This window comes from Cupriavidus sp. 291-E7, from assembly GCF_057798835.1.
Window position 1 is genome coordinate 50,630 of the sequence record NZ_JBYOJV010000011.1, and the last position, 114,020, is coordinate 164,649.

Annotated in this window: 101 protein-coding genes and 2 tRNA genes (1 of these 103 cut by a window edge); 55 read left to right on the top strand and 48 right to left on the bottom strand. The window is 64.4% G+C overall.

The window, feature by feature from the left end; genetic code table 11:
• The 3 genes in view from AC3FLX_RS19950 to AC3FLX_RS19960 are tightly spaced (at most 19 nt apart) and all read left to right on the top strand, a layout consistent with a single transcriptional unit that may run on beyond the window.
• Positions 1-506, top strand: the 3' end of a protein-coding gene (locus tag AC3FLX_RS19950) for a hypothetical protein (RefSeq protein WP_488699038.1). It extends 1,369 nt beyond the left edge of the window; the window shows 506 of its 1,875 coding nt (coding positions 1,370-1,875); its start codon lies beyond the left edge, outside the window; it ends in the stop codon at positions 504-506.
• Entirely contained in the window at positions 493-1,014 is a 522-nt protein-coding gene (locus AC3FLX_RS19955; RefSeq protein ID WP_488699039.1) for a hypothetical protein, read from the top strand. The genes AC3FLX_RS19950 and AC3FLX_RS19955 overlap by 14 nt, the downstream gene beginning before the upstream one ends.
• A 19-nt stretch (positions 1,015-1,033) precedes the next feature.
• Entirely contained in the window at positions 1,034-1,336 is a 303-nt protein-coding gene (locus AC3FLX_RS19960) for a hypothetical protein (protein WP_488699040.1), read from the top strand.
• Here the strand turns inward: AC3FLX_RS19960 and AC3FLX_RS19965 are convergent.
• The 7 genes from AC3FLX_RS19965 to AC3FLX_RS19995 form a co-directional block, all read right to left on the bottom strand.
• Positions 1,333-2,355, bottom strand: a complete 1,023-nt coding sequence (locus AC3FLX_RS19965; protein WP_488699041.1) for a tyrosine-type recombinase/integrase — start codon at positions 2,353-2,355, stop codon at positions 1,333-1,335. The genes AC3FLX_RS19960 and AC3FLX_RS19965 overlap by 4 nt on opposite strands.
• A 152-nt stretch (positions 2,356-2,507) precedes the next feature.
• Positions 2,508-2,594: transfer RNA gene (locus AC3FLX_RS19970), tRNA-Leu, on the bottom strand.
• A 209-nt stretch (positions 2,595-2,803) separates the two neighbouring features.
• Positions 2,804-4,129 carry an MFS transporter gene (locus AC3FLX_RS19975; protein ID WP_488699042.1) on the bottom strand — a complete coding sequence of 442 codons (1,326 nt, stop codon included), beginning with the start codon at positions 4,127-4,129 and terminating at the stop codon, positions 2,804-2,806.
• Between the two features lie 115 nt (positions 4,130-4,244).
• Entirely contained in the window at positions 4,245-5,567 is a 1,323-nt protein-coding gene (locus tag AC3FLX_RS19980) for an amidase (protein ID WP_488699043.1), read from the bottom strand.
• An 8-nt stretch (positions 5,568-5,575) separates the two neighbouring features.
• Entirely contained in the window at positions 5,576-6,253 is a 678-nt protein-coding gene (locus AC3FLX_RS19985) for a DUF2848 domain-containing protein (protein WP_488699044.1), read from the bottom strand.
• Between the two features lie 35 nt (positions 6,254-6,288).
• Positions 6,289-6,984, bottom strand: a complete 696-nt coding sequence (locus AC3FLX_RS19990; protein ID WP_488699045.1) for a GntR family transcriptional regulator — start codon at positions 6,982-6,984, stop codon at positions 6,289-6,291.
• A gap of 264 nt (positions 6,985-7,248) precedes the next feature.
• On the bottom strand, positions 7,249-8,496 hold the full coding sequence (locus AC3FLX_RS19995) for a Zn-dependent hydrolase (protein WP_488699046.1): 1,248 nt from the start codon (positions 8,494-8,496) through the stop codon (positions 7,249-7,251).
• 260 nt (positions 8,497-8,756) lie between these two features.
• Here AC3FLX_RS19995 and AC3FLX_RS20000 point away from each other — a divergent pair, with 260 nt between their 5' ends.
• The 7 genes from AC3FLX_RS20000 (at position 8,757) to AC3FLX_RS20030 (ending at position 16,108) form a co-directional block, all read left to right on the top strand.
• A complete protein-coding gene (locus tag AC3FLX_RS20000) occupies positions 8,757-10,334 on the top strand; it encodes an ABC transporter substrate-binding protein (RefSeq protein WP_488699179.1) in 1,578 nt (525 codons plus the stop codon).
• A gap of 97 nt (positions 10,335-10,431) precedes the next feature.
• Positions 10,432-11,382 carry an ABC transporter permease gene (locus AC3FLX_RS20005; protein ID WP_488699047.1) on the top strand — a complete coding sequence of 317 codons (951 nt, stop codon included), beginning with the start codon at positions 10,432-10,434 and terminating at the stop codon, positions 11,380-11,382.
• 23 nt (positions 11,383-11,405) lie between these two features.
• Positions 11,406-12,293 carry an ABC transporter permease gene (locus tag AC3FLX_RS20010; protein WP_488699048.1) on the top strand — a complete coding sequence of 296 codons (888 nt, stop codon included), beginning with the start codon at positions 11,406-11,408 and terminating at the stop codon, positions 12,291-12,293.
• A gap of 2 nt (positions 12,294-12,295) precedes the next feature.
• Positions 12,296-13,369, top strand: a complete 1,074-nt coding sequence (locus AC3FLX_RS20015; protein ID WP_488699049.1) for an ABC transporter ATP-binding protein — start codon at positions 12,296-12,298, stop codon at positions 13,367-13,369.
• 17 nt (positions 13,370-13,386) lie between these two features.
• The gene (locus AC3FLX_RS20020) at positions 13,387-14,415 is read left to right on the top strand and encodes an ABC transporter ATP-binding protein (RefSeq protein WP_488699050.1); all 1,029 of its coding nucleotides are present in this window, start codon (positions 13,387-13,389) and stop codon (positions 14,413-14,415) included.
• A gap of 35 nt (positions 14,416-14,450) precedes the next feature.
• The gene (locus AC3FLX_RS20025) at positions 14,451-15,641 is read left to right on the top strand and encodes an amidase (RefSeq protein ID WP_488699051.1); all 1,191 of its coding nucleotides are present in this window, start codon (positions 14,451-14,453) and stop codon (positions 15,639-15,641) included.
• Positions 15,642-15,694: 53 nt separating this feature from the next.
• Positions 15,695-16,108, top strand: a complete 414-nt coding sequence (locus AC3FLX_RS20030; RefSeq protein WP_488699052.1) for a DUF3830 family protein — start codon at positions 15,695-15,697, stop codon at positions 16,106-16,108.
• Between the two features lie 17 nt (positions 16,109-16,125).
• On the opposite strand, the gene AC3FLX_RS20035 is transcribed toward AC3FLX_RS20030, so the two are convergent.
• Positions 16,126-16,983: an NmrA family NAD(P)-binding protein gene (locus tag AC3FLX_RS20035; RefSeq protein ID WP_488699053.1), complete on the bottom strand. Its 858-nt coding sequence runs from the start codon at positions 16,981-16,983 to the stop codon at positions 16,126-16,128.
• A 117-nt stretch (positions 16,984-17,100) separates the two neighbouring features.
• On the opposite strand from AC3FLX_RS20035, the gene AC3FLX_RS20040 reads away from it, so the two are divergent.
• Positions 17,101-18,018, top strand: coding sequence for a LysR family transcriptional regulator (locus AC3FLX_RS20040; protein ID WP_488699054.1), 918 nt, complete (start codon positions 17,101-17,103; stop codon positions 18,016-18,018).
• Positions 18,019-18,061: 43 nt separating this feature from the next.
• A complete protein-coding gene (locus AC3FLX_RS20045) occupies positions 18,062-18,298 on the top strand; it encodes a hypothetical protein (RefSeq protein ID WP_488699055.1) in 237 nt (78 codons plus the stop codon).
• Positions 18,299-18,364: 66 nt separating this feature from the next.
• On the opposite strand, the gene AC3FLX_RS20050 is transcribed toward AC3FLX_RS20045, so the two are convergent.
• Both AC3FLX_RS20050 and AC3FLX_RS20055 read right to left on the bottom strand, forming a co-directional pair.
• Positions 18,365-21,478 (bottom strand): efflux RND transporter permease subunit, encoded by a 3,114-nt coding sequence (locus AC3FLX_RS20050; RefSeq protein ID WP_488699056.1) that lies wholly within the window; start codon positions 21,476-21,478, stop codon positions 18,365-18,367.
• Between the two features lie 9 nt (positions 21,479-21,487).
• Complete coding sequence (locus AC3FLX_RS20055; RefSeq protein WP_488699057.1) at positions 21,488-22,678, bottom strand: efflux RND transporter periplasmic adaptor subunit; 1,191 nt, start codon at positions 22,676-22,678, stop codon at positions 21,488-21,490.
• Between the two features lie 422 nt (positions 22,679-23,100).
• Here AC3FLX_RS20055 and hpnD point away from each other — a divergent pair, with 422 nt between their 5' ends.
• Together hpnD and AC3FLX_RS20065 are read left to right on the top strand one after the other, a co-directional pair.
• Positions 23,101-23,931 (top strand): presqualene diphosphate synthase HpnD, encoded by an 831-nt coding sequence (gene hpnD / locus AC3FLX_RS20060; protein WP_488699058.1) that lies wholly within the window; start codon positions 23,101-23,103, stop codon positions 23,929-23,931.
• 40 nt (positions 23,932-23,971) lie between these two features.
• Positions 23,972-25,234, top strand: a complete 1,263-nt coding sequence (locus tag AC3FLX_RS20065; protein WP_488699059.1) for a Zn-dependent hydrolase — start codon at positions 23,972-23,974, stop codon at positions 25,232-25,234.
• On the opposite strand, the gene AC3FLX_RS20070 is transcribed toward AC3FLX_RS20065, so the two are convergent.
• On the bottom strand, positions 25,235-25,534 hold the full coding sequence (locus AC3FLX_RS20070) for a hypothetical protein (RefSeq protein ID WP_488699060.1): 300 nt from the start codon (positions 25,532-25,534) through the stop codon (positions 25,235-25,237).
• Positions 25,535-25,885: 351 nt separating this feature from the next.
• Here AC3FLX_RS20070 and ompR point away from each other — a divergent pair, with 351 nt between their 5' ends.
• The 6 genes from ompR (at position 25,886) to AC3FLX_RS20100 (ending at position 31,817) form a co-directional block, all read left to right on the top strand.
• Positions 25,886-26,608 carry an osmolarity response regulator transcription factor OmpR gene (gene ompR / locus AC3FLX_RS20075; protein ID WP_010810107.1) on the top strand — a complete coding sequence of 241 codons (723 nt, stop codon included), beginning with the start codon at positions 25,886-25,888 and terminating at the stop codon, positions 26,606-26,608.
• 24 nt (positions 26,609-26,632) lie between these two features.
• Entirely contained in the window at positions 26,633-27,982 is a 1,350-nt protein-coding gene (locus tag AC3FLX_RS20080; protein ID WP_488699061.1) for an ATP-binding protein, read from the top strand.
• 247 nt (positions 27,983-28,229) lie between these two features.
• Entirely contained in the window at positions 28,230-29,519 is a 1,290-nt protein-coding gene (locus tag AC3FLX_RS20085; protein WP_488699062.1) for an MFS transporter, read from the top strand.
• Positions 29,520-29,842: 323 nt separating this feature from the next.
• Positions 29,843-30,391 carry a peroxiredoxin gene (locus AC3FLX_RS20090; RefSeq protein WP_488699063.1) on the top strand — a complete coding sequence of 183 codons (549 nt, stop codon included), beginning with the start codon at positions 29,843-29,845 and terminating at the stop codon, positions 30,389-30,391.
• A 120-nt stretch (positions 30,392-30,511) separates the two neighbouring features.
• Positions 30,512-31,033 (top strand): carboxymuconolactone decarboxylase family protein, encoded by a 522-nt coding sequence (locus tag AC3FLX_RS20095; protein WP_488699064.1) that lies wholly within the window; start codon positions 30,512-30,514, stop codon positions 31,031-31,033.
• Positions 31,034-31,238: 205 nt separating this feature from the next.
• A complete protein-coding gene (locus AC3FLX_RS20100) occupies positions 31,239-31,817 on the top strand; it encodes a GNAT family N-acetyltransferase (protein ID WP_488699065.1) in 579 nt (192 codons plus the stop codon).
• A gap of 13 nt (positions 31,818-31,830) precedes the next feature.
• Here the strand turns inward: AC3FLX_RS20100 and ispF are convergent, their stop codons facing one another.
• Positions 31,831-32,337 (bottom strand): 2-C-methyl-D-erythritol 2,4-cyclodiphosphate synthase, encoded by a 507-nt coding sequence (ispF, locus tag AC3FLX_RS20105; RefSeq protein WP_488699066.1) that lies wholly within the window; start codon positions 32,335-32,337, stop codon positions 31,831-31,833.
• A 22-nt stretch (positions 32,338-32,359) separates the two neighbouring features.
• Positions 32,360-33,094, bottom strand: a complete 735-nt coding sequence (gene ispD, locus AC3FLX_RS20110) for a 2-C-methyl-D-erythritol 4-phosphate cytidylyltransferase (protein ID WP_488699067.1) — start codon at positions 33,092-33,094, stop codon at positions 32,360-32,362.
• Between the two features lie 167 nt (positions 33,095-33,261).
• Between ispD and mfd the strand changes: the two genes are divergently transcribed.
• From mfd to AC3FLX_RS20140, 6 genes are all read left to right on the top strand, one after another.
• Entirely contained in the window at positions 33,262-36,714 is a 3,453-nt protein-coding gene (mfd, locus tag AC3FLX_RS20115; RefSeq protein ID WP_488699068.1) for a transcription-repair coupling factor, read from the top strand.
• 55 nt (positions 36,715-36,769) lie between these two features.
• Positions 36,770-37,981: an acetylornithine deacetylase gene (argE, locus tag AC3FLX_RS20120; protein WP_488699180.1), complete on the top strand. Its 1,212-nt coding sequence runs from the start codon at positions 36,770-36,772 to the stop codon at positions 37,979-37,981.
• 78 nt (positions 37,982-38,059) lie between these two features.
• A complete protein-coding gene (gene serB / locus AC3FLX_RS20125) occupies positions 38,060-38,914 on the top strand; it encodes a phosphoserine phosphatase SerB (protein ID WP_488699069.1) in 855 nt (284 codons plus the stop codon).
• Between the two features lie 241 nt (positions 38,915-39,155).
• Positions 39,156-39,467, top strand: a complete 312-nt coding sequence (locus AC3FLX_RS20130) for a hypothetical protein (protein ID WP_488699070.1) — start codon at positions 39,156-39,158, stop codon at positions 39,465-39,467.
• On the top strand, positions 39,464-39,754 hold the full coding sequence (locus AC3FLX_RS20135) for a hypothetical protein (protein ID WP_488699071.1): 291 nt from the start codon (positions 39,464-39,466) through the stop codon (positions 39,752-39,754). Before AC3FLX_RS20130 ends, AC3FLX_RS20135 begins: the two co-directional genes overlap by 4 nt.
• A gap of 10 nt (positions 39,755-39,764) precedes the next feature.
• Positions 39,765-41,396, top strand: a complete 1,632-nt coding sequence (locus AC3FLX_RS20140; protein WP_488699072.1) for a PepSY-associated TM helix domain-containing protein — start codon at positions 39,765-39,767, stop codon at positions 41,394-41,396.
• Between the two features lie 70 nt (positions 41,397-41,466).
• On the opposite strand, the gene AC3FLX_RS20145 is transcribed toward AC3FLX_RS20140, so the two are convergent.
• From AC3FLX_RS20145 to phaC, 9 genes are all read right to left on the bottom strand, one after another.
• On the bottom strand, positions 41,467-42,681 hold the full coding sequence (locus AC3FLX_RS20145; RefSeq protein WP_488699073.1) for a cystathionine beta-lyase: 1,215 nt from the start codon (positions 42,679-42,681) through the stop codon (positions 41,467-41,469).
• Positions 42,682-42,764: 83 nt separating this feature from the next.
• Positions 42,765-43,361, bottom strand: a complete 597-nt coding sequence (locus tag AC3FLX_RS20150; protein ID WP_488699181.1) for a hypothetical protein — start codon at positions 43,359-43,361, stop codon at positions 42,765-42,767.
• Positions 43,362-43,420: 59 nt separating this feature from the next.
• Positions 43,421-44,605 (bottom strand): beta-ketothiolase BktB, encoded by a 1,185-nt coding sequence (gene bktB / locus AC3FLX_RS20155; RefSeq protein ID WP_488699074.1) that lies wholly within the window; start codon positions 44,603-44,605, stop codon positions 43,421-43,423.
• Between the two features lie 118 nt (positions 44,606-44,723).
• On the bottom strand, positions 44,724-46,097 hold the full coding sequence (rimO, locus tag AC3FLX_RS20160; RefSeq protein WP_488699075.1) for a 30S ribosomal protein S12 methylthiotransferase RimO: 1,374 nt from the start codon (positions 46,095-46,097) through the stop codon (positions 44,724-44,726).
• A gap of 180 nt (positions 46,098-46,277) precedes the next feature.
• Complete coding sequence (locus tag AC3FLX_RS20165) at positions 46,278-46,946, bottom strand: hypothetical protein (RefSeq protein ID WP_488699076.1); 669 nt, start codon at positions 46,944-46,946, stop codon at positions 46,278-46,280.
• 245 nt (positions 46,947-47,191) lie between these two features.
• Positions 47,192-47,743: a polyhydroxyalkanoate synthesis repressor PhaR gene (gene phaR, locus AC3FLX_RS20170; RefSeq protein ID WP_488699077.1), complete on the bottom strand. Its 552-nt coding sequence runs from the start codon at positions 47,741-47,743 to the stop codon at positions 47,192-47,194.
• Between the two features lie 419 nt (positions 47,744-48,162).
• Positions 48,163-48,903 carry a 3-ketoacyl-ACP reductase gene (locus AC3FLX_RS20175; protein ID WP_488699078.1) on the bottom strand — a complete coding sequence of 247 codons (741 nt, stop codon included), beginning with the start codon at positions 48,901-48,903 and terminating at the stop codon, positions 48,163-48,165.
• A 118-nt stretch (positions 48,904-49,021) separates the two neighbouring features.
• The gene (locus tag AC3FLX_RS20180; protein WP_488699079.1) at positions 49,022-50,200 is read right to left on the bottom strand and encodes an acetyl-CoA C-acetyltransferase; all 1,179 of its coding nucleotides are present in this window, start codon (positions 50,198-50,200) and stop codon (positions 49,022-49,024) included.
• A gap of 75 nt (positions 50,201-50,275) precedes the next feature.
• The gene (gene phaC, locus AC3FLX_RS20185) at positions 50,276-52,159 is read right to left on the bottom strand and encodes a class I poly(R)-hydroxyalkanoic acid synthase (RefSeq protein WP_488699080.1); all 1,884 of its coding nucleotides are present in this window, start codon (positions 52,157-52,159) and stop codon (positions 50,276-50,278) included.
• Positions 52,160-52,479: 320 nt separating this feature from the next.
• On the opposite strand from phaC, the gene AC3FLX_RS20190 reads away from it, so the two are divergent.
• The gene (locus AC3FLX_RS20190) at positions 52,480-52,713 is read left to right on the top strand and encodes a hypothetical protein (RefSeq protein WP_488699081.1); all 234 of its coding nucleotides are present in this window, start codon (positions 52,480-52,482) and stop codon (positions 52,711-52,713) included.
• Here AC3FLX_RS20190 and pgeF read toward each other — a convergent pair.
• Both pgeF and AC3FLX_RS20200 read right to left on the bottom strand, forming a co-directional pair.
• Positions 52,710-53,522, bottom strand: coding sequence for a peptidoglycan editing factor PgeF (gene pgeF, locus AC3FLX_RS20195; RefSeq protein WP_488699182.1), 813 nt, complete (start codon positions 53,520-53,522; stop codon positions 52,710-52,712). The two genes, AC3FLX_RS20190 and pgeF, sit on opposite strands and share 4 nt — an antisense overlap.
• The gene (locus AC3FLX_RS20200; protein WP_488699082.1) at positions 53,512-54,750 is read right to left on the bottom strand and encodes an RluA family pseudouridine synthase; all 1,239 of its coding nucleotides are present in this window, start codon (positions 54,748-54,750) and stop codon (positions 53,512-53,514) included. Before AC3FLX_RS20200 ends, pgeF begins: the two co-directional genes overlap by 11 nt.
• On the opposite strand from AC3FLX_RS20200, the gene AC3FLX_RS20205 reads away from it, so the two are divergent.
• Both AC3FLX_RS20205 and AC3FLX_RS20210 read left to right on the top strand, forming a co-directional pair.
• A complete protein-coding gene (locus AC3FLX_RS20205; protein ID WP_488699083.1) occupies positions 54,734-55,564 on the top strand; it encodes an outer membrane protein assembly factor BamD in 831 nt (276 codons plus the stop codon). The two genes, AC3FLX_RS20200 and AC3FLX_RS20205, sit on opposite strands and share 17 nt — an antisense overlap.
• 260 nt (positions 55,565-55,824) lie before the next feature.
• Positions 55,825-56,010 (top strand): response regulator transcription factor, encoded by a 186-nt coding sequence (locus tag AC3FLX_RS20210; protein ID WP_488699183.1) that lies wholly within the window; start codon positions 55,825-55,827, stop codon positions 56,008-56,010.
• Positions 56,011-56,043: 33 nt separating this feature from the next.
• On the opposite strand, the gene yoaA is transcribed toward AC3FLX_RS20210, so the two are convergent.
• The 3 genes from yoaA to AC3FLX_RS20225 all read right to left on the bottom strand — a co-directional run bounded on the left by yoaA (position 56,044) and on the right by AC3FLX_RS20225 (position 59,365).
• Complete coding sequence (gene yoaA, locus AC3FLX_RS20215; RefSeq protein WP_488699184.1) at positions 56,044-58,101, bottom strand: DNA repair helicase YoaA; 2,058 nt, start codon at positions 58,099-58,101, stop codon at positions 56,044-56,046.
• Positions 58,102-58,320: 219 nt separating this feature from the next.
• On the bottom strand, positions 58,321-58,524 hold the full coding sequence (locus tag AC3FLX_RS20220; protein ID WP_488699084.1) for a YdcH family protein: 204 nt from the start codon (positions 58,522-58,524) through the stop codon (positions 58,321-58,323).
• 61 nt (positions 58,525-58,585) lie between these two features.
• Positions 58,586-59,365 carry a hypothetical protein gene (locus tag AC3FLX_RS20225; RefSeq protein ID WP_488699085.1) on the bottom strand — a complete coding sequence of 260 codons (780 nt, stop codon included), beginning with the start codon at positions 59,363-59,365 and terminating at the stop codon, positions 58,586-58,588.
• A 165-nt stretch (positions 59,366-59,530) separates the two neighbouring features.
• Between AC3FLX_RS20225 and AC3FLX_RS20230 the strand changes: the two genes are divergently transcribed.
• Complete coding sequence (locus tag AC3FLX_RS20230; RefSeq protein WP_488699086.1) at positions 59,531-61,891, top strand: Tex family protein; 2,361 nt, start codon at positions 59,531-59,533, stop codon at positions 61,889-61,891.
• Between the two features lie 208 nt (positions 61,892-62,099).
• On the opposite strand, the gene AC3FLX_RS20235 is transcribed toward AC3FLX_RS20230, so the two are convergent.
• From AC3FLX_RS20235 to AC3FLX_RS20270, 8 genes are all read right to left on the bottom strand, one after another.
• Positions 62,100-64,001, bottom strand: a complete 1,902-nt coding sequence (locus AC3FLX_RS20235; protein WP_488699087.1) for a potassium transporter Kup — start codon at positions 63,999-64,001, stop codon at positions 62,100-62,102.
• A gap of 369 nt (positions 64,002-64,370) precedes the next feature.
• Entirely contained in the window at positions 64,371-65,087 is a 717-nt protein-coding gene (locus AC3FLX_RS20240) for an ABC transporter ATP-binding protein (RefSeq protein WP_488699088.1), read from the bottom strand.
• The gene (locus AC3FLX_RS20245) at positions 65,084-65,857 is read right to left on the bottom strand and encodes an ABC transporter ATP-binding protein (RefSeq protein WP_488699089.1); all 774 of its coding nucleotides are present in this window, start codon (positions 65,855-65,857) and stop codon (positions 65,084-65,086) included. Before AC3FLX_RS20245 ends, AC3FLX_RS20240 begins: the two co-directional genes overlap by 4 nt.
• Entirely contained in the window at positions 65,854-66,918 is a 1,065-nt protein-coding gene (locus AC3FLX_RS20250; protein WP_488699090.1) for a branched-chain amino acid ABC transporter permease, read from the bottom strand. The genes AC3FLX_RS20245 and AC3FLX_RS20250 overlap by 4 nt, the downstream gene beginning before the upstream one ends.
• A 16-nt stretch (positions 66,919-66,934) precedes the next feature.
• Positions 66,935-67,801, bottom strand: coding sequence for a branched-chain amino acid ABC transporter permease (locus tag AC3FLX_RS20255; protein WP_488699091.1), 867 nt, complete (start codon positions 67,799-67,801; stop codon positions 66,935-66,937).
• Positions 67,802-67,847: 46 nt separating this feature from the next.
• Positions 67,848-69,068, bottom strand: coding sequence for an ABC transporter substrate-binding protein (locus tag AC3FLX_RS20260; protein WP_488699092.1), 1,221 nt, complete (start codon positions 69,066-69,068; stop codon positions 67,848-67,850).
• A gap of 74 nt (positions 69,069-69,142) precedes the next feature.
• On the bottom strand, positions 69,143-69,958 hold the full coding sequence (locus tag AC3FLX_RS20265; RefSeq protein WP_488699093.1) for an alpha/beta fold hydrolase: 816 nt from the start codon (positions 69,956-69,958) through the stop codon (positions 69,143-69,145).
• A gap of 27 nt (positions 69,959-69,985) precedes the next feature.
• Complete coding sequence (locus tag AC3FLX_RS20270; RefSeq protein WP_488699094.1) at positions 69,986-71,659, bottom strand: benzoate-CoA ligase family protein; 1,674 nt, start codon at positions 71,657-71,659, stop codon at positions 69,986-69,988.
• A 251-nt stretch (positions 71,660-71,910) separates the two neighbouring features.
• On the opposite strand from AC3FLX_RS20270, the gene AC3FLX_RS20275 reads away from it, so the two are divergent.
• The 9 genes from AC3FLX_RS20275 to aat all read left to right on the top strand — a co-directional run bounded on the left by AC3FLX_RS20275 (position 71,911) and on the right by aat (position 80,393).
• Complete coding sequence (locus tag AC3FLX_RS20275) at positions 71,911-72,867, top strand: helix-turn-helix transcriptional regulator (protein WP_488699095.1); 957 nt, start codon at positions 71,911-71,913, stop codon at positions 72,865-72,867.
• A 128-nt stretch (positions 72,868-72,995) separates the two neighbouring features.
• Positions 72,996-74,675, top strand: coding sequence for a 2,3-epoxybenzoyl-CoA dihydrolase (gene boxC, locus AC3FLX_RS20280; RefSeq protein WP_488699096.1), 1,680 nt, complete (start codon positions 72,996-72,998; stop codon positions 74,673-74,675).
• A gap of 43 nt (positions 74,676-74,718) precedes the next feature.
• Positions 74,719-76,143 (top strand): benzoyl-CoA 2,3-epoxidase subunit BoxB, encoded by a 1,425-nt coding sequence (gene boxB / locus AC3FLX_RS20285; RefSeq protein WP_488699097.1) that lies wholly within the window; start codon positions 74,719-74,721, stop codon positions 76,141-76,143.
• A 22-nt stretch (positions 76,144-76,165) separates the two neighbouring features.
• Complete coding sequence (gene boxA, locus AC3FLX_RS20290; RefSeq protein WP_488699098.1) at positions 76,166-77,425, top strand: benzoyl-CoA 2,3-epoxidase subunit BoxA; 1,260 nt, start codon at positions 76,166-76,168, stop codon at positions 77,423-77,425.
• A gap of 85 nt (positions 77,426-77,510) precedes the next feature.
• A complete protein-coding gene (locus tag AC3FLX_RS20295) occupies positions 77,511-77,900 on the top strand; it encodes an antitoxin Xre/MbcA/ParS toxin-binding domain-containing protein (protein WP_488699099.1) in 390 nt (129 codons plus the stop codon).
• Positions 77,860-78,624 carry an RES family NAD+ phosphorylase gene (locus AC3FLX_RS20300; RefSeq protein WP_488699100.1) on the top strand — a complete coding sequence of 255 codons (765 nt, stop codon included), beginning with the start codon at positions 77,860-77,862 and terminating at the stop codon, positions 78,622-78,624. The genes AC3FLX_RS20295 and AC3FLX_RS20300 overlap by 41 nt, the downstream gene beginning before the upstream one ends.
• A gap of 110 nt (positions 78,625-78,734) precedes the next feature.
• Positions 78,735-78,811 (top strand) — tRNA-Met (locus tag AC3FLX_RS20305).
• A gap of 207 nt (positions 78,812-79,018) precedes the next feature.
• Positions 79,019-79,603, top strand: a complete 585-nt coding sequence (locus AC3FLX_RS20310; RefSeq protein WP_488699101.1) for an NUDIX hydrolase — start codon at positions 79,019-79,021, stop codon at positions 79,601-79,603.
• Positions 79,604-79,637: 34 nt separating this feature from the next.
• Positions 79,638-80,393: a leucyl/phenylalanyl-tRNA--protein transferase gene (gene aat, locus AC3FLX_RS20315; protein ID WP_488699102.1), complete on the top strand. Its 756-nt coding sequence runs from the start codon at positions 79,638-79,640 to the stop codon at positions 80,391-80,393.
• Here the strand turns inward: aat and AC3FLX_RS20320 are convergent, their stop codons facing one another.
• Positions 80,394-80,831 carry a hypothetical protein gene (locus AC3FLX_RS20320; protein ID WP_488699103.1) on the bottom strand — a complete coding sequence of 146 codons (438 nt, stop codon included), beginning with the start codon at positions 80,829-80,831 and terminating at the stop codon, positions 80,394-80,396.
• Positions 80,832-81,019: 188 nt separating this feature from the next.
• Between AC3FLX_RS20320 and AC3FLX_RS20325 the strand changes: the two genes are divergently transcribed.
• The 6 genes from AC3FLX_RS20325 (at position 81,020) to AC3FLX_RS20350 (ending at position 87,140) form a co-directional block, all read left to right on the top strand.
• Positions 81,020-81,817, top strand: coding sequence for an arginyltransferase (locus AC3FLX_RS20325; RefSeq protein ID WP_488699104.1), 798 nt, complete (start codon positions 81,020-81,022; stop codon positions 81,815-81,817).
• A gap of 113 nt (positions 81,818-81,930) precedes the next feature.
• Positions 81,931-82,965: a quinone-dependent dihydroorotate dehydrogenase gene (locus AC3FLX_RS20330; RefSeq protein ID WP_488699105.1), complete on the top strand. Its 1,035-nt coding sequence runs from the start codon at positions 81,931-81,933 to the stop codon at positions 82,963-82,965.
• Positions 82,966-83,017: 52 nt separating this feature from the next.
• Positions 83,018-84,076, top strand: coding sequence for an aldo/keto reductase (locus AC3FLX_RS20335; RefSeq protein WP_488699106.1), 1,059 nt, complete (start codon positions 83,018-83,020; stop codon positions 84,074-84,076).
• Between the two features lie 290 nt (positions 84,077-84,366).
• On the top strand, positions 84,367-85,347 hold the full coding sequence (locus AC3FLX_RS20340) for an ABC transporter substrate-binding protein (RefSeq protein ID WP_488699107.1): 981 nt from the start codon (positions 84,367-84,369) through the stop codon (positions 85,345-85,347).
• 100 nt (positions 85,348-85,447) lie between these two features.
• Positions 85,448-86,344: an ABC transporter permease gene (locus AC3FLX_RS20345; protein WP_488699108.1), complete on the top strand. Its 897-nt coding sequence runs from the start codon at positions 85,448-85,450 to the stop codon at positions 86,342-86,344.
• Position 86,345: 1 nt separating this feature from the next.
• On the top strand, positions 86,346-87,140 hold the full coding sequence (locus AC3FLX_RS20350; protein WP_488699109.1) for an ABC transporter ATP-binding protein: 795 nt from the start codon (positions 86,346-86,348) through the stop codon (positions 87,138-87,140).
• A gap of 70 nt (positions 87,141-87,210) precedes the next feature.
• On the opposite strand, the gene AC3FLX_RS20355 is transcribed toward AC3FLX_RS20350, so the two are convergent.
• The 3 genes from AC3FLX_RS20355 to AC3FLX_RS20365 are packed head-to-tail and all read right to left on the bottom strand — an operon-like array spanning position 87,211 to position 89,664.
• Positions 87,211-87,477, bottom strand: coding sequence for a hypothetical protein (locus AC3FLX_RS20355; protein WP_488699110.1), 267 nt, complete (start codon positions 87,475-87,477; stop codon positions 87,211-87,213).
• Positions 87,474-88,886: a LutB/LldF family L-lactate oxidation iron-sulfur protein gene (locus AC3FLX_RS20360; protein ID WP_488699111.1), complete on the bottom strand. Its 1,413-nt coding sequence runs from the start codon at positions 88,884-88,886 to the stop codon at positions 87,474-87,476. Before AC3FLX_RS20360 ends, AC3FLX_RS20355 begins: the two co-directional genes overlap by 4 nt.
• A gap of 52 nt (positions 88,887-88,938) precedes the next feature.
• Positions 88,939-89,664, bottom strand: coding sequence for a (Fe-S)-binding protein (locus AC3FLX_RS20365; protein WP_488699112.1), 726 nt, complete (start codon positions 89,662-89,664; stop codon positions 88,939-88,941).
• 245 nt (positions 89,665-89,909) lie between these two features.
• Here AC3FLX_RS20365 and AC3FLX_RS20370 point away from each other — a divergent pair, with 245 nt between their 5' ends.
• Complete coding sequence (locus tag AC3FLX_RS20370) at positions 89,910-90,695, top strand: IclR family transcriptional regulator (RefSeq protein WP_488699113.1); 786 nt, start codon at positions 89,910-89,912, stop codon at positions 90,693-90,695.
• An 87-nt stretch (positions 90,696-90,782) separates the two neighbouring features.
• On the opposite strand, the gene pbpG is transcribed toward AC3FLX_RS20370, so the two are convergent.
• Complete coding sequence (gene pbpG, locus AC3FLX_RS20375; protein ID WP_488699114.1) at positions 90,783-91,748, bottom strand: D-alanyl-D-alanine endopeptidase; 966 nt, start codon at positions 91,746-91,748, stop codon at positions 90,783-90,785.
• On the opposite strand from pbpG, the gene AC3FLX_RS20380 reads away from it, so the two are divergent.
• The gene (locus AC3FLX_RS20380) at positions 91,735-92,013 is read left to right on the top strand and encodes a hypothetical protein (RefSeq protein WP_488699115.1); all 279 of its coding nucleotides are present in this window, start codon (positions 91,735-91,737) and stop codon (positions 92,011-92,013) included. The genes pbpG and AC3FLX_RS20380 overlap by 14 nt on opposite strands.
• A gap of 251 nt (positions 92,014-92,264) precedes the next feature.
• Here AC3FLX_RS20380 and AC3FLX_RS20385 read toward each other — a convergent pair whose 3' ends face one another.
• The 3 genes from AC3FLX_RS20385 to AC3FLX_RS20395 form a co-directional block, all read right to left on the bottom strand.
• Entirely contained in the window at positions 92,265-92,960 is a 696-nt protein-coding gene (locus AC3FLX_RS20385) for a nitroreductase (RefSeq protein ID WP_488699116.1), read from the bottom strand.
• A gap of 47 nt (positions 92,961-93,007) precedes the next feature.
• Positions 93,008-93,451, bottom strand: coding sequence for an acyl-CoA thioesterase (locus AC3FLX_RS20390; protein WP_488699117.1), 444 nt, complete (start codon positions 93,449-93,451; stop codon positions 93,008-93,010).
• 124 nt (positions 93,452-93,575) lie between these two features.
• On the bottom strand, positions 93,576-94,523 hold the full coding sequence (locus AC3FLX_RS20395; RefSeq protein WP_488699118.1) for a histone deacetylase family protein: 948 nt from the start codon (positions 94,521-94,523) through the stop codon (positions 93,576-93,578).
• 459 nt (positions 94,524-94,982) lie between these two features.
• Here AC3FLX_RS20395 and phaP1 point away from each other — a divergent pair, with 459 nt between their 5' ends.
• Complete coding sequence (gene phaP1, locus AC3FLX_RS20400; protein WP_488699185.1) at positions 94,983-95,561, top strand: TIGR01841 family phasin PhaP1; 579 nt, start codon at positions 94,983-94,985, stop codon at positions 95,559-95,561.
• A gap of 286 nt (positions 95,562-95,847) precedes the next feature.
• On the opposite strand, the gene lpdA is transcribed toward phaP1, so the two are convergent.
• The 4 genes from lpdA to aceE form a co-directional block, all read right to left on the bottom strand.
• A complete protein-coding gene (gene lpdA / locus AC3FLX_RS20405) occupies positions 95,848-97,626 on the bottom strand; it encodes a dihydrolipoyl dehydrogenase (protein ID WP_488699119.1) in 1,779 nt (592 codons plus the stop codon).
• Positions 97,627-97,665: 39 nt separating this feature from the next.
• On the bottom strand, positions 97,666-98,298 hold the full coding sequence (locus tag AC3FLX_RS20410; RefSeq protein WP_488699120.1) for an MFS transporter: 633 nt from the start codon (positions 98,296-98,298) through the stop codon (positions 97,666-97,668).
• Positions 98,299-98,361: 63 nt separating this feature from the next.
• Complete coding sequence (gene aceF / locus AC3FLX_RS20415) at positions 98,362-99,993, bottom strand: dihydrolipoyllysine-residue acetyltransferase (RefSeq protein ID WP_488699121.1); 1,632 nt, start codon at positions 99,991-99,993, stop codon at positions 98,362-98,364.
• A 203-nt stretch (positions 99,994-100,196) separates the two neighbouring features.
• Positions 100,197-102,884, bottom strand: a complete 2,688-nt coding sequence (aceE, locus tag AC3FLX_RS20420) for a pyruvate dehydrogenase (acetyl-transferring), homodimeric type (RefSeq protein ID WP_488699122.1) — start codon at positions 102,882-102,884, stop codon at positions 100,197-100,199.
• Between the two features lie 432 nt (positions 102,885-103,316).
• On the opposite strand from aceE, the gene AC3FLX_RS20425 reads away from it, so the two are divergent.
• A complete protein-coding gene (locus AC3FLX_RS20425; RefSeq protein WP_488699123.1) occupies positions 103,317-105,911 on the top strand; it encodes a PAS domain S-box protein in 2,595 nt (864 codons plus the stop codon).
• Positions 105,912-106,049: 138 nt separating this feature from the next.
• On the top strand, positions 106,050-106,682 hold the full coding sequence (locus AC3FLX_RS20430) for a response regulator transcription factor (RefSeq protein ID WP_488699124.1): 633 nt from the start codon (positions 106,050-106,052) through the stop codon (positions 106,680-106,682).
• Positions 106,683-106,791: 109 nt separating this feature from the next.
• Here AC3FLX_RS20430 and AC3FLX_RS20435 read toward each other — a convergent pair whose 3' ends face one another.
• Entirely contained in the window at positions 106,792-107,490 is a 699-nt protein-coding gene (locus tag AC3FLX_RS20435; protein ID WP_488699125.1) for a hypothetical protein, read from the bottom strand.
• Between the two features lie 156 nt (positions 107,491-107,646).
• On the opposite strand from AC3FLX_RS20435, the gene folD reads away from it, so the two are divergent.
• From folD to AC3FLX_RS20460, 5 genes are all read left to right on the top strand, one after another.
• Entirely contained in the window at positions 107,647-108,504 is an 858-nt protein-coding gene (gene folD / locus AC3FLX_RS20440; RefSeq protein WP_488699126.1) for a bifunctional methylenetetrahydrofolate dehydrogenase/methenyltetrahydrofolate cyclohydrolase FolD, read from the top strand.
• A 145-nt stretch (positions 108,505-108,649) separates the two neighbouring features.
• Positions 108,650-110,755, top strand: coding sequence for a M3 family metallopeptidase (locus AC3FLX_RS20445; protein WP_488699127.1), 2,106 nt, complete (start codon positions 108,650-108,652; stop codon positions 110,753-110,755).
• A 30-nt stretch (positions 110,756-110,785) separates the two neighbouring features.
• Complete coding sequence (locus AC3FLX_RS20450; protein WP_488699128.1) at positions 110,786-111,196, top strand: hypothetical protein; 411 nt, start codon at positions 110,786-110,788, stop codon at positions 111,194-111,196.
• A 20-nt stretch (positions 111,197-111,216) separates the two neighbouring features.
• Complete coding sequence (xth, locus tag AC3FLX_RS20455; protein ID WP_488699129.1) at positions 111,217-112,014, top strand: exodeoxyribonuclease III; 798 nt, start codon at positions 111,217-111,219, stop codon at positions 112,012-112,014.
• A 4-nt stretch (positions 112,015-112,018) separates the two neighbouring features.
• Positions 112,019-113,875 carry a SulP family inorganic anion transporter gene (locus tag AC3FLX_RS20460; protein WP_488699130.1) on the top strand — a complete coding sequence of 619 codons (1,857 nt, stop codon included), beginning with the start codon at positions 112,019-112,021 and terminating at the stop codon, positions 113,873-113,875.
• Positions 113,876-114,020 lie beyond the last annotated feature (145 nt).

Genomic DNA, 114,020 nt, shown 5'->3' on the forward strand with positions numbered 1-114,020 from the left:
TGATTACCTGCGGCGTGGCGGCTCGGCACCCGGACGCTAACCTCTCGCGGACCGGCATGTACGGCAGCAAGTGGAATAGCCCGCAGGCAGAAGAAGTGCGCAAGCTCCGGGACGAACGCGACGCGCTACGCCGCGAACTGGAGAGCGCCAGCCAGCCTGGGGGCGGGGAGGCACGATTCATCAGCGAAGACGATTTCGCCATGCTGTTCAATTTCAAGAATCAGTGCGATGACTTCGATGCGGACGGCTATACCAACTCGAAAGCGGAGATGAAGCGGCTTGCAGAGCTGGGCGTCGTGCAATCGCTGGGCTTTGGACGATATGGCATGACGTCGTTCGGCGAATGGATCGTGGAGACGGTATTCCACCAGAACCCTAGCCTACCGCTGCGCACGACCGCCGAATGGAACGCCATCAACGCCAAGCGCGCCGCCCCGTCTGCGGGGAATGGCGGGGCGGAGGGGGATGCGGCACCGACGACAGGCCATAGCCATGAACATCCCTGACGACCTCAACCTCTACTCGTCCGCCCACGGTCACGGTGCCAACGGCCTGGCCTTCTACCGCTATGCCGATCAGGATGGCTTTGGCGTTCACCTGGATGCGCGCCGCGAGTCGTTTGGCAAACCCTTCGTCAACTCGTTCTGGCTGGAGGCGCTCCCCGAGCAGCGCTTTTCGACCATGCCCGCCCTGCAGCTGGCCGCCGAGGCGCTGACGGACGACCAGGTGGCCATCGAGCGCGCGAAGTATCCGCAGATCCGCAACGCGCGCCCGGTGGGCGAACGCAAATACCAGAACAAGTGCCACGTCTGCCGGCGCTCCGAGGCCAAGCCTGGGGCCGTGATCGTCCACCTGGCCAAGAACTGGAATCCCGCAGTCGACCGCTATGTCGAGCTTTGCGACACCCACGGGAGCCTTGCCGACAATCCCGCCGCGCTGGACGCGGCACTCGAAGCCGAATTGGCAGAACGGAAGGCTCGCGCTGCCGCGCAGGGCCTCCCGTGGATGATGTAACGCAGGAATGGAGTGAGAAATGAGCGAACAAGAACTACTCGACCGCATCATTGAAGAACTGGACAAGCGAATCCGTCCGATGGCCCACATCCCGCTTGAGGCGCAGCTGTGGTCGACGAAAGAGATCGGCGAATACCTGCAGCGGCCCGCCAAGGTCGTGCGCGAGCGCGTGGTGAACGTGCCCGGCTTCCCGGTACCGATCCGCCTTCCAAACCCGGGCAGCCTCGGCAAGGCTCAGCCGCGCTGGAAGGCGATCGAGGTCATCAAGTGGGTGGAGTCGTACCAGGGCGGCAAGATGGGCCGCCCTCGCAAGCCGGACTAGCCCAGCCGCAGCGCCAGCTCGGCGGCGGACTCGTTGTAGTAGGTCCGCAGCTCGCTGAGGTTCGTGTGCCCGGTCATCCGGGCCAGCGCGAGCACGTCGAGCTTCGTCGAGAGCCTGGTGATGGCTTCATGGCGGGTATCGTGAAATGTCAGGTCGGCAATGCCGGCCTTTTTCTTTGCCTTCCGGAACAGGGCATCCCGGCTGGCGGCCGGCAACGCAAACAGCGGCTTGCCGTCGTCCACTTCCGGCAGCATCTTGAGCAGCTCGATGGCGCGCGTGGAGAGAGGCACGTCCCGGGCACCGCCGTTCTTGGTCATCGGAAGATGGGCGACGCGCCGCTCCAGGTCGACCGTGTGGGAGGTCAGGCCCAGCAGCTCGCCAGAGCGCATGGCCGTTTCGATGGCCAACAGAAACGCCACCGCCACCCGCTGAGACGACAAGGCGACAGGGTGACCCTCGTAGTAGCCCAGGGCCAGGGTCATGTCCTCGATCTCCTTGTCGGAGATGCGCCGGTCGCGCGGCGGCGAGTCAGGCGGCCGCCGGACGTTTTTCATGGGGTTGTGTGTCAGCCAGCCCCATTCCTCATGCGCCACTTTGAAGGCGTGAGAAATCAGGGACATTTCGCGCGAAACCGAAGCGCCGGCGATACCCGGCTGCTCGTCCGTCCCCCGCTGCCTGACGTCGCGCCAGGCGGCAATGTGGGCTGGCTGGAGGTCCGCCAGCTTGATGTCTCCGAACTTCCGCCCCAGGACGACAATGTCGCCAATGAGGTCCAGCCGGATGACCTCCCACCGCTCGCCCTTCTTGGCCGGGCTCACCTTCTCGGCGTAGGTCTTCAGCACGTCGCGCACGGTGTGGGTCTTGCTCCCCGTCCCGCCGCTGATCGAACGCAGTTCAGTCTCGCGCTGGGAGGCCCAAGCTTGGGCCTCCGCCTTGGTATCGAGGTTCTTCGAGTCGCGCGTGCCCTGCACATAGACCTCGGCGCGCCAGCCATTCTTGACCTTCCGGAAGGAAGCCATGCGTAACCTCAGCGTAAATTCGGCGTAATGATGCGTAGTTTAGTGAGGTTTTGTGCGGAATTTCAAGGGGTCTGGAGAGCCACACGGCGGGCCGCGAACCCTTGTATTACCGTGGGTTGCGGCGTTTTTGGGTGCCGTGTGGCTTTGGTATTTGGTGCGAGGGAGGGGACTCGAACCCCTACACCATTGCTGGCGTCAGGACCTAAACCTGGTGCGTCTACCAATTTCGCCACCCTCGCAGTCCTGGAACCGGGTCCGCAAAGCAAAAAAGGCGGCTCGAACTGCCCGCCTTTCCTTCTTCGTGGCTTGCTTGGCGCATGGTGCGCCGGAATCCGGTTCGTGCCGCTGGCGTAACTTCCGTCGGCGGCTCAATAAGGAAGCGGATTGTAGCGCAAGGCGAACAGGGAATCCAGCCCCCTGCCCGCCCGCCTGACAATCCCCGCCGCAATCACTGCCGGGCGCGAATGAAGGCGATCACCAGCACGGTTGCGCAGGCCTCCAGGGCCGCCACGAAATACAGACCCGACGACAGCCGGCCGGTCGTGGTCTTGAACCAGCCGATCATGTATGGCGCCACAAAACCGGCCAGGTTGCCGATCGAATTGATCAGCGCGATGCCCCCGGCGGCGGCCGTGCCGGCCAGGAAGGCCGACGGCAGCGACCAGAACACCGGGAATGCAGCCAGGATGCCAATCGACGCTACGGTCAGCGCCACCAGGGCCAGTACGGCGCTGTGCAGCCAGAGTCCGGTCAGCGTCAGGCCCACCGCCGCCAGCAGCGTGGCCAGCGCGCAGTGCATGCGGCGCTCGCCGGTGCGGTCCGAATGGATGCCGTTCAGCACCATCGCAATCGTGCCTGCCACAAACGGGATGGCCGAGACCAGGCCGATCTGCAGATTGCCTTGCACGCCCAGTTCCTTGATGATCGACGGCGACCAGAACGCGATCGTTGCATTGCCGCTCACCACGCAAAAATAGATTGCCGCGCAGATCCACACACGAGCATTGGCAAATGCGTCCCGGAGCGCCGAGTGCTTGGCCGGATCGCGCGATTCGCTCTCGATGTCGCGCGTGACGATGTCCTGCTCCCGCTGCGTCAGCCACTTGGCGTTGACCGGCTTTTCCGGCAGGTACATCAGCACGGCAATACCGGCCAGCACCGACGGAATACCCTCGATCACGAACAGCCATTGCCAGTTGGCCAGGCCATCCACTCCGTCCATCGTGCTCATGATGAACCCGGCAAGCGGGCCGCCAATCACGCCTGCGATCGCGAACGAAGTCATGAACAGGCCATTGATCCGCGCGCGGCGGGCGGCCGGGAACCAGTAGGTCAGGTACAGCACCACGCCGGGGAAGAAGCCCGCCTCGAAGATGCCCAGCAGAAAGCGCAGCGCGTAGAACTGCGTCGGCGTCTTCACGAAGATCATCGCCATCGAGGCCAGGCCCCACAGGATGGTGATCCGCGCCAGCGTCTTGCGCGCACCGATCTTTTCAAGCAGCAGGTTGCTCGGTACTTCGAACAGGAAGTATCCGATGAAGAAAATCCCCGCGCCCAGCCCGTACACGGCTTCGCTGAACTGTAGGTCCTGCAGCATCTGCAGCTTGGCAAAGCCCACGTTGACGCGGTCGATCCAGGCCAGGATGAACAGGAATACGAGGAACGGAATCAGGCGCACGGTGATCTTGCGGTACGCCTCGTTGCGCTGCTGCGCCAGTTCCGCGGGCGGCAGGTTCTCCAGGGCGCTCGGGGCGCCGGTCATCACGGAAGACATCGGTGACTACTCCTTGGGTGTGGTTGGCGGGGCTTCGCTACGTTGGCGAAGCCCTCTCGCTGGGCGCTGTGCTGGCGCATGCGGTGGCCGTGGAATTCCGGCCGGTATTACGTGGCTACTGCAGGGCCTGCTCGATGGCCGCGGACACTTGCAGCACCCGTGCGTCGGCGCCATGCAAGCCGCAGACACCCAGGCCCATGCCCTCGCCCATCGGCAACGACGCCGCACAGCCGTCGAGGAAATTGATGACGCTCGGATTGCGCAGGACCAGGCCGTTGATCGCGAAGAAGTCTTCATCGCGTTCGAGGGCGTCCAGACGCGGCGGACGTATCGCCACGCTCGGCATCAGCCATGCATCGGCGTCACGCAGCAGGTTGGCGGCACGTTGCTGCATCGCGCGGCGCTCGCCGAGCAATACGATGTAATCGGTGGCGCTCAGCTTCTCGCCACGGCGGATGCGTTGCGCCACGCGCTGGTCGTACTGGTCGCCCTTCCCTTGCAGCAGCGCGCGATGCCAGGTCCATGCCTCGGCAGCCGTCAGGCCGCCAGCAGCGTTGATCTCCGGCAATCGGCGCAACTCGGGAAATGCGAACTCGACGATCTGCGCGCCCCGTGCCGACAGCTTCGCCAGCGTGGCTTCAAACGCCTGCGCCACTTCGGCTTCCACGCCGTCGAATACGAAGTCTCGCGTCACGTAGAAGCGCAAGCCGCGCAGGTCGGCAGCGCGAGTGTCGAGCGTCTCGCCGCTCAGCACGGCGTCCACGGCCGCGCAGCACGCCACCGAGCGCGCCAGCGGGCCGGCCGAGTCGAGCGATGTCGACAGCGGCACGGCGCCGTCCAGCGGCACGCGGCGCGCCGTCGGCTTGAAGCCGGTCAATCCGCAGAACGCGGACGGAATGCGGATCGAGCCACCCGTGTCGGTGCCCAGCGCGGCCACGGCCATCTGCTCCGCCACGCTCACTGCGCCGCCCGATGTCGATCCGCCGCTGATGCGGTCCGGGTCGAACGGGGTGCGCGGCGTGCCGTAATGGGGATTCAGCCCCAAGCCGGAAAACGCGAACTCGCTCATATTGGTGCGGCCAATCAGCACGGCACCCGCTGCGCGCAGTCGCGCCACGGCTGGTGCGTCGGCCTGCGCCGGAGCGCTACCGTCCAGCGCCTTGGAGCCGGCGCGCGTCACCTGACCTCGCACATCGAACAGATCCTTGATCGATACCGGCAAGCCGGCCAACGGCGACGCCACATAGCCAGCCGCACGCGCCTGGTCGGCGGCATGGGCCTGTGCGAGTGCGCCCTTGGCGTCGACGCTCATGAACGCGGTGCCGCCCGCCTTGATATGGCGGTCGATATTGGCCAGCGCGTCTTCCGTCAGCGCGACACTGGTGGTGCGTCCCGCTGCCAGCGCGGCAGCCAGTTCGGCAATGGTCGGGGCTGTCATGGCCGCACTCATTCGGCAACGGCCAGCGTTTCCACGCGATAAGCGTGGCGCAGGCTGCGATTCAGCACGGGATCATGCAGTTCCACCTCGAACGACTCGCCGTGACCCATCTCGCCGATCACGGCCTGCGTGCCGCAGAACATCGCGGTGCCCGGCGGCAGTTGCGATTCGCCGGTCAGGCGTTCGATCAGGTCGCGCGGGTCCAGCAGTCGCGTGACCTTGCCTTCCTGGTACAGCGCGCGCTGGCCGTCACGGACGCGCCAGCAGCGCATTTCCAGAACGTCCCAGTGATCGGCCACCTCGTCGAAGCGCCATACGTCACGGCCCATCGGCTTGGCGCACATCTGCTTCGATACGGTCACGTCATACGCTTCGACCTTGCGGTCGGTGTGGTCCGAGCCGATGCCCACGTACAGCGCATCGGCGTCCTGCAGCAGCACAAATTCGGTCTCGCCCGATGAATCGTCGCGCGGTACTTCGAGCACGTCATCGGTGGTCAGCAGTTGGGCGGCCAGCGGATAGAACGTCGGCACGCTGGCGGGCGGCTTCACGCCAATGGCCTTCAGTTCGTCGATATGGTGCTGGACGGCTTCCATGTCGCGGCCGGTCCAGCCGGCGATGATCAGTCGTTCGATGTCGAGGGCGAGCGCGCCCCCGCCGGCTACCTTGAGATGCAGTGTCGGCATTGCGTACTACCTTTGTTACGAGGGAAAAGTTCGGGTCAGAGTGTCCGGATGATGTTCTTCCGGAATTCGTCGATGTGTTCGCGGATGGCCTCGCGCACTGCCGGTACGTCGCGCCGCTCCAGGGCGTCGACGATCTCCAGATGCTCCTGGTAGACGTTCTCCAGGTGCTGCGGATCGGACAGCGAGAGGAACCAGAAGCGCGCCTGTTTCTCGTGCAGGCCGCGCAGCAGTTCGGCCAGCACGCGGTTGCGCGACGCGGCGGACATGGCGGTATGGAACTTCAGGTCCAGCGATGCCAGCGCGGGAATATCGCGGCGGGCAATCAGCTCGGGCGAACGGTCGACGATGTCACGCATCGCCTTGAAATCGCTGTCGTGGCCGCGCTCGCAAGCCAGCGTGGCGCACAGCACCTCGTTGGTGGCGCGCACTTCGATCATGTCGAGCACTTCGTTCAGGGACAGCGGCGTGACCAGCACGCCCTTGCGCGGCAGGATCGACACCAGCCCTTCCACTTCCAGCCGATGCAGGGCCTGGTGTACCGGCGTGCGGCCCAGACCGATCAGGGCGGCCACCTGGGCTTCATTCAGCGGCTCGCCCGGGCGGAATTCGCACGAAATGATGCGGCGCTTGATTTCGGTATAAGCCTGCTCGCGCATGGCCGCGCCACTTTGGGCGGGCGTGGGCACGGCGGGTGCGTCGGCGCTGCCGACGAGACGGATTGGATTGGCCACGAGATGGAACTGACAGCGTCAGCGTCTGCGTTGAAGTTGTTGTGATACTAGTGTGATATTTCACTGTACACAACCGCCAATCTCATAGGGGTAAACACCAAGCAGCGGGAGGTGACGCCACTTCACGCCGTGCCACGTGATGGTTCATGCCTTGGTGCAAGGTCCGGCCATCGTGGTGCATGGGCCGGCTTGCACGGCAAAAAGACCGGGCGACTCGTCGCCAGCGGCGCTGCGTCACCCGGCATTACCCAGCGTTTCCCAGCGTTAGCGGGCGTGCTCCAGCATCGCCTGCAGCAATACGTTGGCGCCAGCCTCGATATGCTCGGGCAGTGCGTCCTCCAGTTCGTTATGGCTGATGCCGTCCTTGCACGGCACGAAAATCATGCCCGCCGGCGCGCGCTGCGCGACGTACACGGCGTCGTGCCCCGCTCCACTGACCACATCCATATGCGGCAAGCCCAGCGACGCCGCCGCGCGCCGGACGCTGTCCACGCATGCCTGCGCAAACTGGCAGGGTTCGAACTTGACGACCTGACGCACCACGACGGTGACCGCGGCCGCGTCGGCTATGCCCGCAAACGCGGCACGCATGGCGGCATCCATGCGATCGAGTCCGTCCTGCGACAGGTTGCGAAAATCCACGGAGAAATCGACGCGGCCGGGAATCACGTTGCGCGAATTGGGCGTGACCTCGACAAAACCCACGGTGCCGCGCCCATGCGGCGCCTCGTCCCGCGCGATGCGGTTGACCGCCTCGATCATGCGCGCCGAGGCCAGCATCGCATCGTGTCGCAACGCCAGCGGCGTGGGGCCAGCATGGGCGTCCTGGCCGGTGACGGTCACGTCGTACCACTGCTGGCCGAGCGCGCCCGTGACCACGCCAACGGGCAGACCTGCCGCCTCCAGCACCGGCCCCTGCTCGATATGCGCTTCGAAGTAGGCCGCATACATGCCGCCCGGCACCACGCCAGCGGGGTGCGCGCCGCGATAGCCGATCGCCTGCAGCGCATCGCCCACGCTGACACCTTCACGGTCCTGCTGCGCATGAGCGAAACCGGCGTCGAAAACGCCCGCAAACACGCCCGAACCCATCATCACCGGCGTGAAGCGCGTGCCTTCCTCGTTGGTCCAGAACGCCACCTCCAGGGGCGCGCGCGTGGCGACGCCCAGGTCATTGAGCGTGCGCATGACCTCCAGCCCCGCGAGCACGCCGAAATTGCCGTCGAATTTTCCGCCCGATGGCTGCGTATCGATATGGCTGCCGGTTGCCACGGCCGGCGCATCGGGATCGGTGCCGGCGCGGCGCGCAAAGACGTTGCCTATCTCATCCACGCGCACGTCGAGTCCGGCATCGCGGCACCACTGCACGACCAGGTCGCGCCCCCGGCGGTCTTCCTCGGTCAGCGCAATGCGGCACACGCCGCCCTTGGGCGTGGCGCCGATCGCGCCCAGGTCCATCAGCGATTGCCACAGGCGAGCGCCATTGATGCGGGGAGTGAATTTCGGATCCATGTTTGTGTTGTCTGCGGTCAGTGAACATCGAGCCTGGATCGAGCAAGAAGCAGACCACGGCCGTGGATGGTGCATGGCTACTGGCACATCACTTGCTAGACCGAACGTTGACTGCACATCGTTCATCGCTTCCCCTTCCACCATCAGGAGCCCTGCCTGTGAATCCCTTCAAGTCCTCCCGCGTGAATGGTTTTTCTGCCGCCGTCCGTTCGCTCCCGGCAGCCGTCGCGCTGTCGCTGCTGATCCTGCCCGGCGTGGCGATGGCAGACAAGACGCTGCGCATCGGCATGACCGCGGCCGACATTCCGCGCACACTCGGCCAGCCCGACCAGGGCTTCGAGGGCAACCGCTTCACCGGCATCCCGATGTACGACGCGCTGACCGCATGGGACCTGTCCAAGAGCAACGGACCGAGTCTGCTGACGCCGGGCCTCGCCACCGAATGGAAGGTCGACGACAAGGACAAGACGAAGTGGACATTCAAGCTGCGGCCGGGCGTGAAATTCCACGACGGCTCACCGTTCAACGCCGACGCCGTGGTCTGGAACGTCAACAAGGTGCTCGACAAGACGGCAAAGCAGTTCGACCCGAGCCAGGTGGGTGTCACCGCCTCGCGCATGCCCACACTGCGCGGCGCGAAGAAGATCGACGACATGACCGTGGAGCTGGTCACGTCCGAGCCGGATTCGTTCCTGCCTTACAACCTGTCGAACCTGTTCATGGCGTCGCCTACGCAATGGGAGAAGAAGCTGGCCGCCGTGCCCGCATCGGTGACGGACCCGGCCGAGCGCACCAAGCAGGCATGGGTGGCGTTCGCCGCCGATGCGTCGGGCACCGGACCGTTCAAGATGACGAAGTTCGTACCGCGCGAGCGCCTGGAGCTGGCAAAGAACGCCACATACTGGGACAGCAAACGCACGCCGAAGATCGACAAGGTCGTGATGGTGCCGATGCCCGAGGCCAACGCCCGCACGGCGGCGCTGCTATCGGGCCAGGTCGACTGGATCGAGGCGCCCGCGCCTGACGCGATCGCGCAGATCAAGAGCCGTGGCTTCGAGGTCTACGCCAACGCCCAGCCACATATGTGGCCGTGGCAGCTTTCGTTCGCGCCCAACTCACCGTGGCTGGACAAGCGCGTGCGCCAGGCCGCCAACCTGTGCGTGAACCGCGCGGGCCTGAAGACGCTGCTGGGCGGCTACATGGCCGAGGCGAAGGGCATTGTCGAAGCCGGCAACCCGTGGTGGGGCAATCCGAAGTTCGACATCAAGTACGACCCCAACGCGGCGCGCAAGCTGATGAGCGAAGCCGGCTACTCGGCCGCCAAGCCGGTCAAGGTCAAGGTGCAGATATCGGCGTCGGGGTCCGGCCAGATGCAGCCGCTGCCGATGAACGAATACGTGCAGCAGAACCTCAAGGAGTGCTTCTTCGACGTGGACTTCGACGTCGTGGAATGGAACACGCTGTTCACGAACTGGCGGATCGGCGCGAAGGACGCCAGCGCGCATGGCACCAACGCGATCAACGTCAGCTTTGCCGCGATGGACCCGTTCTTCGCAATGGTGCGCTTTGTCAGCACCAAGACGCAGCCGCCGGTATCGAACAACTGGGGCTACTTCGGCAATGCCGAGTTCGACAAGCTGATTGAAAACGCCCGTACCTCGTTCGGCGAGAAGGACCGCGACGCCGCGCTCGCCAAGCTGCACGCGCGCATCGTCGAGGAATCGCCCTTCGTGCTGATCGCCCACGACGTAGGCCCGCGCGCGATCTCGAAGAAGGTCAAGGGCGTGGTGCAACCGCAGAGCTGGTTCATCGATATCGCGACGATGTCGATGGATTGAGTCCGCGGTTGAATCGCTCCGCTCCCCTCTCCCGCGCCACGGGAAAGGGGAGCCGTATCGAATTGTCGTCGCAATCCCCACAAGCCGGCTCCAGACCATGACTTACCTGCTCCGCCGCATCGTGTATGCGCTGCCGATCCTGCTTGGGGTCGCCCTGCTCTGCTTCTCGCTGGTCCATATCGCGCCCGGCGATCCGCTTGTATCTGTGCTGCCGCCCGACGCATCCGAGGAATTGCGGCGTCAGCTAACCGCGCTGTATGGCTTCGACAAGCCCTTCTTCGAGCAATTTCTTCACTGGCTGGTGCGCGCGTTGCATGGCGACCTTGGCACCTCGATCGCAACGAACCGCCCGGTCATGTCGGAAGTTTCGACGGCAGTGGTCAACTCGATCCGGCTGGCAGCACTTGCCACGCTGATCGGCTTCACGTTCGGCTGCCTGTTTGGCTTTGTGGCTGGCTACTTGCGCGATTCGGTACCCGACCGCATCGCGTCATTCCTGTCCGTGCTGGGCGTCAGCATCCCTCACTACTGGCTCGGCATGGTGCTGGTGATTGCATTCTCGGTCTTGCTCGGCTGGTTGCCTGCCACCGGCGCGGGCCCCGGCGGATCGAACGACTGGGCATGGGATTGGGAACACATCCAGTACATGGTGCTGCCGGCGGTGACGATGTCGGTGATTCCGATGGGCATCGTGGCGCGCACCATCCGCGCGCTGGTGGCGGAAATCCTCTCCAATGAATTTATCGTCGGCCTGCGCGCACGCGGGCTATCCGATCTGGCCGTGTTCCGCCACGTGGTCAAGAACGTGGCCCCCACCGCGCTATCGGTAATGGGGCTGCAGCTCGGTTATCTGCTCGGTGGTTCGATCCTGATCGAGACCGTGTTCTCGTGGCCGGGCACCGGCTTCTTGCTCAACTCCGCGATCTTCCAGCGCGACTTCCCGCTGCTGCAGGGCACGATCCTGGTGCTGGCCGTCTTCTTCGTGATGCTGAACCTGCTGGTCGATGCGTTGCAGACGCTGTTCGATCCCCGAATTCAACGCAACTGAGCAACGGAACCAAGGATGCCGGCATGGAAATGACATTGAACAAGGCCGTTGCGCCACTGCCCGTGGAGCGGTCGCCCGGCTACTGGGCCACCGTGGGCCGTCGCCTGCTGCGTAACAAGCTCGCGATGATCGCGGCGCTGGTCCTGCTTGCGCTGATCGTGATGGCGATCTTCGCGCCCGCGCTCATGCCAGCCGACCCATATGCATCCTCGATCCTCAAGCGGCTGAAGCCGATCGGGTTCGAGGGCTATCCGCTCGGCACCGACGAGCTGGGCCGCGACATGCTGTCGCGTCTCATGCTCGGTGCGCGCCTGTCACTGTTCATGGGCATCACGCCCGTGCTGCTGGCCTTTGTGATCGGCAGCGCCATCGGCATCGTGGCAGGCTACGCAGGTGGCTGGACCAATACCATCATCATGCGTCTGACCGACATCCTCTATGCGTTTCCGTCGGTGCTGCTGGCTATTGCGTTGTCCGGCACGCTGGGCGCCGGTGTGGGTAACGCGCTGCTGTCGCTGACCATCGTATTCGTGCCCCAGATCGTGCGCGTGGCCGAGAGCGTGACCACGCAGGTACGCAACCGCGAATTCGTCGACGCGGCGCGGGCATCGGGCGCATCGCCGCTGACCATCGTGCGCGCGCACGTTCTCAACAACGTGCTCGGTCCGATCTTCGTCTACGCCACCAGCCTGATCTCGGTGTCGATGATCCTGGCCTCGGGGCTGTCGTTCCTGGGTCTCGGCGTCAAGCCGCCAGAGCCCGAATGGGGCCTGATGCTGAACACGCTGCGCACGGCCATCTACACGCAGCCGTGGGTGGCCGCGCTGCCCGGCGCCATGATTTTCATGACATCGATCTCGTTCAACCTGCTGGCCGATGGCATCCGCTCGGCAATGGAAATCAAGGAGTGAGCATGACCGAGACGCCAATGTCCCCAGCGCCGGACGATGTCGGCGGCCCTGCCCAGCCGCTGGTCATCGCCCGCGATCTGGTCAAGCACTTTCCGCTGAAGTCGGCAATCCCGTTCCGTCCGGGCGACGTCGTTCGTGCGGTCGATGGCGTCAGCTTCGACGTGCTGAAGGGCGAAACGCTCGGCGTGGTGGGCGAGTCGGGCTGCGGCAAATCCACCACGGCGCGCCTGCTGATGCAACTGACCCCGCACGACAGCGGCGAGCTGATCTTCGACGCGCAGGGCGTGGGGTCGCCGCAATTGCCGATGAAGGCGTTCCGCAGCCAGGTGCAGATGGTGTTCCAGGACAGCTATTCGTCGCTGAATCCGCGGCTGACGATCGAGGAATCGATTGCATTTACACCGCGCGTGCATGGCGTGCCGCCGAAGGAAGCCACCGAACGCGCGCGCTATCTGCTCGACCGTGTGGGACTGGAACCCAGACGATTTGCCGGGCGCTATCCGCATGAGCTGTCGGGCGGGCAACGCCAGCGTGTAAATATCGCCCGCGCCTTGGCGCCTCGGCCACGGCTCGTGATTCTGGACGAAGCGGTTTCCGCGCTCGACAAATCGGTGGAGGCACAGGTGCTGAACCTGTTGCTCGATCTCAAGGCCGAATTCGACCTGACCTACGTGTTCATCAGCCACGACCTCAACGTGGTCCGCTACCTCTGCGACCGCGTGATGGTGATGTATCTCGGCAAGGTGGTCGAAGTCGGCCATACCGAATCGGTCTATGCCAACCCCGCGCACCCGTACACCCGCGCCCTGCTGGCGTCGATGCCGTCGATGGACCCCGATCACCGTACGCTGGCCGCGCCATTGGCCGGAGATCCGCCGAACCCCATCAACCCGCCGTCTGGCTGCAGCTTCCATCCGCGCTGCGCGCGCGCCGAGCCGGTTTGCGAACGCCGCAAGCCCGTGCTGTCCGATCAGCTCGCCGGTCATCCCGTATCCTGCCTGATGGCGATGCCCGATGGCGGTCATTCGCTGCCCTTGCGCCGCATGGCGCCGGGCCTGCACACCGCCACGCCCTGAATTCGCGGGAGATCAAGATGTCCACTACCTCCACTACCGCTACCGTCGCCTCGGCCACGACTCCCGCCGTGTCGGTGCGCGATCTGCGGGTCACGTTCTCGGGCGGCGGCAAGACGATCCAGGCCGTGAATGGCGTATCGCTCGACGTCGCACCCGGTGAAGCCGTGGCGCTGATCGGTGAATCGGGCTCCGGCAAGAGCGTGACACTGCGCGCCCTGATGCGTCTGCATCCACCGCGCCGCACTACGATGTCCGGAGACATCCGCGTCGATGGCGCCGAAGTGCTCAAGCTCGACAAACGCGCGCTGGCACGCCTGAGGGGCGGCACCATCGCGATGGTGTTCCAGGAGCCATTGCTGGCACTCGATCCGGTCTATACCGTCGGGCAGCAGATCGTCGAATGTATCCGCACGCACCGCAAGGTATCTAAGCCGGAGGCGAAGGCGCTGGCCCTGAAGGCGCTGGAAGCGGTACGGATTCCCAGCCCGGAGCGCCGCCTGGCCGCCTATCCGCACGAGATGTCGGGCGGCATGCGGCAGCGCGCGATGATTGCGCTGGCGCTGTCCGCGCAACCGAAGATCCTGCTGGCCGACGAACCGACCACAGCGCTCGATGCCACGGTGCAGATCCAGGTGCTGATCCTGCTGCGCGAACTGCAGCGCGAGCTGGGCCTGTCGATTGTCTTCGTCACGCATGACATCGGCGCGGCCGTGGAGATCGCCGACCGCGTGGCGGTGATGTACGGCGGCCGCATCGTGGAGGAAGGCCCGATCCGCACGCTGATGCGCGAGGCGCGCCATCCCTACACCATCGCGCTGCTGCAAAGCCGCCAGCACGGTATGGATCGCGGCCAAAGGCTGCAAACGATCGGCGGCGCGCCGCCCGACCTGTCGGCATTGCCACCGGGCTGCACATTTGCGCCGCGCTGTTCGCACGCGCGTGCCGAATGTATGGCTGAAGTGCCGCGTGCCGTGTCGCTCGGCAACCACCACCACGTCAGCTGCATACTGGTGTCCGAACCGGCCTCCAGCGAATGCGCGGCATGACCTTAGAACACCCTCCTACAAGGAAACTGAGCACCATGAGCCTGGCCACCCATCCCGCCCGCGCGTTCCTGCCATATCCCGACGCGGCGGTACCGAATGCAACCAGCGGTCCGCTGCGGGGCCTGACTTTCGCGGTCAAGGATCTGTTTGACGTGGCGGGGTATCCGACCGGTGGCGGCAATCCTCACGTCCTGGCGCGCTCGGGCATCAAGACCGTCACGGCGCCCACCGTGCAGAAGCTGCTGGACGCCGGCGCCACGTTCGTCGGCAAGGTGCACACCGACGAACTGGCCTTTTCCATGAACGGCCAGAACCATCATTACGGCGGCCCGTACAACGGCGCGGCGCCGGATCGCATCACGGGCGGATCGTCGTCCGGGTCCGCATCGGCAGTCTCCAACAGCCTCAGCGACTTCGCACTGGGCACCGACACGGGCGGGTCCGTGCGCGCGCCGGCCAGCCACTGCGGGCTGTTCGGCATTCGTCCGACGCACGGGCGTATCTCGCTGCAACATTGCATGCCGCTCTGCGAGTCGCTCGACACCTGCGGCTTCTTCGCGCGCGACATTGCCACGTTCGCACGCGTGGCCGATGTGTTGTTCGGCACCGATGGCGACCCACTGCCGGCCGCGCCGAAACTGCTGCTGGCCGCCGATCTGTTCGAACTGCCCACACCGGAAGCCCGCGCGGCGCTGGCGCCGACGGTGGCGCGCCTCGAAGCCATCCTCGGCAAGGCCAGCCCCGTGGACGTGGCCGACCGGCCGCTGTCGGACCTGTACTGGGCGTTCCGCTACGTGCAGGGGTGGGAAGCGTGGCAGGCCCAGGGCGCGTTGATCGAAAACTATGGATTGCAGCTCGGACCCGACGTGGCGGGCCGCTTCGCGTTCAGCAAGGGCGTGACCCCGGCGCAGTTCGAGCAATCGACTGCCGTGCGCCGCGAATTCACCGCGCATCTGGGCCGTCTGCTTGGCCACGACAGCATTCTGGTGCTGCCGACCATGCCCGACATCGCCCCGCTGCGCACGACGCCGATGGAAGCGCTGGAAAGCTATCGCACCACCGCGGCGCACACGCTGTGTCTGACGCCGCTGTCCGGGTTTCCGCAGCTCAACCTGCCATTGTCCGGCCGCGACGGCGCGCCGCTGGGCATTTCGCTGATCGGGCCGAAAGGTAGCGACCGGAGTCTGATTGCCGTGGCACAGACGTTGATGACAGCGCTGGCTTGAGCCGGTTTTGGCATAAGATGGACTGGCCCTCAACCGAACGCATTCAGAACGATATGACCCGACTCCGCATCACCGCCGCCGGCTATACCTTCATCGCCGAAACCCACCCAGACGCGCCCGAGACCGTCGCAGCCTTCTCCAAGCTCCTGCCCTACCGCCAGAAGCTGATCCATGTGCGCTGGAGCGGCGAAGGCTGCTGGATTCCGCTTGGCGAGTTCAAGCTCGGGGTCGGCTTCGAGAATCACACGAGCCATCCGTCCGTCGGCGACATCCTGTTCTACCCAGGCGGATACAGTGAAACGGAGATCATCCTGGCCTATGGCAGCTGCTGCTTCGCCAGCAAGATGGGCCAGCTCGCCGGCAACCACTTCCTGACCATCGTCGAAGGCAAGGAAAACCTGCGCGCACTAGGCACCAAGGTGCTCTGGGAAGGCGCGCAGGATGTGGTGTTTGAACTGGCCGAATAGCCCACGCTCGCCCGCGCTCAATCCCTGCGGGCGGCCAACCCTTCCAGCACGGCTTGCAGCGGCAGGCTGCCCTTCCGGGTTTCGCCCTCGAACCGGATCCAGCCCGCGTTGAAGCCGTCGAGCATCTGCGCACGTGGCAGCGGATTGCGCATGCCTTGTGCGCGAAACAGGTCTTCCCAGCTGTGGCGCGGCACTTCGCGCGCCCGCACCGGCTTGCCCAGTAACGCCGAAAGCGCGGCGGCGATATCGAGCGGGCTAACGCGCGCCGGGCCTTCAAGCTCCACTACGCGCACGCCCTGCCAGTCCTCCTGCAGCAGCGCGGCGGCTGTCCGCCCGACGTCGGCCGTAGCCACCATCGGCACGGGCTTGTCCAGCGGCTGTAAATAGCTGTCAATCACACCGGTGACCTGGGCTGGCTCGATGTCCCAGAGCGTGTTTTCCATGAACCAGCCCGCGCGCAGGAACGCTACCGGCATCGGCAAGGTGCCTAGCGCCGCCTCAAGCAGCGAAAGCTGATTCAGCAGATTGGGCTGCCGGGCCTGCGCGCCAATCGTCGACAGGCACACGACGCGCTTTGGCCGGGCCGCCAGCAACGCCGCCCGGATCGCCCCGATCATCGCGCGTGACTCGGGAAAGCCTTCCGTTGGATCGAAGTTCGGTGGCAGCAGAATGAACGCGGCTGCCGCCCCGTCAAAGGCGCGAATCAATGCCTGCTCGTCATGCATCGCCGCCAGTGCGACTTGGCAGCCCTGATCGGCCCAGGTCTTGCCCTTTGCCTCGTTGCGCACGATTGCGCGCACATCCCGACCGGCCGCCAGCAGCGCCAACGCCACAACACTGCCTACCTGTCCCGTGATTCCGGTTACCGCGTACATGGTTCTCTCCTGTCTGATGCGGCACGAAGCGCGCCGCGGTGACCGAATTCTGGTCGACGGCACCGCTTTACGCGATAACATGGCGGTCACTTGATTGATGACTGCGTAGCATCGACGATGAATTTCGACGCGCGGATTCTGGATGGCATTGGCGTGGTCATGGCGATCGTGGACAACGGCAGTTTCGTGCGCGCGTCCGAAACGCTCGACATGACGCAATCGGGGGTCAGCCGCGCCGTAGCCAGACTGGAGGCACGGCTTGGCATCCGGATCTTCGACCGCACCACACGTTCCGTGACGCTGACCGACGAAGGGCGACGCTTCCACGAAGAGGTCACGCCGCTGCTGGCGCAACTGGAGGAAGTCACAAGCGCCGCTTCACGCGGTGTGAGCGCGGTACGTGGCAGGCTGCGCGTCAATATCGACCCGTACTTCTCCAGGCTTGTGCTCGGGCCGCGCCTGGGCCAGTTCGTGGAGGATCACCCGAACCTGACCCTCGATCTGGTCACCCGCGACACGTTGGGAGATATGGTGGCCGACGGCTTCGACGTGGCCTTCCGCTTCGGCCATCCGCGCAACGCGACGCTGGTGGCGCGCAAACTGATGGATGCGCGTGTCGTCACGCTCGCCGCGCCGTCATACCTGAAACGTCACGGCAGGCCGCGTGTGCCGGCCGATCTCGAAACATCCGCGCATACGTGCATCCACTTCCGCGACCCTGAAACCGGCCGCCCTTTTTCGTGGGAATTCTGGCAAGGCAAAATGCAGCAGGTGGTGCAGGCCAATGGCCGGCTAGTGGTCAACGAGGGCGGGACCATGCACAGTGTCTGCGTGGCCGGGCACGGGATATGCCAGACACTGGAATACGGTGCGCAGGCACTGATCGACGAAGGCAAACTTGTGAAGATCCTGACCGACTGGGGCGACGAGACTTTTCCGCTCTACGCGCTATACCCGTCGCGCCAGCATCTGCCTGCCAAGGTGCGCGCCTTCGTCGACTTTGTGGTTGGCATCTGCGGCGGCCAGGCCGCGTGAGATCGAGGATGACAAAAAAGATGACACAAAAGAGGGGCACGACATGTACATGATCTACTGGACCGAGGCCACCACCGAAGGGATGGCGCCTCACGCACAGTCGTTTCCCGGCGACGCGCTCAAGGACGCGCTGCAGCTTGCGGAAGCGCTGCGCCGCCGGCAGTTTGCGGGCGAGCCGGTCAGCTTTGTCACGCTTTGCTCGGAGAACCCGAATTCGGTTGGCAAACCCGGTGCGGCCGATCCGCCGGCGGACTATGAATGGAAAAAGCGCCGACCCTGAGCGGGGTCGGCGCCAATGTTCGGTGGGGCCTTAGGTGGAGCCTTCGGTGAGACCGTTACTCCGCCACTAACCCGCCATTACCCCGCGCTCATCCTCCTCCGGCGGCTTCACACGGAACCAGGTTGCGTAAAGCGCCGGCAGGAACAGCAGCGTCAGCACGGTGGCAACCACCAGGCCACCCATGATCGCCACCGCCATCGGCCCCCAAAACGTGGAGCGCGATAGCGGAATCATCGCCAGAACCGCCGCGGCTGCGGTCAGGATGATCGGCCGGAATCGACGTACCGCCGACTCGACGATGGCATGCCACGGTGGCAGCCCGGACTTGATGTCCTGCTCGATCTGGTCCACCAGAATCACCGAGTTGCGGATGATCATGCCCAGCAGCGCCGTGATGCCAAGTTGCGCGACAAATCCCATCGGGGAGTGCAACAGCAGCAGCGTGGCGGCGGCGCCGATCAGTCCAAGCGGCCCGGTCAGGAACACCATGACGGCGCGCGAGAAGCTGTGCAACTGCAGCATCAGCAGCGTGAAGATGATGAAGATGCAAAGTGGCAGCTGGGCAGCAATCGATGCACCGGCCTTGCCGCTTTCCTCCTCGGCACCCGCAACGGTGATACGGTAGCCCGCCGGCAAGGTGGCACGGATCGGATCGAGCTTCGGGTTGACCTGCGCGGTGACCGTCGGCCCCTGAATGCCATCAACGATATCGGATTGCACTGTGATACCGAAATCGCGGTTCTCGCGCCAGATCACACCCGGCTCGGACTTCAGCGTCACGCGCGCAACCTGCGTCAGCGGCACCGCACGCCCGCTACTGGTGGGCACCAGCACGTTATTCAGGTCGGACATCGTGTCACGCTCGCTGCGCGGCGTGCGCATGACGATGTCGATCAGTTTGTCGGCGTCGCGGTATTGCCCCACCGGCACACCGGTCAACACGGCCTGGGTGGCCCGCGCAATGGCATTGGTCGTCACGCCCAGCGCGCGCGCCTTGTCCTGATCCAGCTCCAGGCGCAGCATCTTGACGTTCTCGTTCCAGTTGTCGTTGACGCCAACGGTGTTGGGGTTGTCGGCCATGATGGCGCGCACCTGGTCCGCCACCTTGCGCACACCGGCGGCGTCAGGCCCGATCACGCGAAACTGGACTGGATACTGCACGGGCGGCCCGTTGGGCAGCAGCTTCACGCGCCCGCGCAGTTGCGGAAACTCGGTCGCCAGCACGCGCTCAATGCGCTTGCGCAAGGCATCGCGCGCCTCCACGGTCACCGGCATCACAATGGCCTGCGCCACGTTCGATTGCGGGAAGATCTGGTCCAGCGGCAGATAGAAACGCGGCGACCCGTTTCCGACGAACGACGTCACGCTTTCCACCGCCTTGTCGCGGCGCATGGCGACCTCGAACCGCTTGGTAATCGCTTCGGTCTCGGCAAACGCGGTGCCTTCCGGCATCCACAGCTCCACCATCAGCTCGGGGCGGCTGGAATCCGGGAAGAATTGTTTTTCGACGTACTTGAACGCCAGCAGACCCAACGCAAACGCCACCAGCGTCACGACAATAACGGTCTTGCGCCAGGTGACGCACCAGTTCACGAGCTTACGAAAGCGCGCATAGAACGGCGTGTCGAATACCTCGTGATGGCCGCCATCGTTCGGGCGCGTTTTCAGGATCAGGTAGCCCAGGTACGGCGTGAAATAGACCGCCGCGAGCCACGACAGCACCAGCGCCAGCGACGTGACCGCAAAGATCGCGAACGTGTACTCGCCCACGGTGGAACGGGCCAGACCCACGGGCAGGAACCCCGCAGCCGTGATCAGCGTACCCGTCAGCATCGGCATGGCCGTGGAGGTATAGGCGAAGGTGGCCGCCTCCATCTTCGAGAAACCCTCCTCGAGCTTGCGCACCATCATCTCCACCGCGATGATGGCATCGTCCACCAGCAGCCCGAGCGCAATGATCAGCGCGCCCAGCGATATCTTGTGCAAGCCGATCCCGAAGATATTCATGAACAGGAACGTCACGGCGAGCACCAGCGGAATGGTCAGTGCCACCACCAGGCCAGGCCGCACGTCCAGCCGCAGCGGCTTGGTATGCAGGCCGAGCGCCACAAAGCTCACACCCAGCACGATCACCACGGCTTCGATCAGCACGTGCACGAATTCGCCGACGCTGCGTTTGACGGCCTGGGGCTGGTCCTGCACCTGATCCATCTCGATGCCCACCGGCAACTGGCCTCGCAGCCCATCCGTCACGCGGCGCAACTCCTTGCCGAGCGCGATGATGTCGCCGCCCTTCTCCATCGAAATACCCAGCCCGATCACTTCCTTGCCGTTGAAGCGCATCTTGCTGACGGGCGGATCGACATAGGCGCGATAGACATGCGCGATGTCGCCAAGGCGGATGTTGGCAATACCGTTGGGGCCGCGCAGCACCAGGTTCTTCAGGTCATCCACATCGCCAAGCTGGCCCGTGACGCGCACCTGCAGGTTGTCGGTCGGGGTCACCAGCACGCCGCTGCCCGTGGGGTTGTTCTGCTCTGAAATCTGGTTGGCGATGGCGTTGATATCGAGTCCCAGCTGGGCAAAGCGCGTCTGATTGAACTCGATGAAGATCTTTTCGTCCTGCAGCCCCAGCAGCGTGACCTTGGCTACGGCCGGGATGCGCAGCAGTTCCTGCCGCACCAGGTCGGCGTATTCGCGCAGTTCCTTGTAGTTGAAGCCGTCGGCGGACAACGCGTAGATGGATCCGTAGACATCGCCGAACTCGTCGTTGTAAAACGGTCCGCGCACGCCCTGCGGCAGCGTCTGCTGGATATCGCCGATCTTCTTGCGCACCGTGTACCAGATCTGCGCGATGTCCTTGGACGGCGCGTTATCGGCCAGCTGAAAGATCACCGTGGTTTCGCCAGGCTTGGAGAAGCTGCGGATCTTGTCGGCGTATGGCACCTCCTGCAGCTGCCGCTCGATCTTGTCGGTCACCTGCACGGCAATCTGCTCCGCCGTGGCGCCGGGCCAGAACGCCTGCACCACCATCACGCGGAACGTGAATGGCGGGTCTTCGTCCTGACCAAGCTGGAAGAACGCCAGCAGGCCACCCAGCAGCAGCACCACCAGCAGGTAACGCGTCAGCGGCTGGTGCTCGAGAGCCCAGCGCGACAGGTTGAAACGCGAATGTTCCATGCGCCGCCCTCAGCCCAGGCGGCGATCGAGGGCGCCCATCTGCGCGCCCGGATTTGAAGCCGGCTGGGCCGGCGCCACGTTCTGCATCGGCTTGACCTTTTGCCCGGCCTTGAGCAGGTGCACGCCAGCCGTGACGATGGTCTGACCGGGCGCCAGGCCCTGGCGCACTTCGATCAGGTTGCCCTGCGCGTCGCCCAGGGTCACCGGCACGGGCTTGACTGTGCCGGTGCCGCCCTGGCCGGCCTGATAGATCCATACGTGGCTGGTGCCCTTGTCCTGCAGCAGCGCGGTCAGCGGAATCCGGATCGTGCTGGCATCGCCCGCGCGCGTGAACGACACCACGGCGGTCATGCCGATACGCAGGTCCGCTGGCGGGTTCGGAATGCTGACGCGCGTTGGATACGTGCGCGTCACGGGGTCGGCCGCGCCTGAAATTTCGCGCACCCGGCCCGGCAGCAAGCGGTCCGGATCTGACCAGGTGTGAACGGCGACGTCGGTAATGCCACGCAGCATGTCGACCTGGTCCTCGGGCAGGCCGATGGCCACTTCCTTTTCGGCGGTCTGGGCCACGCGGATCACGGGCTGGCCGGGCGTGACGACCTGACCGACCTCGGTATCGACGGCGGTGACCACGCCATCCGCATCGGCCGTCAGCACGGCGTAGCCGGTCTGGTTCGACTGGTTGCGCAGGTTCGCCTGCGCCTGGTCTAGTCTCGAAGCGGCCGAGTCGAAGGTGGCCTGACGCCGGTTCAGTTCGGCGGCGCTGATGAAGTTCTTGGCAGCCAGTTCCTTGTAGCGCTTGAGATCGGCGGCCGCGAGATCGCGATCGGTTTTCGCCGCCTCATACTGGGCCCGCGCACCCGATTCGGCCAGCGCCAGGTCGGTGGGGTCCAGGCGCGCCAGCGGTTGTCCCTTTCGCACGGTGGCGCCCACGTCCACCAGACGGGCCGAAATCTTGCCGCCGACGCGGAAACCGAGGCGCGATTCGATGCGCGGCCGCACCTCTCCCGAGAATTCAAACGCCGTCTTGCCGGCCGACGGACTGAGCTGCATGACACGCACCGGCCGTACGTCCTCCACCGGTTCGGCTTTCTTGCCACAGCCGCTCAGCGCCAGCAGCCCGGCCGCGGCCAGCAACCCAAGCGCCACCCTGGCCGTCCGCGCGCGGTTGCGCGGCGCGGGCACGGCATGGCGTGACATGGTGAGGACCTGAACTTCAGCGGCCGCAACTTCCGGCCCGGCGTATTGCACTGGCATGGACAAGCGTGTTGAGTCGGTGGAAAGGATGAAGCTGAATAATCTGCACTACAGAGATACTGCGCGGCCGCTTGGCCGTGAGGGGCTGCTCCGGGCACCTCTTGACTGGGTGCCTCCATGCTGACTGCGGCCGATCGTCGGATATCGGCCGGGAAATAAATAACTTTGCGGTCAGTAATATAGCGATCCGTCCAGAGTGCGTCAAACGGCGGATGACGAACGGGCATATTTGGCGACAAAACGCCGACTCCCCGGCGTGGCCTGCACCCCGCCGGCGCCAATGGCGCACGGCCGCGCCAAGGCAGGCCGATGTTACAATTCGCCACTTTGGCGCCACCCCGCCGCCCCACCAGAAAGAGATTGGCGTGACGCCCGATCAGTTTTGCCAGGACAAAGCCGCAAAAAGCGGCTCCAGCTTCTACTACAGCTGCCTACTCCTTTCCCCCGAACGCCGCCGCGCCCTGACCGCACTGCAAGCCTGGCGCCTCGAACTCGATGCCATCGTCCATGAGAACCACGATGCCGGCGTAGCCCTGCAACGATTGGACTGGTGGCGCGCCGAACTGCGCCGCCTGTACGAAGGCAGCCCAAACCATCCGGTCAGCCTTGCCCTGTTGCCATTCGTGGCCAGCCTGCCGCAGGCCGAGATGGCCCAGGTGCTCGATGGCACGGAAATGGACCTGGCGCAGTCGCGCTATTTCGATGAAAGCGCACTCGGCCGTTACTGCCGGCTCGTCGGCGGCACCTCGGGCAAACTGGCCGCGCGCCTGCTTGGGTTTACCGATGAACGCACGCTGGAATCGGCGGAAAAGCTTGGGTTGTCGCTGATCCGCGTGCGCATCGTGCGTGAAGTCGGCCACGACGCCCGCCAGGGCCGCATCTATATTCCCGTGGATACTTTGCAGCGTTTCGAGGTACCTGCCGCCGACATCCTGCAATCGCGCCATTCGGATCAGTTCGTCGCGCTGATGCGCGACCAGGCCAGCCAGGCGCGGACGCTGCACCAGGAAGCACTGGCACTGCTGCCGCGCGTCGACCGCCGGTCGCAGCGGGCGTTGCTCGCGCTGGCCGCGATCCAGCAGGCGTTGCTCGACGAAATCGAAGCGAGCCAGTTTCAGGTACTGACCCAGCGTATTTCACTGACGCCGATGCGCAAGCTTTGGCTGGCCTGGAAGACCTGGCTCAGGAACGGCTGAACGCCGTCATTTCCAATTGTTGTTCCGATGTGTTGATGTCATGACCACTGCCACGCCCTCTCTCGGCCAGTCGATCCTGGACCGTGCCGACGCCCTCGCCCAGTACTCCGACATGGAAGACGGCCTGACATGCGCCTTTCTGACGCCGGCGCATGCGCAGGCCCAGGCCCTGCTGGCGCGCTGGATGGAAGACGCCGGCATGACCGTGCGCATCGACGCCATCGGCAACGTGATCGGGCGCTATGCCGCCGATCCGGCCGAGGCCAATCCCAAGGTGCTGATGACCGGCTCGCACTTCGACACGGTGCGCAACGGCGGCCGCTACGACGGGCGGCTGGGCATTCTTCTGCCCATCGCCGTGGTCGGTGCCTTGCGCGACGCGGGCATCCGTCTGCCCTACCACTTCGAAGTCGTGGCTTTCGCGGAAGAAGAAGGCTTGCGGTTCAAGACGAGCTTCCTGGCCAGCAGCGTCATGGCGGGTCGCTTCGACCCGGCGTTGCTGGACCGCGTTGACACCGACGGCGTGTCGATGCGCGAAGCGCTGGCCCAGGCCGGTTTCCCCGGCGCGGGCGATCTCGACGCGCTGCGCGCCGCGGCAGTCGATGCGGCCACGCTGGCCGGCTTTGTCGAAGTCCATATCGAACAGGGGCCGGTGCTGCTCAACCGCGGCCTGCCGCTGGGCATCGTGACGCAGATCGCCGGCAGCAGCCGCTTCCAGGTGCGCGTGGAGGGCTTGGCCAGCCACGCCGGCACGACACCAATGGATATGCGCCGGGACGCCGCCACCGGCGCCGCCGAAATGATCCTGCTGGTCGAACAGCGCTGCGCCCAGGTACCGACGCTGGTCGGCACGGTGGGCCAATTGCAGGTGCCGAATGGATCGAGCAACGTGATTCCGGCCGCCTGTGTGTTTTCGATGGATATTCGCGCGGGAGAGGACGGCATTCGGGAGGCGGCCATCGCCGACATCGTCGCCGGCATCGAGAGAATTGCCGCCCGGCGGTCGCTTCAGGTCAGCGTGGAGCGTGTCACGCCCGTTAACAACGCGCCGTGCGCGCGCTGGCTGATGGACCAGTTTGCGGCAGTATTGAGAAAGCGTGGCGCGGAAGTGTTCGAGCTGCCGTCGGGCGCCGGTCACGACGCCATGATGATGCAGCAGATCACCGATGTCGCCATGCTGTTCGTGCGATGCGGCAACGGCGGCATCAGCCACAATCCGCTGGAAACGATTACCGTGGAAGACGCCCAGCAGGCAGCCGAGGTCTTTGTGGACTTTCTGCGGCACTTCCGGACGGCGGGCTGATCAGCCGCCCCGGTACATTTCCTTGCCGATGTCGTAGAGATTCTTGCGCAGTGTCTTGCGCTCGTCGGGCGACAGGCCCTGGCTGCCTCCGCGCTGCCCCTGGCGGGCGGCACGATCGGCCATGTCGCGCTCGGTTTCGGCGCGGTCGCCGCGGCGCGGCGGCGGGCGGTTGCGGTCGGGCTGCGGCTGGCTGCCGCCACCCTGCCCGCCCGGCGGCTGCCCCTTCGGGTGAAGCAGATGCGCCATGCCCGCCGACTGGGCTTGCGCCGTGACAGGAGCCACGGCCATCAGCAGGGTCATGCCGGCAAGCCAGGCCACTCGCGCGCACACTGTGCGACGCAGGGTTTGCCCGTGCCGGTTTTGCTTCACTTTCATTGGATAATGGCGGTTTCGACTGTGGCCTCCCGACGATCTTCCGGGGGCGCTACACCGGCACCGCCCCGCGGACAGCCAGGCGAATGCCAGAAGTCGCGGCAGGGATTGCACGATGCCCGTGGTAAACCGTGAAAAACCCATCGGCCAGGATGGCCTCGGGAAACGGTTTGCGGAGTGTAAATGCACAAAAGGTGCACGCCGCCATACCACGGGGTAAAGTATGTAACGTTTTGTTAAGCCATTTTGAGCGAAAGCGATAGTCGCTAAGATACCGCCATGGAAAATACCAGCCACAAGATTCTCGTCGTGGATGACGACCCGCGCCTGCGCGACCTGCTGCGCCGCTACCTTGGCGAGCAGGGCTTCACGGTACTCGTGGCGGAAAACGCCACCGCCATGAACAAGCTCTGGCTGCGCGAGCGTTTCGATCTGCTGGTGCTGGACCTGATGATGCCCGGCGAAGACGGGCTTTCGATCTGCCGCCGCCTGCGCGGCGCCAATGACCAGACCCCGATCATCATGCTCACCGCCAAGGGCGAGGACGTGGACCGTATCGTCGGCCTGGAAATGGGTGCCGACGATTATCTGCCCAAGCCCTTCAATCCCCGAGAACTGATCGCACGCATTCACGCGGTGCTGCGCCGCAAGGGTCCGGCCGAAGTGCCGGGCGCCCCGTCGGAAACGCCGGAAACGTTTGCGTTCGGCGATTTCGTACTGAATCTGGCCACGCGCACGCTGACCAAGAACGACGAGGAAATCACGCTCACCACGGGCGAGTTCTCGGTGCTCAAGGTTTTCGCCCGCCATCCGCGCCAGCCGCTGTCGCGTGAAAAGCTCATGGAAATGGCACGCGGCCGCGAATACGAGGTGTTCGACCGCAGCCTGGACGTGCAGATCTCGCGTCTGCGCAAGCTGATCGAACCCGATCCGAGCAACCCCCGCTTTATCCAGACGGTCTGGGGCCTCGGCTACGTCTTCATCCCCGATGGCGTGAAGTAATCCCGGTCGCGCACAGGCAGCATCGTGGCGACCGCCCTCGGCCGTACCGCAACGCGGTTCTTCGGTTCGCTGTTCTGGCGAACCTTCATGCTGATCGCCCTTTTGCTGGCGATCTCGCTGGGTATCTGGTTCCAGAGCTATCGGCTCTTCGAACGCGCACCGCGCGCCCAGCAGATCGCCATGCAGGTGGTCAGCGTGGTCAAGCTCACCCGTGCGGCCCTGCTCTACTCGGATCCGGCCAGGCGCCGGTTCCTGCTGCTCGACCTCGTGCAGAACGAGGGCATCAAGGTCTACCCGCGCGAAAAGGACGACGACTTCGCCGCCCCCAAGGCCAACCCGTTCCTGACGCAGCTTGTGCAACAGGAAATCCGCGGCCGCCTTGGCGAAGACACGGTGCTGGCCACCACGGTCAACGATATTCCCGGCGTGTGGGTGAGTTTCGAGATCGAGGGCGACGATTACTGGGTAGCCATCAGCCCCGAGCGCTTTGAGCGCGTGCCCGGCATACAGTGGCTGTGGTGGAGTATTGCGGCGCTGCTGCTGTCGATCATCGGCGCGGCATTCATCACGGCGCGCGTGAACTACCCGCTCAAGCGGCTGGCCAACGCCGCCAAGCTGATCGGTACCGGAGGCGAAGCGCCGCCGCTGCGCGAACAGGGCGCCAGCGAAGTGGCCCAGGCCAACCGAAGCTTCAACCAGATGGTGCGCGACCTGCGCCAGCTCGACGACGACCGCGTCGTCATGCTGGCCGGTATCTCGCACGACCTGCGTACCCCACTCACACGGCTGCGCCTGGAAACCGAGATGTCACCGGTGGACAGCACCACGCGCGACGCGATGATTGCCGACATCGAACAGATGGATGCCATCATCGGCCAGTTCCTGAACTACGCCCGTCCCGGCCAGGAAGTGGTGGAACCGGTCGACCTGTCCACCCTGGTGCAGGAATCGGTCGGCGTCTACGCCGCGCATGACGATGTGCGCGTGCATGTACGTTCGAACGGCCCCGTCATGGCCGTGGCCAACCGCATGGAGATCCAGCGCATTCTCGACAACCTCGTGGAGAATGCGCGCCGCTATGCCAAGGACGAGGAATCGGGCATGGCCGAAGTCGAGATTTCCACGAGCGTGGAAGACAAGGAAGCCGTGCTGGTGGTAGCCGACACCGGCCCCGGCGTGCCGAACGAGCAGTTGTCCCTGCTGACCCGGCCGTTCTACCGGCTCGACAGCGCACGCAGCGAAGCCAAGGGTGCGGGCCTTGGCATGTCGATCGTCAACCGCATCCTGCAACGCAACGGTGGCCGCCTGATTCTGGCCAACCGCCCCGCGCCGAAATCGGGCCTGGTTGTCAGCGCGCGATTCAAGCGCGCGTGATGCTTTTTGCATCTGCGCACGCTTTACCTGCCCATTGACAGGTTTTCTTCAGCATTTGATAGGGATTTGAAAGGTCGCTGACAGGCGAATGACAGCGACATTGCGCACACTTCACGCCATCGACAGGCCGATGCATACAACGGCATCCGCTGTCATGGTGTGCCTGCCGCATATTCCCAATCCGCCATGACTGACAACGATCGACAACATGCCGCCCGGCCCACCGGCGGCGGACCGAGAGACAGCCATGTCCAGCACCTCCACATCACAACACGGGTTCCGTACCGTGTTCCGCGTCGTCAGCGGCAACTTCCTCGAAATGTACGACTTCATGGTCTACGGCTTCTATGCCGCTGCCATTGCGCGTACGTTCTTCCCTTCCGGCGATGAGTTCGCATCGTTGATGCTGTCGCTGGCCACATTTGGCGCGGGCTTTCTGATGCGGCCGCTGGGTGCCATCGTGCTGGGCGCCTATATCGACCATCACGGCCGCCGCAAGGGCCTGATCGCCACGCTGGTGCTGATGGCGCTGGGTACGCTGCTGATCGCGCTGGTGCCGGGCTACGCCTCGATTGGTGTGGCCGCGCCGCTGCTGGTGCTGTTCGGGCGCCTGCTGCAGGGCTTTTCGGCCGGCGTGGAACTGGGCGGCGTATCGGTGTACCTGTCCGAGATCGCCAAGCCGGGTCAGAAAGGCTTTTACGTGGCGTGGCAATCTGCCAGCCAGCAGGTGGCCGTGATCTTCGCGGGTCTGCTCGGCGTGATCCTGCATGCCACGCTCGCGCCGGCGCAGATGGATGATTGGGGCTGGCGCGTGCCGTTCCTGATCGGCTGCCTGATCGTGCCCTTCCTGTTCCTGATCCGCCGCTCGCTCGAAGAGACCGAAGAATTCCGCACGCGCAAGCACCGTCCGTCGATCAATGAGATCTATCGTTCGATGCTCGACAACTGGCGCATCATCATCGCCGGCTGCATGCTGGTGGTGATGACCACGGTGTCGTTCTACATGATCACCGCGTACACGCCCACGTTCGGCAAGACCGTGCTCAAGCTGGACGACGTGGACAACCTGATCGTCACGATGTGCGTGGGCCTGTCGAATTTCATCTGGCTGCCGCTGATGGGCGCGGTGTCCGACCGGATCGGGCGTAAGCCGCTGCTGGTGTTCTTCACCATCGCCACGCTGCTGACCGCCTACCCGGCCGTGTCGTGGCTGGTTGCGGCGCCGTCGTTCGAGCGGCTGCTGATGGTGGAACTGTGGCTGTCCTTCCTGTACGGCAGCTATAACGGCGCAATGGTGGTCACGCTGACCGAGGTGATGCCGCCCGCCGTGCGTACCGCCGGCTTCTCCCTGGCATACAGCCTGGCCACGGCGCTGTTTGGCGGCTTCACGCCCGCGATCTCGACCTACCTGATTCACAGCACGGGCAACAAGGCCGCACCGGGCCTGTGGCTGATGTTCGCCGCGGCGTGCGGCCTGGTAGCCACGCTGATTATCTTCCGCGCACGCCGCGAACAGTCGGCGCTGCACCCCGCCTGACCTGAGCGTCATCCAGACACCGGCCCGCCGGCAGCGCGCCGCCTTCATGTGCCTGACACGTTCGCGTGGCAGTAATGTGATGGCGGCGCGCATCTTTTTGTGCGGTGCGACGTGAGTGTCAGCGCATGGCATACTTGCGGCTATCCGACTCTGCGGGGTCCGGACGTTACCTATCGGCCCGGTTAAGAAAACCAATTGGCCGTGATGCGCCGAAAAACGCATACTCACAGCTTTCGTGCAATTCCGATTGACATCCCCATTGCTGCGGGACGCCAATTGCGGATTGCAAGCCTCAATCTGTTCAACCGTATCAGGAGAAGTCAATGAAGACCGTTGGTGACAAGCTCGAAGCCTTCAGCATCGTTGGTGTCAAGCCGGGTTTCAACAACCACGAAGAGAATGGCCAGTCGGCTTTCGAAGACATCACCGAAAAGTCGTTCGCAGGCAAGTGGAAGATCATTTACTTCTACCCGAAGGACTTCACCTTCGTGTGCCCGACCGAAATCGTGGCATTCGCCAAGCTGAACAACGACTTTGCCGACCGCGACGCGATCGTGCTGGGCGGTTCGACCGACAACGAGTTCGTGAAGCTGGCATGGCGTCGTGAACACAAGGACCTGAACAAGCTGAACCAGTGGCAATTCGCCGACGTGACCGGCTCGCTGGTGGACCAGCTGGGCGTGCGTGACCAGGCAGCTGGCGTTGCCCTGCGCGCCACGTTCATCGTCGATCCGGACAATGTGATCCAGCACGTTTCGGTGAACAACCTGAACGTCGGCCGCAACCCGGAAGAAGTCCTGCGTATTCTGGACGGTCTGCAAACGGACGAACTGTGCCCGTGCAACCGCGCTGTCGGCGGCGCCACGCTGTAATTGGCCCTGCCTGCCAGTCACCTCGCGTGACCCGGCACATCACATGGAAGGGCCTGGCGCCCTTTCATGTCGAAACCCGCTGATGCGGGTTTTTTGAGCCCTCGTCGATAGGAGAAATAAATGGAATTCATCAGCACGATTAAGAACCTGATCCCCGACTACGCCAAGGACATCCGCCTGAATGTGGATGGCACGATTGCGCGTTCGTCGCTGGAAGGCAACGATGCGGTCGCGGTGGCGCTGGCCGCGGCCTTTGCCGCCAAGAGCAAGGTAATCGTCGACGTGATCCGCAACGCGAATGTGCTGTCGCCCGAGGAAGTCACCGCCACGCAGACGGCCGCCGCGCTGATGGGCATGAACAACATCTGGTATCCGTACGTCGAGATGGCCGAGGACCCGGATCTGGCCAGCCAGCCGGCAGGCCTGCGCATGAACGCCTACGCTACGCATGGTGGTGTGGACAAGCGCCGCTTCGAGATGTACGCCCTGGCTGCCTCGATCATCGGCAAGTGCCATTTCTGCGTGAAGTCGCACTACCAGCTGCTGAAGAACGAGCAGGGCATGAGCGCCCAGCAGCTGCGTGACGTAGGCCGGATCGCTGCCGTGATTGGCGCGGCCGCCAACGTCATCGTCGCGGAATAAGCGCGCATTACGGGCGAAACGGCTCGCAACGCAACCTGCGCGCCACCCGTCACCAAAGGCCGGCAGACATTGCAAAGTGTCTGCCGGCTCTGTTTTTGCCCGCGTCAATTGGTATTGTCCGACACGCAATACAGCCGAACGACCCGATGCATTTGTGGATGGCGCGGCCTACAATCGACGCAAGGTCACGAACTTTGCTGTTGCCATGAGCACCTTGCCTTCTCCCAATTCGCCGCGCTTCCGGTTCCGGCTGGCCGCGGTACACGACTGGGGCGACATCGCCGCGGTCACGCAGCAGGCCTACGGGCAATATGAGCTCGAAATCATGGAGGACTGCCGGGCGTCGTTCCAGCGCGGCATGCAGTCCGTGCTGGCCGCCAAGGACAATCCCGATATGGAGTGGTGGGTTGCGGAAACCGATCATGGCGTCAGCGGCGCCGTGCTGTTCTGCCATCCGGGGGCCACGCTGCCCGCACTGGACGACTCCACCATCACGCTGACACAACCTGAAGCACGGCTGCTGTCGGTGAGTCCGCAGGCCCGTGGACTGGGCCTGGGCAAACGGCTGATGCAAATCTGCATCCAGCGCGCACGCGACATCGGCGCCCATGTGCTGATCTGCCGCGCGATGCCCGAAATGGATTCCGCCATCCAGCTCTGCGAACAGATGGGATTCCAGAAGCGGAAGGAAGCCGGGTCCCACCACGGTGCAATGGCCCGATTGATCGACTACGGCTATCCGATCACGGCCGAGGAGCCGGCGGCAGCGCCGCCAGCGCCCTGATCGGCTTCCGCAATCAGTCCTGAACGTCGGCGGTGCGGCGGTAGATCAGTACCGCCGCCTGCGCGACGATCCCCTCTTCCTTTCCTTCGAACCCGAGCTTCTCGTTGGTCTTGGCCTTCACGTTGCAATGCGTGACGGGCAGGCTCAGGTCTTCGGCCAGGTTGGCTACCATGCCGGCGATGTGTGGCGCGAGCTTGGGCTTCTGCGCGATGACCGTCGCATCGACATTACCGATCTCGAACCCCGCCGCGCGAACGCGGCGCGCGGCCTCGCGCAACAGCACCCGGCTGTCGGCACCCTTGAAATCGGGATCGGTATCGGGAAAGTGGCGGCCGATATCGCCCAGCGCGGCGGCGCCAAACAGTGCGTCGGTCACGGCGTGAAGCAATGCATCGGCATCCGAATGGCCCAGCAGGCCGCGGTCATGCGGGATATCGACGCCGCCCAGAATCAGCTTGCGGCCCGGCACGAGCGCGTGCACGTCATAACCCTGCCCTACTCGAAAATCGAACGGATTCAAAACAGCTCCTTGCAAAAATGGTTCAGGCGGAAGGTTGCCCGGTGCGCAGCAGCACGTCGGCGAGCGCGAAGTCTTCCGGATAGGTCACCTTGAAGTTACGCAGCGACCCATTGACCAGTCGCGGATGCAGGCCAAGCCGCTCGATGGCGCTGGCCTCGTCCGTGACCACCGCACCGGCCGCCAAAGCGTCTTCCAGTGCATGGCGCAGGACGCCGATGCGGAACATCTGAGGCGTCTGCGCCTGCCACAGCCCCTCGCGCGGCACGGTGCCACCAATCCGCGCCGTCGCGTCGGCACGCTTGAGCGTATCGGGCACCGGCACCGCCAGAATGCCACCGATCGGCTCGCTGGCCGTGTCGTCGGACTCCACGGCTCGCACCAGGGTGTCGATCATCGCGGCCGTCAGCCCGGGGCGCGCGGCATCGTGCACCAGTACCCAGTCGGTGTCCCGCGCGCCGAGCGTGGCCAGGTGGTGCAAGCCGGCCAATACCGATGCGTGACGCGAATCCCCACCTACGAAGGCGGTATCGAAACGCAATCCGGCAAAGGCTTCCGCGCCGAACCGCGTCGTCAGCGGCATATCGTCGGGCGCCAGCACCAGCGCCGTGGCGCTGATCGCTTCACACGCGGAAAACGCGGCCAGTGCGTACCAGAGCATCGGCCGTCCGGCCACGGTCTGGTATTGCTTCTGCACGGTGCCACCGGCACGGCTGCCGGTACCGGCACAGGGGATCAGGGCGAATCGACGATCGGACACAGTTCTGGGGACCTGGAAAATGGAAACCGGCCAGCAGGCCAGCCGGAGCGCATTCTATAATACGGCCCTCGCCCGCCGCCACGGCTGGGCATGACCGACTTCCCTGCCCGCTCAGTGCCGCCGCACGTGCCGGCGGGGTGCTGTCGTTTTTGCGTTCACTGCTGCCAATGCCTGACAACGTTACCGCATTTCCGTTCGCCACCCTGCCGCTGGTCAAGCCTGGCATGCGCCATACCCTGACCGGCCTCACCGGATCCGTCGATGCACTGGCGGTTGCCGCGTATGCACGCCAGCATCGCGGCAACGTGCCGATGGTGGCCGTGGTCTGCGCCAACGCAATGGACGCCCAGCGGCTGGCCGAGGAAATCCCCTGGTTTGCGCCCGAACTGCGCGTGCGGCTGCTGCCCGACTGGGAAACGCTGCCCTATGACAGCTTCTCGCCACACCAGGACCTGATATCGGAGCGCCTGGCCACGCTGCACGACATTCAGGGCGGGCAATGCGACGTGATGATCGTGCCGGCGTCGACCGCGCTCTATCGACTGGCGCCGCCGTCGTTCCTGGCCGCGTACACGTTCTTCTTCAAGCAGGGCGAGCGGCTCGACGAGGCCGCGCTCAAGGCGCAGTTCACGCTGGCCGGCTACGAACATGTGAGCGCCGTGATGCGTCCCGGCGAGTACAGCGTGCGTGGCGGCCTGATCGACCTCTACCCGATGGGGTCCGCTCTGCCGTACCGGATCGACCTGTTCGGCGACGAGATCGAGACCATTCGCGCGTTCGATCCGGACACGCAGCGCAGCCTCTATCCGGTCAAGGAAGTACGCCTGCTGCCGGGCCGCGAGTTTCCGCTCGACGAGCCGGCGCGCACCGCATTTCGCGGCCGCTGGCGCGAGGTGTTCGAAGGCGATCCGACCAAGTCTCCGATCTACAAGGACATCGGCAACGGCGTGCCGTCGGCGGGCATCGAGTACTACCTGCCGCTGTTCTTCGAACAAAGCGCCACGTTGTTCGACTATCTGCCCGAAGGCACGCAACTGGCATTCTCAGGCCAGATCGACGAAGCGATCCGCCGTTTCTGGGCCGATACCACGCAGCGCTACACCTTCATGCGGCATGACCGCGAACGGCCGCTGCTGCAGCCGTCGGCGCTGTTCCTGTCCGAGGAGCAGTTCTTTATCGGCGCCAAGCCGCTGGCACGGCTGGTGCTGCAGCGCGAGGCGGCGTCGGCCGACGTGCCCGCATTCGCCGCCAGTCTGCCCGATGTCTCGGTCAACCGCCGCGCCGAGGACCCGCTCGTCAACCTGGAAGCGCTGCTGCTCAACAAGACGACGCGCGTGCTGATGTGCGCCGATTCCGCCGGCCGCCGCGAAACGCTGATGCAGCTGTTTGCGGAGAGCGGCCTGCGCCCGATGGTCGTGGAGGACTTTGCCGCTTTCCTGGCTGGCGATTCGCATTTTTCGATCGTCGTGGCCCCGCTGCAAAGCGGGTTCGCGCTGCCGGCCGCGCAGTTCGCGTTCGTCACCGAAAACGAACTCTACGCGGGTACGGCCCGGCGGACTGGCCGCCGCAAGCAGGAACAGGCCAGCACCGTCGATGCAATGGTGAGGGACCTCGCCGAGCTCAAGATCGGCGACCCCGTGGTGCATAGCGAGCATGGCATCGGCCGCTACCAGGGCCTGGTCACGCTGGACATGGGTCAGGGCGACGAAGAATTCCTGCATCTGGACTACGACAAGGGCAGCAAGCTCTATGTGCCCGTACACCAGCTGCACGTGATCTCGCGCTACTCCGGCGCCGATCCGGATACCGCACCGCTGCATTCGCTGGGCACGGGCCAATGGGACAAGGCCAAGCGCCGCGCCGCGCAGCAGATCCGCGATACGGCGGCCGAGCTGCTGAACCTGTACGCGCGCCGCGCACTGCGCCAGGGCTTTGCCTTCCCGTTGCAGCCCAAGGATTACGAGACGTTTGCGGAAAGCTTTGGCTTTGAGGAAACCCCGGACCAGGCCGCCGCCATTGCCGCCGTGATCGCCGACATGACGTCGGGCAAGCCGATGGACCGCCTGGTTTGTGGCGACGTGGGCTTCGGCAAGACCGAGGTTGCATTGCGCGCGGCGTTCGTGGCCGTGCTCGGCGGCAAGCAGGTGGCGATGCTGGCGCCGACCACGCTGCTGGCCGAGCAGCATTTTCAGACGCTGTCCGACCGCTTTGCCGAATGGCCGGTGCGTATCGTCGAGCTGTCGCGCTTCAAGACGAAGAAGGAAGTGGACGTCGCCATCAAGCAGATCAACGAAGGCACCGTCGACATCGTCATCGGCACGCACAAGCTGCTGTCCGATGAAGTGAAGTTCCAGCGCCTGGGCCTGGTCATCATCGACGAGGAACATCGCTTTGGCGTGCGCCAGAAGGAAGCGCTGAAGACGCTGCGCGCCGAGGTGGACGTGCTGACGCTGACCGCGACCCCGATCCCGCGTACGCTGGGCATGGCGCTGGAAGGCCTGCGCGATTTCTCGGTCATCGCCACGGCACCGCAGAAGCGGCTGGCGATCAAGACCTTCGTGCGACGCGAGGAAGACGGCGTGATCCGCGAGGCCATCCTGCGCGAGCTCAAGCGCGGCGGGCAGGTCTACTTCCTGCACAACGAGGTGGAAACGATCGAGAACAAGCGCGCCAAGCTGGCCGAGCTGGTGCCCGAGGCGCGCATTGCCGTGGCGCACGGCCAGATGCACGAGCGCGAGCTGGAGCGCGTGATGCGGGACTTCGTCGCGCGCCGCGACAACATCCTGCTCTGCACGACGATCATCGAGACCGGCATCGACGTACCGACGGCGAACACGATCCTGATTCATCGCTCCGACCGCTTCGGCCTGGCGCAGCTGCACCAGCTGCGCGGACGCGTGGGCCGCAGCCACCATCAGGCCTATGCCTACCTGCTGGTGCACGACGTGGATGGCCTGACCAAGCAGGCGCAGCGCCGGCTCGAAGCGATCCAGCAGATGGAAGAACTAGGCTCCGGCTTCTACCTGGCCATGCACGACCTGGAAATTCGCGGCGCAGGCGAGGTCCTGGGCGACAAGCAGTCGGGCGAGATCCACGAGATCGGCTTCCAGCTCTATACGGACATGCTCAACGCGGCCGTCAAGTCGCTCAAGGCGGGCAAGGAGCCGGACCTGATGGCGCCGCTGGCGGCCACCACCGAGATCAACCTCGGCACGCCTGCCCTGCTGCCGAACGACTATTGCGCCGACGTGCACGAGCGCCTGTCCCTCTACAAGCGCCTGGCCAACTGCGAAACGGGCGAGCGCGTGGACGATATCCAGGAAGAGTTGATCGACCGCTTCGGCCGACTGCCGGCGCAGGCGCAGGCGCTGATCGAAACGCACCGGCTGCGCATCGCGGCCGCGCCGCTGGGCGTGCGCAAGATCGACGCTGGCGAAGCCACGGTCAGCATGCAGTTCGTACCGAACCCGCCGATCGATGCGATCCGGATCATCGACCTCGTGCAGAAGAACAAGCACATCAAGCTGGCCGGGCAGGACAAACTGCGCATCGAAGCCAAGATGCCCGACGTGGGAGCACGCGCGCAGACCATCAAGCACACGCTGCGCCAACTGGCCTGACAGCGCGGACCGGTGTAGGATCACATCCTTGATGAATCAACTGCTTCACGACCCCATGCAAGCTGCCGCCGATACTCGAACCGCCGATCACGAAGCCCCGAAGCGCGGCAGTGCGCTGGACTGGACCCAGCGCCTGGTGTCGTATGACACCACGTCGCGCCATTCGAACCTGGGCCTGATCGAATCGGTTCGCGACCACTTCCTGGCCAAGGGTCTGCGCCCGCATCTGACGTACAACCCGCAGGGCGACAAGGCAAACCTGTTCGTGACGATTCCCGCGGCGAACGGTGCCACCGACGGCGGCATCGTGCTGTCCGGCCACACCGACGTCGTACCGGTGGATGGCCAGAACTGGACCACCGATCCGTTCAAGCCCGTCATCCGCGACGGCAAACTCTACGGCCGCGGCACCTGCGACATGAAGGGATTCATCGGCACGAGCCTGGCGCTGCTGCCCACCATCCTCGAAGCAAAGCTGCGCGAGCCAGTGCACTACGCGCTGTCGTTCGACGAGGAGATTGGCTGCATGGGCGCGCCGTATCTGCTGGCCGAACTGCGCGACCGCGGCGTGAAGCCGGCGGGCTGCATCGTGGGCGAGCCGACCAGCATGCGCGTGATCGTGGCGCACAAGGGCATCAACGCCTACCGCTGCTGCGTGACGGGTCAGGCCGCGCATTCGTCGCTGACACCCAAGGGCGTGAACGCCATCGAATATGCCGCACGCCTGATCTGCTACATCCGCGACATCGCTGACGAATTCAAGGCCAACGGGCCGTACGATCGGGCGTTCGACGTGCCGTTCACAACCGCATCCACCGGCACGATCCGCGGCGGCATTGCGCTGAACACCGTTCCGGCCGAGTGCGAGTTCGTCTTCGAATTCCGCAACCTGCCCGGCGTGGACCCCGAAGCGATCCTGGCGCGCATCCAGCAGTACGTGAACGACGTGCTGGTGCCGAAGATGCGTGCCGAACACGTGGACGCGGGCATGGCGATCAGCAAAATTGCCGCGGCCCCGTCGCTCGACGCCGCCGAATCCGACGCCATCACGCAGCTCGTGCGTGCCCTGACTGCCGACCGCGAGACCAACAAGGTCGCCTATGGCACTGAGGCCGGCCTGTTCCAGCGCGCCGGCATTCCGGCCGTGGTCTGCGGCCCCGGCGATATCCAGCAGGCGCACAAGCCCGACGAATTCGTGGCGCTGGACCAACTGGCCGCGTGCGAAGGGTTCCTGCACAAGGTGGTGGATAGCCTGCGCGTGGCCTGATTCTCGCCGCCGGGGCGCCGCGGGCGCGGGGCGAAGTACAATACCGCCCTTCCCTGCATCGCCCCGTTACCTGCCGTCATGCCACTGATTCTCCAGAGCCTGTCCCCGCTGTCCGCCGCTGACCTCGAAGCCGTGCGCACGGTAGCCAATGCCTCCGCCTTCGCGCTGCGCGGCGAAAGCGTGGCCGCCTCCGATGAATGCAATCCGCTGACCCCGGCGCTGCGCAGCGCACTGGACGACGTGTGCGGCGAACGCGGCATCGACTGGGCAGTGGTACCGGCCGGGCGCAAGCTGTCGGACTTCCGGCTGGTGGCAATGGACATGGACTCGACGCTGATCACGATCGAGTGCATCGACGAAATCGCCGATTTCTGCGGACTCAAGGCAGAGGTTTCGGCCATCACCGAAGCCGCCATGCGCGGCGAGATCACCGATTTCAATGAAAGCCTGCGCCGGCGCGTGGCCTTGCTGAAGGGCCTGGACGCCAGCGTGCTTGACCGCGTTTATGAAGAACGCCTGCGTTTGTCCCCCGGAGCCGAGCGCATGCTGCAGACCATTCAGGCATTGGGCCTGAAGACGCTGCTGGTGTCGGGCGGCTTCGTGCATTTCACCGACCAGCTCAAGCCGCGCCTGAAGCTCGATTTCACGCGCGCCAATACGCTTGAAATCGTCGATGGCAAGCTGACCGGGAACGTGCTGGGCGAGATCGTCAACGCCGACGTGAAAGCGCGCACCGTGCGCGAAGTCTGCGAGCAGATCGGCGCCGACCCATCCCAGGCCATTGTGATGGGTGATGGGTCCAACGATCTCAAGATGATGGCCGTGGCCGGACTCTCCGTAGCGTTCCGCGCCAAACCCGTGGTGCGCGCGCAAGCCAGCGTCGCGTTCAACCACGTCGGGCTGGACGGCCTGCTGAACCTGTTCCCGCACTGAGTTTCCGCATCACCCGCTGACGCCCGTCGGCGGGTTTCCCCCTTCGTCGAAAACGTCTCCCCGGCGTCGGCGCGCTGCTTCGCGCACATTTTCGTGCGCCTGTCACATTACATCTCCGTCATTCGCGTTTCAGTCACAGCCGCACGGCAGTGGAATATAAGGCCTTGATTTCCTTGTGAAATCAAATGCGAATCATTATTATTATTCCTTTCCCGTAACGCCGTTCCCGGTTGCACGACGCATGCAAGCGTTCGCCGTACTCCTATCCCTCGCCGCAGCCGCGTGCCTGTATCTTTCCGCGCCCAATCAGGTGCTTTGCGTGGACGCCGACAACAACGGCCGCGCGCCGCTGCCGCCCCGGTTGCTGTTCTGGCTGGGCATCGCCCTGGCCATTGGCGGCACCTGGGTCATGAGCATCCCCGAAGGCTGGCCCGTGGCCATCGCCGCAACCTTGGTCACGCTGACCTGCTGCCTGTCCACCTGGCCGTTCATTGGCACCTGGATTCACCACAAGCGCTACGACGACATGCCGGGCGAAGGGAGCGCATCATGATCGGCACGAAATGGCTCGCCGGCGCGTTGCTGGGCCTGCCGCTGGCCATCGCACTGTGTACGCTCGGCATCCTGTGGCTGCCCGGCGGCTGGGAAGGCGGCGTCGTGCTCGCCCTGATGCTGAGCTTCGTCCTCTGGGTGAGCATCATCAGCCTGACCCTGCTGTGTCAGACCAGTCGCGCCGCATGGCTCTGGCTGATCGGCGGCAACCTTGTCTGCTACGGCATCCTCTGGGCAGTCCGCCTGATGAACGCAATGCCCCCCGCCTCGACGGTTCTGGGCCATTGAACGAATTCGCATGAAACCCAATACCCTGCGCGTGTTCAACACGCTTCATACCTGGGTCGGCCTGATGGCCGGCTGGGCGCTGTTCATCGCATTCTTCGCGGGCGCGATCACGGTCTTCCATCACGAACTGCACGTCTGGCAAAACCCGGCGCGCCTGGCGGGTCATCACGCCGCTGAAGTGCAGGCGGACGGCCCTGCCATTGACGCCTTCGTGCAGAAGCTGATTGCCGTGCATCCCGACGCAGCCAACAGCGTGTACGTCGGCCTGCCGAGCAAGGAAGAGCCGGACTTCAATGCGTACTGGCAGGACAAGGCCGGCGAATGGCACACGATGAACGGCGAGCGCCTGAATGGAGACAAGGCGGCGCAGAACAAAACGTCGCTCGACCATGTGACGGGCGAGCTGTCGGCGTTCCTCAATGCCCTGCACTACTCGCTCGGGCTCGGCATGAATGGCATGTACTTCATGGGGGTCATTTCCGTGCTGTACGGCCTGGCGCTGGTGTCGGGGGTGGTCCTGCATCTGCCCCGCTTGAAGAAGGACCTGTTTTCGGTACGGCCTGGCCGCAACCTCAAGCGTTTCTGGATGGACACGCACAATGTGCTCGGTCTGTTCAGCCTGCCGTTCCACCTGATCTTTGCCATCACGGGAGCATTCTTCTGCCTGTCGCTGGTCATGGTGATGGTCTTCAACATGCTGACATTCGACGGCAAGCTCTTCGAAGTGGTGCCGCGCGTCACGGGTGCCACGCCTGAGGTCACGGCGTCTGGGCGCGCATCGCCGACGATGGCGTCGGCCCAGTTGCTGGCAATCGCGCGAGAGCATGGCGGCGAACGTTTCACCCCGAGCGCGATCCGCTTCCAGCGTTACGGCGATGCCAATGCCGTGGCGGAAGTGCGGGGGGACAGCGTGCGAGCACTGGGTAACGGTGGCGCCGTGGGTATCCACGCCGCAGCCAATGAGCCGAATGCGGGTCAACTGATCGCCAACCAGACGGCTGGCGCGCGCGACACAAATCACATGGTGTACAGCGCCATGTTCGCCCTCCATTACGGCACCTACGGCGATCTGGCGGTTCGGTTCGTGTACCTGCTCGCAGGCCTGGCCGGGGCCTTCCTGTTCTATTCCGGCAACCTGCTGTGGATCGAAACCCGCCGCAAGTCGCGCCAGGCAGAGCAGCCGCGCATTCACAGACTGCTGGCCCAGGCTACCGTTGGCGTCTGCATCGGCACCTGCATCGGCGTGGCGCTGTGCTTCCCGGCCGCGTTGCTGTGGCCCGAGCGCGCGGTGAGCTACGTGTTCTGGCCAGTGTTCGCGCTTGCCGTGGCATGGGCGTTGATCCGCCCGCCAATCCGCGCCGCCGTGGAACTGCTCTATGTGGCCGCGCTTGCGACGCTGACGGTACCGGTGTCCAACTGGGTACTGACCGGCGATCACCTGGTGGCTGCGGCCCTCAATGGCCGCTGGATCATCGCCGGCTTCGATATCGGAGCCATCGCGCTGGCGGCCGGCTATGTTGCCCTGGCCCGCGCCACACAGCGCCGTGCGCAGAACGGACCTGCCGAATCGGTGTGGGCCACGCGTAGTGCCTCGGCACAAACGGCGCCGCAGGCAACGATGCGCAAGGCGGACGTGTCCTGAGCGTTCGTGTGACATGAAAAAGCCCCGCAATTGCGGGGCTTTTTACCAACTGACTGCCTTGCGATAACGATCAGCGCAGATGCTTTTCCATTGCCTGCTTGAGATCGCCAATCAGGTCGCGGGTATCTTCCAGTCCGATGTAGAGGCGCACCAGTTCTCCGGCGTTCTCCCAGCCAGCAGGCGGCCAGGTACCGGCAGGCCGCATGGTATCGACGTGGTACGGCACAGCCAGGCTGTGCGCCCCGCCCCACGACCAGCCGATGGCGAACAGTTGCAGCGCTTCGACAAAAGCATCGACCTGCTCACGTGAATATGCGCTGCGCAGGATGATCGAGAACAATCCACTGGCCCCGGAGAAATCACGCGACCATTCGGCGTGACCGGGGCAATCCGGCAACGCGGGATGCAATACCCGTGTCACCTCGGGACGTTGCTTGAGCCATTCGGCCACTTCGCGGGCAGCACGGTCATGCGCGGCGAGTCGCACAGGCATGCTGGCGAGCCCGCGCAGCACCAGAAAGCAGTCATCGGCAGAAACACCCCACCCCATGATCATGCGGGTGCGTTTGAGCCGGTCATGGATCTTTTCGTCATCCGTGATGACCGCGCCCATCAGTACGTCGCTGCCGCCCGACTGGTATTTCGTCAGAGCCTGTACCGAGATATCGATACCCTTCTCGAAAGGCTTGAAGTAGACGCCTGCGGACCATGTGTTGTCGATCGCCGTCAGTACGCCGCGCGCACGCGCCGCTGCCACGATTGCTTCGGAGTCAGGTACTTCCATTGTCACGGAGCCCGGCGCCTCGATCCAGATCAGCCGCGTATTGGGCTGGATCAGGGACGCGATTCCGGCGCCAATCGACGGATGGTAGTAGCGCACCGTCACGCCGTACTCGCGCGCCAGCCATTCGCCGTGGTCGCGGTTCGGGCCATAAACATTGTCTGGCACGAGCACATCGTCACCCGTGCGCAGAAATGAAAAATAGACCAGTGAAATCGCGCCCATGCCCGAGGGCAGCAGCAACGTATGCCGGCCCCCTTCGATCTGTGCCAGTTGCTGGCAGAGCGCTTCGCTGGTAGGAGTGGCATGAAGACCGTAGCGCCAATATGTCTTGCTGCGGTCACCATAGGCACGCAGCTCGGCGAGGTTCCGGAACACGATGGTGGAACCGCGATACGTGGGCGTGGAAAACGATTCAAAGCCCGGCGCGATATCGAGTTCTGGCTGGACCGCGGTGGTCTTGATATAGCGAGGCTGGTTGCGGGACGAGTCGGAAGCAGACACGGCGTTATTCCCTGGAATTTCGGATCAGACGTCCGAGCTTACCAGCAAATGCCGCGCTCGCCACGCGGCGCGGCCGCGATGCGCTAGTGAGACTTGCCGTTGGTGATCGACGATTTCGGGGGCGGCGGAGCGTAGGTCACGCCGCTGCTGGGCGTCATGTCGAACGGCGGAATCACCAGGTATCCGCCAAACGGGCGGATCAGAAAAGGCAGAACAATGGCGGGGTTGTAGGCATCGGTCCACGTGCCGCGCACCGCGCCCTGCCGGTCGATCTGTCCTTCCCAGTTACCGGAAACGCGAGTGCCATCGTCGGACTCTTCCATCAGGAACGTACCGTTGTCCCATTCCCCCGACAGCAGCCGCACACCCTTTCCATCCCCGATTGAATATTCGCCCTGCAGGCTGTCACGCGTATCGGTCTTGGGTGCAATCCGCATCCGGACCTGCTTGTCGCCCACCGTGCCAACGTACACCGGGTACTGCGAATATTCCTGACGCGGGGTCAGCATCCGGGCCGGCCCCGTCGACAACGACGCCCCACGCTTGGCTTCGCCTGAACGAATGGCATCGTTAATGCCGAAGCCGCCCTGCCCGTTCCCTGTCGACAATGCATCGCCCCCTGCCGCCAGAGCAGCAACGGGCAGTGCCAGCGTTACCGCAAGGATCAAGGGATTCAACATGCGAGACAGGGCAGGACGGGACAAGACGGACTTCCTTGGCAATGGCGCGTAAGGTGACTTTAAACGCGCTCGAAGATCGCGGCAATCCCCTGACCGCCGCCAATGCACATCGTCACCAGCGCATAACGGCCCTGCACGCGCTGGAGCTCATGCACAGCCTTCACGGTGATCAACGCACCTGTGGCCCCGATCGGATGACCGAGCGAAATACCCGAGCCGTTCGCATTGACCTTGGCCGGGTCCAGGCCGAGAGCCTTGGTGACGGCACAGGCTTGCGCGGCGAACGCCTCGTTGGCCTCGATCACGTCAAGATCCTTGACGGACAGACCCGCGCGCTCAAGCGCGATTTTCGTGGCAGGCACCGGTCCGATACCCATCGTCTTGGGATCCACGCCGGCGTGGCCGTACGAGACCAGGCGTGCCAGCGGCTTCAGTCCGCGGCGCTCGGCCTCCGCACGCTCCATCAGCACTACGGCTGCTGCTGCGTCGTTCAGGCCCGACGCATTGCCCGCCGTGACGGTGCCGTTCTCCTTGACGAACACGGGCTTGAGCTTGGCCATGTCGTCAATCGTCGCCTCGTGGCGCACGTGCTCGTCAGTATCGAACACCACGTCACCCTTACGGGACTTCAGCGTGATGGGAACGATCTGGTCCTTGAAGTAGCCGGCCTTGATGGCGGCCGATGCGCGACGGTGCGACTCCAGCGCCGTTTCGTCCTGTTGCTGGCGCGAGATGTCGTACTCCTTTGCGACATTCTCGGCCGTCACGCCCATGTGAATCGCGTGGAACGGGTCGTGCAGCGCGCCGAGCATCATGTCGATCAGCTTGGCATCGCCCATACGCGCGCCCCAGCGCGCCATCGGCGCCAGATATGGCGCGCGGCTCATGCTCTCGGCACCGCCACCGATGGCGACGTTGGTATCGCCCAGCAGGATCGCCTGCGCGGCGCTAACAATTGCCTGCAGGCCCGAGCCGCACAGGCGGTTCACGGTCAGCGCCGGCGCGTTGATCGACACCCCGCCATTGACTGCCGCAACGCGGCCCAGATACATGTCCTTCGGCTCGGTCTGAATCACATTACCGAACACCACTTGACCAACGTCGTCACCAGATACGTTGGCACGGGCAAGCGCCTCACGCACCACCAGCGCCCCCAGTTCGGTCGGGGCCAGATCCTTCAGGCTGCCGCCAAAGGTACCGATCGCGGTGCGCACACCGCTGACAACCACCACTTCACGCGTCATGTCTTGTCTCCATGCGTTCATGTTGCGGTGCACAGTATAGTCTCGGCCCACCAAAAGCGAACGACCGTACTTTTACCTAATTGTCTGCTTCGGCACTCTGCCGGCCGCAATCGGCCGATCAGGCGATTTCGCCCCAGAGGTCGTGACCATCGGCACCGGTGATCGTTACGTTCACGAAGTCGCCAGTCTTGTAGCGTTGCGACGGCTTCGCGGCCGGATCGATATAGACGAGGCCGTCGATTTCCGGCGCATCCGCGGACGAACGGCCAATGCCGCCGTCCTGGTTGACCTCGTCGACCAAGACCCGCAGCGTCTGTCCAACCTTGCGCTGCAGCCTGCGGGCGGATACCGCTTCGGCAACTTCCATGAAACGTGCGCGACGCTCTTCCCGCACTTCATCGGGCAGCGCACCCGGCAGGTCGTTGGCCGTGGCGCCTTCCACAGGCGAGTAGGCAAAGCACCCCACACGATCCAGCTCGGCTTCGGCAATAAAGTCGAGCAGCGTCTGGAATTCGGCTTCCGTTTCGCCCGGGAAACCGGCGATAAACGTGCTACGGATGGTCAGTTCCGGACAGATTTCGCGCCAGGCACGGATACGATCAAGCGTCTTCTCCGCATTCGCGGGACGCTTCATGCGCTTGAGCACATCAGGATGCGCATGCTGCAGCGGCACATCGAGGTACGGCAGCACGTTGCCTTGATTCATCAGCGGGATGATCTCGTCGACGTGCGGGTACGGGTACACATAGTGCAGCCGCACCCAGGCGCCATATTGGCTTGCCAGCTCACCCAGCGCAGCCACCAGCTCGGTCATGCGGGTCTTCAGCGGACGGCCAGCCCAGAAACCGGTCCGGTACTTCACGTCCACGCCGTAAGCGCTGGTGTCCTGCGAGATCACGAGCAGTTCCTTGACGCCCGCCTTGAACAGGTTCTCGGCCTCAAGCATCACCTCAGCCACCGGACGCGATACCAGATCACCCCGCATCGACGGGATGATGCAGAACGAGCACCGATGGTTGCAGCCTTCCGAGATCTTCAAGTAGGCGTAGTGCTTGGGCGTCAGCTTGATGCCAGCGGCCGGTACCAGATCCGTAAACGGATCGTGCGGCTTGGGCAGGTGCGTGTGCACTGCCTGCATGACTTCACCCAGCGCATGCGGCCCGGTCACGGCCAGCACCTTCGGATGCACCGACGACACGATATCGTGACCGGCCGAATCCTTTTTCGCGCCCAGGCAACCCGTGACGATCACCTTGCCGTTTTCGGTCAGCGCCTCGCCGATGGCATCCAGGCTTTCCTGCACGGCTTCGTCGATAAATCCGCAGGTATTTACCACCACGAGGTCAGCGCCGTCGTAGGTGCCACTGATGGCATACCCTTCGGCACGAAGCTGGGTGATGATCTGCTCCGAATCCACCAGGGCCTTGGGGCAACCAAGTGATACAAAGCCGACTTTCGGCACAGGGTTGGACAGATTGGTATCAGACGACATGGGGCACCGCGAATGTGGGGAATCTGGACGCGTCCTCCCGTCCCCGGTGGCGCGCCTTGCTGGGCTACTGGCAGCCGGCGAGCCTGCCGGGCGCCGTCATTGCCATGAAAGGCCGTGATTTTACCCTGAGCAGCGGTTCTTGGCGCGATCTGGAGCGACCCGGCGCCGATCACCGGCCCCTCACACCCCTAACAGGCCGCTCAGCCGCTCGATGACAGGCTTCCAGCCGAACGCCAGTCCAAGAACAATGCCGCCACCAGTCGTCACCCAAAGCGCCCTGTTGACGCGATCCCTGAGCGAAGCGATCAGGTTTCCGTTGGATTCGATACGCGCCTCCATCTTGTCCACCTGCGTCTCGATACCGTCGAACCTGATCTCGATATTCTGGAAACGCGCTTCGGTCCGCGCTTCGAAGTTGTCCAGCTTCGACTCGATCCGGTTGAAACGGGAATTCCACCGTGCCTCGGATTCCCGCGCATACGCCTGCCATTGCGCCTGCGACTCCTTTCGGTCCAACTCCCATTGGCGGGCTTGCGCCTGCAGCCGAAGCTCGGATTCCTTGGCGGAGGCCTTCAGTTGCGCTTCGAATTCGCGGGCGCGCGCCTCCGCTCGCGCATCGAATTCCTGCATGACTTGGGCCACGCGCGACTCGGTTCGCGTCTCCGAGCGCCCGTCGAAGGCATCCATTCTGTCCACGATGGCCTGCTGGGACGACGTCAGCGCGCCAATATCGCGCTGGATGTTGGCAAGTTGACCGTAAACGCCGAGCGCGAACTCGACCATGTTCTCAAAGCGGCGAGCTTCGCCAGTGTCGGGCGCAAGGCGCCAGGTATCGGCGTGGCTGGACATGGGATGTACCTCCGGCTTGTCGGAAAATCGGCGGGAAAACTGAGCGAAACAAGGCGCTCGTCAGTACGCCCTGCATTCAGGGCACGGCCGATTGGACCACACAGGATCGCCCTGGGTCACCGTCATTCGCGGAGTGCACGGGTAATGTGGCAGTTCGCCAGCCAATCACAACATCTCGTGGCCGGCGCACAACGAAAAAGGCCCTGCATCTTGCAGGGCCCCTTACCAACAGCGCGTGAGCAGCCTTACTTCTTGTCTGGCTGGTTGAACGGGAACGTGCCGAACATGCTCTTGGCCTGATTCTGCATCTGCTCCTGCATCTGCACGAACAGGTTCTTACTCTGCTCAATGTAGTTGCTCATCATGCCCTGCATCATCGGACCCTGCAGGTTCATGAACTGCGACCACATATCCGGGCTGAAAGCCTCGCCCGAATACAGGCCCTTCGAGTTCTCGGCCAGCTTGTTCTGGATGTCGATGAAAGCCTGGATGTTCTTTTCCAGGTACGTGCCCATCATGCCCTGCATGGCATGGCCATAGAAGCGGATGATCTGTGACAGCATGGCGCTCGAGAACATCGGCACGCCGCCCGTTTCTTCTTCCAGAATGATCTGCAGAAGGATGCTGCGCGTGAGTTCCTCTCCAGACTTCGCGTCGACGACCTTGAAGTCCTCGGTGTCCATGACCAGCTGCTTGACGTCCGCGAGCGTGATGTAGGTGCTGGTCTGCGTATCGTAGAGCCGGCGATTGGGATACTTCTTGATCAGTCGCTCTGCGCCTTTTTTGGTCGTGGCCATCGATGCTCTATCCTTTTGTCGTCGCTGATGCCGGCGGGTGGCATCCGCTGCTGCGCCTCTTCGCCAACGCTGCTGCACCGCATGCGGTGCAGTGCGCAATCGACGTGTCGTCCCGGCGGGATCGACGTCACAGGCGCGCAAGATACAACCGGCCCAGACCCGTGAGGAGCGCTCTACTTTGGTGCCGGTTGCGCCATTCCCCTGATTCTATGCTCAAGAAAGCACTATGGAAAGACGGCAGTGTTTAAGGAAAACCCGCAGCAATCTGCCGTCACCACGTAAAAAAAGGGTCGCCCGCGCGCCATTGGACGCGCGGGCGACCCTTCCCTGCCTGACGCTGCCGGCGCTATTGCCGGCCTTGTGCACCGCGCTGGATGCGCCGCATCAACGCGGCACGCGCGGCGCACCCGCGGCAGTCATCAGCCCATGTGCAGGCCGCCGTTCAGCGAGAAGTCGGCACCGGTCGAAAAGCCCGATTCCTCGGACGCCAGCCAGGCGCAGATCGACGCAATTTCCGCCGGTTCACCCAGACGCTTGACCGGAATCGTGCCAACGATCTTGTCGAGCACATCCTGACGGATCGACTTGACCATGTCCGTGGCGATATAGCCCGGCGACACGGTGTTCACGGTCACGCCCTTGGTGGCCATCTCCTGCGCCAGCGCCATCGTGAAGCCATGCAGACCGGCCTTGGCCGTCGAATAATTGGTCTGGCCGAACTGGCCCTTCTGACCGTTTACCGACGAAATATTGACGATCCGGCCCCAGCCGCGGTCGGCCATGCCGTCGATGACCTGCTTGGTGACGTTGAACAGCGACGTCAGGTTGGTATCGATCACGGCATCCCAGTCGGCGCGCGTCATCTTGCGGAACACCACGTCGCGGGTGATACCGGCGTTGTTGACCAGTATGTCAACCTCGCCCACCTCGGACTTGACCTTGTCGAAGGCGGTCTTGGTCGAATCCCAATCGGCCACGTTGCCTTCGGACGCGATGAACTCGAAGCCGAGTGCGCGTTGCTGTTCCAGCCATTTCTCGCGGCGCGGCGAATTCGGGCCGCAGCCCGCCACCACCGTGAATCCGTCCTTGGCCAGGCGTTGGCAAATCGCGGTTCCGATGCCACCCATGCCGCCGGTTACGTATGCAATGCGCTGAGTCATATCTACTCCTAGTTGGCTCGCCCGATCGTTGTTATCGAAGCGTGGTCCTTGTTATCGACACCGGCGGCAGGCCTTCCTCGGTACGCGGCCGCCGGATCACCCCTCATTGCACTGCCTTTCAGCGCTCCACTGCCAGCGCCACGCCCATGCCGCCGCCGATACACAGCGAGGCCAGGCCCTTCTTCGCGTCACGACGCTTCATTTCATGCAGCAGGGTCACCAGAATGCGGCAGCCCGATGCGCCGATCGGATGGCCGATGGCAATCGCGCCACCGTTCACGTTGATCTTCGACTGATCCCAGCCCATTTGCTGATGGACGGCCAGCGCCTGAGCGGCAAAAGCCTCGTTGATTTCCATCAGGTCCAGGTCCTTGACCTCCCAGCCCGCGCGCGACAGGCAGCGCTTGCTGGCCGGCACCGGGCCCATGCCCATCACGGCCGGGTCCACGCCGGCGTTGGCGTAGGCCTTGATGGTGGCCAGCGGGGTCAAACCCAGTTCCTTGGCCTTGGCGGCCGACATCACCACCACGGCGGCGGCGCCGTCGTTCAGGCCCGACGCATTGGCGGCGGTGACCGTGCCGGCCTTATCGAAAGCGGGCTTCAGGCCGGCCATGCTTTCCAGCGTGGCGCCCTGTCGCACGAACTCGTCGGTCTTGAAAGCCACCGGGTCGCCCTTGCGCTGCGGAATCAGTACCGGGACGATTTCCTCGTCGAACTTGCCGGCCTTCTGGGCGGCCTCGGCCTTGTTCTGCGAGCCGACGGCGAATTCATCCTGGGCTTCGCGCGTGATGCCGTATTCCTTGGCCACGTTCTCGGCCGTGATACCCATGTGGTACTTGTTATAAACGTCCCACAGGCCGTCGACGATCATCGTGTCGACCAGCTTGGCATCGCCCATGCGGAAGCCGTCACGCGAGCCAGGCAGCACGTGGGGAGCGGCGCTCATGTTTTCCATGCCACCGGCCACAACGATCTCGGCTTCACCGGAGATGATGGCGTTAGCGGCCAGCATCACGGCCTTCAGGCCCGAGCCGCACACCTTGTTGATGGTCATGGCAGGCACCATGTCCGGCAGGCCGGCCTTGCGCGACGCCTGGCGTGCCGGGTTCTGGCCCGAGCCGGCGGTCAGCACCTGGCCCATGATCACTTCGCTCACCTGGTCCGGCTTCACACCGGCGCGCTCAAGCGCGGCCTTGATCACGATGGCGCCCAGTTCCGGCGCGGGAATCTTCGCCAGGGAGCCGCCGAACTTGCCAACTGCGGTACGGGCTGCGGAAACAATGACGATGTCGGTCATTTGAGGTCCTTTCAAGAAAGCGGATCGCGGATCGGTTCGATATGGGCCGGGCATGTCGCCCGCCCCTTGTAAAAATCAGGCGCGCTGTTTGACGTAGCGGCCCGGCGCAGGTTCGATCGCCGGGTAGTGGACGTTGCCGAACGCCTCGGGCGCCGCGCGCTTCTGACCAGCCTGCTTGCCCAGCCAGGCCATCCAGTCGGGCCACCAGCTGCCCGGATGCTCCTGTGCGCCGGCCAGCCATTCGTGAGCCGACGTGGGCAGCGCGTCGTTGGTCCAGTGGCTGCGCTTCTTCTTGGCCGGCGGGTTGATCACGCCAGCGATGTGGCCCGACGCACCCAGCACGAAACGAAGTTTGTTGTTGAGCAGCGCGCTCGATGCATAGGCGGCGGTCCAAGGCACGATATGGTCTTCGCGCGAGCCGTAGATATAGGTCGGCACGTCGATCGCGCCCAGGTCCACCGGCGCGTTGCATACCGTCAGCTTGCCGGGCACCTTGAGTTCGTCCTGCAGGTACGTATGACGCAGGTACCAGCAGTACCAGGGCCCCGGCAGGTTGGTGGCATCGCCGTTCCAGAACAGCAGGTCGAACGGCACCGGCGTGTTGCCCTTCAGGTAGTTGTCGACCACGTAGTTCCAGACCAGGTCGTTCGGCCGCAGGAACGAGAACGTATTGGCCAGTTCCACGCCACGCAGCAGACCGCACGGCGCACCGGCCGCGCCGCCCAGCGTGGCTTCGCGCAGCTGCACGTGCGCTTCATCCACAAAGACGTCGAGGATGCCGGTATCGGTAAAGTCGAGCAGCGTGGTCAGCAGTGTCAGGCTGGCGGCCGGCTTCTCGCCGCGAGCGGCAAGCACGGCCAGCGCGGTGGAAATGATGGTCCCGCCGACGCAGAAACCAAGTACGTTGATCTGGTCCTGGCCGCTGATATCGCGCGCCACCTCGATTGCGCGGATCGCCGCGTGCTCGATGTAGTCATCCCAGGTGCGCTCCGCCATCGAGGCATCGGGGTTTCGCCACGACACCAGGAACACCGTATGACCGTTCTCCACGGCGTGGCGAACCAGCGAGCTTTCCGGCTGCAGATCGAGGATGTAGTACTTGTTGATGCACGGCGGCACCAGCAACAGCGGGCGAGCGTGGACCTTGTCGGTCAGCGGCTTGAACTGCAGTAGCTGGAAGTATTCGTTCTCGTAGACAACGGCGCCTTCGGTAACGGCCACATTGCGGCCCACTTCGAACGCGGTCTCGTCGGTCTGCGAAATCTTGCCGCGCCCCAGGTCTTCCAGCATGTTGCGCACACCGTTGCGCAGCGATTCACCGCCCGATTCGATCAGGCGTTGCTGGGCGTCCGGGTTCGTGGCCAGGAAGTTGGCGGGCGACATGGCGTCTACCCATTGCGACACCGCGAAGCGGATACGCTGGCGCACCTTCGAGTCGGCCTCCACGGCATCGGCCAGTTCCGTCATGGCGCGCGCGGTCAGCAGGTAGAAGGCAGCGGTATAGCGATACGGCGCGTTGTTACGCCAGGCCGGGCTGGCGAAGCGGCGATCGGAGAGGCGCTGGCTCGCGGCACCGGCGTCGCCATTGGCGGCTGCCGTGCCATTGGCGGTCATGGCGCTTCCGCCCATTTCGCGCCAAAGCTCCGCAAAATCGGACATGTACCGTTGCTGGATACCCGCCAACTGGTCCGGCGCGATCTTTACCGCCGAGCCATTCGCGCCGCCAGCCGGAAACGCCTGCTGGAACGCCTTGGCAAAGGCATCGCCCGCGGGAAAACCACCAGGGAACGCGCCGGCCAATCCTGCCGGAAAACCAGGCGGCATGTCGCCGTTGGTTTCAGGTACCCACTGACGGGACCATTCCAGCCATGCGGCTGGATCGAATGGCCCCGGCGCAAATTGAAACGGTTGGGACTTGTCTTCCTGTCCGGAAGCTGCCGCACCTTTGCCGGTCGCCATGATGTGATCGTCTCTCTGCCAGTCTTGATGGATGACAGGCTCGGGGTAACTGTCTCCCGACCCGCCCCGTATCCGGGTTGCGTTCGCAAGCGGCCTGGGGCTGCTTGCTTCTTACGCTATGCTTGCCGGCGAAACCCTGGGAAAGCTTCCCGGTTCCGATACATTTCGAGGCATTGTTGCCTTGCAATGTAGAGGCTGTCAATGCGGAATTCCGCATTGCCATGCGGCGGCCCGGGAAGTGAAGCCCGACCTACCGGACGGTAATCCTGGCGCGGGTTGCCAGACAACTGCGCCCCTTACCCGAGCGAGATGAAACTCTGATGTATATCGTGGCAATTGGCTGGATCTACGTCGCCCTGATGATGGCCATCACCGAGACCAACATCGTCGCGGGCGTCGCCACGTTCCTGCTGTACGGACTGGCACCGGTGTCGATCGTCATGTACATCATGGGAACGCCGGGCCGCAGGCGCCGGCGCAAGGCTCGGGAGGCCCAGGAAGCCACGGCGGCGCAGGCGCCGCGGCCTCTGGACGACAGGGAGACCGGCGCTTAATCCGCCAGCCAGACCAGCGTGGCCATGCGGCCCGTGGTGCGATCGCGGCGATAGGAGTAGAAGCGGTCCGGATCGCTGACAGTGCAGGCATCGCCGCCAAACACCTGAGTGCAGCCGGCACGCGCCAGGCGGATGCGCGCCAGCGCGTAAAGATCGGCGAGGTATTTCCCGGGTGCGCCGGCCACGAACGCGGCTTCCACGGACGCGCGCTCCTCCGGCAGCGCCTGCTGCAGGAATGCCTCGCGCACCTCGGCGCCTACCTCGAAGGCCGCGGGGCCGATCGCCGGCCCCAGCCATGCCAGCCATTGCGCTTGCCCACCGGAGCGCGCCGCCATGCGCGCCAGGGTGGCTTCGATCACGCCATCGCACAGCCCGCGCCAGCCAGCATGGGCGGCGCCGACCACCGTCCCCGCCGTATTGCACAGCAGCACGGGCAGGCAATCGGCCGTCATGATCGCGCACACATGGCCGGGTGCCGTGCTTACGCTGGCATCGGCACGCGGCACGTCGTCGCCATCCTCGTCCGCCGTCGCCACCCCGCATCCGTGCACCTGTTCCAGCCAGCGCGGCATGGCAGGCAGATGGCTCGCCAGCCGCGCGCGGTTGGCCCCCACCGCAATCGCATCGTCGCCGACGTGCGTGCCGAGATTGAGTCCGCCGGCGCTGCCATCGGCCAAGCCATACGGCCCCGTGCTCACGCCACCGTGCCGCGTGGTGGACAGCGCGCGCACGCGGGCCGGCGCTGGCCAGTCGGGGACGATCCAGCCAGACGCACCGGTTGCCATGCCGGCCATTGCTTCAGTCGTCATCGTCATCGGCCTCCCCTTCGTACCATTCGGGCTCACCCTCTTCCTCGTCGTCTTCCTCCGCATAGCGTTCGAAGTCGAGCGCGTCGATCAGCGCCTGCAGATCCTCGGGCGGCTCGGCCTCCCACGACTTCTTGCGGCCCGTTACGGGATGCACCAGCCCGAGGCGATAGGCGTGGAGCGCCTGGCGCGTAAACGGCACCGGCAGCGGTACGCGCACGGCCGGACGCTGGCCGCGCTGCGTGGCCTTGTGATAGACCGGATCCCCCACCAATGGGTGACCAATCGACTCGAAATGAACCCGAATCTGGTGCGTGCGACCGGTTTCGAGCTGGCACATCACCATCGATACCTTGGAACGGCCGAGCGGCACCGTGCCAAGCGTCTCGAAATGCGTCCGTGACGGCTTGCCGCTGTTGGTATGCACGATGGCCATGCGCGTGCGCTCGCGCGGGTCCCGGCCGATCGGTGCGTCGATGGTGCCGTCGTCAGGCGTTTCGCCCCAGACCAGCGCAAGGTAGGTCCGCTTGACCGTGCGCGCCTGCAGCTGCCGGACGAGGTCCGTCTGCGCCGTCAGCGTACGAGCCACCACCATCAGCCCCGACGTTTCCTTGTCGAGCCGGTGCACGATGCCCGCGCGCGGCAGACGCGCCGCATGCGGGTCGCGGTGCAGCAGGCCATTCAGGACCGTACCGCTCCAGTTGCCCGCGGCAGGATGCACGACCAGCCCGGCGGGCTTGTTGATGACCAGCACCGCATCGTCTTCGTACACCACGTCGAGCGGCACATCCTCGGCCGTGAAGGCCTGTGACTCAGGGGCTGCCTGCGGGTGGATCTCGATCTGCTGCCCCATCTGGACAGATGCCTTGGCGCGGCTGGGCTCGCCGTCCACGCGCACGGCGCCCTCCTCGATCCATTGCTGAAGGCGGCTGCGCGAGAATTCACTGAAGTGCCGTGCCAGCAGTTTGTCGAGCCGTTCGCCGTGGGCCGCGCTGTCGACTTCCAGGTACAGCGGGACCAAATCTGGCGCGACAGGCGCCGTTTCGGGCACCTCCTCGTTAAACTCACCGGCATCGTCGAACTGGTCGTCCAGGTCCTCGGATTCGGCGCCGGTCACTTCCGGCTTTTCGGTGTGGCGTTCCAGACCGGTTTCGGTCCTGGGGCTTCGGCTATAATGCTTGGCGCTATTTTTTTTCATCCGGAACAGGTTGCCCATGCAATTGCAGAGCATGAAACGCGCGGACTGGCGCGCGAAAATTGGAGCGGTTTTGCTCGCAGGCGGATGCGTCATGCTGTCTGCATGCGGCCTGCTGGGAGACCAGCCTGACGAAACGGCAGGCTGGTCGGCCAACAAATTATATTCGGAAGCCAAGGATGCCCTCGATGGCGGCGACTACGCACGCGCCGTCAAGCTCTACGAGAAGCTCGAAGGCCGCTATCCGTTTGGCCGCTACGCACAGCAGGCACAGATCGATACGGCCTACGCCAGCTACAAGGACGGCGAGACCGCGGCAGCCCTGGCTGCCGTGGACCGTTTCATCCAGCTGCACCCGAGCCACCCGAACATTGATTACGCCTACTACCTGAAGGGCCTGATCAACTTCAACGACAACCTTGGCTGGCTGGGCCGCTTCTCGGGCCAGGATCTCAGCGAGCGCGACCCCAAGGCCGCGCGCGCCGCCTATGACGCGTTCCAGACCCTGGTCACGCGCTATCCGGACAGCAAGTACGCACCCGACGCCACGCTGCGCATGCAGTACATCGTCAATGCGCTGGCCCAGCACGAAGTGCACGCCGCCCGCTACTACTACCGCCGCGGCGCCTACCTGGCGGCCGTCAACCGCGCGCAGCAGGCACTGAAGGACTACGACGGCGCACCGGCGAACGAGGAAGCGCTGTACATCATGGTGCGTTCGTACGATGCCCTGGGTATGAAGGACCTGCGCGACGACGCCGCACGCGTGATGGAACGCAACTACCCGAACAGCGACTTCATCAAGTACGGCGAGCGCCGCAAGGACAAGTCCTGGTGGGAAGTGTTCTGATGGACTGAACTGCCTTATTGGCAGTAAAAGGTGTCTCAAGAAGGCCGAGACCTGGAAACAGGCTCGGCCTTCCTGTTTTTGTGCGCCAGGGCAAGCGCCGAATCCAGCGGCCTTCCAGCTTCAGACTCGTGCCGGGCTTGTATGGACCCGCATGGCACCGCCATCTCCACCAGTCCGTTCTGGACGCCATAGCGGCATAGGTTTCAACCACATCCATTGCCTTCGACGCACTGTCAGAAGACTCGCTCGACACCACGCTGCTGAGTCCGAGCGAGATCGAAGTGCTGCGGCTCTATGCCGGCGGCATGTCGGTGTCCGAGGTTTCCGAGCGCCTGAACCGCAGCATCAAGACCGTCAGCACCCACAAGCGCAAGACCATGAAGAAGCTTGGCATCCATACCGATACCAACCTCTTTCAGTATGCGCAGAAGAATGGATTGGCGTAACCGGCACGAACGGCCGGTCCGTGGCACAACGCTTTAATTGCTAGACGGCGCCTGCTCGGCGTCTTCGCCGGCCGGCGCGCGCAACCCTTCGAGAAAGCGAATGACCGTATCGGCCTCGCGCGTGCGCGTGAACGGCGGCAGGCTCTGCCAGATCTGCCGGCCGTAGGGCTTTTCCACGAGCCGCGTATCGCAGATGGCCAGCACGCCGCGATCCGATTCCGAGCGGATCAGCCGGCCGGCGCCCTGCTTCAGCGTGATGACAGCATGCGGCAGCTGATGCACGGCGAATGGACTCAGCCCCTTTTTCTGCAGGACTTCCATGCGCGCGGCCAGCACCGGATCGTCGGGCGGCGCAAACGGCAGCTTGTCGATGATGACCAGCGACAGCGCCTCGCCGCGCACGTCCACGCCTTCCCAGAAACTCTGGCTGCCGACCAGCACCGCGTTGCCCAACTGACGGAAGCGGTCGAGCAATTCAGTGCGGCTGGCCTGGCCTTGCACCAGCAGCGGGAGGTTGATGCCACGGGCGGCAAACAGGTCGTAGAGCATGTCCGACGCCTTCTGCACGGCACGCAACGTGGTGCAAAGCAGGAACGTGCGGCCACCTGCCGCCTCGATCAGCGGCAACGCCTTTTCCACCACGGCCTCGGTGAACTGCGGCGAATTCGGTGGCGGCATGTCGCGCGGCACGTACAGCAGGCCTTGCTTCGCGTAGTCGAACGGACTCGGCAGCGTCAGCGACTGTTCCTTGTTCAATCCGAGCTGGGCGGCGTAGTGGGCGAAATTGCCCTTTACCGAGAGCGTGGCCGAGGTGAAGACCCACGCGCGCGGCTGGCCCTCGCGCTGCCGCGTGAAGATCGGCGCGATCGACAGCGGCGTGCGGTGCAATTGCACGGTGTGCGAGAAGACTTCCACCCATCGCACGGTGTCGGGGCCAAGCTGGGCCGGCTCCGCGACGGGCGCGACGTCTTCGGTCGTGCCGGCCGTCTCGCCTTCGGCCGGTGCCGCGGGCGCGGGCGGCGGGCCAACCCGGTCGTCGCGCCAGGCTTCCAGCCGCTGCGACAGCTCCACCGCGCGGCGGTGGCATTGCTCCAGCGTTTCCGCGCGCTCCGCCTGCGACTCCAGCGCTTCGACAAAACTCGAGAGCGCTTCTTCCAGTGCATCGAGCGTTTCGTAGAACGGTTCGGCCGTGCGCGGATCGGCGTCGATCTGGCCCATCGCCATGCGCAGGTTGTCGCGGCCGAATGCCAGGCGCAGATCGCGTGCCGCGCGCTCCAGCGGCGCGCCTAGGGCCACCCAGTCGACCGCATCGCGGGCGTGGGACAAGCCCTCCGCTACGGTGTCGCGCGCCAGCTCCAGCAGTTGGCTCGTCGACAACGTCTCGCCAAAGAACAGCGTCGCGGTTTCGGGCAGCTGGTGGGCTTCGTCGAAGATCACGGTGTTGGCGGCGGGTAGCAGCTCGGCCATGCCCGTGTCGCGCAACACCACGTCGGCAAAGAACAGGTGATGGTTCACGACCACAACGTCGGCCTGCTGCGCCTCCTTGCGCGCGCGCATCACAAAGCATTCCTTGTAATGCGGGCATTCGCTGCCCAGGCAGTTGTCGCGCGTGGACGTCACCATCTGCCAGACAGGCGCGTTCTCCGGCACGGCCGCAAGCTCGGCCTTGTCGCCCGTGGCGGTGGTCTTGGCAAAATTGCCGATATCGCGCAGCCACGCGGCGTCCTGCTTCGATGCGAGCCTGCCGTTGGCCTGCGCGCGTTCAAGGTGGTAGTGGCACAGGTAGTTGGCGCGGCCCTTGAGCAGCGATACCGATACCGGCACGTTCAGCGCGTGCCGCACCGTCGGAATATCGCGCAGGAAAAGCTGATCCTGCAGGTTCTTCGTTCCAGTGGACACGATGACCTTGCCGCCCCAAAGCATGGCCGGCACCAGGTAGGCAAAGGTCTTGCCCGTGCCGGTGCCTGCCTCGACGATGACTGTGTCGTTACGCGCGATGGCATCGGCCACGGCCTCGGCCATCTTGTGCTGCGATGCGCGCGGACGATAGCCGGGGATCGCCGTGGCCAGCGTGCCGGTCTCGGCGAACATCGCCGAAAGCTGCGCGGATTGCGTGGCTACCTGGCTGGCGGATGCCGCGGCGATGGCATCGCCCAGCGATTCGGCGGTGTCATGGGCGTCAGGCGACTCGGCGGCGGCGGCGGCGGCGGCGGACAGGAGATCGTCGGTGGGTTCTGGCAAGGTGGGGTATTCGTTGATGCCCGCGGCATGTCGCCAAGCCGCGGGAAATATCTGGTGCAGGGCCGCGCTTCAGGCTGGAACGTCGGGTTCCAGCTGCAACTGCAGCAAGGTGATCGCATCCTTGAGCTTCAGGCGACGCTTCTTCAGGCGCCGCAGCTGCAGTTCATCGTGGGCGGGATCGGCGGACAGGCGGTCGATCAGGAAGTCCAGATCACGGTGTTCGATCTGTAGCTCGATGACCTGCCGCTCCAGCGTATTGAGATTTTCATCCATGATGCGCCTTCGTACTCCACGGCGGCGGCCGCTGGCCTCCGCCTGACCCTGCATTGGAGAATCAGAAGCCGAACGGGCTCGGCGTCGAACCCTGGCCCTGCTTCTGCTTTTCCTCGGCATTGGCGCGCCGTTCGTCCAGATCCTTCTGGCGTTGCGCGGCGTCGGCCTGCTTCTGCTGATACGTCTTGACGTTTTCCTGCCGCTGGCGCGCCTGCTCGGCCCCCTTCTGCTGGGCTTCCTTCATGCGCGAGCTGAAATCGTCCTGCTTCTGCTGGTACGCCTGCGCGTTGGCCGCGCGCTGCGGTGCCTGCTGGCCGGCCTGCGCGTCACGCAGCGCCTGCTCCTGCTGCTTGCGGTCGAAGGCCTGGCGGCTGGCCTGCTCGTTGGCCGCGCGGCCTGGCTGGCTGGCTTCGTACTCGGCACGGCGGATGGCCTGCTCGCGGTCGCGTTTCGCGGCATTGAAGGTACGCTCCGAATCGCCTACCTCCAGTTCCTTGGCCCGTAGCACGTGCAGTTCCTCGCGCTGGGCATCCTTGGCCTTCTCGATGCAATGATTGACCAGGAACTTGCTGTAGCACTCGCGTTCAGCCTGCGCGAACCGGTAATTGGTCCAGGCGCGCGAATCGCCAATCGCCTTGCGTTCGGCGTCGAAGTCGCGCGGCTTGCCTGGGTCCGGCGGGATGGCGGTGGACGTGAGCGCGGCGGCGGGTGCCGATGCCTGTGCATGGGCCACGCCCAGGGGCGCGGCCAGCAACAACGCCGCGAGCGCGAGCGTGGATACCGGGAAAGAAGTCATGTAAACCGGGCGAGCCATGACGACCAGAAGGGGCTTGACGATCATGCCGCGATTCTAGCATCCGGGGCCACGTCATATCCCGCTCCAGGTGCCGCCCACGCGCCATTGGCGCCCAACATCGAAAAGACGGGGTAAAAGGTGTCTTCCCGTCACCGGACCGATGCTGCGCTTGTGGCACAATGCCCCGCTTTCGACTGACTCGTTTTCTCGATGTCCAATCTGCCTGCTTCCGTCCTGCAAAAGATTGTGTCGCTGATCGCGGCCGAACTGTCCGTGCAACCCCGCCAGGTGGCGGCTGCCGTCGACCTGTTGGACGAAGGTGCCACGGTGCCGTTTATCGCCCGCTACCGCAAGGAAGTCACGGGCAACCTGGACGACACCCAGCTGCGTACGCTGGAAGAACGCCTGCTGTACCTGCGCGATATGGAAGACCGTCGCGCCACGATCCTGGCGTCCATCGAGGAACAGGGCAAGCTGACCGACGAACTGCGCACGGCCATCGAAGCGGCCGAGACCAAGCAGACGCTGGAAGACCTCTACCTGCCCTACAAGCCCAAGCGTCGCACGCGTGCCCAGATTGCCCGCGAATGCGGCCTGGAGCCGCTGGCCCTGGCGCTGCTGGCGGACCCCTCGCTCGATCCGCAGGCCGAGGCCGCGAAGTACGTCAACGGTAACCCGACTGCAGATGGCGGGGTGCCGGACGTGAAGGCCGCGCTCGATGGCGCCCGCGACATCCTGTCCGAGCAATTCGGCGAAACGGCCGATCTGCTGGGCAAGCTGCGCGACCATCTGTGGAACAACGGCGTGGTGACGTCCACCGTGATGGAAGGCAAGGAAACCGCCGAGGAAGAGAAGTTCCGCGACTACTACCAGTACAGCGAAACCATCCGCACCGTGCCGTCGCACCGCGCACTGGCACTGTTCCGCGGCCGTAACGCGGGCGTTCTGATGGTCAAGCTGGGGCTTGGTGAAGAACAGGACGCGATGGTGCCGCACCCGTGCGAGACGATGATCGCTCGCCATGTCGGCATCGAGAACCGCAGCCGTCCGGCCGACAAATGGCTGGCCGATGTTTGCCGCTGGTGCTGGCGCGTCAAGGTGCAGCCGCACCTGGAGACCGAACTGCTGACGCAGCTGCGTGAAACCGCTGAAGGCGAAGCCATCAAGGTGTTCGGCCGCAACCTGCACGAGCTGCTGCTGGCCGCGCCGGCCGGCCCGAAGTCCGTGATGGGTATCGATCCGGGCATCCGGACCGGCTGCAAGATCGCCGTGGTGGATACCACGGGCAAGCTGCTGGACACCGCCACGATCTATCCGCACGAACCCCGCCGCGACTGGAACGGATCGCTGGCCACGCTGGCACGCCTGGCCAAGCAGCACAACGTGGCGCTCTGCTCGATCGGCAACGGCACCGCCAGCCGCGAGACCGACAAGCTCGTGCAGGATCTGATGAAGGGTGCGCCGGAACTGAAGCTGACCAAGATCGTCGTCAGCGAGGCTGGCGCCTCGGTGTATTCGGCATCGGAGCTGGCTGCCAAGGAATTCCCGGAACTGGACGTGTCACTGCGCGGCGCCGTATCGATTGCCCGCCGTCTGCAGGACCCGCTGGCCGAGCTGGTCAAGATCGATCCGAAGTCCATCGGCGTGGGCCAGTACCAGCACGACGTGAACCAGCGCGAGCTGGCACGCACGCTGGACGCCGTGGTGGAAGACTGCGTGAACGCCGTGGGCGTGGACGTCAACACCGCATCGGCGCCGCTGCTGGCGCGGGTGTCGGGCCTGAACTCGGTGCTGGCGCGCAACATCGTGGATTTCCGCGATGCCAACGGCGCCTTTACCAACCGCGAATCGCTGAAGAAGGTGCCGCGCCTGGGCGACAAGACGTTCGAGCAGGCCGCTGGCTTCCTGCGCATCAACACCGGCGATAACCCGCTGGACCGCTCGTCGGTGCACCCGGAAGCGTATCCGGTGGTGCAGAAGATTCTGGACCACATCAAGAAGGGCCTGTCCGACGTCATGGGCAACCGCGACGCGCTGCGCGGCGTGTCGGCGCAGCAGTTCGCCGACGACAAGTTTGGCCTGCCGACCGTGCGCGACATCCTGACCGAACTCGAAAAGCCGGGCCGCGACCCGCGCCCCGAGTTCAAGACCGCCACGTTCCAGGAAGGCGTCGAGGACGTGAAGGATCTGCTGCCGGGCATGATTCTCGAAGGCGTGGTCACCAATGTGGCGGCCTTCGGCGCATTCGTCGATATCGGCGTGCACCAGGACGGCCTGGTTCACATCTCGGCGCTGTCGACCAAGTTCGTCAAGGACGCGCACGAAGTGGTCAAGGCCGGCCAGATCGTCAAGGTCAAGGTGATGGAAGTGGACGTCAAGCGCAACCGAATCGGCCTGACGATGCGTCTGGACGACGAACCCGGCCAGCAGGCCGCGCGTGCCGGCGGCGGCGACCGTCCGGCCGATCGCGGTCAGCGCAATGGCGGCGGCAATCGCGGCTTCGGCGGCAACAACCGCCAGTCGGAACAGCAAGGCGCGATGGCCGCTGCGTTTGCCAAGCTGAAGCGCTGAAGGCACGGCGCCGGCCCTGGCTGGCGCCCGCCGATAACATCATGGGGCCGATCGCGGCCCCATTTTTTTGGTCAGTCCGAGTCGGGCCCTGCTGAGCGGCCACTGCCGGACCAGAGTCGCCAAGAAAAACGCCCCGCGAGTTGCGGGGCGTTTTGCATTGCGGATTGCGATGCCGGTTGCGGTGCCGGCGGCGGCTGGCAATGCGGAATCAGATCTCCACCTTCGTACCCAGCTCCACCACGCGGTTGGCCGGAATCGAGAAGAAGTCCGACGGCTTGGCGCCATTCTGATGCATCCACGCAAACAGACGCTCGCGCCACATCGACATGCCCGGCAGCTTGGACGGAATCACGGTCTCGCGCGCGATGAAGAACGACGTTTCCATCAGCTCGAAATGCATGTCGAGCTTGCGCTGGGCCAGATCGAGCACACGATTCACGTCCGGCGTTTCCTTGAACCCGTATTCGGATTCCAGGATGAACACGCCACCACCGAGGTCCTTGCAGGTCAGGCGGTGATCGTCGTCCACGTACGGGATGTCGCGCGTGACAAAGCTCAGGAACACCACGCGCTCATGCAGCACCCGGTTGTGCTTGAGGTTGTGCAGCAGCGAGACCGGCACCGATTCGGTACTGCCGGTCAGGAACACTGCCGTACCCTCCACGCGATGCGGCGGGTGGGCCAGCAGGCCGGCGATAAACGGCTCCAGCGGAATGCCATCCTCCAGGCTGCGCGCGCGCAGCAGCTTGCGGCCGCTGTGCCAGGTCATCAGCAGGAAGAACGCGGTGCTGCCCATCAGCAGCGGGAACCAGCCGCCCTCCGCCACCTTGAGCAGGTTGGCCGAGAAGAACGCCAGATCCACGATCAGGAACGATGCACCGAGCAAGGTCACCAGCACCCGGTTCCACTTCCAGAACCGGCGCATGACGATGACCGCCAGGAACGTCGTGATCAACATCGTCGTGGTCACGGCAATGCCGTAGGCAGCGGCCAGGTTTTCAGACTTCCGGAACGACAGCACCACGGCGATCACCAGCACCAGCAGCGCCCAGTTGATCACCGGCAAATAGATCTGGCCGATTTCCGCCGCCGAGGTGTACTGGATACGCATGCGCGGCAGGAAGCCGAGCTGGATCGCCTGACTCGTCAGCGAGAACGCGCCCGAGATCACGGCCTGCGAGGCGATCACCGTGGCCGCCGTCGCCAGCAGCACCATCGGCAACTGCAGCATCTGCGGCACCATCAGGTAGAACGGGTTCTCGATTGCCTGAGGATTGCTCAGCAGCATCGCGCCCTGGCCGAAGTAGTTCAGCATCAGGCAGGGCATCACCAGCGCAAACCAGCCATAGCGGATCGGCTTGGCACCGAAGTGGCCCATGTCGATGTACAGCGCCTCGGCACCCGTCAGCACCAGGAACACGCTACCCAGCACGATGAACGCCTGCAACGAGTGTTCGATCAGGAACGAGATGCCGTACCAGGGATTGATGGCCTTCAGAATTTCGGGCGAGTGCATCAGGTTGAAGATACCCAGCCCGCCCAGGGCCAGGAACCACGCCACCATGATCGGGCCGAACAGCTTGCCCACGGCGCTGGTGCCATGACGCTGGATGAAAAACAGCACGCAGAGGATGGACAGCGTGATCGGGATCACAAAGTGCGACAGCGCCGGGGCAGCGATTTCCAGCCCTTCCACGGCGGACAGCACCGAGATCGCCGGCGTGATCACCGCATCGCCATAGAACATGCAGGCGCCGAAGATAGCCGACATCATGATCAGCTTGGCCATGCGCGAGCGCGGTGCCGCGGTTCGCAGCGCCAGCGCCATCAGCGCCAGCACCCCGCCTTCGCCGTTGTTGTCGGCCCGCATCACGAACAGCACGTACTTGATGGAGACGACAACGATCATCGCCCAGAACAGCAGCGAGATGATGCCGAGCACGGCTTCGGGACTGAACGGAATGCCGTGGTCCTTGCTGAAGCACTCCTTGAGCGCGTACAGAGGGCTGGTGCCGATGTCGCCAAAGACGACGCCGATCGCGCCGATCACGAGCGCACGGGTGCTCGGGCTTTCGACGAAATAATGGCTGGTGGTTGCGGATTGGGTCATGGAATTGGGTCAGGTGAACCGGCTCGCGCCTCCCGTGCCTGACTTTGGCTGCCCGGTCATGTCGGCCGGACAGTCCCTCCAAAGTGCTTTAACAGGCACGATTTCTCTCACGCTAGCGGCTCCGGTCCCCGATGGGGCGTATTGGCCTTCTCAGTTTCTATTGCGTTGCACAAACGCGCGCATTCTAGATGAAGTGTCGTAAGACGACCACTGTGGAAATGCCGATGTCGTCGACCATGACCGATCAAGCATGGGAAAGAAGCCGGGTGTGGTCAAGCCCTGACTGTGACGGGGCGTGGGAATGGCCACCATCGGGACGTTGCGGCATTGCGACAAAATATGCTCGATACGCTACTTTTCAAACGGACGTCAGACGCCCAGATAGCGATCCAGCGCGGCAGGCGTGTCGATCAACTTGGCGGCGGGGCCCGCCATGACGACCAGACCTTTTTCGAGCACCACCACACGATCCGCATGGGCCAGCACGGCGCGATAGTTGCGATCGACCACGATCGACGCAATGCCGGTGGCACGCACCGTGGCAATGACGTTCCAGATCTCGTGGACGATCCGTGGCGCCAGGCCCTCGGTGGCCTCATCGAGAATTAGGCAGTCAGGATTTGTCATCAGGGCGCGGCCGATCGACAGCATCTGCTGCTCGCCGCCCGACAGTTGCTGCCCGCCATGCGACAGACGCTCCTTGAGGCGCGGAAACAGGTCCAGCACGCGCGCCTCGTCCCAGTCCTTGCGGCCGCCGCAGCCGGCGCGCGCGGCCATCAGCAGGTTTTCGCGCACGCTTAGATTCGGAAAAATGCCACGGCCTTCGGGCACATACGCCACGCCCAGCCGTGCCACTTCATGCGGCCGCGCGCGCGACATCGCGCGCCCCGCCACCCGTATTTCTCCCTCACGCTCCCGCACATGGCCCAGTAGCGTGCGCAGCAGCGTGCTTTTGCCCATGCCGTTGCGGCCCAGCAGGCCAACCGTCTCGCCAGCGTTTACGTGAAAGTCGATGCCGCGCAGCACGTGGCTCGATCCATACCAGGCGTTGATACCGGTGGCGTCGATGATGGCTGTGGTACTCATGCGCCGGCCTCCTCTTCTTCGCCCAGGTAGGCCAGTTGCACTTCGCGGTTGGCGCGGATGCTTGCCGGATCGCCCGATGCGATGACCGTGCCGTTGACCATCACCGTGATGCGGTCCGCCACGGCAAACACGGCCTCCATATCGTGCTCGACCAGCAGGATCGCGTGCCCCTCGCGCAGCCCGCGCAGCAGGTCGAGCATGCGGGCCGACTCCTCGGCACCCATGCCGGCCAGCGGTTCGTCCAGCAGCAGCGCCACCGGCTCGGTGGCCAGGCACATCGCCACCTCCAGCTGGCGTTTCTGGCCGTGTGCCAGTTCGCTGGCCAGGCGGCCCGCATGCTGGGCCAGGCCGGCACGCTCCAGCGCCTCGTCGGCGAGCGCCCGGCTGGTACGGCAGCCCTGCGCCGGTTCCCACAGCCGCCACGCGCGCTGCGCGCGCGATTGCGCCGCCAACCGGCAGTTTTCACGCACGGTCAGCGGCAGGAAAATATTGTTGCGCTGGTAGCTGCGCCCCACCCCGTGACGCGCAAGTTTCGGCTGCGGCCAGCCGGTGACGTCCTGCCCCTGCAGATGCAACCTTCCCTCGGAAGGCGGCAGCTCGCCGGACAGCAGATTGATCAGCGTCGACTTGCCTGCGCCATTGGTGCCGATCACGGCGTGGATCTCGTTCAGTTGCAGGGTCAGATCCACCTGGTTGACGGCGGTCAGGCCGCCAAAGCGGCGCGACAGCATCTCGGCCTGCATCACCGGTACCGATGTCCGCTCGGTCATACGGCCTCCCGGCTGTGCGTATTCGAGTCGGCGGCACCGGCGTTGCGGCGCGCACGGCGCGGCGAACGGTGGCGCAGCACCGCCGGCACACTGACCAGCCCGCGCGGCAGCAGCGCCACGGCCGCAATGATGAATCCGCCCATCAGCAGTTGCCAGTGTTTGGTCAAGGCGCCGAACCACTCGGCCAGCAGCACAAACGAGAACGCGCCCAGCACGGCGCCGGCCAGGCTGCCCACCCCGCCCAGGATCACCATCAGCATCGCATTGCCGGACTGATGCCACGACGCGATCTCGGGGTTCACGAAACCGAACTGGATGGCATAGAGAAAGCCCGCCAGCCCGGCCAGCATACCGCCAGCCACGAATGCGCCCAGCTGGTATCGATAGGTGGCAAATCCCGCGGCGCGCATGCGCTGCTCGTTGTGGCGGATGCCAACCAGCGCGTGGCCGAACCGTGAACGCAACAGCAGCGCCAGCAGTGCCACGGTCAGCACCAGCGCCCCCAGCACCAGCCAGTAGAAGCGCACCGGGTCGTTGACGGTCAGCGGTAATTCCGAAAACAGGCCGAACTCGGGGCGGAAGTAGATATAAGTGCCATCACTGCCGCCCGCAATCTTGGTGTCGTGGAACACGAAGTACACCATCTGCGCAAACGCGAGCGTCACCATGATGAAGTAGATGCCGCGCGTGCGCAGCACCAGCGCACCCACCACCAGTGCCAGCGCGCCTGCCGCGCCCACGCCGCCCAGCATCAGCAGCCAGCCGTTACCCGCGCCGCCTTCCGGCGCCAGCATCGCGGTGGCATAGGCCGACATGGCAAAGTACGCCGCGTGCCCAAGGCTGACCAGTCCCGTATAGCCGATCAGCAACTGCAGCGACAGCGCGAAGATCGCCATGATCATCACCTTGCTGAGCAACTCGATGTAGTACTTGTGGCTGTCCGCGGTCAGCAACATCGGCGCGGCGCATAGCACGGCCAGGGCGACGATCCAGCCCGCCGCCGCCAGCCAGACGGGACGGCGCACTTCCTGCGGAGACGTCGTCGAGATATCGGTTTGCATGTCTCTCGTTTCCTGCTCAACCCGCGCGGAACAGCCCTTGCGGCTTCCACAGCAGGATCACGGCCATCAGCAGGTACACCAGCACGCCGGCGGCGTCCTGCCAGAACACCTTGCCAAACGTATCGACAAAGCCGATCAGCAGCGATGCCACGAGCGCGCCCTTGACCGAGCCGATCCCGCCGATCACCACCACCACGAAGCAGATGATCAGCACCTGCCCGCCCATGCCCGGATACACCGACGACACCGGCGACGCGATCATGCCCGCCAACACCGCCAGCGCCACGCCGAGCGCGAACACAAAGCGATAGAGCACGGTCACGTTGACGCCCAGCGACTGCACCATTTCGCGGTTCGAGGCGCCCGCGCGAATCATCATGCCGACTCGCGTGCGGCGGATCACGTAGTACATGGCGCCAGCCACCAGCAGGCAGATCGCCGAGATAAACAGCCGGTACACCGGGTACGTCATGTCATTGCCGATCGGCAGCGCGCCGTCCAGCAAGGCAGGCACCGGCACGCCGTGCACGTCGTCCCCCAACAGGATGCTGCGCAGTTCCTCGAACACCAGGATCAGGCCGTAGGTCATCAGCACCTGCTGCAGATGGTCCCGCTGGTACAGATAGCTGAAGAACGCCCATTCGAGCACGTAGCCGAACAGCACGGCCAGCACGATGCCGAGCGGCAGCGCGATGTACAGGCTGCCCGTCAGGCTCGCCAGCGTGAAGGCCAGGTACGCCCCCAGCATGTAGAAGCTGCCGTGAGCCAGGTTGATCACGCCCATGATGCCGAAAATCAGCGTCAGGCCGCTGGCCACCAGGAACAGCAGCAGGCCGTACTGCACGCTGTTCAGGCACTGGATGAGAAAGGAGACGATATCCATCGCGTTGCCGGCGCTGCCGTCTGGTGGTTCGGTTGGGTCGGATCGCTCAGAGGCGGCAGCCGCGGGCCGGATCGGCCAGCGCCTTGACGGCCACGTTGCTGACCTTGTTCTCGCGGCCATCCACGCGGCGCAGATAGAAGTCCTGCACCGGGTTGTGCGCCTTCGACAAGGTGAACGCGCCGCGCGGGCTGTCCACCTTCGCGGCCTCCATTGCCTTGATGATGTCGGGCTTGCGCGTCATGTCGCCCTTGACGGCACTGGCGCCGGCCGCCAACAGCTGCGCGGCGTCATAGCCTTGCACCGCGTACACGTCCGGCTGCAGCTTGTAGGTCTTGGCGTAGTCCAGGCGGAATGCCTTGTCGCGCGGGTTGTTCAGGCCGTCCGCGTAGTGCAGCGTGGTCTCCAGGCCCTGCGCGGCGGTGCCCTGCGCTTCAAGGGTGCCATCGGTCAGGAACCCCGAACCGTAAAGCGGAATCTTGTCCTTCAGGCCCGCGGCCTGCCAGTCCTTGACGAACTTGACCGCCCCGCCGCCCGCGAAGAACACGAACACGGCGTCAGGCTTGAGCGAAGCCACTTCGGTAATCAGGGCCTGGAATTCGACGTTCGGGAACGGCAGGCTCAGTTCCTTGACGACCTTGCCACCCTTGGCTTCGAAGGCTTCCTTGAAGCCTCGGACCGACTGCTCGCCGGCCGCGTACTTCCATGTCAGCGTGACCACCTTCTTCATGCCGCGCTCGGCCAGCACGTGGCCCATCGCATAGCCGGGCTGCCAGTTCGAGAACGACGAGCGGAAGATATTGGGGCCGCACAGCGGGCCCGTGGCCTCGTCGACGCCCGCATTCGGAATGATCAGCAGCGTGTTGTTTTCCTTGGCCACCTTGACGATGCCCATCTGCACGCCGGAGTGGACCGTGCCGACCACTACGTCCACCTGATCGCGCTTGATCAGCTTGGTGGCGTTTTCCGGGGCTTTGGCCGGATCGGACTCATCGTCGACCTTGAAGTACTCCACGTCCCGCCCGCCCAGCTTGCCGCCCTGCTGCTGCACATACATCCGGAACCCGTTCTCGATGGCGGTGCCCAGCGCGGCATAGGTGCCCGTGTACGGCAGCATGAAGCCAACCTTGACCTTGCCGGTGGCGGCCGGCGCGGGCTGCGCCACGGCGGCGCTGCCCGCGGCAAGCAGCCCCAAGGCAGCGGCGCCAGCGGCCATCGAAACAGAAAGACGACGAGCGTGCAGCAGCCTGCGCAAAGCATTGCGATGCATGGAATCCCCTCCTGGTGGTCTCAAGCCAACGGCGCCGTGCGGTGCGAGCCATGCCGGCCCGGCCTCGTCGCCAATTATTTTAGGGTTGAAGTATTTGCAGTTATAAACGCCACGGTGGCCGCCGTCAATGCACCCGCCTGGTCGCGGTGTGGCGAATGTCCACAGCGCGCGAGTTTAAGCAGTACCGTCTGCGGGGCATATCGCTGGATACCCTCGATCTGGGCCATCGTGCCGTACTCGTCGTCCGCGCCCTGCACCGCCAGCACCGGGCAGTCGATATCGGCCAGCAGCGGACGCAGGTCGAAATGGCGGAATGCGGGATCGAGCCAGATGTCGTTCCAGCCCCAGAACGCCGAATCCACGTCCTGGTGATGGCGCGCCAGCCGCGCGCGCAGGTCGGTGGTCTGGTAGGTATCGCGCGTGATGTCGATGCTGCGCACCGACAGGTCTTCGACGATGATGTGTGGCGCCAGCACCGTCAGGCCGTCCACGGTATCGGGAAAGCTGCCCGCATGGATCAGTGCAATCGATCCGCCATCGCTATGCCCCAGCAGCCACGGCTTGCCATGCCTGCGGCCCGGCCCGATGCCCAGCGCATCGAACAGCGCGGGCAATGCCTCGCGGGCCTGGCGATGCATGAAGTCGACGCCCCACTTCTCGTCGTGAGGCCGCGGCGTGGAGCGTCCGTAACCGTAGCGCGAAAACACCAGGCCACGGAAATCTCCCGTTTCACAGAACTGGCGCGGAAAGTCGCGCCACATGCTGATCGAACCCAGGCCTTCGTGTAGAAAGACGACCAGCGGGCGCCGCTCACGCTCGGGCCGCAGCCATTGGCATTCGATGTCGATCTGCCGCCCGTCGAACGGAATCCGAACCAGTTCACTGCTCATGTCACCACCCATTTCCACGGACCCACCTTACGACAGTCGTGCGGCTTCCTCGCGCTGGCGCAATCGGAAACGCTGGATCTTTCCAGTTGCGGTCTTTGGCAACTCGTCCACGCATTCGATCTGGCGCGGATACTTGTACGGTGCCAGCTTCGTCTTGACGAACGCCTGCAGATCGGCGGCCATGCCATCGTGCCATTGCTGCCCCGGCCGCAACACGACGAACGCCTTCGGCTTGATCAGATCGTCGGCATCGGCCACGCCAATCACCGCCGCTTCCAGCACGGCCGGATGCTGGGCCAGCGCGGCCTCCACCTCGAACGGTGACACGTAGATACCGCCCACCTTGAGCATGTCGTCGCTGCGGCCAGCGTAGGTGTAATAGCCATCGGCGTCGCAGACGTACTTGTCGCCGCTGCGCGTCCAGGCGCCCACGAACGTATCGCGGCTCTTCTCGCGGTTGCACCAGTACATCAGCGCGGCCGACGGACCCTTGATATAGAGGTCGCCAATCTCGCCCACGGCGCACGGCTCGCCGCGCTCGTCGAGCAACTTCACTTCGTAGCCCGGCACCGGCTTGCCCGTGGTGCCGTAGCGCACCTCGCCCGGCCGGTTCGACAGGAAAATATGCAGCATTTCGGTGGAACCGATGCCGTCGAGGATGTCGCAGCCAAAATGCGCCAGGAAGCGATCCCCGATATCGCGTGGCAACGCTTCGCCCGCCGATGTGCAGACGCGCATCGCCACGCCGGAACGCGGCGGCAGATCGGCGGCGGCCAGCATGCCCGCGAACAGCGTGGGCACGCCGCAGAACACTGTTGGGCGATGCGAGGTCAGTCGCTTGAACACCGCCTGCGGCGTGGGCCGCTCCGCCATCAGCACCGTTGTGGCGCCGACCGACAGCGGAAACGTCAAGGCATTGCCAAGGCCATAGGCAAAGAACAACTTGGCCGCGGAAAACACCACATCGTCCTCACGCATGCCCAGCACGCGGCGCGCATAGAGATCGGCCGTATGAAACAGATTGCCGTGCGTATGCACCGTGCCCTTGGGACGGCCCGTGGAACCGGAGGAATAGAGCCAGAACGCCATGTCGTCAGGGCCAGTCGGCGCGACCCTGGAAGTTGGCGCGGCGGCGTCAACCATGCTCGCCACGGTCTTGCCGTCGACGCTCTCGAATGGCGCGGCGACGATCACGTCGACCGTGTGACCGGACTTGTCGATGGCTGCCTGCATGGCCGCACACAGCGGCGCCGATACGACGACGGCCCGTGCGCCGCTGTGCTCCAGCATGTACGCGTAATCGTCGACGGTCAGCAGTGTATTGACGACCACCGGCACCACGCCGGCCAGCAGGCAACCCAGAAATACGGTGGGGAAATCGATCGTATCAAGCGCGCACAGCAGCAGGCGCTCCTCGCGGCGGAATCCGGCCTGGTGCAGTGCGCCGGCAAAGCGGCGGCAGCGTTCGTCGAGCGCGGCAAACGTCAGCGTCGCGGTGTCGTCGATATAAGCGGTCTTGGCACCGCGCCCGGCCTGCAGATTGCGCGTGAGCAGGTCGTCGGCAGCGTTGTAGCGCGCGGGCAATGCCGCCACCATGAACCCGGCCTCGGTGGCCGGCACTGGAGGTGCGATGGATACAGCCGGGGACACCGCTTGCCCTGCCATGCTGGCAGCCGCGGTGCGCGTGATCGGGGGCGTCATGTCTCCACTCCTCTGGCCATCCGGAGCGTCGTCAGCACAACCGCGCGCCCGATATGGCTTCCAGCAGTTTGTCTTCTTGTACCGACAGCCATGCACCGCGCCGCCGGGATGTCGATGCATTTTATTTCATATCGACTATTATGCAAGCAAGGGTATGCACTATATAACAGTGGCTGGCAAGCGCCGCCACGCATTTTGCTGCACGTATAATGCGCCCGACCTGACGCCTCCCCCTTCTTTCCGATACCAGCATGCGCCGCGACCCTGACACGCTCCTGACCCCAGACAGCCGCGCCGACCAGCGGGCGGAGCCTCGCACGGCAGGCGAGCGCGACCCCTACCTGACGCACCTTGGGGAACGTATCCGATCGCTCCGCGCGGCACGCGGCATGTCGCGCAAGGATCTGGCGCGCGGGGCGGATGTCTCGGAGCGTTACCTCGCCAACCTTGAGACCGGCACGGGCAACGCTTCGGTGCTGTTGTTGCGCCAGGTGGCCGCCGCGCTGGATGTGCCGCTACCGGTGGTGTTGGCCGAAGTGGATGGGCAGGCCGCCGGCCTGGGCGGCCCGGGCGCCACCGAGTTCTCGCAACTCGTGCAATGGCTGGCGCAATTGCCGGCCAGCGATCTGGCGCGCGTACGCGAAGCCGCGCAACACGCGCTGTCGCCAGCGGAATCGCGCGATGCGCGCCACCGTCGGATTGCGCTAATCGGCCTGCGTGGCGCGGGAAAGTCCACATTGGGACGGGCGCTCGCCGCAGCGGAAGGCATGCCCTTTGTCGAACTCAATGCCGCCATCGAACAGGAAGCCGGCGCAAGCCTGTCGGAAATCCACTCGCTGTATGGCCAGGCCGCCTATCGCCGCTACGAAATGCGCGCGCTCGAACGCGTGCTGCGCGATCACGACACAATGGTGCTAGCCACCCCCGGCAGCCTGGTGTCGGAACCCGCCACGTTCAATCTGCTGCTGTCGCGCTGCCTCACGGTCTGGGTCCGGACCTCGCCCGAGGAACACATGGCTCGCGTGGTGGCGCAGGGCGACATGCGCCCGATGGAAGGCAACCGCGAGGCCATGACCGACCTCCGCCGAATTCTGCAGGCCCGCACCCCACTCTATTCACGGGCCGACGTATCGATCGACACCAGCGGCCAGGACGCCGCCTCGTCGTTGCAGGCACTCCAGACGCAACTGCTGCGGACCCCTCACTAACCGGCGGCTTCACATCGCTTGAACGGCTTTGCGCATGATCCCGCGCAGGGCCTTGCATCGCGCGCTCCAATGCACTATATTTCATCGCAAATGAAATGGCACTATAGTGCATCAAGGAGACGCCCCCAATGTCGACGGATACCGCCACGCTCGCCCCTGCCGCCCCGGTGACGTTCGAGCGCCACCCCGACCAATACCGCCACTGGCAGCTCACGTTCGATGGCCCGATCGCCACGCTGGCAATGAACGTCGATGAGGAAGGCGGTCTGCGCCCCGGCTATACGCTGAAGCTCAATTCCTACGACCTCGGCGTCGACATCGAGCTGCACGACGCGCTGCAGCGGATCCGTTTTGAACACCCGGAAGTTCGCACCGTGGTGCTCACGAGCACGAAGGACCGCATCTTCTGCTCGGGCGCCAATATCTTCATGCTGGGCAAGTCCAGCCACGCGTGGAAAGTGAACTTCTGCAAGTTCACAAACGAAACCCGCAACGGCATTGAAGACGCAAGCCGCCATTCCGGCATCAAGTTCATCGCGGCATGCAATGGCACCACCGCCGGCGGCGGCTACGAGCTGGCGCTGGCGTGCGATGAAATCGTACTGATCGACGACCGTTCGTCGGCCGTCAGCCTGCCCGAAGTACCGCTGCTGGGTGTGCTGCCGGGCACCGGCGGCCTGACGCGCGTGACCGACAAGCGGCGCGTTCGCCGCGACCATGCCGACATCTTCTGCCTGACTACCGAAGGCGTGCGCGGCCAGCGCGCCAAGGATTGGCGGCTGGTGGACGACGTGGTCAAACCCGCCCGATTTGCCGAGCACGTGCGCGAACGCGCCCAGGCGCTGGCAGCGCAGAGCGATCGCCCGGCCAGCGAGGCCGGTGTCACGCTGACGCCGCTGGCACGCCGGACCAGTGATACGGGCTATGCCTATGACACCGTGCGCGTCGACATCGATCAAGATGCGCGCCGCGCCACGATCACCGTCGCCGCGCCCACCGGCGACCAGCCGACGGATCTGGCCGGCATCGTCGCCGCCGGCGCGCAATGGTGGCCGCTGAAGATGGCGCGCGAACTTGACGACGCCATCCTGACCCTGCGCGCCAACCACCTCGACATCGGCATGTGGGTCCTGAAGACCCAGGGCGAGTCCGCACAGGTGCTGGCTGCCGATGCACTGATGGATACCCACGCCAGCCACTGGTTCGTGCGCGAGACCATCGGCATGCTGCGCCGCACGCTGGCCCGGCTCGACGTATCGTCGCGCAGCCTGTTCGCCCTGGTGGAACCGGGTTCGTGCTTTGCCGGCACCCTGCTGGAACTGGCGCTCGCAGCCGATCGCAGCTACATGCTCCAACTGCCCGATACGCCGGACGACGCGCCGCGCATCCATGCCGATGCCGCCAACTTTGGGCGTTATCCGATGCCGAACGGTCTCACGCGGCTGGCCGCGCGGTTCTACGAAGAATCCGATGCCATCGCCGCGGTGCGCGAGCAGGCCGGCAAGCCGATGGACGGCACCGAGGCCGAAGCGCTGGGCCTGATCACCGCCGCACCGGATGACATCGACTGGGACGACGAGATCCGCATCGCACTTGAAGAACGCGCCAGCCTGTCGCCCGACGCGCTGACCGGACTGGAAGCCAACCTGCGTTTCGGTGGCCGTGAAACGATGGAAACCCGCATCTTTGGCCGCCTGACAGCCTGGCAAAACTGGATCTTCAACCGTCCCAACGCCGTGGGCGAGCATGGCGCGCTCAAGGTCTTCGGCACCGGCAACAAGGCACGCTTCGACTGGGACCGGGTCTGAACCGCCGCCCGACATCCCTGGCAACGATAAAAGGAGACCCGCAATGAGCATCGACTACAGCCAGAAGATTCCCAACAACGTGAACCTGTCCGAAGACCGTGCCCTCCAGCGCGCACTGGAGCACTGGCAACCGGCGTTTCTGGACTGGTGGCGCGACATGGGGCCGGATGGCTCGCACAATTTCGATGTCTACCTGCGCACGGCGGTATCGGTGGACCCGTCGGGCTGGGCGCACTTCGAGCACGTGAAGATGCCCGATTACCGCTGGGGCATCTTCCTGCAACCGGCCGATGCCGAGCGCAGGATTCATTTCGGGGAGCACAAGGGCGAGGCCGCCTGGCAGGAAGTGCCGGGCGAGCATCGTGCCAATCTTCGCCGCATCATCGTGACGCAGGGCGATACCGAGCCCGCTTCGGTGGAACAGCAACGCCATCTGGGACTCACAGCCCCGTCGCTCTACGACCTGCGCAACCTGTTCCAGGTGAACGTGGAGGAAGGCCGTCACCTGTGGGCGATGGTGTACCTGCTGCATCGCTACTTTGGGCGCGACGGGCGCGAAGAAGCCGAAGCGCTGCTGGGCCGCCGCTCGGGCGACGAAGACAACCCCCGCATCCTGGGCGCCTTCAACGAGCGCACGCCAGACTGGCTGTCGTTCTTCATGTTCACGTACTTCACGGACCGCGACGGCAAGTTCCAGCTCTGCGCGCTGGCCGAATCGAGCTTCGATCCACTGGCCCGCACCACTCGCTTCATGCTGACCGAGGAAGCGCACCATATGTTCGTGGGGGAATCCGGCGTGTCGCGTGTCATCCAGCGCACCTGCGAAGTCATGCGCGAGCGCGATATCCATGACCCGGCCGACGTGCGCGCCGCGGGCGTGATCGATCTGGAAACCATCCAGCGATACCTGAACTTTCACTACAGCGTGACAATCGACCTGTTTGGCGCAGACCAGTCGTCGAACGCGGCCACGTTCTACAGTGCCGGCCTCAAGGGCCGCTTCGAGGAAGGCAAGCGCGCCGACGATCACGTGCTCAAGAGCGATGTGTATCGCATACTCGAAGTCCAGGACGGCCGGCTCGGCGAACGCGAGGTACCGATGCTCAACGCCCTGAACGAGGTGCTGCGCGACGACTACATCAAGGACTCGATGGGCGGCGTGGCGCGCTGGAACAAGGTCATCGAAAAGGCCGGCATTTCGTTCCGGCTGACCGTGCCGCACAAGGCATTCAACCGCAGGATCGGCTCGCTCGCCAACCTGCGCGTGTCGCCGGAGGGCCAGGTCATCAGCGAAGCCGAGTGGAATGCCAACAAGGATAAATGGCTGGCCACCGACGAAGACCGGAAATACGTGGCATCGCTGATGGGCCGCGTGGCGGAGCCGGGCAAGTTCGCAAACTGGATTGCACCGCCGGCGATCGGCATCAACCGCCAGCCGGTTGACTTCGAGTACGTCCGCTTCAACTGACTTTCTGGAAGGACCGACGATCATGGGCGCCGCCGACATCATCAAGCAACATCTGATCGATCCGGAAATCTGCATTCGCTGCAATACCTGCGAAGACACCTGCCCGATCGATGCCATCACGCATGACGACCGCAACTACGTGGTCAAGGCCGACGTCTGCAATGGCTGCGGCGCGTGCCTGTCGCCCTGCCCCACGGGCGCCATCGATAACTGGCGCACGATGTTCAAGGGGCAGGCTTACACCATCGACGCGCAGTTCGGCTGGGATGAATTGCCAGCCGAGGTGCCGCTGACCGACGCGGTCATCGACGCCGCTATCGACGCCGCGGCCGCTGCCGATCAGGTGATCGATGATGCGGTGGCGTCGAGCAAGCCGGTGACGGTACAGGCAGTGGAAACCAGCCGCCACACCTCGCCCAAGGCGCCGTGGTCGGCGGCGCATCCGTATGTGAACCTGCACGGCATCCGCGAGCCGCTGACCGCCACCGTGGCCGGCAACTACCGGCTGACCGAGGCCGATGCGTCGAGCGATATTCACCACATCGTGCTCGATTTCGGCAATCAGTTCTTCCCGATCCTGGAGGGGCAGGCCATAGGCATCCTGCCGCCCGGCACCGATGCCTCGGGCAAGCCGCATTACATCCGCATGTATTCGGTGGCCAGCCCGCGCGATGGCGAGCGGCCCGGCTATAACAACCTCGCGCTGACCGTGAAGCGCGTGGAGTCCGACCACGACGGCAATCCGGTGCGCGGTGTGGCGTCGAACTTCCTGTGCGATCTGAACAAGGGCGACGCGGTGCAGGTGGTGGGACCGTTCGGCAATACGTTCCTGATGCCGAACCACCGCGAAGCCAGCGTGATGATGATCTGCACCGGCACGGGTTCCGCGCCGATGCGCGCGATGACTGAGCGCATGCGGCGCAACATGGAACATTTCGGCGGAAGGCGCCTGCTGTTCTTCGGGGCGCGCAACCGCCGCGAGCTACCCTACTTCGGCCCGCTGCTGAAACTGCCAAAGGACTTCCTCGACATCCATTTCGCGTTCTCGCGCGATGCCGAGGTGCCGCGCCGCTATGTGCAGGACGCGATACGCGAGGCGTCGGCAAACGTGGCCGCGCTGCTTGGCGATCCGCATGGCTATGTCTACATCTGCGGACTCAAAGGCATGGAGGAAGGCGTGCTCGATGCATTTTCCGAGGTGTGCGCCAAGGCTGGCTTGTCCTGGGCCGACGTCGAAGCGCGGCTCCGCGCGGAGGGCCGGCTGCATATCGAAACATACTGATCGGGAGCCGCGCCGGCCGCGATTTCCAACTTCCCAACTGAAACCTGCCGCCTATAATGTTTCTCAAGAAACAGGAGCATAGGCGATGCAATCGAGGCAGATTCCGGAGACAGCGCCGGGCGCCAGCCCCGACCCCGGCGTGACGCTAACCAAGGCCGTCATGCGTGCGGCCGGGTTTCTGGGCATCAGTCAGGCCATCGTTGCCAGCGTGCTGGGCATCAGCACTGCTTCGGTATCCCGAATGGCATCGGGCGGCTACGTGCTCGATACGCATCGCAAGGAATGGGAATTCGCCATCCTGTTCGTCCGGCTGTTTCGTTCACTCGACGCGCTCCTGGGGCACGACGAACAGGCGCGGCTGTGGCTCACACATGACAATATTGCGTTGGGCGGCAAGCCGCTGGAACTGATCCGTACCACCGAGGGCCTCGTCCGTGTCGTTCACTACCTGGACGCCACCCGCAGCCGCATCTGAGCGCAAGCCGTTCGCGCTCACACTCTGGCGGGCTGTCGAGGCCCAGCATGTCGTGTCCACTATGGCACTCGTTGACACGCTTGGAGAACACGCCGTTCTCGAAGCCGTGATCGATGCCGGCAAGCCAACCGTACCCCCTGACGCACGCCACCTGCACTACCTGATCTTCACGCCATTCCGCTATCCACCCACCGAGTGGGGATCGCGCTTTCGCAGTGACCAGGACCCTGGCGTCCTCTACGGCGCGGAAACGATCCGCACGGCCTGTGCCGAGCTGGGATACTGGCGCTGGCGATTCCTGATGGAATGTCCGGCCCTGCCCCGCATCGAGGCGCGCGCGCAAACGCTCTTCCAGGTAGGCGTAAAAGCCGACGGCGTGGCGCTGGACGCGGCACCATTCATTGAGGATGCCCAGCAATGGACCGACCCTGCCGACTATGGCGCCTGCCAGGCGTTTGGGCGAATCGCACGCGAAGCCGGTATCGGCCTGATTCGCTACACGTCGGTACGTGATCCTTTGGCTGGCGCGTGCGTGGCGGTGCTGACGCCGCGCGCGGTTGATCCGCCGCAGCCACTGACGGCCACCACCTGGATGCTGACCGTGCGGCATGACCGCGTGATCTGGCAGCGCGATGACCTGCGCCAGCGCGAGAGTTTCGAGTTCGAAAGCGCCGCATGGCAAGCGGTGCCGCAACGCACAAGCGAAAGTCCCGCATCGACCTGAACGCCCCGCGCCAAAACCGCTCAAATAGTTCAGGCGCGGCGCTCTCGCAGAAGTTTTAAGTTTCTGTTGCAATGCGCCAACAGCTCCCCTATAATCACAGCTTCGACGGACGCGGGGTGGAGCAGTCTGGCAGCTCGTCGGGCTCATAACCCGAAGGTCGCAGGTTCAAATCCTGCCCCCGCAACCAACCGATCTTTGCTCAATCGGTACCGTCAAACAGCAAACCCGCCAACCGGCGGGTTTTTTGTTTTCCGCCCTCTTCTTCTTGTGCCCGCCGCAGGCATGCGCGCATAGGTGGCACCATCACCGCACATGGCGCGCCACATCACGCAGGCACCCAAGCGAGGCTCCGGCGCGGTGATACACTTGCCCCCATTCTTCCCGGACGCCTCCCATGAAATTCTGCTCGAACTGTGGTCATGCGGTTGTGTTGCGCGTGCCAGAAGGCGACAACCGCCCGCGCAGCATGTGCGACAACTGCGGCACCATCCACTACGTCAATCCGCGCAACGTCGTAGGCACAATTCCGGTCTGGGAAAACAAGATCCTGATCTGCAAGCGCGCCATCGAACCGCGCTATGGCTTCTGGACGCTGCCGGCCGGCTTTATGGAAATCGGCGAGACCACGGCCCAGGCTGCGGCGCGCGAAACCCTGGAAGAAGCCGGTGCTCGCGTGGAAGTGGGCGAGTTGTTCTCGATGCTTAACGTGCCGCATGTGCACCAGGTACATCTGTTTTATCTGGCGCAGCTCCAGGACCTCGACATCGCACCGGGCGAGGAAAGCCTGGAAGTCAAACTCGTCGACGAAGCCGACGTGCCGTGGGACGATCTGGCCTTCCCGACCGTGATCCATACGTTGCGTTGCTTCTTTGCGGACCGAGCCGCGGGCAAGATCTCGGCAGGCGACTTCCGCCTGCATACCCTCGACATCGACAAGCCGATGCGGCCGCTGACCAGCCGCGCCACCGTCACACCGTGACCGCGACGCAAGTCGCGCCGCTTACACATCCGGCATGATTACCTGGCTCGACCCGCAGGATCCGTTTCCGCCGGTCGAGCGTGCGCTCGGCCCGGCCAGCGACGCGCCGGGCCTGCTCGCGGCCAGCCGCGACCTCACGCCGCAGCGCTTGTTGCTGGCATATCGCCAGGGCATCTTCCCGTGGTATTCCGAGGGCCAGCCGGTGCTGTGGTGGAGCACCGATCCTCGCATGGTCCTGACACCGTCGGCGCTCAAGGTATCGCTATCGTTCCGCAAGACCCTGCGGCGCGTGCTGCGAGATCCGGATTGGGAAATCCGCGTCGACGACGACTTCGTGGCCGTCATGCGCGCCTGTGCGATGACGCCCCGCGATGGCCAGCTCGGCACGTGGATCACCGACGAGATCATCGCCGCATATAGCGCCCTGCACCGACTTGGGCTGGCTCATTCCGTCGAGACCTGGTACTGCGGCGAGCGGGTCGGCGGACTGTACGGCGTGGCGCTCGGTCGCATGTTCTACGGAGAGTCGATGTTCGCCAATCGCACCGATGCGTCGAAGATCGCGCTCGCGGCCCTGTGTGGATTCCTGGAGCAGCAAGGCGTGATCATGATCGACTGCCAGCAGGAAACCGATCATCTGGCATCACTGGGTGCGGAACCGATTGCACGTGCCGCGTTCATCGCGCATGTCCGTGCGGCTTCGGCGGCCCCCGCGATTGATCCGTGGCACTTCGACAAGCGTGAACTGAGCCGCTGGGCCAGCGCAAACGGCAACGGCGGCCCCGGCTGATCATCGCCTGCCACCCGGCCCTTCCAGCCGGCCCACGCGGACATTGATGTCACTGACATCCTTCGCCAGCCCGGCAATGCGCTGGTTCGTTTCATCGAGACGCCGGTTCGTGTCGTCGATCTTGCCGACCAGGCGCTTTTCCATTTCATCGATCCGGATGTTCAGGCGCGTGTCCATTTCATCAATCCGGATGTTCAGGCGCTTGTCCATTTCCACCATTGCAGCCACCAGGGGCGCCACCTCGCCCTTCACCACGTCTCCGTAGACTTTGCGCTGGTGATCCAGGATGCCGAACATGCCGGCGAGAATAGCCACCCCGGCGGCAGCCACGGCAGCCATACCCCCGTAGCGATTCCACCGGCTCGCGCGAGACTCCGGTGTACCGGCGTCCGGGCCGTGGCCGTCACGGGCGGAACGTGGAAACGTCATCGATGCCATCTTTTTCCTCCTGAGGTGTCAGATTGCCCACATGGTAGGAAGCTACCCGCCATTGCAGCAATGCGACGAATCTGAAAGTGCCAGCTCGCCTGACATACCGCTTGCAGACGTGCCCCAATGGCCTCTGATAGACTGCAACTCAGGCCCGCAATGCTGGCGTCCGACGCGCCGCCCCCTGATACGACGTCATGAGCAAGCTGAAGGAACTTCCGCTATCCGCGCTGCAGTTTTATGCGACGGCGCCGTACGCCTGCAGCTACCTTGAAGGCCGCATGGCACGCTCGCAGGTGGCCACGCCCGCGCACCTGATCAATGCCGATGTCTATTCACGGCTGGTGCGCGCCGGTTTTCGCCGCAGCGGCATCTTCACCTATCGCCCCTACTGCGACGAATGCCGTGCCTGCACGCCATGCCGCGTGCTGGTGAACGAGTTCCAGCCCGACCGCAGCCAGCGCCGCGCGTGGCGGCAGCACGAGGGCCTGCAGGCACTGGTGGCACCGCTGACCTACGTCGAGGAACACTACGCGCTGTATCTGCTGTACCAGTCGATGCGCCACGCGGGCGGAGGCATGGACCAGGACAGCCGCGACCAGTACGAGCAGTTCCTTTTGCAAAGCCGCGTCAATTCCCGGCTGGTGGAATTCCGCGAGCCGCCGGGTTCTCCCGAGGCGGGCAAGCTGCGCATGGTCAGCATGATCGACGTGCTGGACGACGGCTTGTCCTCGGTCTACACGTTCTACGACCCACTGATCGTCGGCGCCAGCTATGGCACCTACAACATCCTCTGGCAGATCGCCCAGACCCGCGAACTGGGTCTGCCACACCTGTACCTGGGCTACTGGATTGCCGACAGCCGCAAGATGGCCTATAAGGCGCGCTTCCAGCCGCTGCAGGTGCTGACCGGCAACCAGTGGCATGCGTTCGAGGGCCCGCCCGCCGTGCCCGAGCCCCCGGCCCGGCCCGATCCCGGCCCCGCGCAGGAATAGCCGCAACGCCGCGCAAGCGGGCACAAGGCGTGCCAATTTGAGGCGAATCGAAACCAAACGGCTACAATGCCGCCCTGGTTCCGACTCATCGCCGGCTCCGGCCGCCCCTCACCGTGCTCAACGCGCTCTATCCCCTGTTTCGCCCCGCCCTGTTTTCGATGGATGCGGAGGATGCTCACCATTTCACGCTGAACAATCTGATGCGCGCCCAGCGCATGGGCCTGGCCGGCTGTATCGGCAACAGCATCGCCGACGACCCGCGTACCGTAATGGGCATCCGCTTTCCCAACCCCGTGGGCCTGGCGGCTGGCCTGGACAAGGATGGCGCGTATATCGACGGTCTGGCGGCATTTGGTTTCGGCTTTATCGAAGTTGGCACGGTCACGCCGCGCGCGCAGTCAGGCAATCCGCGGCCGCGCATGTTCCGGCTGCCCCAGGCCGATGCGCTGATCAACCGCATGGGCTTCAACAATGGCGGTGTCGACGCATTCATCCGTAACGTGCAGGCGTCGCGCTGGAAGGCCGACGGCGGCGTGCTGGGCCTGAATATCGGCAAGAACGCCGACACGCCGATCGAGCGCGCGGCCGACGACTACCTGTACTGCCTGGAGCGCGTCTATCCGCACGCCAGCTACGTGACGGTGAATATTTCGTCGCCCAACACCAAGAACCTGCGCCAGCTGCAGGGCGCCAGCGAACTGGACAGCCTGCTTTCCACGCTCAAGGCCGCCCAGCAGCGCCTGGCCGACCAGCACAAGCGCTACGTGCCGGTGGCGCTGAAGATCGCGCCGGACCTCGACGACGACCAGATCCGCAATATCGGCGATGCCCTGGTACGGCACGGCATCGATGGCGTGATCGCCACGAACACCACCATTTCGCGCGATGCGGTCAAGGGCCTGCCACATGCCGAAGAAGCTGGCGGCCTGTCCGGCCGGCCGGTATTCGAGGCATCGACGCGCGTGGTGCGTGAACTGCGCAAGGTGGTGGGCAACGAACTGCCGATCATCGGCGTGGGCGGTATTTTCGACGGCGCCGGCGCGCGCGCCAAGATCGACGCCGGCGCGCAGTTGGTACAGGTCTATAGCGGCCTGATCTATCGCGGCCCGACCCTCGTGCGAGACTGCGCCGCTGCCCTGCGCAGGTAGCGGATTTGAGGCATGCTGTCGGCCGACCACCCCGCCCTTCACGGACACCAGCATGGAAAAAATCCGACTCGGCCGCAGCGAACTCGAAGTCTCCCGCATCTGCCTGGGCACGATGACCTTCGGCGACCAGAACACCGAAGCCGAAGGTCACAGCCAACTCGACTACGCATTCTCGCGCGGCATCAACTTCGTCGATACCGCCGAGATGTACCCGGTCAAGCCGCGGGCCGAAACCTACGGCAACACCGAGCGCATCATCGGCACGTGGCTCAGAAAGCAGCCGCGTGACCGCGTGATACTGGCCAGCAAGATCGCCGGCCCGTCGCGCAATCCCTGGATACGCAACGGTGGCGACCTCACACCGGACAGTATCCGCACCGCCATCGACGAATCGCTGCGGCGGCTGCAGACCGACTACATCGATCTCTACCAGATCCACTGGCCGGCTCGTAATGCGCCGATCTTCGGCCAGAAACGCTTCAACCCCGACAATGAGCGCCAGTGCGCGTCGATCGAAGCTCAGCTCGAGACCTTCGCTGAGCTAGTCCGCGCAGGCAAGATCCGTTACGTCGGCGTTTCGAATGAAACCCCCTGGGGCGTTTCCGAATTCGTCAACGTGGCCGAGCGCCTGGGCCTGCCGCGCATTCCGACGATCCAGAATCCGTACAGCCTCCTCAACCGCAGTTTCGAACAGGGCCTGGACGAAACCTGCTTCCGGTCCGACGTCAGCTTGCTTGTGTACAGCCCACTCGGCTTTGGCCAGCTCACCGGCAAGTATCTGACCGGCGACGCGCACCGGCCAGTCTTCGACCCGACGGCAAAGGGCCGCCTGACCCGCTTTTCGCCAGACTGGAGCCCGCGATACATGCGGCCCGAGACGATGGCCGCCGCCGCGCGCTATGTGGAACTGGCGCGCGCCCACGGCATGACCGGCGCCACGCTCGCACTGGCCTGGTGCTATTCGCGCTGGTTCGCCCATAGCACCATCATCGGCGCCACCGACCTTGACCAGCTCAAGGAAAACATCGATGCGTGGGACGTGAAACTGTCCGATGAAGTGGTGTCGGCCATTGAGCGCATTCACGCCGAAATTCACAATCCGGCGCAATAATTTGCGGCACACCCTCCTTAGGAAGGTGTTTTTCAGCAGGATATGCCGCCATGCAGCACCAAAAGCGCTCCCAGCGGAGGCGGGAAATGGTATGCTCGCAGGCTTCGCGCCGTCGTATCCGATGCGACCACGCGCGCGCCCGAAAGCTGCCGCCGGGCGCGCCGCGTCCGCAACCGGACCGTCGGGCCGCCCAGCAGTACAGGTGACTGCCGGCGCCCGCCAGGACGGCTGTCGTATCCATTGCGGCTGACTGACTGAAAAGCACCGATCCTTCGGGGGAGAACAACTACATGCTGCGTCTCAAGGCATCCACCACCCAGTCCATCCTCGGCAGCGCCGTTGCGCTGGCTCTGCTCTACGGCGGCGCCGTGCAGGCCCAGACGGCCACCGTGAAGGTCCTGTCGATCGTGGACCACCCGGCGCTCGACGCCATCCGCGATGGCGTGCGCGACGAACTGAAGACTGCCGGCTACGATGCCGACAAGAACCTGAAGTGGGAATACCAGAGCGCCCAGGGCAACCCGGGCACCGCCGCCCAGATCGCCCGCAAGTTCGTGGGCGACCAGCCGAGCGCGATCGTGGCCATCGCCACGCCGTCGGCCCAGGCCGTTGTGGCCGCCACCAAGTCCGTGCCCGTGGTGTACTCGGGCGTGACCGACCCGGTGGCCGCGCAGCTCGTGAAGAGCTGGGGCGCATCGGGCACCAACGTGACCGGCGTGTCGGACAAGCTGCCGCTGGACAAGCAGGTGTCGCTGATCAAGCGCGTGGTGCCGAAGGCCAAGACCGTCGGCATGGTCTACAACCCGGGTGAAGCCAACTCGGTCGTGGTGGTCAAGGAACTGAAGGACCTGCTGGCCAAGCAAGGCATGTCGCTGAAGGAAGCGGCCGCCCCGCGTACCGTGGACATCGGCCCGGCTGCCAAGAGCCTGATCGGCAAGGTCGACGTGATCTACACGAACACCGACAACAACGTGGTGTCGGCCTATGAGTCGCTGGTCAAGGTGGCCAACGAATCGAAGATCCCGCTGGTGGCTGCCGATACCGACAGCGTCAAGCGTGGCGCCATCGCCGCGCTGGGCATCAACTACGGCGACCTGGGCCATCAGACCGGCAAGGTCGTGGTGCGCATCCTGAAGGGCGAGAAGCCGGGCGCGATTGCGTCGCAGACTTCGGACAACCTTGAACTGTTCGTGAACACGGGCGCCGCCGAGAAGCAAGGCGTGACGCTGTCGCCGGATCTGGTCAAGGAAGCCAAGACCGTCATCAAGTAATACCGCTGGAAGCCGCGCGCCCTACCCTGAGGTGCGCGGCCCGAAGCGCCCCCAATGGCCCTATCCGGGCCGGCCGGACGGCCTGCAAAGGATTCCCCCCATGTCCCTGTTTTCCCTGCTGGGTGCCCTGGAGATCGGTCTGATCTTCAGCCTTGTGGCACTCGGGGTGCTGATTTCGTTCCGCATCCTCAACTTCCCCGACCTGACCGTCGATGGCAGCTTTCCGCTTGGCGGCGCGGTCGCCGCGACGCTGATCTCCGCCGGCCAGGACCCGTTCGTGGCCACGATCGTGGCCATCTTCGCCGGCGCCATTGCCGGCTGGATCACGGGCTGGCTCAACGTGCGACTGAAGATCATGGATCTGCTGGCCAGTATCCTGATGATGATCGCGCTGTACTCGGTCAACCTGCGCATCATGGGCCGCCCCAACGTGCCGCTGATCACCGAGCCGACGATCTTCACGATCCTGCAGCCCGAATGGATGCCCGACTACGTGCTGCGCCCGCTGGTGCTGTTCGTCGTGGTGATCATCGCCAAGCTGGCGCTGGACTGGTTCTTCTCGTCGCAACTCGGACTGGCGATGCGCGCAACCGGCGCCAACCCGCGCATGGCGCGCGCCCAGGGCGTGCCCACTGGCCGGGCCACGCTGGCCGGGATGGCGCTGTCGAACGCCCTGGTCGCCCTGGCGGGCGCGCTGTTTGCCCAGACGCAAGGCGGCTCCGACATCTCGATGGGTATCGGCACGATCGTCATTGGCCTTGCCGCGGTGATCATCGGCGAAACGATTATTCCGGCACGCCGTCTGGTGTACGTCACGCTGGCAGTGGTGGTCGGTGCGATCCTGTACCGCTTCTTCATCGCGCTGGCGCTGAACTCGGAATTCATCGGCCTCAAGGCACAGGATCTGAACCTCGTGACCGCCGCCCTGGTGACGCTGGCGCTGGTGCTGCCCGCCACGCGCAAGAAGCTGTTCGCCCGCAAGAACGGAGGTGCCTGAGATGTTGCGCGCTGAAAACCTGAAGCTCACCTTCAATCCGGGCACCCCTATCGAGAACCGTGCGCTGCGCGGCCTGAACCTGGAGATTCCAGCCGGCCAGTTCGTGGCAGTGATCGGTTCCAACGGCGCCGGCAAGTCGACCTTCCTGAACGCCGTCAGCGGCGACACGATGGTGGATAGCGGCCGCATCATGATCGATGACATCGACGTGACGCGCCAGCCCGCCTGGGATCGCGCCCATCTGGTGGCCCGCGTATTCCAGGACCCGATGGCCGGCACCTGCGAAGCGCTGACGATCGAAGAGAATATGGCGCTGGCGATGGCGCGCGGTTCGCGCCGCGGCTTCCGGCCGGCACTGAACAAGGGATCGCGCGAGCTGTTCCGCGACAAGCTGCGCCTACTGAACCTGGGACTGGAAAACCGCCTGACAGACCGCATCGGCCTGCTCTCCGGCGGCCAGCGCCAGGCGGTGAGCCTGCTGATGGCGTCTCTGCAGCCGTCGCGCATTCTGCTGCTCGACGAGCACACGGCGGCGCTGGATCCGAAGACCGCTGCGTTCGTGCTGGAACTGACCGCGCGCATCGTCGAGGAAAGCCAGCTGACGACGATGATGGTCACGCACTCGATGCGCCAGGCGCTGGACTATGGCCAGCGCACGGTGATGCTGCACCAGGGCCAGGTCGTGCTCGATGTCTCGGGCGACCAGCGCAAGGGCCTCGATGTGCCCGACCTGCTCAAGATGTTCGAGCAGACGCGGCACGAACAGCTGGATGACGATGCACTGCTGCTGAGCTGAGCAACGCCGGTGTGATTGCGGCGTGCTCCCCTCTCTCGCCAAGCGCGGGAGAGGGGGTTCTCTCAGTCGTTTAAACCGTTCCCGCTTTATCCAGCCATTTCGTAAGCTGGTCCGTCACCGCCGTGCTCGAAAACGAGCAGCTGTCCTGCGCGAAGACCGCCGACATTTCCATGCGGCGAAGCAATTCCTCCATCGCCTGACCGAATACCGGCGGCAGCGTCAGCGACGTTGCCGATGCACGCCAGCGTGCGATCAGTTCGCCGACCGGCAGCGTGCCTGCCAGATGTGCATCCAATGCCTGGCGCATCACCGCCAGTGTTTCCTGATTGGCGCTCATGACCGCGCCCTCCTTTCTTTGTAAAGCTCGCGGAATGTGCGACCGCTCGGGGCCGGCATGTCGCGCGTGTCAGTCCATCCCTTGCCTGCCATCGGCAGGTTCGCAATCAGCTTGCTGCGTCCCCCCATGCGGGAAAGGATACGCGCGCCCATCCGTGTAAGGAACGCATAAAGATCGGGACGGCGTGCCACGTAGCCCCAGGCTTGCAACGCCAGACGCTCCTGCCACGGACGCAGATGGCGTTCCATCTGCTTTTCGCGCAATTTTCGCAGCAGGTCTGACAACGGAATCGATGCCGGGCATACGCGATTGCATTCGCCGCACAGCGTGGCGGCCTGCGGCAGGTCCACCGCATTGGCCAGGCCGACGTAGCTCGGTGTCAGCACGCTGCCCATCGGGCCGGGATAGACCCAGCCATAGGCATGCCCGCCGATCTTCTGGTACACGGGACAGTGATTCATGCAGGCGCCGCAGCGGATACAGCGCAGCATTTCCTGAAATTCCCCGCCTATCAGGCCGCTGCGGCCGCCATCGACGATCACAAAATACATGTGCTCCGGGCCGTCCTGCTCGCCTGGCGCGCGCGGTCCGGTCAGGATCGAAAAGTAGTTCGAGATCGCCTGTCCGGTAGCCGAGCGCGGCAGCAGTCGCATCACGGTGGCCAGGTCTTCCAGCGTCGGCAGCACTTTCTCGATGCCCGTCACGGCCACGTGCACGCGCGGCATGATCGTGCACATGCCTTCGTTGCCTTCGTTTGTGACCACGGCCACCGAGCCGGTTTCGGCGATGATGAAATTGCCACCGGTCACACCCATGTCCGCCGACAGAAATTCGGGGCGCAGCACCTCGCGCGCTTCGCGCGTCATCTCGGGGATGTCAGTCAGGCGCGGCTTGTTGTGGACCTTGGCAAACAGGTCGGCAATTTCGTCCTTGTCCTTGTGGATCACCGGGGCAATGATGTGCGACGGCGGCTCGGCATCGTTGATCTGCAGGATGTACTCGCCCAGATCGGTCTCGATGCTCTGCACGCCCATCTCGCCCAGCACCTGGTTCAGCCGCATCTCCTCGGTCACCATCGACTTGCTCTTGATGACCTTCTTCACGCCGTGCTTCTGCGCGATATCGGCTACGAGCTTCGCCGCGTCGGCCGTGGTTTCGGCAAACAGCACGGTGGCGCCGCGCTTTGTGGCATTTTCCTCGAAGGTGGCCAGCCAGACGTCGAGGTTTTCCAGCGCGCGATTACGGCGCTCTTTCAGCGCGGCACGCGTGGCATCGAAGTCGATATCGCGGATCGCATCGGCCCGTGCCGTGACGAATTTCGTGGAAAGCTTCTTGAGGTTCTGCTGCAGGCGCTGGTCAGCGAGCTTTTGCCCGGCGCGCGCCTTGAATTCCATGCTGTGCACTTGCATCGTGGGGGCTCTCGGTTGGGCTATCGGTGAGGCACTCTATGTTCGGCGCGCATCATGCGTCGCCGGCCAGCACTTGCGCAATATGGAGCACGCGCGTCTGCGAATCGCCGGAGCGGCGCAGCCGGCCTTCGATATTGAGCATGCAGCCCAGATCGCCCAGCACCACGGCATCGGCGCCGCTCGCCTTGATGTTGGCACACTTCTCGTCAACGATCGCCGTCGAGATATTGCCGTACTTGACCGAGAAGGTACCGCCGAACCCGCAGCAGGCTTCGCAATCCTTCATTTCGGTCAACTGCACGTTGGGCAGCTTGCCCAGCAAGGCGCGCGGTTGCTGCTTGACCCCAAGTTCACGCAGACCCGAGCATGAATCGTGATAGGTGATGTGGCCAGCGAAACTTGAGTCGAGCTTGTCCAGCTTCGCCACGTTGACCAGGAAATCGGTTAGTTCGAATACGCGTTCGCGCAGGCGCTCGTAGCGTCCGTTGAGTTCGGGATCGTCGCGCAACAGGTCGTGGTAGTGATGGCGAATCATGCCGCCGCAAGATCCCGATGGCACGACCACATAGTCGAACATCTCGAACTCGCGCAGAAATTTCTCCGCCAGGTCGCGCGACACGGTGCGCTCGCCCGAGTTGTACGAGGGCTGGCCGCAGCACGTTTGCGCCTCGGGAACCATTACCTCGTAGCCCGCTGATTCCAGCAGCTTCAGCACCGAGAACCCGATTTCGGGACGCATGAGGTCCACCAGACAGGTGGCGAACAGTCCGATTCGCATGACTTCCCTTTTCCAGACCCTGAAACCTCGCAATTATGCCCCGCCACTACCATGCTGCGGGCATCGGGCGCCGCAATCCTATTCATCGTGGTGATAAAAGAGGCTCATGCATGTCATGGCAAAAGCCACTATCCGTGGAAGGAAATCTCGGAAATCACGTTTCACCAGTTGAAATTTTCACGATGCGAGATAGAATCAGGCAACCGCTTAATATGCCGCACGGCAACATTTTCCCTATGGCAGAAATGGCAGAAGCAGACAAGGCGCCTGGCAAGACCTCGATCCAGGTGATCGAGCGCATGATGACGCTGCTCGACGCGCTGGCCCAGCACGCCGACCCCGTCAGCCTGAAGGAGCTGTCGCTGGCCACTGGCCTGCACCCTTCCACTGCGCACCGCATCCTGAACGACATGGTGGCATGCCGCTTTGTCGACCGTTCCGACCCGGGCAGCTACCGCCTGGGCATGCGCCTGCTCGAACTGGGCAATCTGGTGAAGGCGCGCCTGTCGGTGCGTGATGCCGCGCTGGCACCGATGCGCGCACTGCACCGCGTGACCGGGCAGACCGTGAACCTGTCGGTACGCCAGGGCGACGAGATCGTCTATATCGAGCGCGCCTACAGCGAACGCTCCGGCATGCAGGTGGTGCGTGCCATCGGCGGCCGCGCCCCGCTGCACCTGACGTCGGTCGGCAAGTTGTTCCTGGCCGCCGATGAAGCGCCGCGTGTGCGCAACTACGCCACGCGTACTGGCCTGGCGGGCCATACGCGCACGTCGATCACCGACCTTGCCAAGCTCGAGCGCGAGCTAAGCTGGGTGCGATCGAACGGCTATGCACGCGACAACGAAGAACTGGAACTGGGCGTGCGCTGCATTGCCGCGGGGATCTACGACGATTCGCGCCGGCTCGTGGCGGGCCTGTCGTTGTCGGCACCGGCTGACCGCCTGCAGGATAGCTGGCTGCAGAATCTGAAGGACACCGCGCTGCAGATTTCACGCGGCATGGGCTACGTGGCCGAGCCTACGGCCTGATTCGCGCCAGTCTCTTCGCCTGGTAAAAAAAGAACGCGCCGGGGGCGTCAGCCCCACGGCGCGTTTTCCATGCGCAACGGCAACAGCTCAGGTGCCGTGCGACTGCTGCGATACCAGGACCGCCGCAGGGGTTCTAGGACCCTGCGTAAGATTGGGCGTTGAAGGAAAAGGGCGCGGCTGGCCCCCTGCCGACGGCGGTTGATGCTCCAGCCAGTTGCGCACGCGCGTGGCATCGGCAAAGCGCGACAGCTTGCCCACCGAATCCAGGAACACCATCACCACGTTCCGGTCGTTCACGCGCGTCTGCATCACCAGGCACTGACCGGCTTCCGAGATATAGCCGGTCTTCTGTAGGCCGATGTCCCAGCTGCCGCCGCGCACCAGACGGTTGGTGCTGACGTAATGCATCGTGCGGCCCGACACGCTCACTTCATGTTCGGGTTGCGTCGAAAACTCGCGGATGGTCGGGTTGCGATAAGCCGCATTGACCAGGCGCGCCAGGTCCATCGCGCTAGATACGTTGCTGCTCGACAGGCCGCTCGAATCGACGAAGTGGCTGTCATTCATGCCCAGCTCGCGCGCCTTCTTGTTCATCGCGCCAACAAATGCCGGCAGGCCGCCCGGATAGCTGCGGCCCAGCACCGAAGCGGCGCGGTTTTCCGAAGACATCAGCGCCAGCAGCAGCATCTCGTGGCGCGTCAGCGTCGTGCCAAAGCGCAGGCGCGAGCTGCTGTGCTTCTCGGTGTCGCGGTCGTCCTCGCTCACCGTCAGCATTTCATCCATCGGCAGGCGCGAGTCCATCACCACCAGCGCGGTCATCAGCTTGGTGATCGATGCGATTGGCAACACCGCGGTCGGATTTTTCTGGAACAACACCTCGTTGGTGTTCTGGTCCATCACCAGCGCCACCGACGAACGCAGCGACAGCGCGTCCTCCGTGTCTCGCAGGCCCATCGCCTCGCCCAGCGACGGCTTGGCCGGCGTAAACGCCGCGCGTACTGGCGCCGCGTGGCTGGCAACGACGGTTCGCTTGCCGTTCTTGACGACGATCACCTTGCGGGGTGACGCAGTCGCGCTCGAGGAAGCTACCTTTTTGGTGGATTTAGAAACTTTTTCGGTCTTTTTCGCCGACGTTTTAGCCGCAGTCGACTTCGTCGCTGCGTACGTGGCCGGCGCGGCCATCAAGGCAACCGACACCAGCGCCGTCGTGGCGAAGGCGGTCAGTTGGGGAAAGCCGAAGAGTCGGGACATGAAGGAATCGGTCCGGAACATGATCTGTTCAGCGCGGATTTGGAATGGCGCTAGTGTAGGAAATTAACAAATTCTTAGCAAGATTAATGACTTACAACAGCTCTTTAAAGTTCATATCGCAAACATTTCCATATTGCGAAAAAAGAGCCACGAAAGTCATATTCGTGCCGACGTAAATACAACAGTTTCAACCTGTCGAGCCTCAGGAGTCACGCCGGCAACATCGTCGACGATGCGTCACGACGCTACCCTCTACGGCGTGCCTGGTATCGTCGATAACGGTCTGCATGGCGGAATCCTTATATCGATCAGGGCAAATCAGGAGAGGAAACGCACGAACCCGCTTACCGGTTCACGCTCGGTCGTCAATTGATTGGCCGTCGCGGTCCGATCCGCATAGCCAAGCGACATACCGCAAACCACCATTTCCTCTTCGGTCAGCCTCAACTGCTCCTTGATGATCGCGTGGAACTGCGTGAACGCCGCCTGCGGGCAGGTATCCAGGCCGCGCGCGCGTGCCGCCACCATGATGCTCTGCAGGAACATGCCGTAGTCGAGCCAGCTGCCCTGCTCCATGATCCGGTCGATCGTGAAAATCAGGCCGACAGGCGCATCGAAGAAACGGAAATTTCGCGCGTGCTGCTCATGCATGCGCGACTTGTCCTCGCGCCGGATCTCCAACAGGCTGTAAAGGTCCCAGCCAACCTTGCGGCGGCGCGACAAATACGGATCGACCCATTCGCGTGGATAGTAGGGATACTCCTCGCGATACTTCGCATCGCGCTCAGGATCGTCATAGGCAGCCAGCACGTCCGCGCAGAAACGCACCTTTGCGTCGCCCGACAGGACGTAGACCTTCCACGGCTGCGTGTTCGTGCCCGACGGCGCCCGGCTGGCAACCGCAAGAATTTCCTCAATGGTCTCGCGCGGCACTGGTGTATCCAGGAAGGCGCGGACCGAACGGCGTGTCGTGATGGCGCGATCGACAATCGCAGCGTCATCTGCGTTCGACATGCTCTGTAGTCTCCTTAGGTTCTGTTCAGGCTCTGTTCAAGCCCTGTTCATTCTGGCTGGCCCACGACCAGCGCCTGCAATGCCTGGCGCAACGCCGGCGACAATGCCACCGGCCTGCGCGTTTCGCGGTCCACGTACACGTGCACGAAATGCCCCTGTGCCGCCGCGACATCGTCGTCGTTGCGGAACAACCCCACTTCATAGCGCACGCTCGAATTCCCCAGCTTCGCCACGCGCAATCCCGCCACAACCGTATCGGGAAAGCTCAGCGACGAGAAGTAGTTGCACTGGGTCTCGATGACGAGGCCAATCGTTGCGCCTTGCTCGAAGTCGAGAACGCCTTCCCGGATCAGATACGTGTTTACGACGGTGTCAAAATAACTGTAGTAGACAACGTTGTTTACGTGGCCATAGACATCGTTATCCATCCAACGTGTGGTGATGGGCTGTAAGTGCGCATACGCACCGCGGCGATCGGGTTCGGATTTCATCGGAAGCGTTCCTGGACAGCAACGGGTGAACACGGATTAGCGCTGCCGCAGCCACACGGGAGGACCGTATGAGCGCACGGCAGACCACAAGGTTCCCAAGATTTTGCGATGCACGAAACGTGCATCATGCAGCCGCCACGGTAGCGTGGGATGCGGCGCTGCCATCCAGCACGCGATAGCGCGCGTGATACCCGGCAGCAAGCCTGACGGTTTGCGTGTGCACGGCCACCGTGTTCTCGATCCGATTGCCATATCCGCCTGCCATCGCCACGGCAATCGGCAGGCGTTGTGACAAGGCAAAATCGAACACCATCGTGTCGCGCCGGGCTAGTCCCGCCATCGTCAGACGCAAGCGTCCCAGCCGGTCATCCTCATGCGGATCGGCGCCGGCCAGATAGATCAGGAGGTCGGGGGCGAAGCGCGCCTTCAACGTGTCGAGCGCATTCGCCAGCGCGGCGGCATAGCCGTCGTCATCGCAGCCATCGGGGAGTCCGACATCCAGATCGCTGGCTTCCTTGCGGAATGGGTAGTTCTTCTCGCCGTGCAGCGACAGGGTGAATACGGTGGGGTCGTCGCGCAGGATCGATGCCGTGCCGTTGCCCTGGTGGACATCGAGGTCGATCACCGCGACGCGTCGCACATGGCCGTCGCGCTGCAGTTGGCGCGCGGCAATCGCGGCATCGTTGAACACGCAGAAGCCACCGCCCTTATCGGCATAAGCGTGATGGGTGCCGCCGGCCAGGTTGACGGCAATTCCCTGCATCAGCGCGGTGCGGCATGCGGCGATCGTGGCGCCCGCAGACCTGCGCGAGCGCTCAACCATCTCATGCGACCAGGGAAAGCCGATCTCGCGCTGGCGTGCCGCGTCGAGTTGCCCGGTGGAAACGTCGGCGATATAGCTGGCGGTATGGGCCAGCGCCAACGCATCGTCACCGGCGCGCGGCGCTTCGTGCAATTGCAGCTCCGGCACCTCGCGCACCACGGCATCACGCAGCATGCTGTATTTGCGCATGGGAAACCGATGGCCGGGTGGCAGCGGCAGGACGAAGTGGTCAGCGTAGAAAGCTAGCATCAGGCGGGGGGCGCTCGGGGGTCAGGGCCTGCAAGTGATGCGTGAACATCATATGCCGACCGGACAGTCAGCGATGGTAGCACTGTGAACGCGCCGGCGTGGCGGGCGCGGTGAAACGCCCGTTTTTCTCGCGCCGCACCACTCGTTTTACGCCCACCCTAGATCGGGATAAACCCTTACCAGAGGCCGGATAGTGGCCCTCACTGCCTTTCCTGGCACCTTTCTCCCACTATTTTTTGTGCGACGCACAAAAACCGCTTGACTCCCATCGCCGAATTCTTAGAATTGGAATTGTTGCGGCGCATCAAAGCGCTGAGCCTCTCGGAAAGAGCGTTCAGCATCGCGCCGATGAACACGAAGGTACGCTCGGGCTGGCCGGACATAGAAGTCATGGCTTTGACATCTGGGCGGCTTAATTTCACTCTGCTTGACCTTGAAGTTCACCACTGGAGACCAGCAATGATCCTGACCCCTGAACAAGTTGCAGCTGCACAAAAAGCCAACCTCGAGACCCTGTTCGGTCTGACCTCGAAGGCCTTCGAAGGCGTCGAGAAGCTCGTCGAGCTGAACCTGCAAGTGGTCAAGGCTACGTTCGCCGAAAACGTCGACAACGCCAAGAAGGCCCTGGGCGCCAAGGATGCACAGGAACTGCTGGCCATCCAGGCTTCGCTGGTGCAGCCGGTTGCCGAAAAGACCCTGGCCTACACGCGCCACCTGTACGAAATCGCTTCGGAAACCCAAAGCGAATTCACCAAGGTTGCTGAAGCCCAGCTGGCCGAAGGCACGAAGAACGTGCAAGCCCTGGTCGACAACTTCGCCAAGAACGCCCCGGCCGGTTCGGAATCGACCGTAGCCATCGTGAAGTCGGCAATCTCGGCTGCCAACAACGCCTACGAGTCGGTCCAGAAGGCCACGAAGCAGGCTGTTGAAATGGCCGAAAGCAACTTCCAGGCTGCTGCCACCGCCGCTACCAAGGCTGCTCAGCAAGCCAGCGCGACGGCTCGCACCGCCGCCAAGAAGTCGACTACCGCCGCCTAAGGCTCCGTAGTTCTCCAGCGTACCGGCTCCGGCCGGTCCGTTGGCAAAGCGCCCGCCCCCGCGGATATGGGCGTTTTGCCAACGGAAGCGATTTGATCGCCCTGTACCGATGTCTCCTCGGTACCGATTCCAAAAGGTATCGTTCGAGCCCGGCCCTGCCAGCAGGTTGCCGGGCTTTTTTTCGCCCGTTTGAAGTTTGGTTGGAATGCTTGGCAGTTAATTGCTAAATCGACCCAAAAAAGAAACCCGCCGGCTGGCGGGTTTCCTTGCTGTGCGACAGGCCAGATCAGCGCTTGCGCGGCGGCGGCACGTCCGTGCAGACGCCTTCGTAGATCTCGGCGGCCATGCCGATCGATTCGCCCAGCGTCGGGTGAGGATGAATCGTCTTGCCGATATCCACGGCATCGGCGCCCATCTCGATGGCCAGGCACACTTCGCTGATCAGATCGCCCGCGTGGGTGCCGACAATGCCGCCACCGATGATGCGGTGCGTTTCCTCGTCGAAGATCAGCTTGGTGAAGCCTTCGTCGCGGCCATTGGCGATGGCACGACCCGACGCGGCCCACGGGAACACGCCCTTGCCGTACTTGATGCCCTGCGCCTTGCACTGCTCTTCGGTCAGGCCGGCCCAGGCCACTTCCGGATCGGTGTAGGCCACCGACGGAATCTGCTTCACGTCGAAGAATGCCTTCTCGCCGTGCGCGGCCTCGGCGGCCACGTGGGCTTCATGCACGGCCTTGTGCGCCAGCATCGGCTGGCCGATGACGTCGCCGATTGCAAAGATATGCGGCACGTTCGTGCGCAGCTGCTTGTCGACCTCGATGAAGCCACGGTCGGTCACGGCCACGCCAGCCTTCTCGGCACCAACCTTCTTGCCGTTCGGCGAGCGGCCCACCGACACCAGCACGGCGTCGTAACGCACCGGCTCGGCCGGAGCGCCCTCGCCTTCGAACTTCACGTAGATGCCATCGGGCTTGGCTTCCACGCCAACCGTCTTGGTCTTCAGCATCACGTTGTCGAAGCGATGCTTGTTCATCTTGTCCCAGACCTTGACCAGGTCGCGGTCGGCGCCCTGCATCAGGCCATCGAGCATTTCCACGACGTCGATGCGCGCGCCCAGCGTGCTGTACACCGTCGCCATTTCCAGGCCGATGATGCCGCCGCCGATGACCAGCATCTTGTTCGGGATGTCGCGCAGTTCCAGCGCGCCAGTCGAATCGAAAATGCGCGGATCTTCCGGAATGAACGGCAGCTTCACAGCCTGGCTACCGGCCGCGATGATGGCTTTCTCAAAACGGATCACCGTCTTCTTGCCATTGATCGCCTTGCCGTCACCCTCGGTTTCCTGCACTTCCATATGGTGCGGGTCCAGGAACGTGCCGATACCGCGCACCACCTGCACCTTGCGAGCCTTGGCCATGCCGGCCAGGCCGCCGGTCAGCTTGCCGACCACGGTTTCCTTGTAGTGACGCAGGCCATCCAGGTCGATCTTGGCTTCGCCGAACAGGATGCCGTGCGCGGCCAGGGCCTTCGCCTCGTCGATCACGGCAGCGTTGTGCAGCAGTGCCTTCGACGGAATGCAGCCCACGTTCAGGCAGACACCGCCCAGCGTGCCGTAGCGCTCAACCAGCACCGTGTTCATGCCGAGGTCGGCCGAACGGAAAGCAGCCGAGTAGCCGCCAGGGCCGGCGCCCAGCACGAGCATGTCGCACTGGATGTCGGCGCTGCCGCTGTGCTTGGCGGCCGTGGGGGCCGCAGCCGGTGCAGCGGCCGGGGCCGGTGCGGCTGCGGGCGCGGGGGCAGCCTTCGGTGCCGGGGCAGCGGCTGCGCCGCCTTCCACCGTACAGATCACGGTGCCCTTGGCCACCTTGTCGCCAACCTTGACCTTGACGTCCACGACCTTGCCGGCCGCCGACGACGGCACTTCCATGCTGGCCTTGTCGGACTCCAGCACGATCAGCGACTGCTCTTCCTCGACCGTGTCGCCGCTCTTGACCAGCACTTCGATCACTTCCACCGCGTCGAAATCGCCGATATCCGGCACCTTGACTTCGATCACACTCATGCTTTTCCTCCTGGGATGCGCGCCCTGCCCGCTCTGGGCTCAGGCCGCGCCGTCTTTGTTGGTTGCCGCGCCGCCGGGCTGCTGGGGCGTCTCATGGGGTGCCGCAGAAATCTTCACCGTATGCACATCGATCGGGCCGGCCGAGCTCTTGTCGAATTCGATCCCCGCCTCGACCCCGATCCGCGCAATGTCGCCCGCGCCCATTTCAGGCCGGTCGTACATCGCATGCATGGCACCGAGCGCATAGTTGCGGCCCGAGCCGATGCCCCAGAAACGGTCGAACGAAAACACCTCGCGGTAGGAATAGACACCAAAGATGCCGCCCGGATTGGCGATCAGGCAAACGATCTGCGATGACTCGTAGGGGTCGTCCTCGTCTTCCTTGGTGTTGATGAAATACTCGTTCTTGAGCTTTTCATGCACCTTGAGGAAGGTCCGGAACACGTCGTCGCGGGTCATCAGGCGGCATTCGTCGCCCATGCCCGTCAACAGCGCGCGCATGACCGGGAAATGCGCGGTGGTACCCGCCAGCGCAACAAAGCTGTCGCCCACGGGAATCACCTTCTGGTTGCGCTCGTAGGCACGCGACAGCCGCGTATCGCCGAACGTCACCAGCGCATCGGCCGCGATCGCCACCTCGTCACCCTTGCGTACAACAACGCAGGTAGTCATGGCTCGCCCCTTGGAATCAGTGCGGACAAACCCGCCGGACCAGCCGGCGGGTTGCTTCGGTACTTAGAGCAGGATGCGGCGGAAGTCCGCCAGCAACGCCGCGAAGTACGTATTGAAGCGTGCAGCCTCGGCGCCGTCGATCACGCGGTGATCCCACGACAGCGACAGCGGCAGCGTCAGGCGCGGCGCAAACTGCTTGCCGTCCCAGACCGGCTTCATGTACGACTTGCAGACGCCCATGATGGCCACTTCCGGTGCGTTGATGATCGGCGTGAAGTACGTGCCGCCAATGCCGCCCAGCGACGAGATCGAGAAGCAACCGCCCTGCATCTGGTCCGGCTTCAGCTTGCCGTCGCGCGCCAGCTTGGCCAGCTCGCCCATTTCCTGGCTGATCTCGATGACGCCCTTCTTGTCGGCGTCCTTGATCACCGGCACGACCAGGCCGTTCGGCGTATCGGCGGCAAAGCCGATGTTGAAGTACTTCTTCAGCACCAGGTTGTCGCCGTCCAGCGAAGCGTTGAAGTTCGGGAACTTCTTCAGCGCCGCCACGGTGGCCTTGATCATGAACGCGAGCATCGTGACCTTGATGCCGGCCTTCTCGTTTTCCTTGTTCAGCTGCACGCGGAACGCTTCCAGGTCGGTAATGTCCGCCTCGTCGCAGTTCGTGACGTGCGGGATCATGACCCAGTTGCGATGCAGGTTGGCGCCCGAGATCTTCTTGATGCGCGACAGCGGCTTCGACTCCACTTCGCCAAAGCGCGTGAAATCGACCTTCGGCCACGGCAGCAGATCCAGGCCCACGCCCGAACCACCGGCAGCGGCAGCGCCGGCCGGGGCAGCGGTCTGGCCGCTCATCACGCCCTTGACGAAGTTCTGCACGTCCTGCTGGGTGATACGTCCCTTGGGGCCGGTACCCGGCACGCGCGACACGTCCACGCCCAGCTCACGCGCGAACTTGCGCACAGACGGGCTGGCATGGGCGGCCTTGCCGGTCGCGCCTTGCACAGGCGCGGCAGCCGGGGCCGGAGCGGGTGCAGGTGCGGCGGCGGGAGCCGGCGCGGGAGCAGCTGCGGCAGGTGCCGGAGCCGGAGCAGCGGCGGCCGGTGCGGCGGCAGCGGCACCACCAGCGGCTTCCAGAATCAGGATCAGCGTGCCTTCCTTCACGTTGTCGCCGACCTTGACCTTCACTTCCTTGACGATGCCGCCTTGCGGGGCCGGCACGTCCATCGTGGCCTTGTCGGACTCCAGCGTCACCAGCGCATCTTCGGCGTTGATCTGGTCACCCGGCTTCACGTGGACTTCGATCACGGGCACGGCGTCGTAGTCGCCGATATCCGGAACCTTGACTTCGACCGTGCCGCCACCGCCTGCCGGAGCGGCGGCGGGAGCCGGCGCCGGTGCGGCAGGCGCCGGAGCGGGCGCGGCGGCCGGCGCGGGTGCCGCGGCGGCAGCGCCTGCCGGCTCCAGCATCACCAGGACCGTGCCTTCGGCCACGTTGTCGCCGACCTTGATCTTCACTTCCTTGACCGTGCCGGCCTGCGGCGACGGCACGTCCATCGTGGCCTTGTCCGATTCCAGCGTGACCAGCGCGTCTTCCGCGTTGATCTGATCGCCCGGCTTCACATGCACTTCGATGACGGGGACGGCGTCGTAGTCGCCGATGTCCGGCACCTTGATTTCAATCGCTTGACTCATTCAGTGTCTCTCCTGGGCAGCCGGCACCCTGGTTCGTTACGCTCAACACGACAAACGCAATCGGCGAGGTTACTCTCGCCGCACGCATCTGTCACGCTGCCGCGCATCACCTGCGCCGTGGGGCGCCGCCGGGCCAGCCGGGGGCGCCCCGCGGCACGGCGGGGTGCCGCGCTGCGGGGGTTCAGTCGTGCAAATCCGGGGAATCAGACCGACATCGGGTTCGGCTTGCTCGGGTCGAGGTTGTACTTCTTGATGGCTTCCGCCACCTTTTCACGACCGATCGCGCCTTCGTCGGCCAGCGCCTTCAGCGCGGCCACCGTCACCCAGTTGCGGTCCACTTCGAAGAAGTGACGCAGCTTCTCGCGGGTATCCGAGCGGCCGAAGCCGTCGGTACCCAGCACCACGTAGCGGCGCGGCACGAACGGACGGATCTGCTCGGCAAACGCGCGGATGTAGTCGGTCGATGCGATGACCGGGCCACGCACGCCCTTGAGCTTCTGCGCGACGAACGACTCGCGCGGCGCCTCGGTCGGGTGCAGCAGGTTGTGACGCTCGGCGGCCTGGCCTTCGCGGGCCAGCTCGGTGAAGCTCGGGCAGCTCCAGATGTCCGATTCCACGCCCCAGTCCTTCTTGAGCATTTCGGCGGCGGCAATCACCTCGCGGAAGATCGTGCCCGAACCCAGCAGCTGCACGCGCGGCGCATTGCTGTTTTCCACGCCCTTGCGGAACTGGTACATGCCCTTGACGATGTCCTTCTCCACGCCAGCCGGCATTTCCGGATGTTCGTAGTTCTCGTTCATCACCGTCAGGTAGTAGTACACGTCTTCCTGTTCGGCATACATGCGGCGCAGGCCGTCCTGCATGATCACGGCCAGCTCGTACTGGAACGTCGGATCGTACGAGATGCAGTTCGGGATCACGGCGTGGAACACGTGCGAATGGCCGTCCTCGTGCTGCAGACCTTCGCCGTTCAGCGTGGTCCGGCCCGACGTGCCGCCCAGCAGGAAGCCGCGCGAACGCATGTCGGCAGCCGCCCAGCACAGGTCGCCGATACGCTGGATACCGAACATCGAGTAGTAGATGTAGAACGGGATCATCTGCACGCCGTGCGTCGAATACGACGTGGCGGCGGCGATCCAGTCGCACATGGCGCCGGCTTCGTTGATGCCTTCCTGCAGCACCTGACCCGTCTGCGATTCCTTGTAGAACATCAGCTGGTCATGGTCTTCCGGCACGTACTTCTGGCCTTCCTGGTTCCAGATACCAACCTGGCGGAACAGACCTTCCATACCGAACGTGCGCGATTCGTCCGGCACGATGGGTACGACGTGCTTGCCGATCTGCTTGTCCTTCAGCAGCGTGTTCAGGATACGCACGAAGGCCATCGTCGTGGACACTTCGCGGCCTTCGCCGGTGGCCTTGAGCAGCGCGTCGAACGCGGACAGCTCGGGCACCTTCAGGGCGTCGGCCTTCTGGCGGCGGGCCGGCAGGTAGCCGCCCAGGTTCATGCGCGCCTGGCGCATGTATTCCAGTTCCTTCGAGCCTTCCTCGAACGTCAGGTAGGGGACTTCTTCCAGCTTGTCGTCCGGCACCGGGATGTTGAACTGGTCGCGGAACGCGCGGATGGCGTCCACCGGCATCTTCTTCTGCTGGTGCGCCACGTTCATGGCCTGGCCGGCATCGCCCATGCCATAGCCCTTGATGGTCTTGGCCAGGATCAGCGTCGGCTGGCCCTTGTGCTCGCTGGCCGCCTTGTAGGCCGCGTACACCTTGTGCGGGTCATGGCCGCCACGGTTCAGGCGCCAGATGTCGTCGTCGGACCAGTCGGCGACCATTGCCTTCAGTTCCGGCGTGTTGAAGAAGAACTCGCGCACATACGCGCCGTCCTTGGCCTTGAAGGTCTGGTACTCGCCGTCCACGCATTCCATCATGCGCTTCATCAGCAGGCCCTTGGTGTCGCGCTGCAGCAGCTGGTCCCAGCGGCTGCCCCACACCACCTTGATCACGTTCCAGCCCGAGCCGCGGAATTCCGACTCCAGCTCCTGGATGATCTTGCCGTTGCCGCGCACCGGACCGTCCAGGCGCTGCAGGTTACAGTTGATCACGAAGACCAGGTTGTCCAGCTTCTCGCGGCCAGCCATGCCGATCGCGCCCAGCGATTCCGGCTCGTCGGTCTCACCGTCGCCCAGGAAAGCCCAGACCTTGCGGCCTTCGGCGTTCACCAGGCCGCGGCTGCCCAGGTACTTCATGAAGCGCGCCTGGTAGATGGCCATGATCGGACCCAGGCCCATCGACACGGTCGGGAATTGCCAGAAGTCCGGCATCAGCCACGGGTGCGGGTACGACGAGATGCCCTTGCCGTCCACTTCCTGGCGGAAGTTGTCCAGTTGCTCGACCGTCAGGCGGCCCAGCAGGAATGCGCGCGAGTACACGCCCGGGGCCGAGTGGCCCTGCACGAAGACCAGGTCGCCGCCGCTCTGTTCCGACGGGGCACGCCAGAAATGGTTGTAGCCCACGTCATAGAGCGTGGCCGCCGAGGCAAACGACGAAATGTGGCCGCCGACGTTGGTGTGCTTGTTGGCGCGCAGCACCATTGCCATCGCGTTCCAGCGCGTGTACGAGCGGATGCGGTGCTCGATATCCTGGTCGCCTGGAATGCGGGCCTGCTGCTCCACCGGAATGGTGTTGATGTACGGCGTTTCAGCGTGGAACGGCTGGGTCACGCCGTTCACGCGAGCGTATTCGATCTGCTTGTCGATCAGGAAGGCGGCGCGGTCGGCGCCTTCAGCGTTCAGGACGCCCTGCAGGGCATCCAGCCATTCATGCGTTTCCTGGGGATCTGCGTCGTTGGCGCTGCTGGCGCCGAGGATCTGCTCTGGTACAGCGGACATGACTGTCTCCTGGGTAAATTCCTGCCCCGGCGCCCGCCCGGTATGGCGGATATCGGTTGGCCGGTCTGACGGTTTTGACGTCGCGGCGAAAGCCTTGCCTTTCTTGCCCTGGCATCGGTTCACTGGCCAGAGCAGGGATCTTTCTCGTCGGGTCGCATCGCCCGGATCCTCAAGCTCAGGCGCATGGCTCCGCCCGCATAGTTCGGTCGAAGCGATTCTATGGAAGCACAGCAACGGCTGACAAGCGAAATTTTCAGATTACGAAGTCCTTTCTTATAATGTGAAATATTGCGGCAGTGCACCAGAAAGCGGCCGACGGCGCCGGAACAGGGCCTGCCGGAAATCAGCATTCTCCTGTGCCGGATAGGCGCTTTCCCCAAGCGACGCACCGCAATAAAGCCGATACACTGGCCGGTCGACCGTCAATCCCCTATGCAGTTCTTCAACCGAATCCTCTCCGGCCTGCGCACGGCCATCCTGCCACCGAACTCCGCCGGCACTGTCAGCGATACCTCCCACGGCGTACCGCCGGGGGTGGCGCATGCCGGCCACGGCGACCCGCACACCGAGCACGGCGACCATCCCGACGTCATGGAGCCGCTGGCCGCCCCGCCCCGCCGCCTGTGGATCATGCGCTGGCGCAATCTGGTGGCGACCAGCTGGTTCATGTTCATCCCGCTGGTGGCGATCGTCCTGTTTACGGTGGCGATGGGGGTCATCCTGTGGTCACTGCACGAAACCGAACGCCAGCAGCAGCGCGACGCGCTGTACCGCGACGCCGCCTGGGCGCAGCAGCGCGTGCGGCTGTCCCTGCTGAGCAACCAGGACCAGATGGCCTCGCTGGCGCGTGACATCGCCGCGGCGCAGCTGGACCAGGGCGCCTATCGCACTGCCGCGCAGGAAATCCTGCGCGAAAACCCCGAAATCGTCTTTATCAACTGGCTCGACGCCACCAAGCGCGGCCGGTGGTCGCTGCCCTCCACCTCCGAGTTCGCCGGGCGACTGCGCGAAACCGTGGACCAGCCGCTGGAACCCGAAGTCCTGGACACCTTCGACGCCGCGCGCGAGACCCAGCGCGTGGTCTATTCGCGCCCGCTGATCAACGACCGCGGCGACAGCTTCATGCTGATGGAAGTGCCGATCGTGCGCGACAACGAGTTCCTGGGCACCCTGGGCGCGCTCTATTCGATCAACGGCATCCTGACGCATCTGCTGCCGCCCGAGCTGACCGAGCGCTATCGCTTCTCGCTGATCGACAAGAACAACCAGACGCGCGCCAGCACCTCGGTCCGTCCGGTGCCGGGTAACGCGTTGTCCTATGAAGTTCTGCTGGACCCGCCCGGCCATTCGCTGTCGCTGCGGGCCGACGCCTATCCGCCGCCGTCGAACCTGCCCAACAACATGCTGCTGTGGCTGGTGGTGGGGCTGTCGTGCTTCCTGCTCTGGAGCCTCTGGAGCATGTGGCGTCATACGAGCCGCCGCTCCGAGGCGCAGCGCGCGCTGCTGGCCGAGACATCGTTCCGGCGCGCGATGGAAAACTCGATGCTGATCGGGCTGCGCGCACTGGATCTGAACGGCCACATCACCTATGTGAATCCGGCGTTCTGCCGCATGACTGGCTGGTCCGAGACCGAGCTCGTGGGCCGCATGCCGCCCTTCCCCTACTGGCCGCCGAACGACCAGCAGGAAATGCAGAAGCAGATCGACCTGACGCTGCAGGGCAAGTCGCCGGCCACCGGCTACGAGATGCGCGTGATGCGCCGCGACGGCAGCAGCTTCTTCGCCCGCATGTACGTCTCGCCGCTGGTGGATAGCCGCGGCCGGCATACGGGCTGGATGAGCTCGATGACGGACATCACCGAGCCCAAGCGCGCCCGCGAGGAACTTGCCGCCGCGCACGACCGCTTCACCACGGTGCTGGAAAGCCTGGACGCCGCGGTCTCAGTGCTGGCGACCGACAAGGCCGAGCTGCTGTTCGCCAACCGCTACTACCGGCAGCTGTTCGGCTGGGAGGCCGAGGGCCACCTGAAGCTGGCCGGCGACGACTTCGACAAGGAGCAGATGTCGAGCGACAACACCGACTTCGTCGACGCCTACGCCGGCCTGCCGGCTTCGGAACTGATGCCGTATGCATCGGATGCGCGCGAGGTGTTCGTGCCAGACATGCAGAAATGGTTCGAAGTGCGCCGCCGCTATATCCAGTGGGTGGACGGCCATCTGGCGCAGATGCAGATCGCTACCGACATCACGGTACGGAAGGCCGCCGAGGAAATGGCGCGCCAGCACGAGGAGCGGCTGCAGTTCACGAGCCGCCTGACCACGATGGGCGAGATGGCGTCGTCCCTGGCCCACGAGCTGAACCAGCCGCTGGCGGCCATCAACAACTACTGCATGGGGGCCGTGGCCCGCCTGCACTCAGGCCGCAGCACGCCGGAAGATCTGATCCCGGTACTCGAAAAGACATCGGCGCAGGCCGTGCGCGCGGGCACCATCATCAGCCGTATCCGCGGATTCGTGAAGCGTAGCCAGCCGCAGCGGCGCGAGGCCGCGCTGCATGACATCGTGGCCGATGCGGTGGGCCTGGCGGATCTGGAAGCCACGCGCCGCCGCGTGACCATCCTGACCCGGCTGCCCGCCCCGCCCCTGATGCTCTATGTGGACCCGGTGCTGATCGAACAGGTGCTGGTGAACCTGCTCAAGAACGCCGTGGAAGCGATGGCCGGCCTGCCGGCGATGCGCGCCGCGGGCGTGGTCCGGCTCCACGCAAGGGTCGAGAACATTGAGTTCGGTCAATCCGTCTGCATTGACGTCATCGACCAGGGACCGGGGGTGGACGAAGCCACCAAGGAGCGCCTGTTCGAGCCGTTCTTCAGCACCAAGTCGGACGGCATGGGCATGGGCCTGAACATCTGCCGCTCGATCATTGAATCGCACCAGGGCCGTCTCTGGGTAGAAAACAATGTGGACGGTATCGGTTGTACGTTTAAAATCACCCTGCCGCTGCAGCCTGCGCTACCCGAACAATAACGGGAGCGCCCCTGGGCATGCCGGGCGTCCCTCTGCCGCGGGGCATCGGGAGGCCGTCCGGATCATTTGTCTGGGGGTGTTGCGCACCGCCGCATGCAGTTACACTTCGTTGCAAACGACTTTGCCCCAGGAGACTTCATGACCGCAACGCCCAGCCCAACGCCGCATCGTGGCGAGACCGTCTTTATCGTCGACGACGATGAAGCGATGCGCGACTCGCTGACCTGGCTACTAGAGGGCAACGGCTACCAGGTGCGCAGCTTCAACAGCGCCGAGCAATTCCTGTCTGCCTACGATGCCGGTGCGGTGTCGTGCCTGATTCTCGACGTGCGTATGCCGGGCATGAGCGGCCCGGAGCTGCAAGAACGCATGATTGCCGAGAACATCGATATTCCCATCGTCTTCATCACCGGCCACGGCGACGTGCCGATGGCGGTTTCGACGATGAAGCGCGGCGCCATCGACTTCATCGAGAAGCCTTTCGACGAGTCGGAACTGCGCGCGCTGGTGGAACGGATGCTGCAGAAGGCCCGCACCGACCATTCCGCCGCCCGCGAGCAGCGCGCCGCCAAGGACCTGCTGGCCAAGCTGACCACGCGCGAGCAGCAGGTGCTGGAGCGCATCGTGGCCGGCCGCCTGAACAAGCAGATTGCCGACGACCTGGGCATTTCCATCAAGACCGTGGAGGCGCACCGCGCCAACATCATGGAAAAGCTCAACGTCAACACCGTGGCCGACCTGCTGCGGCTGGCGCTGTCGCGCAATAGCTGATCCGGCTGATGCGCCGGCTGGCCCCGTGCATGGCCACGGGGCGGCCGGCGACGCCGTTGCGGACCACCCTTCGCGGTCCGCCCCCGACTTTCGTGCTTCCCCCGCTTTCCTACTTTCCCTCCAGATATTCGGCATCGGCGAACGTCACGACCCATTGCGGCCGGTAGATGACGAAGATGGCCACCAGCATGCCGGTCAGGAATGCCTCGCCAAACGCGATGATCACCACGCCGGTCAGCCGGTCGCCGACGGTCAGGCCGACATCGCCCGCCTGCCCCGCCAGCATGAGCCAGGCCAGACGCAGGACCCCCGCGACGATGGCCGCCACCAGCGCGGCAAAGTATCCGTGACCAAGGATGAAGATAAACAGGTGCCGTGGCAGCCAGTGCCGCATCGTGGCCTGCAGGCCAGCCGTGAGTAACCCAGGCACGGCCGCCATCCAGATGAAGCGCGGCGCGAGCGATACCCAGTGGATGTCCTGCCACGCCTGCCCGGACAGGTAGGCGAGTCCGATCAACGAGATCACATTGGCGATCGCCAGCGACACCAGCGCCAGCGGCAGGCCGAACATCGTCACGGCCAGCGTCGCCCCCATCAACTGGATCACCACGCCGCCGCCCAGCGTGGCCCGCGCCGACCAGAGCAGCGCCAGGAACACCAGGGTGCCCAGCCAGGCATGCTGGATTGGCTCGCGCAGCAGCAGCCGCCACGGACGCTGCGCCACCGCCCAGGCAAGCACCGCCACCGCCAGGGTCGGCAACGGCCAGGTCGCCAGCAATTCCGGAATTGAAGATTCGTCGATATCCATCGCGCGATGCTAGCAGCCGGCGGGCTGTCGCCGCTTGCATCGCATCAACCCGGCTCCGAAAGCTGGCTAGCCTTTATAATTCGGCTTTTGCTCGCGCCCCCGCCGCCCGCGCGCGGCGCCAGCCCCATCCTCCAGCCTTTCCAGTCACGTACACCCATGTCCGCTCAACTGATCGACGGCAACGCCCTTGCCAAACAAATCCGTGCCGAGGCCGCCCAGCGCGCCGCCCGCCTGACCGCCGCAGGCCACCAGCCTGGCCTGGCCGTGGTGCTGGTGGGCGAGGACCCCGCCAGCCAGGTCTACGTGCGCAACAAGGTCAAGGCCTGCGAAGACAACGGTTTCTACTCGTCGCTGGACCGCTATCCGGCCGACCTGTCCGAAGCCGACCTGCTGGCCCGCATCGACGCGCTGAACAACGATCCCAAGATCCACGGCATCCTGGTGCAGCTGCCGCTGCCCAAGCACATCGACAGCCACAAGGTGCTCGAAGCCATCGCGCCGGAAAAGGACGTCGACGGCTTCCACGTGGCCAACGCCGGCGCGCTGATGACCGGCGCCCCGCTGTTCCGCCCGTGCACGCCCTATGGCTGCATGAAGATGCTGGAATCGATCCAGTACCCGCTGCGTGGCGCGCGCGCCGTGGTGGTGGGCGCCTCCAATATCGTCGGCAAGCCGATGGCCATGCTGCTGCTGCAGGCCGGCGCCACCGTCACGATCTGCAACAGCAAGACGCGCGACCTGACCGCCCACACCCGTGACGCCGACGTGATCGTGGCAGCCGTGGGCCGCCGCAACATCATCACGGCGGGCATGGTCAAGCCGGGCGCCGTGGTCGTCGACGTGGGCATGAACCGTGACGACGCCGGCAAGCTGTGCGGCGACGTGGACTTTGCGGGCGTGCGCGAGGTGGCTGGCCACATCACGCCGGTGCCGGGCGGTGTGGGGCCGATGACGATCACGATGCTGCTGATCAACACGCTGGAAGCGGCCGAGCGCAAAGCCGGGCTGGCCTGAGGAAAGGTCCCGATGGCGCGTCTATCGCGCCTCAATCACCCTGATAGCAAAGTCGTACTGGATATTTGGCCGCAAAGGCCTCATCTTGCACAGGTAAATCGTGCCGCCATGCGCTCCCGCCGCGGCACGCCAACCGGGAATTGCCATGACTGATACCACCGACCGCGCCAACAATCCGCTGCTCGATTTCTCGGATCTGCCGCGTTTTGCGGAGATCCGCCCCGAGCACATCGGCCCGGCGCTGGACGTGCTGCTGGCCGAAGCCCAGTCCGCCGTCGCCCGCACCGAGGATCCGGCCACTCCGGCCACCTGGCTGACCGCCGTGGAAGCCCTGGAAACCGCCACCGAGCCGCTTGGCCGCGCCTGGGGCGTGGTGGGCCATCTGAGTGCCGTGGCTGACACGCCCGAATTGCGCAAGGCTCACGCCGACAACCTGCCGCGCATGACCGAGTTCTGGTCGTCGCTGGGCCAAAGCCTGGCGCTGTACGAAAAGTACAAGGCCGTGGCTGCGGGCCCCGAGTTTGCCGGACTGTCGCCGGCCCGCAAGCAACTGCTCGAAAACGAGCTGCGCGGGTTCCGCCTCGGCGGTGCCGAACTGGCTGAAGACAAGAAACCGCGCTTCGCCGAGATCCAGGACCAGCAGGCCCAACTGTCGAAGGCTTTCTCCGACCACGTGCTCGATGCCACGAACGCCTACGCGCTCTACGTCGAGGACGGAGCGCGCCTGGCCGGCATTCCGGCCGATGCGCAGGAAGCCGCCCAGCTGGCCGCCGAAAAGGATGGCAAGGCCGGCTGGAAGTTCACGCTGCACTTTCCGTCGTATTTCCCGGTGCTGCAGTACGCCGATGACCGTGCGCTGCGTCAGACCATGTACGAAGCCAGCGTCACGCGCGCCTCGGAACTCGGTCCGCAGTACAACAACGGCCAGACCGACTGGGACAATACGTCGAACATGCGCGAGCAGCTGACGCTGCGCCGGGAAGAGGCGCGGATGCTCGGCTACAACAATTACGGCGAAGTCTCGCTGGTGCCCAAGATGGCCGAGTCGCCGGCCGACGTGCTGAAGTTCCTCGACGAACTGGCCGTCAAGGCCCGCCCGTACGCCGAAGCCGACTGGAAAGAGCTGCGCGCTTTCGCGGCCGCCGAACTCGGGCTGGAAAAGATCGAACCGTGGGACGTGGCCTATGCGTCCGAGAAGCTGCGCCAGAAGCGCTATGCGTTCTCCGACGACGAGGTCAAGCAGTACTTCCAGGAACCCAAGGTGCTGGAGGGCCTGTTCGGCGTGGTCGAAAAGCTGTTCTCGGTGAAAATCGAGCCGGACGACGCCCAGACCTGGCACAAGGATGTGCGCTTCTTCCGCGTGGTGTCGCCGCAGGGCGCGCTGCTGGCCCAGTTCTACATCGACCTGTATGCGCGGGAGGGCAAGCGCGGCGGCGCGTGGATGGATGACGCCCGCGGCCGCAAGGAACGCGACAACGGCACCTTGCAGACGCCGGTGGCCTACCTGACCTGCAACTTCACGGCGCCGGTTGGGAACAAGCCCGCCCTGTTCACGCATGACGAGGTGATCACGCTGTTCCACGAGTTTGGCCACGGCCTGCACCATATGCTGACGCAGGTGGGCGACCTGGGCGTATCGGGCATCAACGGCGTGGAATGGGATGCGGTGGAGCTGCCATCGCAGTTCATGGAAAACTTCTGCTGGGAACACGAGGTCCTGTCGACGATGACGGCCCACCTGGAAACCGGCGCGCCGCTGCCGCGTGTTCTGTTCGACCGAATGCTGGCCGCGAAGAACTTCCAGAACGGCATGGCCACGCTGCGCCAGATCGTGCTGTCGTCGTTCGACATGCATCTGCATACCGACTACGACCCGCAAGGCGCGGTGTCGGTGCTGGAGCTGTCGCGCCAGATCAACGACGCCAAGCACGTGGTGCCGCAGTCGCCGCTGTCGCGCTGGCCGAACACGTTCAGCCACATCTTTGCGGGCGGCTATGCGGCCGGGTACTACAGCTACAAGTGGGCCGAGGTGCTGTCCGCCGACGTGTACGCCGCGTTCGAGGAAGCAGCGCAACTGTCTGGCAGCGTGCTCGATGCCGCCACCGGCGAACGCTATCGCCGCGAGATCCTGTCCGTGGGCGGCAGCCGCCCGGCGATGGAATCGTTCGTGGCGTTCCGGGGCCGCACACCGCAGATCGATGCGCTGCTGCGGCATGGCGGCATGGCGGAAACGGCGGCCGCCGCGGCCTGATCGATCGCTCCCCGACCAGGCGCCCGGATCATGGACAATGCCGTTCCGATCCGCACGGAATGTCCACCGGGCGCCTGCGACTGCAAGCGCGAGTTGCTGCTGGAAAATCCCGCTGCCGACCGCCGCATCCTGATGCTGACCCAGCATGAGGAAAAGCGGCTTGTGGCGCGGCTGGAAGCGATAGAAACGCTTGCCGACCTGCGTCGGATGCAGGAAAAGATGCGCGCCCAGTTGGGTATCGTCGTCACGATCACACCCAGCGATAACGAGGTACGCACCGTCAGGGGTTTCGATATCGAAGTCGAGGACCAGCCCGGCCTGTGCCGCAAGACACGCGCCGCCATTCCCGCCGCCATCCGGCGTTGCATGAAAACCCATGAGCAGATCGCATTCGACATGCTGAACGAACGCGACCTGCTCGGTGGCCTGTTCGGCCAATAACCGCCACAAGAATAATGACGATGAGAATCGCGAGCTGGAACGTCAATTCCCTGAAGGTCCGCCTGCCCCAGGTGCTGCAGTGGCTGGAAGCGCAGGATGCCGCGGGCACCCCGGTCGATGCCCTGTGCCTGCAGGAACTGAAGCTGCCCGACGACAAGTACCCGCTGGCCGAACTGGAAGCGGCCGGCTTTCATAGCATCTACACGGGCCAGAAGACGTATAACGGTGTGGCGATCGTGGCGCGCGACGGCGCCATGCCGGCCCCGACCGACGTGGTGCGCAATATCCCCGGCTATGAAGACACGCAGCAGCGCGTGGTCGCCGGCACCTATGGCGACGTGCGCCTGATCAGCGCGTACTTTCCGAACGGCCAGGCGCTGGACTCCGACAAGTTCGTCTACAAGCTCGACTGGCTCCGCGCCATGACCGACTGGCTGCGCGCCGAGATGATCCGCTATCCGAAGCTTGCGCTGCTGGGCGATTTCAATATCGCGCCGGAAGACCGCGATGTGCACGATCCTGCCAAGTGGGAAGGCCAGAATCTGGTATCGCCCCAGGAGCGCGATGCGTTCAAGGCGCTGATCGCGATGGGCCTGGTCGATTCGTTCCGCATGTTCGAACAGCCCGAGAAGACCTTTTCGTGGTGGGACTACCGCATGATGGGTTTCCGCCGCAACGCCGGTCTGCGCATCGACCATATCCTGCTGTCTCCAGACCTGGCCCAGCGCTGCACGACCTGCCTGATCGACAAGGAACCGCGCCGCTGGGAGCAACCGTCCGACCACACGCCGGTCGTCGCCGCACTCAAGCTCGACTGAGCCGATGAGCGCCGTCCGCGCCAATACGCCTGCCCTGCGGCGCTGGTTTCCGTGGCTGCAGCGCGTCACCCCGCTGACGCTGCGTGCCGACCTGATCGCCGGCATGCTTGGCGCGGTGCTGGTATTGCCACAGGGCGTGGCATTCGCCACGCTGGCCGGCCTGCCGCCACAGTACGGGATCTATACCGCGGTGATTCCGTGCATCGTCGCCGCGCTGTTCGGTTCGAGCTGGCATGTGATGTCGGGGCCGACCAACGCCAATTCGCTCGCACTGTTTGCGATGCTGAGTCCGGTGGCGTTCGCGGGCAGCCCGGCCTATATCGCGCTGGCGCTGGCCGTGACGATGCTCGTCGGCATCCTGCAGTTCGCAGTGGGTGCGTTGCGGCTCGGTTCGCTGGCCAACTTCATTTCGCCATCGGTGCTGCTCGGTTTCACATGCGGCGCGGCGACGCTGATCGGCCTGTACGCACTCAAGGACCTGTTCGGCCTGGCCGTGCCCACGGGTACCAGCGCGTTCGGCGTGGTGCGTTTTCTGTTCGACAACCTGGACACCATCAACGTCAGCGCGGTGGTGGTGGGCGGTGTCACGCTTGCGGTGACGATTGCAATCAAGCGAATCTGGCGCAGGCTGCCCTTCATGTTGCTGGGCCTGCTGGCCGGCTATGGCGTGGCGATGCTGCTGAACCATAGTGGCTGGGGCGAGGCGCAGCATGTGAACGTGGTGGGTCCGATTCCATCGGCCATCCCGCCCTTCGGCCTTCCGGACATCAACTGGCGCACGGTGCCCGACCTGCTAGGCATCGCCGCCGCGCTGACCATCGTGGCGCTGGGCCAGTCCATTTCCATCGCCAAGGCCGTCGCGCTCCGGTCCGGGCAGCATGTCGATGCCAACCGCGAGTTCATCGGACAAGGCTTGTCCAATATCGCGGGTGGATTATTTTCCAGCTATATCTCGTGCGGATCGCTGAACCGCTCGATGCCGAACTTCGAAGCCGGTGCCCAGACGCCACTCGCCAGCGTGCTATCCGCGCTGCTGCTGGTGGTGTTCGTGACGATCAGTGCGCCATTGCTCGCACAGATTCCGTTGGCGGCCATCGCGGCCATGCTGATGCTGGTGGCCTGGGGCCTGTTCGATTTCCAGCGGCTGCGCCGTATCGCGCGATTGTCGCGCACCGAGTTTGCCATCGCAGTCGGCACGTTCGTCGCCACGCTGGCCATCCGCCTGGAGATGGCGGTGCTGCTTGGCACGATCCTGTCGCTCGTCGCCTATCTCTATCGCACCTCACGCCCGGCCGTGCGCAGCCTGGTACCCGATGCCGATGACCCGGGCCGGCGCTTCACGCCGCTGGACGAATTGCGCCGCCCGCAGCCGGAGTGTCCGCAGCTCAAGCTGCTGCGCATGGAAGGTGCCATCTACTTTGGCGCCGTTCAATACGTGACAGACCGTCTGCACTGGCTGCGCACCGTCAACGCCGAGCAGAAGCATCTGCTGGCGATGACCAAGAGCATGAATTTCATCGACCTGGCCGGTGCCGAAATGTGGGAAGCCGAATTGAGCGAGCGCCGTGCCGCCGGCGGCGACCTCTACTTCCACCGTCCGCGCACACAGGTACTGGAAACATGGGAGCAGACCGGCTTTACAGACAAGCTTGGCCGCGACCATATCTTCCCGACCAAGCGGCAGGCACTGCACACCATCATCGCCACGCTCTCCCCCGAGATCTGCGCCCAATGCCAGGCGCGTATTTTCGAGGAATGCACGCAGCGGCCTGGCGGGCCGAACTACCGCCAGACGGAGGATGGGATCGTGCAGCACGCGCCACGACATGGCACAGCGCTGGACGCAACGCATCCTGCCTGAATGGCAATGCGGACAACCAGACTTTGAAAAAACTGCCGGAAACTTCTCGAAAGTACGCCCTGGGTTCGGGCATTTAGTGCGCCGGCCGGCTCGCGGTGAAGCGAAGCCGAAGCCAGCGGCGGAGGGTTGCTACCGTCGGTCGGTC

Bases quoted from the DNA above. Each gene is read 5' to 3' on its own strand.
- AC3FLX_RS19955 (WP_488699039.1), top strand. From the start codon at position 493: ATGAACATCCCTGACGACCTCAACCTCTACTCGTCCGCCCACGGTCAC.
- AC3FLX_RS19960 (WP_488699040.1), top strand. From the start codon at position 1,034: ATGAGCGAACAAGAACTACTCGACCGCATCATTGAAGAACTGGACAAG.
- AC3FLX_RS19965 (WP_488699041.1), bottom strand. From the start codon at position 2,355: ATGGCTTCCTTCCGGAAGGTCAAGAATGGCTGGCGCGCCGAGGTCTAT.
- AC3FLX_RS19975 (WP_488699042.1), bottom strand. From the start codon at position 4,129: ATGTCTTCCGTGATGACCGGCGCCCCGAGCGCCCTGGAGAACCTGCCG.
- AC3FLX_RS19980 (WP_488699043.1), bottom strand. From the start codon at position 5,567: ATGACAGCCCCGACCATTGCCGAACTGGCTGCCGCGCTGGCAGCGGGA.
- AC3FLX_RS19985 (WP_488699044.1), bottom strand. From the start codon at position 6,253: ATGCCGACACTGCATCTCAAGGTAGCCGGCGGGGGCGCGCTCGCCCTC.
- AC3FLX_RS19995 (WP_488699046.1), bottom strand. From the start codon at position 8,496: ATGGATCCGAAATTCACTCCCCGCATCAATGGCGCTCGCCTGTGGCAA.
- AC3FLX_RS20000 (WP_488699179.1), top strand. From the start codon at position 8,757: ATGGCAGACAAGACGCTGCGCATCGGCATGACCGCGGCCGACATTCCG.
- AC3FLX_RS20005 (WP_488699047.1), top strand. From the start codon at position 10,432: ATGACTTACCTGCTCCGCCGCATCGTGTATGCGCTGCCGATCCTGCTT.
- AC3FLX_RS20010 (WP_488699048.1), top strand. From the start codon at position 11,406: ATGGAAATGACATTGAACAAGGCCGTTGCGCCACTGCCCGTGGAGCGG.
- AC3FLX_RS20015 (WP_488699049.1), top strand. From the start codon at position 12,296: ATGACCGAGACGCCAATGTCCCCAGCGCCGGACGATGTCGGCGGCCCT.
- AC3FLX_RS20020 (WP_488699050.1), top strand. From the start codon at position 13,387: ATGTCCACTACCTCCACTACCGCTACCGTCGCCTCGGCCACGACTCCC.
- AC3FLX_RS20025 (WP_488699051.1), top strand. From the start codon at position 14,451: ATGAGCCTGGCCACCCATCCCGCCCGCGCGTTCCTGCCATATCCCGAC.
- AC3FLX_RS20030 (WP_488699052.1), top strand. From the start codon at position 15,695: ATGACCCGACTCCGCATCACCGCCGCCGGCTATACCTTCATCGCCGAA.
- AC3FLX_RS20035 (WP_488699053.1), bottom strand. From the start codon at position 16,983: ATGTACGCGGTAACCGGAATCACGGGACAGGTAGGCAGTGTTGTGGCG.
- AC3FLX_RS20040 (WP_488699054.1), top strand. From the start codon at position 17,101: ATGAATTTCGACGCGCGGATTCTGGATGGCATTGGCGTGGTCATGGCG.
- AC3FLX_RS20045 (WP_488699055.1), top strand. From the start codon at position 18,062: ATGTACATGATCTACTGGACCGAGGCCACCACCGAAGGGATGGCGCCT.
- AC3FLX_RS20050 (WP_488699056.1), bottom strand. From the start codon at position 21,478: ATGGAACATTCGCGTTTCAACCTGTCGCGCTGGGCTCTCGAGCACCAG.
- AC3FLX_RS20055 (WP_488699057.1), bottom strand. From the start codon at position 22,678: ATGTCACGCCATGCCGTGCCCGCGCCGCGCAACCGCGCGCGGACGGCC.
- AC3FLX_RS20065 (WP_488699059.1), top strand. From the start codon at position 23,972: ATGACCACTGCCACGCCCTCTCTCGGCCAGTCGATCCTGGACCGTGCC.
- AC3FLX_RS20070 (WP_488699060.1), bottom strand. From the start codon at position 25,534: ATGACCCTGCTGATGGCCGTGGCTCCTGTCACGGCGCAAGCCCAGTCG.
- ompR (WP_010810107.1), top strand. From the start codon at position 25,886: ATGGAAAATACCAGCCACAAGATTCTCGTCGTGGATGACGACCCGCGC.
- AC3FLX_RS20085 (WP_488699062.1), top strand. From the start codon at position 28,230: ATGTCCAGCACCTCCACATCACAACACGGGTTCCGTACCGTGTTCCGC.
- AC3FLX_RS20090 (WP_488699063.1), top strand. From the start codon at position 29,843: ATGAAGACCGTTGGTGACAAGCTCGAAGCCTTCAGCATCGTTGGTGTC.
- AC3FLX_RS20095 (WP_488699064.1), top strand. From the start codon at position 30,512: ATGGAATTCATCAGCACGATTAAGAACCTGATCCCCGACTACGCCAAG.
- AC3FLX_RS20100 (WP_488699065.1), top strand. From the start codon at position 31,239: ATGAGCACCTTGCCTTCTCCCAATTCGCCGCGCTTCCGGTTCCGGCTG.
- mfd (WP_488699068.1), top strand. From the start codon at position 33,262: ATGCCTGACAACGTTACCGCATTTCCGTTCGCCACCCTGCCGCTGGTC.
- argE (WP_488699180.1), top strand. From the start codon at position 36,770: ATGCAAGCTGCCGCCGATACTCGAACCGCCGATCACGAAGCCCCGAAG.
- serB (WP_488699069.1), top strand. From the start codon at position 38,060: ATGCCACTGATTCTCCAGAGCCTGTCCCCGCTGTCCGCCGCTGACCTC.
- AC3FLX_RS20130 (WP_488699070.1), top strand. From the start codon at position 39,156: ATGCAAGCGTTCGCCGTACTCCTATCCCTCGCCGCAGCCGCGTGCCTG.
- AC3FLX_RS20135 (WP_488699071.1), top strand. From the start codon at position 39,464: ATGATCGGCACGAAATGGCTCGCCGGCGCGTTGCTGGGCCTGCCGCTG.
- AC3FLX_RS20140 (WP_488699072.1), top strand. From the start codon at position 39,765: ATGAAACCCAATACCCTGCGCGTGTTCAACACGCTTCATACCTGGGTC.
- AC3FLX_RS20150 (WP_488699181.1), bottom strand. From the start codon at position 43,361: ATGTTGAATCCCTTGATCCTTGCGGTAACGCTGGCACTGCCCGTTGCT.
- bktB (WP_488699074.1), bottom strand. From the start codon at position 44,605: ATGACGCGTGAAGTGGTGGTTGTCAGCGGTGTGCGCACCGCGATCGGT.
- rimO (WP_488699075.1), bottom strand. From the start codon at position 46,097: ATGTCGTCTGATACCAATCTGTCCAACCCTGTGCCGAAAGTCGGCTTT.
- AC3FLX_RS20165 (WP_488699076.1), bottom strand. From the start codon at position 46,946: ATGTCCAGCCACGCCGATACCTGGCGCCTTGCGCCCGACACTGGCGAA.
- phaR (WP_488699077.1), bottom strand. From the start codon at position 47,743: ATGGCCACGACCAAAAAAGGCGCAGAGCGACTGATCAAGAAGTATCCC.
- AC3FLX_RS20175 (WP_488699078.1), bottom strand. From the start codon at position 48,903: ATGACTCAGCGCATTGCATACGTAACCGGCGGCATGGGTGGCATCGGA.
- AC3FLX_RS20180 (WP_488699079.1), bottom strand. From the start codon at position 50,200: ATGACCGACATCGTCATTGTTTCCGCAGCCCGTACCGCAGTTGGCAAG.
- phaC (WP_488699080.1), bottom strand. From the start codon at position 52,159: ATGGCGACCGGCAAAGGTGCGGCAGCTTCCGGACAGGAAGACAAGTCC.
- AC3FLX_RS20190 (WP_488699081.1), top strand. From the start codon at position 52,480: ATGTATATCGTGGCAATTGGCTGGATCTACGTCGCCCTGATGATGGCC.
- pgeF (WP_488699182.1), bottom strand. From the start codon at position 53,522: ATGACGACTGAAGCAATGGCCGGCATGGCAACCGGTGCGTCTGGCTGG.
- AC3FLX_RS20205 (WP_488699083.1), top strand. From the start codon at position 54,734: ATGCAATTGCAGAGCATGAAACGCGCGGACTGGCGCGCGAAAATTGGA.
- AC3FLX_RS20200 (WP_488699082.1), bottom strand. From the start codon at position 54,750: ATGCTCTGCAATTGCATGGGCAACCTGTTCCGGATGAAAAAAAATAGC.
- yoaA (WP_488699184.1), bottom strand. From the start codon at position 58,101: ATGTTCGCCGAGACCGGCACGCTGGCCACGGCGATCCCCGGCTATCGT.
- AC3FLX_RS20220 (WP_488699084.1), bottom strand. From the start codon at position 58,524: ATGGATGAAAATCTCAATACGCTGGAGCGGCAGGTCATCGAGCTACAG.
- AC3FLX_RS20225 (WP_488699085.1), bottom strand. From the start codon at position 59,365: ATGATCGTCAAGCCCCTTCTGGTCGTCATGGCTCGCCCGGTTTACATG.
- AC3FLX_RS20230 (WP_488699086.1), top strand. From the start codon at position 59,531: ATGTCCAATCTGCCTGCTTCCGTCCTGCAAAAGATTGTGTCGCTGATC.
- AC3FLX_RS20235 (WP_488699087.1), bottom strand. From the start codon at position 64,001: ATGACCCAATCCGCAACCACCAGCCATTATTTCGTCGAAAGCCCGAGC.
- AC3FLX_RS20240 (WP_488699088.1), bottom strand. From the start codon at position 65,087: ATGAGTACCACAGCCATCATCGACGCCACCGGTATCAACGCCTGGTAT.
- AC3FLX_RS20245 (WP_488699089.1), bottom strand. From the start codon at position 65,857: ATGACCGAGCGGACATCGGTACCGGTGATGCAGGCCGAGATGCTGTCG.
- AC3FLX_RS20250 (WP_488699090.1), bottom strand. From the start codon at position 66,918: ATGCAAACCGATATCTCGACGACGTCTCCGCAGGAAGTGCGCCGTCCC.
- AC3FLX_RS20255 (WP_488699091.1), bottom strand. From the start codon at position 67,801: ATGGATATCGTCTCCTTTCTCATCCAGTGCCTGAACAGCGTGCAGTAC.
- AC3FLX_RS20260 (WP_488699092.1), bottom strand. From the start codon at position 69,068: ATGCATCGCAATGCTTTGCGCAGGCTGCTGCACGCTCGTCGTCTTTCT.
- AC3FLX_RS20265 (WP_488699093.1), bottom strand. From the start codon at position 69,958: ATGAGCAGTGAACTGGTTCGGATTCCGTTCGACGGGCGGCAGATCGAC.
- AC3FLX_RS20270 (WP_488699094.1), bottom strand. From the start codon at position 71,659: ATGACGCCCCCGATCACGCGCACCGCGGCTGCCAGCATGGCAGGGCAA.
- AC3FLX_RS20275 (WP_488699095.1), top strand. From the start codon at position 71,911: ATGCGCCGCGACCCTGACACGCTCCTGACCCCAGACAGCCGCGCCGAC.
- boxC (WP_488699096.1), top strand. From the start codon at position 72,996: ATGTCGACGGATACCGCCACGCTCGCCCCTGCCGCCCCGGTGACGTTC.
- boxB (WP_488699097.1), top strand. From the start codon at position 74,719: ATGAGCATCGACTACAGCCAGAAGATTCCCAACAACGTGAACCTGTCC.
- boxA (WP_488699098.1), top strand. From the start codon at position 76,166: ATGGGCGCCGCCGACATCATCAAGCAACATCTGATCGATCCGGAAATC.
- AC3FLX_RS20295 (WP_488699099.1), top strand. From the start codon at position 77,511: ATGCAATCGAGGCAGATTCCGGAGACAGCGCCGGGCGCCAGCCCCGAC.
- AC3FLX_RS20310 (WP_488699101.1), top strand. From the start codon at position 79,019: ATGAAATTCTGCTCGAACTGTGGTCATGCGGTTGTGTTGCGCGTGCCA.
- aat (WP_488699102.1), top strand. From the start codon at position 79,638: ATGATTACCTGGCTCGACCCGCAGGATCCGTTTCCGCCGGTCGAGCGT.
- AC3FLX_RS20320 (WP_488699103.1), bottom strand. From the start codon at position 80,831: ATGGCATCGATGACGTTTCCACGTTCCGCCCGTGACGGCCACGGCCCG.
- AC3FLX_RS20325 (WP_488699104.1), top strand. From the start codon at position 81,020: ATGAGCAAGCTGAAGGAACTTCCGCTATCCGCGCTGCAGTTTTATGCG.
- AC3FLX_RS20335 (WP_488699106.1), top strand. From the start codon at position 83,018: ATGGAAAAAATCCGACTCGGCCGCAGCGAACTCGAAGTCTCCCGCATC.
- AC3FLX_RS20340 (WP_488699107.1), top strand. From the start codon at position 84,367: ATGCTGCGTCTCAAGGCATCCACCACCCAGTCCATCCTCGGCAGCGCC.
- AC3FLX_RS20345 (WP_488699108.1), top strand. From the start codon at position 85,448: ATGTCCCTGTTTTCCCTGCTGGGTGCCCTGGAGATCGGTCTGATCTTC.
- AC3FLX_RS20350 (WP_488699109.1), top strand. From the start codon at position 86,346: ATGTTGCGCGCTGAAAACCTGAAGCTCACCTTCAATCCGGGCACCCCT.
- AC3FLX_RS20355 (WP_488699110.1), bottom strand. From the start codon at position 87,477: ATGAGCGCCAATCAGGAAACACTGGCGGTGATGCGCCAGGCATTGGAT.
- AC3FLX_RS20360 (WP_488699111.1), bottom strand. From the start codon at position 88,886: ATGCAAGTGCACAGCATGGAATTCAAGGCGCGCGCCGGGCAAAAGCTC.
- AC3FLX_RS20365 (WP_488699112.1), bottom strand. From the start codon at position 89,664: ATGCGAATCGGACTGTTCGCCACCTGTCTGGTGGACCTCATGCGTCCC.
- AC3FLX_RS20370 (WP_488699113.1), top strand. From the start codon at position 89,910: ATGGCAGAAGCAGACAAGGCGCCTGGCAAGACCTCGATCCAGGTGATC.
- AC3FLX_RS20385 (WP_488699116.1), bottom strand. From the start codon at position 92,960: ATGTCGAACGCAGATGACGCTGCGATTGTCGATCGCGCCATCACGACA.
- AC3FLX_RS20390 (WP_488699117.1), bottom strand. From the start codon at position 93,451: ATGAAATCCGAACCCGATCGCCGCGGTGCGTATGCGCACTTACAGCCC.
- AC3FLX_RS20395 (WP_488699118.1), bottom strand. From the start codon at position 94,523: ATGCTAGCTTTCTACGCTGACCACTTCGTCCTGCCGCTGCCACCCGGC.
- phaP1 (WP_488699185.1), top strand. From the start codon at position 94,983: ATGATCCTGACCCCTGAACAAGTTGCAGCTGCACAAAAAGCCAACCTC.
- lpdA (WP_488699119.1), bottom strand. From the start codon at position 97,626: ATGAGTGTGATCGAAGTCAAGGTGCCGGATATCGGCGATTTCGACGCG.
- AC3FLX_RS20410 (WP_488699120.1), bottom strand. From the start codon at position 98,298: ATGACTACCTGCGTTGTTGTACGCAAGGGTGACGAGGTGGCGATCGCG.
- aceF (WP_488699121.1), bottom strand. From the start codon at position 99,993: ATGAGTCAAGCGATTGAAATCAAGGTGCCGGACATCGGCGACTACGAC.
- aceE (WP_488699122.1), bottom strand. From the start codon at position 102,884: ATGTCCGCTGTACCAGAGCAGATCCTCGGCGCCAGCAGCGCCAACGAC.
- AC3FLX_RS20425 (WP_488699123.1), top strand. From the start codon at position 103,317: ATGCAGTTCTTCAACCGAATCCTCTCCGGCCTGCGCACGGCCATCCTG.
- AC3FLX_RS20430 (WP_488699124.1), top strand. From the start codon at position 106,050: ATGACCGCAACGCCCAGCCCAACGCCGCATCGTGGCGAGACCGTCTTT.
- AC3FLX_RS20435 (WP_488699125.1), bottom strand. From the start codon at position 107,490: ATGGATATCGACGAATCTTCAATTCCGGAATTGCTGGCGACCTGGCCG.
- folD (WP_488699126.1), top strand. From the start codon at position 107,647: ATGTCCGCTCAACTGATCGACGGCAACGCCCTTGCCAAACAAATCCGT.
- AC3FLX_RS20445 (WP_488699127.1), top strand. From the start codon at position 108,650: ATGACTGATACCACCGACCGCGCCAACAATCCGCTGCTCGATTTCTCG.
- AC3FLX_RS20450 (WP_488699128.1), top strand. From the start codon at position 110,786: ATGGACAATGCCGTTCCGATCCGCACGGAATGTCCACCGGGCGCCTGC.
- xth (WP_488699129.1), top strand. From the start codon at position 111,217: ATGAGAATCGCGAGCTGGAACGTCAATTCCCTGAAGGTCCGCCTGCCC.
- AC3FLX_RS20460 (WP_488699130.1), top strand. From the start codon at position 112,019: ATGAGCGCCGTCCGCGCCAATACGCCTGCCCTGCGGCGCTGGTTTCCG.